Below are 115,343 nucleotides of genomic sequence, written 5' to 3'. Positions count from 1 at the left end.
CGGCCGGCCGAAGCCGGCGACCGCGTCGTACCGGGCGAGGGTCTCGGCGGACGGCGGGCCCACCAGGAGGATCCGGTCGACCCGGACTCCGCCGCGCGCCACCGCGTGCAGCCACAGCAGGACGGCGAGGCTGTGGCAGATCACCACGCGCTCACCGACGTCGGCGGCCCGCTGGGTGGCGAGGTGGGTGTCGAGCGCGCCGAGCCACGCCGCCAGGTCCGGATCGTCGGGCTCCGGAAGCTGCGGATAGATCACGTGATTCCCGCGGGCCGCCAGCTCGTCGGCCAGCCAATGCTGCCAGTGGCCCGCCGGCCGGTGGTTCAGCCAGCCGTGCAGGATGAGGAAGGAGGTCGAAGTCATGACAGTGATCTTCGACCCGGCGAACACCTCAGGTCCAGTTAATGTTTGTGGATGGAAAAGGTAAGCCGGAGCTTCACTGTCGATCTGCGTGGTCTCGGCGCGCTGCGCGAACTGGACCGCCGCGGCAGTCTGGCGAAAGCGGCGGAAGCCATGCGTCTGACGCCCTCCGCCGTGTCCCAGCAGTTGGCCGCGCTCTCCCGTGAGTGGGGAGTGCCGCTGGTCCGGCGGAAGGGGCGGGGCGTCCAACTGACCGGGCAGGCGCGCGTCATGCTCCGGCACGCGGACATCATCGCCGCTCAGCTGGAGCGGGCACGGGCCGATCTCGCCGCCTGGGGCGGCGGGCAACGCGGCACCCTGACCGTCGGAGCGTTCTCCAGCGCGATATCCGGGCTGCTGCCGGCGGCCCTGACCGAACTGGCCGCCACAAACCCGGACATCGGTGTCGCCGTCGTGGAGGCCGAGCCGCCGGACCTGTTCACCCGACTCGACGCCGGTGAGATCGATGTCGCGCTGGCCGTGGACTTCGGGCAGGCACCGCCCTTCACCGACCGCCGCTACACACGGACCGACCTGCTCACCGACATCCTTGACGTCGCGCTGCCGGTCACGCACCGCCTCGCCGGTCAACAGCGCGTGAAACTGCGCGAGTTGGCCACCGAGGCGTGGATAGTCGGAGACGCGGGAAGCTGCTGCGGCGCGGTGACCCGCTCGGTCTGCGCGGCGGGCGGATTCACCCCGGAGATCCGCCACGCGGTGAACGACTGGCAGTCGCTCGCCGCCCTTGTCGAGGCGGGGATCGGGGTCGCCCTCGTACCCCGGCTGGTGCAGCCCCTGCACCGCCCAGGTCTGGTACTGCGCGAACCCGAAGGGCAGCCACCCGTCCGGCACGTCTTCGCGGCGGTCAGGGCGGGGGCGGAGAACGATCCCCTGTTGACGGCCTTCGTCGGGCATCTGGTCGCGGCGGGACGGAACGCCGGTGGGGCGCCGAGGAGATAGCCCGACACCCCACCGCCCTCACCTCAACTGACCGCCGCTCAGGCCGGGTTGACGTGGTACGTCTGGCCGGCCGTCGTCTGCACCGTGATCACACCCCCCGGGGTGGTGTACGGCACGGCGTTCCCGTTCGCGTCGGTCACCCGGAACGTGCCGCCGCCCCACGGGTTCTTCAGCCGCAGTGTGCCGCCCACCTCGCTCCGGACGTCGGCGTACTCGACCCTGCCCGCCTTCTTCGAGCTGGAGACCACGAACGCGCCCTTCTGCCGGAGCTGGTAGAAGCTCGCGTCCTTCGCCGCCGGCCAGGTCGGGAAGAGCGTGACGATCCCCGTGTCGCTCTGCACCAGCATGCTGTTGATCGCCTCGGTGGTCCCGGACTTCTCGATCCCGTGGTTCGGGTCGGTGATCCGGAGATTGGGCGCCGTACGCGCGGAGAGGACCGACGTGACCCGGTCGATCAGCGCCTGCGCCGGATAGCCCACCCTGGCCGCCTGGTTGAAGATCTTCGGGAAGCTGTTGTGCTGGTCCCAGCTGTTCATCGCGTCGACCGTGTCGCGTGCGACCTGGAGCCGGCCGGCGTCCGAATTGACGCCCAACTGGTCGGCGGGCTGGATGAATTCGAGATTGATGGTGTTGTCACCGGGACGGATCACCCGGGTGTCCGAGCCCTCCATGGTCTCCGCCAGCGCGTACACCGTTCTGCCGTTGTGGACGGTGGTCGGCTGGGCGGGCAGGTTGTTGAGGATGTTCTGCCAGACGGGGCGCTTGGCCGCGTCCACGCCGAGCTTCTCGCTACCGGAGATCGCGGCGGTCAGCACCTGCTTGAGCATGCCGATGTCGGGCGAGGAATTCCGGCCCCAGGTGCCCTCGTGCGGTCTGCCCCACAGGGTGTATCTGCCGTTCGCGTCCCGCTCCAGCCAGTGCTCGAAGAACTGCGCCACCTGCGTCAGGAACGGATAGCCCTTGGTCCGCAGGAAGTTCACGTCCTGCGTGTACTCGTAGTAGGAGATGAACTGGGTCGCGGAGAAAAGGGAGTTGGAGACCTGCTGGTGATACTGGTCGTCCGTGGTCGATCCGCTAGCCGAACCGAACGGCCCGATGCCCACCGGATACAGCACCCCCGACGGCACGCCTCCGCTCGGGAAGCGCCGGTCGACGTAGTCCGGCTTCACGCGGCGCAGGTCCTGCTTGGCCCGGCGCTGCGCCTCGGGGACGTACGCGAGAATCAACTCGCTGAAGGGGAGGGCCAGTTCGGGGCGGTTGCTGGAGTAGACCCCGTAGAACGGGGCCTGCGCGTTGTAGTTGAGGTGGTAGTCGCCGTTGAACTGCGGGGAGTCCGTGGTCGTCCAGATGCCGAAGAGGCCGGGGGCGGTCTTGCCCGGGCGGCTCGACGCACCGATGAAGTACTGGGCGGGGTAGTAGAACCTCTCCAGCGCCGCGTCGTTCAGATTGACGGCCGACCGCATCCAGTAGTCCTTCCACCAGGCGACCCGCTGTGTGTCGAGCGTCCCGATGGACCCGGTGCTCTCGGCCCGTACCCGCGCCACCGCGTCATTGCGCGGTGCCACCGGGTTCTGGCCGCCGCCGGCTATCGCCGTCACGAGGTGCGCGGTCCGGCCGGCCGGGAGGGTGAAGACCGTCTTCGCCGTCGCGCCGGAGACGGTGGGCGGTTGAACCGCCGTAGCCCCGAGGACCGTTGACCCGAGCGCCCCGCGCGAGACCCAGTTGGGGCCGGGTGCGGTGGCGCGCTCCGCCCACGTCACCTGGCCGTCGACCCCGGCCGAGTTGGCGTACGAGGCGTTGCCGCCGCCCACCGCGCCGGCGAACGTCGACGCCTGGAGCTGGACCGGCTGCGAGCCGGTCGAGGTGATGGACGTGACCAGCACGTTCTTCTCGGCGGCCAGCCATGTCCTCATCGACAGAGGGGTGTTGCCCATCGACACGGACGTGGTGATCGACCCGTCCACGATGTGCTGTTCCTCGCGGAACGGCTCGGCGGGCGGGGTCGTCCCGCCGCCGCTCGCGTACAGCTCGATCTGGCCGATGCGGGCGCGTGGGTTGTCCGTCGAGTCCGGCGTGGTGCTCTGTGTGGGCTCGGTGATGTTCAGGCGGATGTAGCGGGTCTGTACGGCGGTCAGGGTGCGGTCGATGACATCGGCCGTGTTGTCGGTGACCGTGTTGACGGTGCTCCAGGAGGTGCCGTTCGCGCTGGTCTGGAACGTCATGTTCTTCGTGTTGAACGCGGCGTTGCCGGGGCGCGCCGCGTTGTCGTTGCGCACCACATAACGGGCGACGGTCTTGACCGAGCCGAGGTCGAGCGTGATCCACTGCGGCTTGCCGATCGCCGAGACCCAGCCCTCGTAGCCGCTGCCCCACTGCCCGTTGACCGCCCGGGACGGTGCGAAGGAGTCCGTGGTGCTGCTGGCGGTGGCCGTGGCACCGAGTGCGAGATTGCCGTTGTCCTGCGTGGTGGTGCCCTGGATGGTGACACCGCCGATGGGGGCGGGGCGGGCGGGGTTGCCGCTCCAGAAGTCGCCCTTGGAGACGAGAAACGACTTCACCCCGGTACTGCCGCCGGAGGTCACCCCGACGTCGCCGTTCCCGAGAAGGGCGGTGTCCGGCATGGTGTTCTGTACGGACCCGGTGTAACTCTGGTTGGTCCAGACGCCCTTGATGCCGGCCAGCTTCGGCTGCAGGGCCTCCCACTGCGCGGACGGGGACGGCGCGTCGGCCACGGCGGCGGGTGCGGCGAGCGCGCCGCCGGGGACGATCAGCGGAATGGCCAGGGCGAGCGCGAGAACCCCTGCGTAACGTGACCGGCGCGAGCGGCGTGAGCGACGGCGCCGGACACCGCCCGGCCCGTGGACGGACGACCACGTCTTTCTCTCCTGCCCCATGTGGCTCTCCTTTGAGTGGGGGGGGTGAGCGGGGTGGTGCGAGAAGTGGTGCGTGTGCGGGTGGTGCGTTCAAGGGGCCCGGCGTCGGGCCTTCGGGCACGCGCCGGTCACCGAGCCGGTGCCGCCGCCGGTGCCGGCGGCGTCCCGTGTCCTGACGCCCGCGAACCGGCCGTGTCCCTACGCCGACTTTCACACACGGGGACTTCAGGGGGAACGGCGATGACGCACTCGATGTCGGTGCGGTGTACGGCTCGTCGCCCGAGTTCTCACCGCGCCAAGTGGCGCGTGCGGAAGGCGGGTTCACGTACGGAGCGATCGGCGCGGACAGCCACGACGGCCGTCCCGGCCCCACGAGCCGGTCGGCCGGACCACAGCCCCCGGACTACAGGCCACCGGCGGGCAGTTGCAGGCCCTCTCCGCCGTCGGGCTCCTCGTGTTCGTGTTCGCCCCGGGCGGTCTCCAGCAGGCGCCGCCAGGACGTGACGGTCGGCCTCCGCCGCAGCAGTGCCCGGCGCTCGCGCTCGGTCATGCCGCCCCAGACACCGAATTCCTCCCGGTTGTCCAAGGCGTGGGCCAGGCACTCGGTGCGTACCGGACAGCCAAGGCACACGGACTTCGCCTTGTTCTGCTCCTGACCCTGTACGAACAGGGTGTCCGGATCGACGGCCCGGCAGGCACCCCGTCCGCCCCATTCCGACTGTGCGTTCATCGCGCCCCCTTCCCCTGGAAGGTCAGACGCTACAAAACGCTTTACCGTTCCGACAGATGGCAGTTCGCTGATCACCCCTTCGGGTGACTGTTCGCACAGCGACGGCAAACATCGGAACGCGTCATCCGCTCAGTTCGTCCAGCAGCCCGCGGATCCGCCGTTGGATCTCGTCGCGTATCGGTCGCACGGCGTCGACGCCCTGGCCTGCCGGGTCTTCGAGCTTCCAGTCGAGATACCGCTTGCCGGGGAAGACGGGGCAGCTGTCGCCGCAGCCCATGGTGATCACCACGTCGGACGCCCGTACCGCGTCCACGGTGAGGACCTTCGGGGTCTCGGCGGTGAGGTCGATGCCCTCCTCGGCCATCGCCGCGACGACGGCCGGGTTGACCGTCTCGGCGGGGGCGGATCCGGCGGAGCGGACCTCGACCCGGTCGCCGGCGAGGTGGCTGAGGAAGGCGGCGGCCATCTGGGACCGGCCCGCGTTGTGGACGCATACGAACAGTACGGACGGCTTGGTCTCAGACACGGGCGGGGCCCTCCTCGGCGGTGATCGGTTCGGTGGTGATCGGCTCGGCGGCCGCCGCGGCCGGTCGGGGGAAGAACCGGCGGGCGGCCAGGGCGACATGGACCAGCCCGATCAGCACCGGCACCTCGATGAGCGGGCCCACGACTCCGGCCAGTGCCTGCCCGGAGGTCGCGCCGAAGGTGGCGATCGCGACGGCGATGGCGAGTTCGAAGTTGTTGCCCGCGGCGGTGAACGCCAGCGTCGTCGCCTTCGGATGGTCGAGTCCGACTGCCTTTCCGAGAGCCATCGATCCGGCCCACATGACGGCGAAGTACACCAGGAGCGGCAGCGCGATCCTCGCGACGTCCAGCGGCTTCGAGGTGATGGCGTCGCCCTGGAGGGCGAACAGCACGACGATGGTGAACAGCAGCCCGTACAGGGCGAACGGGCCGATACGAGGGATGAGCCGGTCCTCGTACCAGGCCCGGCTCTTGACCTTCTCGCCGATCCGGCGGGTCAGGAACCCGGCCAGCAGCGGGATCCCGAGGAAGATCAGGACGGATCGGGAGATCTCCCACACGGACACGTCGAGGGCGGTCTGCTCCAGGCCCAGCCAGCCGGGCAGTACGGAGAGATAGAACCAGCCGAGCAGACTGAACGCGACCACCTGGAAGACGGAGTTGACGGCGACCAGGACGGCCGCGGCCTCGCGGTCCCCGCCGGCGAGGTCGTTCCAGATGATGACCATGGCGATGCACCGGGCGAGACCGACGATGATCAGGCCGGTCCGGTACTCCGGCAGGTCGGGCAGGAAGATCCAGGCGAGGGCGAACATGAGGGCCGGGCCGAGGATCCAGTTCAGGACCAGGGACGGGATCAGCAGGCGCCGGTCGCGGGCGACCGTGTCGATCCGGTCGTAGCGGACCTTGGCGAGGACGGGATACATCATCACGAGGAGGCCGAGTGCGATCGGCAGCGAGACCCCCGTGACCGTCACCTTCGCCAACGCGTCACCGAGTCCGGGGATCAGGCGCCCGAGTCCCAGGCCCGCGGCCATGGCGATGAGGATCCACCCGGCGAGGAACCGGTCCAGGAAGGACAGCCGGGCAGCCACCGGCCCGATCGCGGTGCGGCTCATGCCGAGGCCCCGGCGGTCTCGCTGGTCTCGGTGGCCTCGGCGGTCTCGGTGGCCTGAGGCGTCTCGGGCGTCTGTCGGGCACCGGGACGGGTGAGGACTCCGGCGAGCTTGTCGGTCGTCTCGGGCAGCAGCCAGTAGTACACCCACGTCCCGCGGCGTTCACAGTCGATCAGTCCGGCCTGCCGCAGGAGCTTGAGGTGGTGGGAGATCGTCGGCTGGGAGAGATCGAAGGCCGGGGTGAGGTCGCAGACGCAGATCTCACCACCGTCCCGCGAGGCGATCATCGACAGCAGCCGCAGCCGGACCGGGTCGCCCAGAGCCTTGAACATCTTCGCCAGCTCGACGGCCCGGTCCTCGGCGAGCGGGGCGGTCAGCAGCGTGGGGCAGCAGGCGTCGGTGGCGTCCTGGCCGAGCACCACAAGCTCTTGTTTCGACATTCTTCAATATTGACAGCCATCGAATCAGGGCGCAAGGTTGCATCGACGAACATCGATACAGCACGTTCCCGGGGTCTGTCCCGGCCCCTCCCGGCAAGGAGTGAAGGTCATGAGCGAGCAGTCCACCGAACTGCGCGAGACCGTCCGTCGGCGTTATGCGGCAGCCGCCGTCCAGGTCGCCGAGGGCGGCACCGCCTGTTGCGGGCCGCAGGCCATCGAGATCGACGGCAACTTCGGCGGAGGCCTCTACGCGGCGGACGAGCGTGCCGAACTGCCGGCCGACGCCCTTGCCGCCTCCCTCGGCTGCGGCAATCCCACCGCCGTCGCCGACCTCCGCGAGGGCGAGCGGGTCCTGGACCTCGGTTCCGGCGGCGGCATCGACGTACTCCTCTCCGCCCGCCGTGTCGGCCCGACCGGCAAGGCGTACGGACTCGACATGACCGAGGAGATGCTCGCCCTCGCCCTGGCGAACCAGCGCGAGGCCGCGGCCGGCAACGTCGAGTTCCTCAAGGGCACCATCGAAGCGATCCCGCTGCCCGCGAGCACGATCGACGTCGTCATCTCCAACTGCGTCATCAACCTGTCCACCGACAAGCCGGCCGTCTTCGCGGAGACGTTCCGCGTACTCACCCCCGGCGGCCGGATCGGAGTCTCGGACGTGGTGGCCGACGACCACCTCGGCGCCGAACAGCGCGCCGAGCGCGGCGAGTACGTCGGCTGTATCGCCGGCGCCCTCTCCTTCGCCGAATACCGTGCGGGACTGGAGGCCGCCGGGTTCACCGACATCGAGATCACCCCCACCCACGCCGTCGCCGACGGTATGCACTCGGCGATCGTCCGCGCCACCAAGCCCGCCGTGTGATTGACCGAGGTAGTCGTAACATTTACGGTTACATCAATGCCCGGAGGGAGGGTGCGAAGTGAGCGCCAACAGCAGGCTGACCATCGCCACCCACGCCCTGACCTGGATCGGGCTCTATCAGAAGCGCGGACACGAGGTCGCCACGTCGGAGCAGATAGCGACGAGTGTCAACACCAACCCGGTGGTGATCAGGCGGCTGCTGGCCGAACTGCGCGGGGCGGGGCTCGTCGACTCCCGGCGGGGCGCGGGTGCGGGATGGATGCTCGCGCGCGAACTGGAGGCCATCACCCTGCTGGACGTGTACGACGCGGTGGAGCCGGGTCCGGTCTTCGCGCTGCACCGCTCGGTGCCGGACCCCGAGTGCGTGGTGGGGCACAGCATCGGGCCGGTGATGCGCAACGTCTACGACGGGATCGAGGAGGCGCTCCGCGAGGAGCTGGCGCGGACCACGCTGGCGGACGTCCTGCGCGACGTACTGGCCACCGCGCGGTAGAGCGGCCCCCGGTCGTTTCGGGACCCGAGTCATTTCGCGATCCGAGATCGCGGCCTTTTTCTCGCCCGTCAATGTAACAAAAATGGTTACCTCAAGAACTCGGAGCTTCTCATGGGACAGCTGAACGACAAGACCGCCCTGGTGACCGGTGGCTCCACCGGCATCGGACTCGCCATCGCCCGCCGCTTCGCGGCCGAGGGGGCGACCGTCTACCTCACGGGGCGGCGCCAGAAGGAACTGGACGCGGCCGTCGCGGAGGTCGGTGACCGAGGCATCGGCGTACGGAGCGACGTGTCCGAACTCGCCGACCTCGACCGCCTCTTCGCCGAGATCGCCGCTCGCAGCGGACGGCTCGACATCGTCGTCGCCAACGCCGGGGTGGGGACGTACGCCCTCATCGGCGACATCACCGAGGAGGAGTACGACAGGACGTCGTCGATCAACCTCAAGGGAACGATCTTCACCGTACAGAAGGCCCTCCCCTTGATGACGGCCGGCGGTTCCATCACCCTGCTCTCCTCCAGCGTGGGGCTGCGCGCGGCTCCCGGACTGGCCGTCTACGCCGCCACGAAGGCCGCCGTCCGCAGCCTTGCCCGCACCTGGGCCGCGGAACTCGCCGGCAGTGGGATCCGGGTCAACGCCCTCACCCCCGGACCGGTCGAGACCCCGGGCGGCGACGGCCTGCGGGCCAGTGTTCCCACGACTGGCGCGCCCGCTCCGGCGACCCCGCTCGGTCGCGTCGGCCGTCCTGACGAGGTCGCCGCCACGGCCCTCTATCTCGCGAGCGAGCAGAGTTCCTTCACCACGGGAGCCGAACTCCTCGTCGACGGCGGTGCCACGCAGCTCTAGGACCCAGACGGGTGACACTTCGTGCAAATGTGCCCGTAGTTGTGCAGGCGTGTCCGAATCTATAGTTACGCGCTGTCCGCTATCGCGAGGGAGGCCGCTCATGGCCAGTGCGTTTCAGGAGCGCAAGCTCAAGGGGATGTTCGCAGCGTTCGACGTGGACAGCGACGGCTATCTGCGCGAGGAGGACTTCAGGGCGCTGGTCGCCCGCTGGAGCCGGCTGCCGGGAGTGGGCCCCGGGACGGAGTTGCGTACGCGGGTGGAGACGCTGCTGATGGGCTGGTGGGCGGCGCTGCTGGAGACCGGGGACGCCAATGGGGACGGCGCCGTCGACCTGGGCGAACTGCTCGCGCTCGTCGACAAGTTGCCCACGATGATCGCGGATGTGTCCGCGACCGCCGAGACCGTCTTCGACGCCGTCGACTCCAACGGCGACGGCGTCATATCCCCGGAGGAACACCGCAGGCTCGTGGAGACCTGGAACGGTCGGCCCGTGGACATGACGGGCGTCTTCGAGCTGCTCGACCTGAACGGCGACGGCCACCTGAGCCGCGAGGAGTTCGCGATTCTCTGGCGGCAGTTCTGGATCAGCGACGACCCGGCGGAACCGGGCAACCTGCTCTGCGGCCGGTTCGCCGCATAGCACCAACCCGGCCGGAAGCCAGTAAGTCCGTCGCGGTCCCCGCCCGGGGGACCGCGACGCGTTCGCGTCAGGCGCGGTTGGTCAGATAGCCGCCCATGGAGGTGAAGTACTCCGTCGCGGGCAACTCCCGGCCGTCCTCGGTCCGTACGCGCGTGATGGCCAGGCCGCGGTTGCGGCCGGTGCGCGCGTCGGCTCCGGCGACGATCACCACGCCGTCGCCCTCGCGGTAGAAGATCCGGCCGGGCGTACCGCCGTAGCGGCCCTCGGACACCACCGCGGCCAGCACTTCGAGTCGCTTGCCCTTGTGGAAGGTGAAGGCGCTGGGGTACGGCTCCGACTGGGCGCGGACCAGGCGTTCGAGGTCCTCCGCCGGCCAGGACCAGTCGACGCGGATGTCCTCGACGGACCGCTTGTGGAAGAAGCTCGCCTGCGAGCGGTCCTGCTTGGTGAACTCCGTCTGCCCGGCGGCGATGAGACCGAGCGCGCCGATGGTGACCGGGGCGATGAGGTCGACGGTCTTGTGGAAGAGGTCGGTGGCGGTGTCCGTCGGTCCGACCGGCACCGCCTCCTGCCGGACGATGTCGCCGGCGTCGAGTTCGTCGTCCATCAGGTGCGCGGTGACGCCCACTTCGGGCTCGCCGTTGATCAGCGCCCAGATCAGCGGTGAGAAACCGGCGTACTTCGGCAGCAGCGAGTCGTGCACGTTCAGGGTGCCGTGACGCGGGAGGCCGAAGATCCGCGGGGGGATCCAGGTCCGCCAGTTGTTCGCCACGATGATGTCCGGATCGGACTCCTTGAGCCGCTCGAACAGCTCCTCGTCGTCGGGCCGGTTGCGGATCAGCACCGGGACGCCGTGCTCCTCGGCGAGATCGGCGACGGAGTCGCTCCAGATCTTCTCGTACGCGTGCTCGCTCTTGGGGTGTGTCACGACCAGCACCACGTCGTGCTCGGAGTCCAGGAGGGCTTGCAGGGTGCGGTGGCCCCAGGTCTGGTAACCGAACATGACGACCCGCATGGGGTTCCTCCTCAGAGCAGGGATGGACCGACGGAGAGTTAAGCAAGGCTTACCTTAGTTTGCAACTCGCCCATGTGATACCCCAGTCAGCGGGCGCCGGCGGCGGGGGGTCCTATCGACAGCCGCTGGGGATTAGCTTAGGCTCACCTAAGTTCAGGCGGGCTGCTTCGTCGGCGTGCCCGCCCTTCGTACTGTCCCCCCGCACCTGACAGGCGGCTTCCCCCGTATGAATGGGAGTGACATGTCACAGGTTCTTCCTGGCGACGCAGCACCGGTCTACGACCTCATAGGTATCGGCTTCGGGCCGTCCAATGTGGCCATGTCGATCGCGGTCAGCGAGCACAACGCACGCGTCGGCAGGCAGGAGTCCGTCACCGCTCACTTCTTCGAGCAGCAGCCGCAATTCGGCTGGCACCGGGGCATGTTGATTGACGACGCGACCATGCAGGTCTCCTTCCTCAAGGACCTGGTGACGCTCCGGAACCCGACCAGCGAGTTCAGCTTCCTCTGCTATCTGCAGAGCAAGGGCCGGTTGATCGACTTCATCAACCACAAGAACCTCTTCCCGCTGCGGGTGGAGTTCCACGACTACTTCGAGTGGGCCGCGGCCAAGGTCGACGACATGGTCTCGTACGGCCACGAGGTCGTCGGCGTGACGCCGGTCGTCCACGACGGAACCGTCGAGTACCTGGACGTGACCGTCCGGTCGGGGGAGGGGCTCGTGGTCCACCGGGCCCGCAACCTGGTCATCGGCACCGGGCTGCGCCCGCAGATGCCGGCGGGCGTGGAGCGCGGCGACCGCGTCTGGCACAACTCCGAACTGCTGAAGAAGGTCGACGGGTTGGAGGGCACCTCACCCTCCCGCTTCGTGGTCGTCGGCGCCGGGCAGAGCGCCGCCGAGAACGTCGCCTACCTGCACCGCCGCTTCCCGGAGGCCGAGGTCTGCGCGGTCTTCTCGCGCTACGGCTACAGCCCCGCCGACGACAGCGGCTTCGCCAACCGGATCTTCGACCCCGAGGCGGTCGACCAGTACTTCGCCGCGCCCGACGAGGTCAAGACGCGGCTGATGGACTACCACGGGAACACCAACTACTCCGTGGTGGACATCGACCTGATCGACGACCTGTACCGGCAGAGCTACCAGGAGAAGGTCCTCGGCACCGAGCGGCTGCGCTTCATCAACGTGTCCCGGCTCGTCGACGTCAAGGAGACGCCGGACAAGGCTCGTGCCACGGTGAAGTCACTCGTCACGGGCGAGGAGACCTTCCTGGACGCGGATGTCGTGGTGTTCGCCACCGGTTACAGCCAGGCCGACCCGGTCGGCCTCCTCGGCGATGTCGCCGAGCGCTGCCTCCGCGACGAGGGGGGCCGGGTCCGCGTCGAACGCGACTACCGCATCGCGACGGACGACGACCTGCGCTGCGGCATCTATCTGCAGGGCGGTACGGAGCACACGCACGGCATCACGTCGTCCCTGCTGTCCAACACCGCGATCCGGGTCGGCGAGATCCTGGACTCGCTGCTCGACCGGGGTACCAAGGCCGCCTCCGGCGAGGCCCGGCAGACGTCCGTGTGAAGGCGGGCCCCACGGTCGGGCTCCAGGAACCGGCTCCAGGGCCGGGGCTCCCGGGGCCTGTCCCCGGGTCTGTCCACGGGGCGTGCGACGCCCAACCGGTCATGCCTCCCTCGTAGATCAAAGGGATAACGTACGTCGACATGAGCACGACTGCAGTGGAACGCCCGATACCCAAGGGCACGACGGAAGCCCGCCGGCACCGGGCCCTGGGGCTGGGCGTGCTGGTGGTGATCCTCCTGGTCACGGGGGTGGCCTCGCTGGCCGTCGGCGCCCGTGCGCTGAGTCCCGCCGAGGTGTGGCACGGGCTGTTCGCGGCGCCGGAATCCGACCAGCGGCTCACCGAGATCAGGCTCATCGTGCACACCGTGCGGGTGCCCCGGACGGTGCTCGCGATCGTGGCGGGCATCGCCCTCGGGGTCGGCGGGGCGCTGATCCAGGGGTACACGCGCAACCCGATCGCGGACACCGGCCTGCTCGGGGTGAACGCCGGCGCCTCGTTCGCCGTGGTGACGGCGATCGCCGTGTTCGGGTTCACCGACCCCTTCCAGTACGTCTGGTTCGCCTTCGTGGGAGCGGGCGTCGCCGGTGTCATCGTGTTCGGTCTGTCGAGCATCGGCCGGGGGGCGGGCAATCCGCTGACGCTCGCACTGGCGGGACAGGGCGTCACGGTCTTCCTCGCGGCGATGACCACGGCGATCTCCCTGTCGGACCAGAAGTCGCTGAACGCGCTGCGGTTCTGGAACTCGGGTTCCGTGGCCGGTGTCGGCTTCGGTGTCATATGGCCGGTGGCCGCGTTCGTCGCGGTCGGACTGGTGCTGGCGCTGCTCACACTGCCCGCCCTCAACCTGCTCAACCTCGGCGACGACGTGGCGCGCGGGCTGGGAGTGAACATGGCGCTCACCCGCACCGTCGGCATCGTCGCCATCACCCTGCTGGCGGGCGCGGCGACGGCGGCGTGCGGCCCCATCGCGTTCCTCGGGCTCATGGTGGCTCATGTGGCGCGGTATCTCACCGGGCCCGACTACCGCTGGCTGGTGCCGTACGCGGGGCTGCTCGGGGCCCTGATCCTGTTGTTCAGTGACATCGTGGGGCGATTGGTGGTGCGGCCCGGCGAGTTGGACTCGGGCGTCGTCGTCGCCCTCCTCGGCGCCCCGTTCTTCGCGGGCCTCGTGTGGCGAGGAAAGTTCAAGAGCGCATGAACAAGACAGACGTGCAGCACGAGAGCCGCGACGAGCAGGTGAAGCGACCGGTGGCGCCGGGTGCCCGGCTCGGCCGGCTGTCGTTCGTCTGGCGTCCCTGGATGGTGCTGGTCACACTGCTCCTGACGGGAGCGACCTTCCTGGTGTTCTGCGTCTCCATCGGCGTCGGGGACTTCCCCATCGGACTGCCCCAGGTGGTCGCCACCCTCTTCGGCCGGGGTGAGCAGGTCGACCAGTTCGTGATCATGGATCTGCGGATGCCACGTGCTCTCGCCGGTCTTGTCGTGGGGATCGCGCTGGGGGTGTCCGGGGCGATCACGCAGTCCGTCGCGCGTAATCCGCTGGCCAGCCCGGACATTCTGGGGATCACCTGGGGCGCCGGCGCGGTCGCGGTGTTCCTGGTGACGGTGTCGAGCGGCACCACCGCGGCGGTGGTCGGCTCGGTGGGCCTGTCCGCGGCCGCGCTCGCCGGCGGTCTCGGTACGGGGCTGCTGGTGTACTTCCTGGCCTGGCGGCGTGGGATCGACGGCTTCCGGCTCATCCTCATCGGTATCTCGGTGAGCGCGGTGATGCAGGCGATCACCACCTGGCTGCTGGTCCAGGCCGACATCAGGGACGTCGCGCGGGCCCAGGTGTGGCTGGTCGGCTCGCTGGACAACCGTTCGTGGGACGACGTACGGGTGGCGCTCTGGTGCACGCTCGTCCTCATGGTCGTCGTGGCCGCCGCCGCTTTCCAGTTCAAGCCGCTGCATCTCGGCGACGAGGTCGCCGCCGGCCTGGGCGTCCGGTACTCGATGGTGCGGGCGGTCCTGTTGCTCTGCGCGGTGCTGCTGGCGGCAGTCGCCGTCGGCGCGGCGGGCCCGGTCGCGTTCGTCGCGCTGGTGGCGCCGCAGGTGGCGATGCGTCTGGTCCGGTGCCCGACACCGCCGTTGGTGGCCTCCGGCCTGGTGGGCGCGTTGCTGCTGATCGGCTCGGACCTGATCGCGCGTGCGGCGCTGCCGATCACGCTCCCGGTCGGTGTGGTGACCGCCGCGATCGGCGGGCCCTTCCTCGTCTATCTGCTGGTGAGGGCGAACCTCCGGCAGACGGATAGATGATAAAAAGGTTAGGCAAACCTAATAAGGGGGGCCCGTGGCTGCTCAGTACATCACCGAGATCGAGACCGAGGTCGCGTCCGGCGCCGACGGCGTCGCACGGCTGGCGGCCAGGGGCGTCACGGTCGGGTACGGCGGCCGGGCCGTCATCGACGACCTCGACGTGTCGATCCCGCCAGGAGTGATCACCACGATCATCGGCCCCAACGGCTGTGGGAAGTCGACCCTGTTGCGCACCCTGACGCGGCTGCTCAAGCCGACCAGGGGAACGGTCGTGCTCGACGGTGAGGACATCGGCAGGCTCAGGACCAGGGACGTCGCGAAGAAGCTCGGTCTGCTGCCGCAGGCGCCGGTCGCGCCGGAGGGTCTGACGGTGTCGGACCTGGTCGCCAGGGGGCGCCATCCGCACCAGAGTTGGCTGCGGCAGTGGTCGTCGGACGACGCCGACGTCGTGGAGCGCGCGCTCGCCATGACCGGGGTCGCCGATCTGGCCGACCGCCCGGTCGACTCGCTTTCCGGCGGACAGCGCCAGCGCGTCTGGATATCGATGACGCTGGCTCAGGGCACCGATCTGCTGCTGCTGGACGAGCCGACCACGTATCTGGACCTGGCGCACGCGATCGACGTGCTCGACCTGGTGGACGATCTGCACGAGTCGGGGTGCACCGTGGTCATGGTGCTGCACGACCTGAATCTGGCGACGCGTTACAGCGACAACCTCATCGTGATGCGCGAGGGATCGATCCTGGCGCAGGGGCACCCGCGTGACGTGATTACCGCCGAGCTGCTGCACGAGGCGTTCGGGCTGCGCGCCCAGGTGATCGACGCCCCGGTGGGCGACAGCCCGATCATCGTGCCGCTCGGCCGTACGCACGTCTAGCTCGCCCGCGCTCGCCGAATGCCGCTGCGGCCGTCCGCGTGGTGGCCCCGGTCCAACCCAAGGATCGGTAAAGGGATTTCACGGGTTAGGCTAGGCTAACCTCACCAACGCAGGTTAAGGTTTGGCTGCCCTAAGACGAGGGTGCAGCGGACAGCGCGAACGCAAGGGACTGACGGATGCTTCTCCATAGAACGACGCTCGTGAAGCCATGGCGGCGACTGGCGGCGACACTGTCCGCCGCGGCGCTCGGTGTCGGCCTCCTCGCGGGATGTGGTTCCGACGACTCGGCGGACACGGCGAGCGACGACGCCCCCGCCGCCTCCGGGGCGTTCCCCGTCACCGTGGAGCACGCGTTCGGATCCACGAAGGTCACCAAGGCCCCGAAGCGGGTCGTCACGGTCGGCTACACGGACGACCAGGCGGTCCTGGCGCTCGGCGTCAAGCCGGTCGGCATGGTCGACCAGTACCCGAACCCGGCGGGCAAGACCCCCGACATCAACACCCAGTGGCCCTGGGTGAAGGACAAGTGGGGCGACGCGCGCCCCGAGGTCATCATGAAGAACGGTGACTCGGGCCCCAACTACGAGAAGATCGCCGCGCTGCGCCCGGACCTGATCATCGCGGTCTACTCCGAGGTCGACCAGGCCGCCTACGACAAGCTCTCCAAGATCGCCCCGACGGTGGGCCGCACCAAGGCCGAGAAGGAGCCCTTCAGCGCTCCCTGGCAGGACAACGCGGCCCAGATCGCCAAGGCGCTCGGCAAGGCGGACGAGGGCGCCGAGCAGGTGCAGGGCATCCAGGACAAGCTCGACGCGGCGAAGAAGGCCAATCCCGAGTTCGCCGACCAGACCGCGGTCGTCATCTCCTGGTACAAGGACTCGATCTCCCCGTTCACCTCGACCGACGTGCGCGGGCAGTTGGTGACCGGCGCCGGATTCAAGTACCAGACCAAGATCGACGAGATCGCGGACGGCGGTTTCTCCACCGAGCTGTCTCCCGAGCGCATCGACCTGATCGACGTCGACCGCATCTTCGTCGTCAACGACAAGGCCGACACCGAGGCGTTGAAGAAGTTCGAGCTGTTCGCCAACCTGCCGGCGGTCAAGAACGGCAAGGTGTCCTACCTGCTGGACAGTGAGGGCCCGGCGGTCGGTGCGGCCATGTCCCAGGGCACCCTGCCGTCCCTGCCGTACGCGATCGACGAACTCGTCAAGTCCGCCAAGTAGAGAAGACGATGGTGATCAGTCTGTCCCGGCCCCGCTCCCGGCCCCGTTCCCGTCATCGCCTCGGCCCGGTCTCCGGGTGAGCGCCACCGACACCCGCCCCGCCCCGGCGGCAAGTCTGCGTACGGCGACCGGAGGTGAGGCCACCCGGTGGGTCGTGGCGCACTGCCGCGAAGCACCGTGGCTGACGCTCGCCACCGTGCTCACCACGGTGGCCGGGGCGGCACTCCAGGTGCTGCCGGTGCTGCTGCTGGGACAGGTGGTCGACGGGGTGGTCGAGGGCGAATCGCGCTCGGTCCTGGTCACCGTCGGAGTACTGATGGGGGCCGCCGCGCTGCTCGGCGCGGCGGCCACCGCCGTGTCGACGTATCTGATCGGACGGCTGGGCGCGGATCTGCTCGCGCAGCTGCGGGAACGCGCCGTCCGGGCGGTGCTGGGGATGCCGAGCGCACGGATCGAACAGGTCGGCCGGGGCGATGTGCTGTCGCGTGTCGGTGACGATGTGGCCGTGCTGTCCAAGGGCATCCGTACGGCCATCCCCACCGTGTTCTCGGCGGGCGTGCTGGTCTTCATCGCCACCGTCGGCATGTTCGGACTGGACTGGCGGCTCGGCCTGGCGGGCGCCTGCGCTCTGCCCGCGTACGCGCTGGCGCTGCGCTGGTATCTCCCGAGGTCCGCCCCGCTCTACCGGAAGCAGCGGGTGGCCCAGGCCGACCGGGCGCAGGCGTTGATCAGCGGACTGAACGGGATCGACACCGTCCGGGCGTACCGCCTGGAGGAATCCGTCCGTGAGACGGTCACCCGGGAGTCGTGGCGGGTGCGGAATCTCGGCATCGAGGTGTTCCGGTTCTTCGGCAGGTTCGTCGGCAGGGAGAACCGCGCCGAGTTCATCGGCCTCGTCCTGATCCTGCTTGTGGGTTACGCCCTGTTGGAGGCCGATGCCGCCAGCCTGGGCGAGGTGTCGGCGGCTCCGCTGATGTTCCACCGGCTGTTCACCCCGCTGGGCGCCATCATGTTCACCTTCGACGAGGCGCAGAAGTCGGGTGCGAGTCTGACCCGTCTGGTCGGGGTGCTGGGGGAGGACGCGGAGGACCGCCTGGTGGGCGACCGTTCCGTCGCGGCCGCCGAGGTCGCGCCGTACCCCGTGACGGTGGAGGGGCTGACGTTCAGCTATCCCGACACCGACGAACCGGTTCTCAGGGACGTCGAGTTGACGATCCCGGCGGGCGGTTCACTGGCCCTGGTGGGGGCGACGGGCGCGGGCAAGTCGACGCTGGCCGCGCTGATCGCCGGTATCGGCACCCCGCAGGCCGGCTCGGTACGTATCGGATCGCACGACCTCGCAGGTCTGGACGAGGCCGGGGCGCGGGCCCTGGTGAGCATCCTCACGCAGGAGACGCATGTGTTCTCCGGCCCGCTCGCCGACGACCTGCGGCTCGCCGCGCCGGACGCGACCGATGCCCAACTGACGGACGCGCTGCGCACCGTTGGCGCCCACGAGTGGGTCGACGCGCTGCCCGACGGCCTGAACACCCTGGTCGGCGAGGGCGGCGAGCGCCTGGATGTGACCAAGGTCGCCCAGATCGCCCTGGCCCGGCTGGTGTTGGGCCGGTCGCCGGTGGTCGTGCTCGACGAGTCGACAGCGGAGGCGGGCAGCGAGGGCGCCGCCGAGCTGGAACGGGCCGTGCTGGCCGCGTGCGCGGGCCGTACCACGCTGTTCGTGGCGCACCGGCTGACCCAGGCGATGGCGGCGGACCGGATCGCCGTGCTGGACGCGGGGCGTGTGGTCGAGCGGGGGACCCATGACGAGCTGGTGGCTCTGGGGGGCCGTTACGCGCGGTTGTGGCAGGCGTGGCGAGAAGGTAGCTAGGACGGCCTTGATTAGGCGAGCCTAAGTTAGGGTAGGCTAACTTTCATGCCTGGAAGGGATGCTGAGTCTTCGATGTCTTCGACGATGGAACCGAGCGCTCGTCTCGTACTGCTTTCTCCCGCACGTGTGGCCGACGTACGCCGGCGGGCCGGTGAGTACTCCGACCGGACCATCGCCGAAGCCTGCGCCATCGGGCTGTCGTACTGGGCGACCGGCCGGAGTCCGGAGGGCATCGACCTCGCCCCCGGCACTCTCTTCGCCGACGTCCTGGGATGGGTCGACAACGGCGGCGCGGGACCCGGCGGTTGGGAGGCCGCCGCCGACGGCCAGGGTGCTTGGCGCATCGCCGTCCCCGAAGACGTGTCACCGGCCGGCGCGCAGCTCGCGCTGGACGACCTGGCCGACTTCCCCGACCGGCCCATCGGCACCATCGCCCCGTCCAGCGCGGCGGCGAGGCTCGAAGCCCTGGCCGAGTGGAACGACAACACGGCCGACCGGGTCCGCCCGACCATCGTGGAGATGTTCCGCGAACAGGCACGGAACAGGCCGGACGCCATCGCCGTCATCGACGAGCGAAGGTCGCTGACCTACCGTCAGGCAGCTGAGCTGTCCAGTCAGTTGGCCCACCGACTGCTCGAACGCGGGCTCACCCCCGAACAGGTCGTCGGCATCTCGCTCGGCCGCTCCGCCGAGATGGTCGTCGGGCTCCTCGCCGTACTCCAGGCGGGCTGCGCCTTCGTACCCCTCGATCCGCAGTGGCCCGCCGCGCGCCGCGCCGTCGTCATCGAGGACGCCCGGGTCGTCCTGCAACTCAACACCTCGGGCGAGCCCGGTCCGGGTGAACCGGAGGCCGAGGCCGTCGACCTCGGCGACTGGCGGTTCGGTTCCCACCCCGTCGACGGGACCGGGATATCCGTCCCCGGCACGGCCCTGGCGTATGTGATCTTCACGTCCGGTTCCACCGGGCGGCCCAAGGGCGCGATGATCCGGCACGAGGCGATCAGCGAACGCCTGCTCTGGCAGGTCAACGAGATTCTGGGCTTCGGCCACGACGACGCGTCGCTGTTCAAGGCGCCGCTGTCCTTCGACATCTCCATCAACGAGATCTTCCTGCCGCTCGTGTCCGGCGGCAGACTGGTCGTCCTGCGGCCCGGCGGCGAACGCGATCCGCACCATCTGCTGAGCGTGATCGCCGAGCAGCGCGTCACGTTCACCTACCTGGTCTCGTCCATGCTGGACGTACTGCTGGAGATGGCGGGCGACTCCGGGCGCCTCGACAGCCTGCGGCACGTGTGGTGCGGCGGCGAGGTACTGACCCCGGAGCTGTACGAGCGCTACCGCACCAAGCTCGACATCCCGCTCTACCACGGCTACGGCCCGGCCGAGACGACGATCGGTGTCTCGCACGTCATCTACCGGGGCGAGGCGGAACGCCTGTCGACATCGATCGGCAAGGCCAACCCCAACACCCAGCTCTACGTGCTGGACGACGAACTGCGCCCGGTCCCGGTCGGCGTCGGCGGTGAGCTGTACGCCGGCGGGTTTCTCCTGGGGCGCGGATACGTCAACGCGCCCGGCCTGACCGCCTCCCGGTTCGTGGCGAATCCCTTCGCCACGGACGGCTCCCGGCTCTACCGCACCGGCGACCTCGCCCGGTTCGCACCGGACGGATCGCTGGACTTCCTCGGCCGCGCCGACAACCAGATCAAGATCCGCGGCATGCGGCTGGAGATCGAGGACGTCGAGGCCGGTCTCGCCGAGCACCCCGGTGTACGGCACACCTGTGTCGTCGCGAAGAAGAACGCGGCGGGCGGCACCTATCTGGTGGGGTACGTGATCCCGGCCGCCGGGCACGAGGACCTGCGGGCCGACCAGGTCAAGGCGTGGGCCGTCGAGCACATGGTCGAGTACATGGTGCCCGCCCACACCGTCGTGATGAAGGAGTTCCCGCTCACCGCCAACGGCAAGCTCGACCGGGCCGCGCTGCCGGAGCCCGCGATCGGGACAGGGCCGATCCACCCGCCCACCACCGAGAACGAGCGCGTCGTGTGCGCGGTCGTCGCGGCCGTGCTGCGGCTGGACGAGGTCGGTGTCAACCAGGACTTCCTCCAGCTCGGCGGCGACAGCATTCTGGCGATCTCGCTGCTGAGCGCGTTGCGGGACGCGGGTCTCTATGTCACCACGCGGCAGATCTTCACCAACAGCGTCGTCGGGGCACTGGCGGCGGTGGCGAGCCGTGAAGACGTCTCCACCGTGGACCACCGCGACGTCGCGACCGGGACCGTCGTGGGCTCGCCCGTCGTGCAGTGGCTCGGCGAGACCACGGACGCGATCGACGGCTTCGTACAGTCGGTCGTGCTGAACACCCCGGCCGACCTGACCGCCGACGCTCTCGACGCGATCCTCGCCGCCGTGACCGCGCGGCACGACATGCTGCGCGCCAGGCTGGTACGAGGCGACCGCTGGAGCTTCGACATCCCGGAGGCGTCCCCGGCCACCGCCGTGGGCCCGCGGGAGAGCGACGGTCCGCTCGACGCGTGCGTCGCGCTCGCCACCGACGGGCTCGACCCGGACAACGGCGTCATGCTGCGCGCGGTCTGGCGCCGCGAGGCACGTCAACTGGTCCTGGCCGTCCACCACGTGGTGATCGACGGGGTGTCCTGGCGGATCCTGATGGACGACCTGGCCACCGCCTGGCGGCAGTTCACCTCGGGTACGCCGATCGAGCTGCCCCCCGTGGGCACCTCGTTCCGCCGCTGGACACAGCTCCTGGAGCGTGCCGCGTTCGACGCGGACAGCGCCTACTTCCGGCGCCAACTGCCGGGCGCGGACGCGCCGGTGGGCAGGCGCGCCCTGTCCGGCGCCGACACCGTCGCACGGGAGCGCACCCGGACCGTCACCGCCGGCCCCGACGTCACGGCCGCGCTGCTGGGCGAGATCCCCGCGAAGTTCCACGCGGGCGTCAACGACGTACTGCTGACCGCGCTCGCCGTCACCCTCGCCCGGTGGCGCCGCGATCTCGGGCAGGACCAGAGCCACGCCCACATCGAACTCGAAGGCCACGGCCGCGAGGGACGGTTCGTGGCGGGCAGCGCCGGCTTCGAGCCGGAACTGTCGCGCACCGTCGGCTGGTTCACCACCCTGTTCCCGGTGACCGTGGACCCCGGCGCGGCGGCCGACCTCACCGCACCCGAGTACCTGGCCGCCGCCCTCAAGGCGGTCAAGGAAGACCTCGCCCGGGTACCGGACAACGGCGTCTCCTACGGCGCCCTGCGCTACCTGGCCCACGCCGAGTTCGACGCGCCCGCACCGCAGGTGCTGTTCAACTACCTCGGCCGCTTCGACGCCGGAGCCTCCGGGGACTGGCAACTCGCCGGATCCACCGGCCAGTTGGGTGAGAAGCGCGACCCGAGGATGCGCCTCCCGCGCGCCCTGGAGTTCAACGCGATCGCCGAACCCGCCGCCACAACCGGCGAGTACGAGCTGGTCACCACCATCTCCTGGCCCGAAGGCATGTTCACCGACGACGACATCGCGACCCTCGGCGAGTACTTCCGGGGGGCGCTGACCGGCCTCGCCGCGCTCGACCAGGGCGGCCACTCGCCCAGCGACTTCGGCCTGGTGCCGCTCACCCAGGCCGATGTCGACAGCCTGGACGGCCCGGCGCTGCGGGACATCCTGCCGCTGACGCCGCTGCAGGAGGGGCTGTACTTCCACTCCGTCTTCGACGACGACTCGGCGGGCAGTTACGTCGAGCAGCAACTGCTCACACTGGACGGCGAGGTGGACGCCGACCGGCTCGCCGCGGCGGCCAGCCGCCTGCTCGCGCTGTTCCCGAACCTCGCCGCGCGCTTCACCGCGCTCGCCGACGGCCGGGTGGTCTCCGTCCTGGAGAGCGGTGTGGAGGCGCCCTTCACCACCCTGGACCGCCCCGGTATCACCGACGACGAGATCCGCGACCTCGCCGAGCGGGACCGCCGCGCCGGGTTCGACCTGGCCACGGGACCGCTGATGCGGTACACGCTCATCCGCGCCGGCGCCGGCCGCACCGTCCTGGTGCAGACCGTGCATCACATCATCGCCGACGGCTGGTCGGTGCCGCCGATGCTCCGCGCGCTGCTGGCCGAGTACCACGCGCCGGGCACCGTGTACGCGCTCGGCGGCTTCTCCGACTACCTGGCCTGGCTCGCCGAACGCGACGCCGACGAGAGCGACCGGGTATGGCGCGACGAACTCGCCGAGCTGCCCGGCTCGTCACTGGTCGCCGAGGGGCACACCCCGTCCGACCGGTTCGCCGACATCGCCCTGGAGCCCGAGGACGACATCGACGCGGCCGTCCGCGCCGCCGGCGTACCCCTGAGCGTGGCCGTGCACAGCGCCTGGGCGGTGACACTGGGCGGCATCCTGCACGGCGAGGACGTCGTGTTCGGCTCCACGGTGTCCGGACGCGACGCCGATGTGCCAGGCATCGGGGACATGGTCGGTCTGTTCATCAACACCATCCCCGTGCGGGCCCGTTGGGCCGCCACGACCACGGCGCGCGACCTGCTCGACGCCGTACGGGAGCACCAGGGCGCCGTACTGCCGCACCAGCATGTCTCGCTGGCGCGCATCGGCCGCCAGGCGGGCGTCGGCGCGCTGTTCGACACCCTGGTGGTGTTCGACGTCGCGACCGATCTGGGCGCGCTGCGCGGGCCGGACGACACGCTGGTCATCACCGACATCGCGAACGAGGGCGCCCCGCACTACCCGTTGACGCTGGTCGTGGAGCGCGCACTCGACGGCCGCCCCCGCTTCAACCTGATCTACGACGGCGAACTGCTGCGGGAGGCGAGCGCGGAGGCAATCCTGCGTACGTTCACCCGGACCCTTACCGGCCTGCTGACCCGCCCGGACGCCCCGGTCGCGGACCTGGCGCCCGAGGCCGGGCGGGCTCCGGCGCGGATCACCCCGACGACCCTCGGCGGACTGTTCGAAGCCGCCGCGAGCCGAGAGCCGGCCGCCACCGCCGTCACCCGGTGCGCCCTCGACGGCGGCACCCGGTCACTGTCCTACGGCGAACTGTCCGCCGCCAAGGACGAGTTGGCCGCCACCCTGCGCGCGGCCGGAGTCCGGCCGGGCAAGCGCGTCGCCGTCGCCGTCCCGCGCTCCGTCGAGCAGGTCGTCGCACTGGTCGCGGTCGTCACGGCGGGCGGCGCGTACGTGCCGATCGACATGGCGTACCCGGACGAGCGGCTGGAGTACATCCTCGCCGACGCCGCCCCGCAGGTCGTACTCGTCGGCCGTGAACAGCGCGACCGCTTCACCGGACTGCTCGCCCGAGCAGGTGTGTCGGCCCGCGTACTCGTCCAGGGGGACGAGCCACCGCCCGCCGCCTCCGGGACCGCCGAGGCCGCGCCCGCGCTCGACTGGCACGACCCCGCGTACGTGATCTACACGTCCGGATCGACCGGCCGGCCCAAGGGCGTCGTCGTCCCGCACTCCAGCGTGGTCACACTGCTCGCGAACACCCGCCCCGACATGGACTTCGGCGCGCACGACGTATGGGTCCAATTCCACTCCTTCTCCTTCGACTTCGCGGTCTGGGAGCTGTGGGGCGCCCTGGCGCACGGCGGCGAACTGCTGGTGCCGGAGTACGGGCTGACACGCTCCCCGGTCGACTTCCACCGGCTGGTCCGCGAGCGCGGAGTGACCGTGCTCAACCAGACCCCGTCGGCGTTCTACCAGTTCATCGAGGCCGACCGGCACGCAGACGAGCCGGTCACGGCACTGCGCCGCATCATCTTCGGCGGCGAGGCGCTGGACCTCGGCCGGCTGCGCGGCTGGGTCGAGCGGCACGGCACCGGTGCGCCCGAGCTGGTCAACATGTACGGCATCACCGAGACCACCGTCCATGTCACCCACCGGGTGCTGACGGACGAGGACTTCGGCGTCGGCGACGACATCAGCCCGATCGGTGGACCGATACCCGGCCTGGTCACCCATCTGCTCGACGACCGGCTCCGGCCGGTCCCGCCGGGCCGGGTGGGCGCCATCTATGTCGCGGGCGACCAGGTGTCGCTCGGCTATCTGGGCCGGCCGGGGCTGACCGCGGGCCGGTTCGTGGCGAACCCGTTCGCGGACGACGGTTCCCGGATGTACCACACGGGCGACCTCGCCCGCCGCACACTCGACGGCGAGCTGCAGTTCGCCGGCCGCGCCGACGACCAGGTGCAGCTCAAGGGCTTCCGTATCGAACTCGGTGAAGTGGAGTCCGCGGTCAGGGAGTTGGACGGTGTGGTCGATGTGGCCGTCACCGTCGCGGACAGCGGCGACCACCTGGTCGCGCATGTCGTGGGCCGCGTACCCGGAGACCTTGCCGGCCGGCTGTCCACGAAGCTGCCCGCGCACATGGTGCCGGGCCGCGTACTGCGCGCCGACACCCTTCCGCTGACGGTCAACGGCAAGCTGGACCGCAAGGCCCTCACTGCGCGGGCCGCACAGGACGACACCCCGGTGGCCACGACCGGGTCCGCGCTCGCCGCGCTGGTCGGCGTCTTCGCCGGGGCCCTGTCCGGCACCGACGTGGACGCCGACACCGACTTCTTCATGGCCGGGGGCGACAGCATCGTCGCCATCACCGTGATCAACCGGGCCAGGGCGCTCGGGCTGCCGATCGCGCCCCGCGACGTATTCCTGTTCCGGACACCGCGCGCGCTCGCCGACCATCTGGCGACGCGCACACCGCGGGCCGAGGCGCCCGCGCCGGCCCACCGCGAGGACGGCCCACTCACACCGACGCCGATCATCCTGCGCCAGCGTGAACTGGGCGGATCGCTCGACCGGTTCGCCCAGGCCAGGGCGCTGGTGGCGGCCGAGGGAACCGGCTTCGCCGACGCGGAGCGCGCCGCGAACGCCGTCGTGGCCGCGCACCCGGTTCTCCGGCTGCGGCTGCGCGTCGAGCACGGCGTGTGGGCGCTGCGTACCGAACCCACCCGCCAGGTCACCGTCACCGTCGTCCGCGCGGGCGGGACGGGCGGAACGGACGGGACCGACGCGACGGCCGTGGCGAACGAGGCCGCCGGACGGCTCGATCCCGAGTCCGGAGAGGTCATCGCGTTCTCCTGGCTGGAGGCGAGCCGGACCCTCGTCGTCACCGTGCACCACACCGCCGTCGACTCCGTCTCCTGGCTGGTCCTCCTGGACGACCTGGCCACCGCCATGAGCGGCGCGGCCCTGCCGCCGCCGACCACCTCCTACGCCGAGTACGCCGAAGCGCTGGCGTCCCGATCCACCCAGGTGATCGACGACCTCGGGCACTGGGTCACCACCCTCCAGGCGCCCCCGCTGCTGCCCACCGTCCAGGGGCTGCGTGAGACCACCGTCGTCCTGCCGCCCGACGTGAGCGACCGACTGACCCGTACCGCGCCCGCCGCACTCGGCGTGGGTCTCACCGAGCTGCTGTGCGGCGCGCTGCGTACCGCGCTGACGCACAGTCAGCCGTCGCCCACCGACCTCGCGATCGAACTGGAGCGACACGGCCGGGTCCCCGCCCTCGACCACCACGACTACACCCGTACGGTCGGCTGGTTCACCTCCATCGCCCCCGTACGGCTCACCGCCCACACCGACCCGGTCGCGGCCGCGCGCGAGGTCGCCGAACGCCAGCCGGACGAGTGCGGGCAGGTCGCCTACGGCCAGCTCCGCTACCTCAACCCGCAGACGGCCCCGCTGCTGACCGCCCGCCCGCAGGTGCTGTTCAACTACCTCGGCCGGGGCGGCGAGTCCCAGGCGCTGCACCTCACCGCCGGTGACCAGGGCAGCCCGTACGCCGTCGAGGTCAACGCGTGGACCGACGACGCCACCGGATCCCTGCACGCGGCCTTCACCCTCGCCGACGGGATCCCCGACGAGATCACCGAGCACTGGCGCGGCGCGCTGGAGCAGGTCGCGGACACCGCCGCGACGGCCGAGCGCACCGCGCCGGTCACCCCCCTCCAGCGGGGCCTGTTCTTCCAGGCCCAGATGGCGGGTTCGGCCGGACACTACGTCGCGCAGAGCTGGTTCACCTTCGACCGGCGGCTGGACACCGACGCGCTGGCCGAGGCCATGGCGTACGTGATCGCGCGCCACCCGGTCGTGGGCGCCGGCTTCACCACCGACGACGACGGAAACCCGGTCCAGGTCCTCAAGGCGGGCCGGCGGGTCGATGTCCGTACGGTCCACCTGTCGACGGACACGGAGGTCGAGGACCTGCGCACCCGGGACCGGGACACCGGATTCGACCCGGGGGAGCCGCCGCTGATCCGGCTGACCGTGGTGCGGCTGCCCGGTGACCGGGACGGCCTGCTGTTCAGCTACCACCTGCTGCTGTGGGACGGCTGGTCCCGCGAGATCCTGCTGCGCGACCTGTTCGACGCGTACGAGGCCGTCCTCGCGGGCGAGCCACGGGCCGCGACCCCGGCCACGCCGAGCTTCGAGGACTACGCCCGGACGCTCGCCGCCAAGGACGCCGCCGTATCGGAGCGCTTCTGGGCGGAGCACCTGGCCGGCCTCGCCGGCCCGACGCTGCTCGCCGGACCGGAACCGTCCCTCTCGGACGACCTGCCCCGCGCGCTCGTCCGGACGATGTCCGCCGAACTGTCGGAACTGCTGCGGGAAGCCGCCAAGACGCACGGCGTCACGCTGAACTCGGTGCTGACCGGCGCGTTCGGTCTGCTCCTCGGCGCGCACACGGGCCGCGGCGACGCCGTGTTCGGCGTGACCGTCTCGGGCCGTGAGGGCGAGGGACTGGGCGACATCGTCGGTGTGCTGCTCAACACGGTGCCCATGTGGACCCGGGCACGGCCCGACGATACGGTCGGTGCGTACCTGTCGGCCGTGCAGACGGCCAGGGTCGACGCGATGGAGCACGAGCACGTGGGGCTCGGCGAGATCCAGCGGGCCAGTGGGCACACCACCCTGTTCGACAACCTGTTCGTGCTCCAGAACTTCCTGGACCTGGACGCGTTCGCCGAGATGAACGCCCGGCACGGCATCGACTCGGTGCGGGCGGACGACTCCACGCACTATCCGTTCACCTGGGTCGTCACGCCCGGCGACCGGCTCACGGTCAAGCTGGAGCACCGCGACGACGACCCCGGGAACGCCGGTCGTCTCCTCGACGGCTATCTCCGCGTACTGGAAGACCTGGCCCGGTCGACGGGTCCGGTCGGCGCGCTGCGGAGTCTGGGGCCCGTGCCCGAGCCCGCCGAGCGTACGGACGTCGGCACGGACACCGTCGTCGACCGGTTCGACGAGGCGGCGGACCGTGATCCGGAGCGCGTCGCGCTCGTCGCCCACGGCTCGACCATGACGTTCGCGGGGCTCCGCGACCGCAGCCGCGCGGTGGCGGGTGTGCTCGCCCGGCGGGGCGTCGGACCCGAGACGACCGTGGGGCTCGCGATCCCGCGCTCCCTCGACTCGATCGTGGCCCTGTTCGCCGTACTGCGCGTCGGCGCCGCCTACGTACCACTGGAGTTGGACCACCCGGACGAGCGGATCGCCGCGATCGTCGCGGACGCCCGCCCGGCGGTGACCCTCACCGTGAGCGCCGTGTCCCCCCGGCTGACCGGTGAACTGATCGAGCTGGACCGCCCGTTGCCCGAGGCCGAGCCGTACCGGACGTTCGCCCCGGACGACCCCGACCGGCTGCGGCACCCCGCGTACACGATCTACACCTCCGGGTCGACCGGCAAGCCCAAGGGTGTGGTGACCGAGTACGCCGGGCTCACCAACATGCTGATCAACCATCAGCGGCGCATCTTCGAACCGGTCCTCGCGGAGCACGACCACCGGGTCTTCCGGATCGCGCACACCGTGTCGTTCGCGTTCGACATGTCGTGGGAGGAGCTGCTGTGGCTCGCCGACGGCCACGAGGTGCACATCTGCGACGAGGAACTGCGCCGCGACGCGCCCCGGTTGGTCGAGTACTGCCTCGACCACGGGATCGACGTCATCAACGTGACCCCGACCTACGCGCAGCAACTGGTGGCCGAGGGACTGCTCGACAACCCCGAACGGCGCCCGGCGCTGGTGCTGCTTGGCGGCGAGGCCGTCACGCCGACACTGTGGCAGCGGCTCGCCGAGACCGAGGGGACGGTCGGCTACAACCTGTACGGGCCGACCGAGTACACGATCAACACCCTCGGCGTCGGCACCTTCGAATGCCAGGACCCGGTGGTGGGCGTGGCGATCGACAACACCGATGTGTACGTGCTGGATCCGTGGCTGCGGCCCCTGCCCGACGGTGTTCCCGGCGAGCTGTACGTGTCGGGCGTCGGCATCGCACGCGGCTATCTCGGGCAGCCCGCCCAGACCGCGCACCGCTTCGTCGCGTGCCCGTTCGGCGCGCCCGGCGAGCGCATGTACCGCACCGGGGACCTGGTGGTCCGGCGGCCCGACGGGAACCTGATGTATCTGGGCCGTACCGACCAGCAGGTCAAGATCCGGGGGCACCGGGTCGAACTGGGCGAGGTGGAGGCCGCGTTCGCGGCGCACCCGGCGGTGCGGTTCGTCGCCGCGGTGGCCCAGCCCGACCCGCAGGTCGACGGTGCCTACCGGCTGGCCGCCTATCTCGTCCTGGACGGCACCGACCTGGCTGCCGTCGCCGCCCAAGTGGGCGCCGCCCTGCCGGACTTCCTGCGCCCGACGCATTACGCCGAGGTCGACGGCATCCCGCTGACGGTGAACGGGAAGGCTGACACCAAGGCGTTGCCGGAGGCCAAGCCGCTGGGCGCGCTGACGACGGCGGGCGAGCGTGGCCCGGAGACCGAGACGGAGACCGCGGTGTGCGAGTTCTTCGCCGAGGCCCTGGACCTGGACGACGACGAGGTGAGCGCGGTGAGCGACTTCGTGTCCCTCGGCGGGCACTCCATGCTGGCGGTGCGGCTGATCGGCATGCTCCGCCGCGAGTACGGTCCTGTGGTCACCATCCGTGACCTGTTCACCCTGCGAACCCCGGAAGCGATTGCCCGCCATCTTGATGAAAACTGCTGACCCGAAGCGGCCCTCCCCGGGGTCGGACATCCTGCGGACCGCGCTGCGCCGCAACGTCGGCGCCATGGCCAAGGGCACCGGCCTCATGGGCCTGTACCAGGCGGGGGAGACCGCCTTCCCCATCGCGCTCGGCCTGATCGTCGAACACACGATGCAGGACCGCAGCCTCGGTGCCCTCGGCCTGTCGATCGCCGCGCTGGCCGTGATCATCACGACCGTCTCGCTGTCGTGGCGGTTCGGGATGCGTACGTTGCAGAAGGCCAACACGACCGAGGCGCACCGCTGGCGGGTGCGGGTGGCGGCCTGCGGACTCCAGCCGGTGGCCAGGGACGTCGACCTGAAGTCCGGCGAGGTGCTGACCATCGCCACCGAGGACGCCGACCAGACCGCCGACATCATCGAGGTGGTGCCGCTGCTGATCAGCTCGCTCGTCGCGGTGCTGGTCACGGCGGTCGCGCTGGGCATGGCCGACATCCGGCTCGGTCTGCTGGTGATCGCGGGCACGGTCGCGATCCTGTCGATCCTGGCCGTCATGTCCAAGCGGATCGGCGCCAGTACGCGCGAACAGCAGGCACGGGTGGCACGGGCCGGCGCGAAGGTCGCCGACCTCATCACCGGCCTGCGCCCGCTGCACGGATTCGGCGGCAACCACGCGGCCTTCCAGTCGTACCGGAAGGTCAGCTCGGACGCGAAGCACCAGGCGATCACCGTCGCCAGGGTGAACGGCGCGTACGCGGGCACCGCCCTGGCACTCAACGCGGTCCTCGCCGCCGCGGTGACCCTGGCGGCCGGCTGGCTGGCGTTCGGCGGGGGGATCACCATCGGGGAACTCGTCATGGCCGTGGGCCTCGCGCAGTTCATCATCGAACCGCTCAAGCTGTTCTCGGAGATGCCCAAGTACGTGATGATGGCGCGCGCGTCGGCCGACCGGATGGCGCTGGTGCTGACCGCGCCGCCGGTGACGGCCCCCGGGCCGGAGCGCCCGGCCGCGGGCGGCGACCTGGAGGTCGACTGCGTCCGGTACGGCTCCCTGAACCGGCTGAAGTTCCAGGTGCCCGCAGGTGAATTCGTGGCGATCGCCGTCTACCAGCCGCGCGCGGCGGCCGACCTCGCATCGATCCTGGCCGTCAACGTCCCGCCCCAGGAGTACGAGGGAGTGGTACGCGTCAGCGGGCAGGCGATCTCGGACCTGTCGATCGAGGCGGTCCGCGAGCACATGCTGGTCAACCCGTACGACGGGGAGATCTTCGCGGGCACCCTCCGTACGAACATCGACCCCTCGGGCACCAGCCGGCTGGTCCCCGAGGCCGTCGAGGCGTCCATGCTGACGGACGTCGTCGCCCTCCACCGCGACGGACTCGACTACGCCGTCCGGGACCGCGGCGCGAACCTCTCCGGCGGCCAGCGCCAACGGCTGTCCCTGGCCCGCGCCCTCGCCACCGACAGCGACGTCCTGGTCCTGCGCGACCCGACGACGGCCGTCGACGCGGTCACCGAACAGCTCATCGCCCGCAACGTCGCGAAGCTACGCCGGGGCCGTACCACCGTCGTGATCACCAGCAGCCCGGCGCTCCTCGACGCCGCCGACCGGGTTCTCGTACTGGACGACGGGGTCGTCATCGCCGAGGACACCCACCGGAACCTGCTCGCCACGGACGAGGACTACTGCCTGGCCGTGACGCGCTGAGCCGCTGAGGGTGAGCGGTTGAGCTGTTCCGGGGCCGTACGCGTACGACTCCCGGAACCTCTCAGCCGAGCGCCCAGGCGACATCCCTGAGCAGGGCGTGCCGCCAGCCCGCCCGGTCGTGGCCCGACGGCGACCGCGAGACCCGCACCGTGGCGCCCGCCTGTTCGACCAGCGTCTCCGTCAGCTCGCAGTGCGGCAGCATCCGCTTCTCGTGCTCGCCGACGTCGAACGCGCACCGCAGACCCGACAGATCGGGGCGCTCCCGCAGGCGCGCGGCGACGGCGCCGCCGACCGGGCCGCCCAACGGGTCCGCCAGGTCCATGGCGTCGGGTGTCCACCAGAACGACGCCGACTGACAGGCGACGCGGGACACCAGGTCCGGGAAGCGCAGCGCCGCGTACAGCGCGCTCAGCCCGCCGAGGCTCTGCCCGGCGACCACCAGCCGGTCCCAGTCGGCGCGTACGCCGCTCTCCGTCACCAGGGGCCGCAGTTCGTCCCGTACCGCCTCCCACAGCTCGGGGCGGCACCCGAACTCGCCCTCCCTGTCCTTGGCCGGCAGGAAGACGAGCGTGACCGGTGGCAGGTCGCCGTCGGCGACGGCCGAGTCGAACGCGGTCATGGCCGGGTGCAGATACAGCCAGTCGTCCCCGTCGAGCAGCAGGACCACCGGTCCGCCGCCGCCCGCCGGGTGGACGCGTACGGTACGCCGCCCGCCGAGCCGTGCACTGCTCCAGCGGAGCCGGGTGCCGGGGAGGGGCAGGACGTCCTCGGCGCCGACGGCGGGCCAGTGCGGCTGGTCCGGCACGTCCGGGGTCGCGGCGATGGACCGGTCACCTCCGGCGCCGACCGGGTTGAGCGGGTCGGCGTACGACGCCTCGCCCGCGAGGAGTTGATACGTCACCCGCAGCCGCGCGGGCATACGCACCTCGGCGTACCAGCAGTCCGTGTCGCCCCATCGGCGCAGGGGAGCCGGCTCCGACCAGCTCTCGAAGTCGATGCTCGCCGGGGACCCGCGCCACAGGAACAACGTCAGCCAGCCGCCGTCGTCGGCGGGGACCGACGCGGGCGTCCGCGCCGCCGCCCAGAACGCTTCGGTGCCGGGCTCACCGGGCAGTCCGAACTCGGCGAAGGCGTGCTCCCGGTCGGCCGCGAGGCGCATCGACGTCTCCTTGTGAGAGGGAAGGGGAAAGGCTAGGCTCGCCGTTGATTAGGGGAGCCTAACCTAACGTAGTCTTTCCTTCCATCCCTGATCCGTCTCCCGTACGGCCGCCCGCGCGCGGCCGTACGGCCACCGACCGCCCCACGCCGACGACTTGACGCACCCACCCGACGCGGCCGTCACCCGCCCCGTCGGCCCCGAGGAGGCACGCACCCATGAGCACCAACCCCTTCGACGACCCCGAAGGCCGTTTCCTGGTCCTGGTGAACGACGAGGGGCAGCACTCGCTCTGGCCGTCTTTCGCCGAGGTGCCCGGGGGGTGGACGATCGTCCTCGACGAGAACACCCGACAGACATGCCTGGACTTCATCGAGGCCAACTGGACCGATCTGCGCCCCCGATCCCTCGCGGCGTCCACGGACGTGTGACCTCGCGCGGCCGACCCGCTCGCGGTCTCGCGGTGATCCCGTCCCGACAGCCGACACCTCGGAGGGGCGCCGCCGATGCTCTGCACCAGACTGACCAACGCGCGCTTCCTCACCATGGATCCGGACCACCCCGTCGCCCATGACCTGGGCATCTGGCGGGGCCGGATCGTGGGCCTGGACGAGGCCGTGACCTCCTTGCCCGCCGTCGAGGTGATCGACCTCCAGGGCGCCACCGTGCTGCCCGGGTTCGTCGACGCCCATGTGCACCTGGCCTGGACGGGGTTCAAGGCGGACGCCGTGAGCATCGCGGGCCGCACGCGGATCGACGACGTGCTCGCCGTCGTGGCCGAAGCCGCCGCCCATCAGGGCTCGCCCGGCGGCTGGCTGAGCATCGCCGGCTACGACCAGCGGGTCCTCGGCCGGCATCTGACAGCCGCCGAACTGGACACGGTCAGCCACGGACACAAGGTGTTCCTGCTGCACGACTCCGGGCACGGCTGCGTCGTCAACTCCGCCGTCCTCGGCCTGCTCCCCGCCGGCATCCCGCACGAGAACGGCTTCCTCACCGAGGGCGCCATGGGCGTCGCCCGCGCGCTGCGCCTGCCCCACTCGCAGCGGGAGCTGGCCGAGGCGATCGGGCGCGCCGCCCGTACCTGTCTGGCCGAAGGCATCACCGCCTGCGCGGAGGCGGGCATCGGCGGAGCGCTCTTCGGTCACAGCCCGGTCGAGCTGGGCGCGTACCAACTCGCCCGCGAGGAAGGCCTGTTGCCGCTGCGCGTGCAGCTCATGGTGGCCGCCGAGCGGCTGCGCCCGGTCGGCGCGCACCAGGACGACGGCATACCCCGGGCGCTCGACCTCGGACTGCGTACCGGGTTCGGCGACGACCGCCTCTCCGTGGGCGCGCTGAAGATCTACACGGACGGCGGCATGATGGCGCGGACCGCCGCACTCAGCGGTCCGTACGAAGGGCTCGACCACTCAGGCCAGTTGCAGGACGACCCGGACGTGCTCGCGGACACGATCGTGGCCGGCCACCTCGCCGGGTGGCAGCTCGCCGTGCACGCGATCGGCGACCGCGCGGCGGACCTCGCCCTGGACGCGCTGGAACACGCCCAGCACCTTCGGCCGCGACCCGGCGCCCGGCACCGTATCGAACACGCCGGCCTGATCCGCCCCGACCAGCTCCCGCGCTTCGCGCGACTCGGCCTCAGCGCGGTCGTCCAGCCCAACTTCCTCCGCTACTTCGGCGACGACTACGCGGCCGTCATGGGCGCCGGGCGGGCCCCGTGGCTCTACCGGGGGAGGGCGTTCCTGGACCACGGCATTCCCCTCGTCGGCAGCTCCGACCGCCCCGTCACGGACGGATCCCCGCTGCGGGCCGTCCAGTTCATGGTCGAGCGGGCCGCCGAGTCCGGCCGGGTGATCGGCCCGGACGAGGGCATCACCGTCGATGAGGCCCTGCGCGCCTATACGGTCGCCGGTGCCTTCGCCTGCCACTGGGAGGACACCCTGGGCAGCCTCACCCCGGGCAAGTCCGCCGACCTGGTCGTGCTCGGCGACGACCCCCGGCGCGTCGACACGTCGTGCATCGGGGACATCGAGGTGGTGGCCACCTATGTCGACGGCAGCGAGGCGGCGGTCCAACCGGACCTTCCCCAACTGGACTTGGAAGTAAGGCAAGGCTAACCTAATCTCGTTTGTCTCGTCGGAGTGCCACGGCGCCGAGCCGTGCTCCGATCGTGGAACCGAGGAAGGAAAAGCCTTGATCACGGCTACGCCGCGCCCCGCCCCCCAGTCGTACGCGCTCCTCGCGCCGACCCCCTCCGTGCGCCCCGCCCGGACGGAGGACGCCGCCGCACTCGCCGAACTGTCCCAGCCCTTCGCGCGCTCGGGAGCGCTGCGGGAGCGGCCCGCGTCGCTGTACGCCACCCACGCGGCCGACTTCCTCCTGGCGCGGGTCCCCGGAGGGCCCCTCGACGGCTGTGTGGGCCTGCGCGTGCACCCGGGCGCCCCGGGGGAGGGCCGCGGGCCCGTAGGCGTGCTGTACAACTTCTGCGTGGCCGGGCACCGGCAGGGACACGGAGTGGGGGCCGGGCTGCTGCGCGCCGCGCTGGCCCTGGCGCGCGCCCAGTCGCTCGGCGCCCTGTTCACGGCGACGACCGGTGGTGGTGGGCTGTTCCTCCGGTACGGCTTCGTGCCCACGACCGCGCGACTGGCGCCGCCGTCCTGGGCGGCGTCCCTGGACCCCCGGCGGGACGCGCGGATCCTCAGGAGGATCCTGTGACGGTGGGCGCGCGTCGAACCGGGCCCGTGCCGGGGTCCCGGCCGCTGTGCGGGTCGCCGGCCGGGCTGTCGTCAGGAACTACGGTGGTGCCGGGGCTGATCTCGTCGAGGACACCTCGCAGCACCGCGTGAGGCACGCGGCCGTCGAGTACGTGCGCCCTGCGCACGCCCCCGCGAACGGCCCGCAGGCAGCCCTCCATCTTCGGCAGCATCCCGCTCGACAGCCCCGGCAGCAGCCCGTCCAGCGCGCCGGCGGTCAGCTGCTCGATCACCTCGGTGCTGTGCGGCCAGTTCGCGTACAGCCCCTCCACATCGGTGAGTATCACCAGGCGCGCGGCGTTCAGGGCCACGGCCAGGGCCGACGCCGCGAGATCCGCGTTGACGTTGTAGACCTGACCGTCCTCACCGCGTGCGACGGGGGAGACCACCGGGATATGGCCCCGCTCCAGGAGCGTGCGCACCATGCCCGGGTTCACGTCCACGATGTCGCCCACGAGACCGATGTCCACCGGCCGGCTGTCCACCCAGGCCGGCCGCCGCACGGCCGTCATCGTGTGCGCGTCCTCGCCCGTCATTCCCACGGCGAAGGGCCCATGGGCGTTGATGTGGCCGACCAGCTCCCGCTGGACCCGGCCGGACAGCACCATGCGTACCACCTCCATGGTCTCCGGCGTGGTCACCCGCAGACCCGCCTCGAACCGGGTCTCCAGGCCGAGGCGGTCGAGCATCGCGCTGATCTGCGGGCCGCCCCCGTGCACCACGACCGGGCGCAGACCCGCGCGCCACAGCTCCACGACGTCCTGGGCGAACGTCCGTTGCAGGTTCGCGTCCACCATGGCGTTGCCGCCGAACTTGACGACGACCGCGCTGCCCCGCGGTTCCGCTGCCATCGGGGCCCGTTCCGTCATGATTTCCGTCTCTCGTGGTGTCTGTCGGTGTGTCCGGTGTCCTGCCGCCCGCGAGGCTGGGTCCGACGACCAGGCGTTCTTAGCTTAGCCTAACCTAAATAGCGGCAAATCCTGGTCTGCGGCGACCCGTCTTCCGGTGGGCCGGGCGGAGGCCAACTGCGTTGCCCTGCGGGAGAGTTGTCGGCCGAGTCCATGTACTCGTGCATCCGCCGTGTTCGCGCCATCGGCGCCCGGAAGGCCGGCCCGAGGGGCCTGTTTTCGACGTTTGTGAAATCCGCGGCCAGGGGTATTGATCGACCTGGTTCGTCAATGGCTTATTTAAACCGGCCCCGTTCGGCGCGCCGCTTTGAAATCCGTGCCCAGTGACGATTTGCCGCCCCCGGACAGTGACGTATATGAAGGAGTGTCACCTCGTGTCTGGCATAACGAATATCGGCACACCGCTGCAGAAATTACGGACGATCGTGGCCGAAGTTCTTGAAACGGATGAGGAGAACATCGAGGACGACGCGCTCTTCTACGAAGACCTCGGCCTCGATTCCCTGGAGAAGACCGAGGTCGTCGTCCGTGCCGAGAAAGAATTCAAGGTGAAACTCAGCCCCGTCGAGGCGGCGGCGATGCGCTGCGTCGATGACTCCGCGGCCGTGCTGCTGGAGAAGCTGAACGGCGGCCGGCCGGAGACGGGGCCGCAGCTCGTCGACCTCGTCGAGCGGCTGGTGGGAGTCCACGTCACCCAGGGGCGCGGGGAGCGGATCGCGTACACCGACCCCGATTCCGGCGACGTCTCCTACGGAGGGCTGCACGACGCCGTCCTGAGATACGCGGGAACGCTGGCCGCGAAGGGCATCCCCGCCGGCACCCGTGGACTGATCGTCGCCGACGACTCCGTCACCACCGTCGCGGCCGTCCTCGGCATGTGGTGGCACGGGTGCGTACCGGCGGTCGTCAGCCCTCTCCTCAACGACGAGGAACTCGGCTACATCGCCGACGACTGCGCGGCGAGCGTGATCCACCTGGACGCCGCGCCCAAGCGGCAACGAGCCCTGGAAGCCCTCTTCGCGGACCGCCGGCGGATCGCCGGGCAGGACGTCCGCGCGGACGGCGCCGGTGGCCTCGTCGAGGGCGGCGCCTTTCCCTGGACGTCGGACAGCGAGGCGCTGATCCAGTACACATCGGGAAGTACCGGCCTGCCCAAGGGAGTTCGTCACAGCGCGGGTGCCATCGAGGCGGCCCTGGCCGGATTCGGCTCGCTGCTGGCGCTGCGCGAGGACGACACGGTGCTGTCCACGGCACGCATGTCCTTCGGGTACGGATTCGGCGGAACGGTGCTCTTCCCGCTCGCGGCCGGTGCTCGGGCGGTCCTCATACGAGGCAGCGTCGACCTGCACACCGTGACGGTCGCCCTGGACACGTATCGGCCGACGGTGCTCTGGTCGGTACCGCGCCTGTACGCGGCGATGGTCGATGCCGCCGAAGCCGCCGACACGTCCGCGGGCACGTCCGACGGCGGCCCGCGAACGGAATCGGTGCGGCTGTGCGTCGCCGCCGGTGAGAATCTGCCGGCCCGGCTGAGCGAGCGCGTCCGGGACACCTTCTCCGCCGAACTGATCAACGGGCTCGGTGCGACGGAGGTCCTGCACATCGTCGTGGCGACCCCCGCCGGCCGGCCGATGCCGGGGACCATCGGCTTACCTGTGCCAGGAGTCCGCGCCACCGTGCGGGACGCCGAAGGCCGCCCCGTACCCGACGGCGTCGAAGGACGGCTCCACATCAGCGGCCCCACCGTCGCGCTCGGCTACATAGGCCGCCCCGACGCCGCGGCCGCCACCTTCGCCGACGACGGCGTGTACACCGGCGACATCGCGATCCGCGACGGCGACGGTGACGGTGACGGCGCCATAGTCCACCTGTGCCGCGCCGACGACCTGCTGAATCTGGGCGGCTACAAGGTCCCGCCCGGCGAGATCGAGGCCGTCGCGCGGTCCGTCGAAGGCGTCCGGGACTGCGTGGTGGTGGGCCAGGCCGACGCGCACGGGCTGGAACAGGCCGTCCTGTACGCCGTCGCCGAGACCGGATCCGACACCGAACAGGTCCGCCGGTCCATCACCGCCGCCATCCGTACCCGCCTGGCTCCCTTCAAGCGCCCGGCCCGGGTGGAATTCCTCGCCCAACTGCCCGTCACCTCCACCGGAAAGCTGGCCGCCTTCCAGCTCCGCAAGCGGGTGAACCAGCCGTGACCTGGGACATCACCGGGAGCGGGGCGATCGCCAACATCGGCCGCACACCCGGGCGGATATTCGACGCACTCTGCGCCGGGCAGGAGACGCGCAGCCCGCTGAAGGCTTTCGACAGCGGCAAGTACCGCACCCGCCACGCCTACGAGATCGACGACCGCGCCGCCGCCGACCGGGACGAGCCGCTGCGGGCCACCAAGTGGCTGATCCACGCCGTCCGGCAGGCTCTCGCCGACGCGGGCCTGTCCGACGACCTGTCCCGGACGCCGGTGCTCGTCGGAACGACGCTGCGCGAGCAGCGCAGTACGGAACTCTGGTGGACCGAGGGCACTCCCGTCCGCCCCACCGACCTCCACTTCGGCGGCGCCCTGCGCGACGCGTTCGGCGCCGTGTCCACGTACACCTTCGCCAACGCCTGCTCCGCCTCGCTGTACGCACTCGGCCTGGCCACCGACATGATCGAGTCCGGCACGGCCGACACCGTCGTGGTGGCGGGCACGGACTCCCTCACCGAGAGCGCCTTCGGAATGCTGGACCGGGTGCAGAACGAATCCCCCCAGGTTCTCCGGCCGTTCGACGTGTCACACAAGGGGATGCTGATGGGGGAGGGCGCCGTCGCGGTCGTCCTCCGGCGCGCGGGCACGCACGACGGGCGTCCGCTCGCCCGGCTGACGGCCGTCAGCATGAACTGCGACGCCCGCCACGCCACCGCGCCCGACGCCGACGGCATACGCGCGGCCGTTCTCGACGCCCATCGGCGGGCCGGAGTCAGCGGTGCGGACATCGACCTGGTGATGCTGCACGGCAGCGGTACGCCCCGTAACGACGAGACCGAAGCCGCCGTCCTCGCCGAGGTGTTCGCGGGTACGGGCCGCGGCCCGCTGATGACGGCCATCAAATCCATGACGGGCCACACGCTCGGCGGATCCGGACTCCTCAGCCTGGTCGTCGCCGTCCAGGCCATGCGGCGGAACACCGTGCCGCCGGTGCTCGGCCTGGCCGAACCCATCGAGGAGGCGGCCGGACTCGGCCTGGTCCGTGGCGGTGCCACCGAGGCCGACATCACCACCGCGCAGATCAACGCCTTCGGCCTGGGCGGAATCAACGCGGTCGCACTGGTCGAGGCGGCGGCATGACCGACGCGGAGGCGGCGGCCCTCGTACGCCCCGTACCGGAAGGGATCGTTGTCACCGGCGTCGGACTGGCCGTGCCGGGCCTCCGGTCCGTGCGCGACCTGCTCGCCGACCTGCCTCCCGTGGACGGATTCGATCCGGCGACGGCCTTGAAGGGCCGGGAGATGCGCCACAAGGACCGCGCGTCGCGGCTCGCCCTGTACGCCGCCGAACAGGCGCTCGGCGACGCGGGCCTGCTCGACGAGAAGGGGCACTTCCGGGGGACGGCCGAGGGCACGGCCGACGGCACCGACGACCGGGTGGCCGGCCTCACGGCCGTGGTGGTCAGCTCCAACCTCGGCACTCTGCAGATGGCCTGCGACTTCACCGACACCATCGCCCGCGACACGGTCACCGGGCTGAGCCCGCTCGGCCTGCCACAGACGTCGAGCAATGTCGTCGCCGGCTGGATCGCCATCCGGTACGGGCTGCGCGGCCCGAACCTCACCGTCTGCAACGGCGCCACCAGCGGCCTGGACGCCGTGCACTGGGCCCGGAGTCTCATCAAGGCGGGCCGCTGCCGCAGAGCGGTCGTGATCGGAGTCGAACCGGCCTCCGAACACGCCGACAAGCTGCTCGGCCGGCCGGTTCCCGACGTGGCGTGCGCCATGGTGCTCGAAGCGGCGGACTCCGTACGTCAGGCGGACGTCTACGCGTACCTGTCGGCCTACACGCGCGGCGCCGAACTCGCGCCCACGGTCGCGGCCACCGAATCCCTGGCCCCCGCCCCCGTCGGACTCCGGCTCACCGGCGACCTCGCGCGACCACCGGTCGCGCCCGCCGGGCAGAGCCTGGATCTCACGGCGCGACTGGGCCATTGCTCGGGCGCCCTGGGAGTTCTCCAGGCCGCCGTCGGCGCAGTCCACATACGAACGCACGGAACCGAAGCGGTACTCGCGTTCACGGGAGGCGCCGCTGCGGATGACGCGGCAGCCGCACTCCTGCTGACCGGCCCAGACGCGGAACGAAAGGAGAATCCACCATGGAATTGACCGTGGACGTCGAGGAATTGCGCACGATCGTCGCCCTGTCCCTCGAGCTGGAAACCGAAGAGGTCGGTGACAGCGACCACTTCGCCGAGGACCTGGAAATGGACTCGCTGATGGTGCTGGAAATATCCTCCCGGCTGGAGCAGCGCTACGGCATACCGGTCCAGGACACTTCCATCGGCTCCGTACAGAACCTCACCGAACTGCGCGTTCTGGTCGAATCCCTGCTCGCCGAGGGGTCGGTGGCGTGACGGAAAGGCGAATAGCGCTGGTGAGCGGCGGGTCCCGGGGAATCGGCCGGGCTGTCGTCACCAGACTGGCCCAGGACGGATTCGACGTCGCCTTCTGCTACGTCTCGCGCGCCGACGCCGCCAAGGAGACCGAGCGGCAGGCGGCGGCGCTCGGTGCCCGCGTCCTCGCCATGCGGGTCGATGTCGCCGACGCCGACGAGAGCCGCGCCTTCCTCGCCGCGACGGAGGACGGACTCGGCCCGATCGACGCCGTGGTGACCGCGGCGGGCATCACCCGGGACAGACCGCTGGTGACGATGGAGGACGCCCAGTGGCATGACGTACTGACCACCAACCTGGACGGTACGTTCCACATCTGCCGTCCCGCCGTCGAACGCATGATCAAGCGCCGGGCGGGCTCCCTGGTGACACTGTCCTCGATCGCCGGAGTGCGTGGAAGCGTCGGCCAGACCAACTACTCCGCCGCCAAGGCCGGGATCATCGGCTTCACCCGGGCCATGGCGAAGGAGTACGGCAGATTCGGCGTACGCGCCAACACCGTGGCTCCCGGATTCATCGAGACGGAGATGACGGCCGAGGTGTCCGACCGGGCCAGGAAGAAGTATCTGGGCCAGATCCCGTTGTCGAGGTTCGGCACCTCGGAGGAAGTCGCCGACCTGGTCTCGTTCCTCCTGTCCGAACGCGCCTCCTACATCACCGGCCAAGTCCTCGGAATCGACGGCGGGTTGGTGGTGTGAACGACGCGGCCGCCCTCGTCACACAGGGCCCGAATCCCCCACGACGGGCAGGACACGCATGAGACCCATCGCCCCGCTCGGCCCGGTCACCCGACGCCGGCCCGTCGACGACCCCGCGGTGCGCCTGTTCCTCTTCCACCACGCGGGTGGCTCCCATCTGCTCTACCGCGGCTGGACACGCCACTTCCCGGACGACTGGGACATCTGCCTGCTGGACGCGCCCGGCCGGGGGAACGCGCAGGGCCTCCCTCTCATCGGCGACTGCGCCGATCTGGTGGCGTTCTTCGACGACGCCCTCACGCCCCTGCTGAACGGGCCGTTCGCGTTCTTCGGCCACAGCGTGGGAGCCCGCGTCGCGTACACGCTCGCGCGCCGCCTCGCGGACACCTCACGCGAACTGCCGCTCTGGCTGGGGGTGTCGTCCTTCCGCGCACCCCAGCCGGACGCGGTGGGCCCGCCGCTGAGCCGGAGCCTCGACTCCGACGCGGCGCTGCGCGACTGGCTGCGGGCCTCGGGCGGCGCCCCGGACCGGCTGCTGAGCGACGACAGCCTCTGGAACGCGTTCGCTCCCGTACTGCGCAACGATCTGGGACTCGCGGACACCTGGGACCGCGAGACACCCGACAAGCCCCTTCCGGTGCCGCTGACGCTCTTCGCCGGCTCGGACGACACCGTGGTGGCCCGCGACCAACTGGACGCCTGGCCGCACCTGACGGACAACTTCCTCGGGCTGCACACCTATTCGGGAGCGCACTTCTATCTGAACGACCACCGGGAGGAGTTGACCGGGCACATCAGCCGTGCGGTACGCACCCTGCTCCGGCCGAGGCCGACGCACACACCTGGTGGGGGACCATGACCGCGGTCTCGGGCCACCCAGACCGCGCCGGACAGGCGCTCGCGGGCGCCGGCCCTTCGACCCGCGGCACCCCAACTCCGCCGTCACCTCACACTCCATCGACCCGGAATCCGCCGAGCGTCTCTGGCGACTGGGCGAAGATCTGATCAAGCGGTAGGTGTCGTACGACGCGTGGCGCCCCGCACATCGGCGTCCCGTGTGCCGCGGCGGCCGCGAGGCACAATTGGGGCCGCCGCCTCGCGGCCCCCGCCGAGCACTCGGTTGCCCGGCGGGCCCCAACCTCCTACACCTGCCGAAGGACTCACGACATGAGCAGCCGCCCGGACGCGATCAAGTCGGTCCCCCTCACCCCCGAGCTGTACGACTACGTCCTGGCCCAGGCGGAACCGCGAACTCCCGTCCAGGAAAAACTGATCGCCCGCACCCGGGCGCTCGGCGGCCCCGCCAGGATGCAGATCCCGCACGAACAGGCTGTCCTGCTCACCCTGTTGGCCCGGCTCACCAGTGCCCGCCTCATCGTCGAGGTGGGCACCTTCACCGGTTACTCGACCCTCGCCCTGGCCCAGGGGCTGGTCCCCGGCGGCCGCGTTCTCGCCTGCGACGTCTCCACGGAGTGGACCGCCATCGCCCAGGAGGCGTGGGAGGAGGCGGGCCTCCGGGACCGTATCGACCTCCGGATCGCCCCGGCCCTCGACACCCTCGGAGCCCTGCCGGCGGAGCCGCTGATCGACCTCGTCTTCCTGGACGCCGACAAGCCGGGCTACCGCGCCTACTGGGAGGAACTCGTACCGCGCGTGCGTCCGGGCGGGCTTCTCCTCGCCGACAACGTGCTGTACGGCGGCGACGCGGCCGACGCCGACGCCGAGGGGAACGGCCTGGCGATCCGGGAGTTCAACGCGCACGTCCGCGCCGACGACCGGGTCGAGTCCGTGCTCCTGCCGATCGCGGACGGCCTGACCGTCGCCCGTAGACGCTGACCGTGCCTGTCGGGGTCCCGTGGTACAACTCCCTTTCTCTGTGCGGTAGTTGGACCCGCGCGCACGACACAGATGTCAGCCGTGCCAGCCGGCGATCCGTTCGATCATCTGGTACGGGTAGTTCGGCGTCGGCGGCGCGCTGACTTCGGTGAGTCGGGCAGTCGCCTTCTCGTCGAGGTGCAGCGCGGCCGCGGCCAGCGACTCGCGCAACTGCGCGACGGTACGCGCGCCGACGATCGGGGCGGTGACACCCGGACGGTCGGCGACCCACGCCAGGGCCGCCTGGCCGGGCGTCACGCCGTGCGCGTGCGCGACGTCGCGGAGCACCTCGATGACCGACCAGACCTCCTCGGTGTTCCGTCGGTGCCACGCCTCACTCGTCTGTTCCCCGGCCTGGGCGACCCGGGTGCCCGCCGGTGGCTTCTGGTCGCGCCGGTACTTCCCGGTGAGCCACCCCTGGGCCAGCGGGCCGTACAGCAGCGTGCCCACGCCGGCGTCCGCGCCGGCCGGCACGACCTCCCACTCGACCGCGCGGGCCAGCAGGTTGTACTGGATCTGCTGGGAGACCAGCGGCGGGCCGCCCTGCTCCTTCAGCAGCCGTGCGAGCTTGGCGACCTGCCACCCGGCGAAGTTGCTGACGCCGACGTGGCGGGCCTTGCCCGTGGTGACGATCTCGGCGAGGAACTCGACGATCTCGTCGACCCGGTGTTCGTCGTCCGGGCCGTGCAACTGGTAGAGGTCGACCTGGTCGACGCCGAGCCGCGCGAGGCTGGCGTCGATCGCGCCGCGCAGGTACGCCGGTGTCAGGCTCGCGCCCGGGTATCCGAAGCGGCCCTTCGTCGCGAGCAGGACACGCTCGCGCATGCCCGGCCGGGAGTTCAGCCATCGGCCGACGATGCGCTCCGACAGGCCGCTCCCGTAGTTGTCGGCCGTATCGATCAGCGTGCCGCCCGCGTCGACGTACACGTCGAGCATCTCGTGGGCCGCTGCCTCGTCCGTGTCGCCACCGACCGTCATCGCTCCGAACGCGAACCGGGACACGACCGGTCCCGAACTGCCCAGCTGACGCGTCTCCATCGGCACTCCTTCTCTGTCACGGCCCGATGGTGGCAGTTGGAGGGCACTCCAGGTCAAGGCCGAACGATGCCGTTTCCAGCCACGGGCGCCGGAACGCGCGCCCGCGCCCCCGGCTCAGTTCTGGCGTACCACCGGCACCGTGTCGCACCCGCGGAGCCGCGCGTCCCTGCGGGCCCGGCCCGATGACGTGCCGCTGCCCACCGCCCGGCCGTCGACGACCGCGAGCCAGTCGCCCGGGGACAGCTCCGTCCGCAGCGTGTCCACGCCCGTCGGTTCGAGGGCCTGGAGGAGCGCCGGGTCCGGGTCCGTGGAGGTGGTGGCCGTCGCCGTACGCGGTGTTCCCGCACGCCACTCGGCGGTGGTCCGCTCGCCCCCCTTCGCCCGTGACCAGAGCACGTGCTGCAGCACGATCAGCGGTCCCAGCGCCGTCAGGAGCGGGAACGCCCCCGTCAGCGCTCCCAGGCCGAACAGCAGGCTGACGCCCGCGGAGACCGCCAGTCCGACCACGGCCGCGAGGGCGCCGGCGGCCCGCCCGAAGGCCTTGACCGCGACCAGCGGGAACAGCACCAGGAGCAGCAGGTCGCCCAGTCCGAGCGCCACCGGTGGCCTGCCCTGGGTGACCGCCAGCAGTGGGGCGAACGGCAGCCCCATGACCTGGGCGGCGAACCGGTCCATCACGGAGGTGAGTCCGGTCGCCACCAGGTCGTAGCAGCAGAGCGCGCCCGCGAACCACGCCGCGTGGACGGAGCGCATCCCGCTCTGCGCCCACATGTTGGCCACCCCCACCACGGCGATGGCGAGCAGTACGTCGGTGAGCACCGTCACGGTGACCGGCAGGTCCGCGAACGCGCATACGGCGGTGACGGCCACGGAGACCGTCGACGCCAGCCAGGCCCGCCCGCCGCCGATCAGCGGCGCGAGAGTGAACTGGAGCGCCGCGCAGAGGACCAGGCCGAACACGACGGCCACCGCGGTCCGGGGCAGTGCCAGATACACCAGGGGAGCCGCCACCACGACGGCGGTCATGACGGCGACATCGGGCAGTTCGTATTTGCCGACCGGGGGTCGGGGCATCCGGACCCGGGCGAAGTAGCCGGCGCCCGCCGCCGTGATCGCGGCGACGGCGCAGTTGAGGCCCACGAGGGCGATGGCGGTACTCATGCCGGGCTCGCCATGCGTACGGCGGCGGGGCGGGGCGACTCGAAGGTGTGCTCGCGCAGATCGGCGCGGACCGGGCCGGTCGGCGGCAGGGTGGCCGGGTCGTCGTGGAGCACGATGCCGTCCAGCGCCAGGCCCGCCGCGGTGGCCCGTTCCTCCAGCCTGCCGAGGAGGGCGGCGGCGGGCAGCCGGCGGACCAGCACATGGAGCACGGGGCCTCCGGGTTGTTCGACCAGGGCGTAGCGCGCGGGCAGCGGGATGTCCCGCTCGGCCTCCAGCAGGTTCAGTACCGACCGGGTGGGCACAGCGACGCTCAGCGGACTCGACCAGCGGCCGAGGACGGGCGAGGTCGCGGGCAGATGGGCCAGCTCGCACGTGGGCTCGGCCTCGGGGCGCGCGACCAGGTCGCCGGTCGCGTACCGCAGCAGCAGGGTGCAGTCCCGGTAGGGGACGTACGGCGTCGACACGATGATGCCGACGGCGCCCGGCGGCGTCGGCTCATGTGTCACGGGGTCGAGTATCTCCAGGTGCCCGAACTCGGTGGTGTGGTGCAGATGTCCCTCGGTGCACGGCATGCCGCCCGACGGCAGGGTCTCGGTCATCATGTACGAGGTGGAGATCCGGGCGCCCAGGGCGGCGGCGGCCCGCTCCTTCAGCGGTTCGGAGAGCACCTCCCCACCGACGCCGACGGATTCCAGACCGAAGTCCGACGCGTGCCAGCCGCTCCTCTCCGCTTCCTCGACGAGGGCGGACAGGTAGGACGCGGAGACCGTCAGATGGGTGATCTGCGGAGCCTTGTCCCGCAGACCGAGCGGTGTGGCCAACCGGTCCAGCGCCACGGCCGGGTCCACGGTGCCGATCTGGACGAACGAGGCACCGACGCGGGTCACCGACTCCTCCACGTTGAGCAGCGGCAGGGTCGCCCGCGAACAGCCCGCGTACGCCATGGTGTGGCGGGGCCGCAGGCCCATACCGAGCACGGCCGAGACGGTGCTCATGGCGACCGAGATCTCCACCTCGGCCCTGGAGTACCAGACCGTGGTGGGGGTGCCGCTGGTCCCGGTGGTGAGCGCCATCAGCGCGGGCGTGGAAGCGGCGGACACGAAGGCGGCCGGCAGGCCGCGCAGGGCCTCCTTGGGCGTGACCGGCACCCGGTCCCAGGTCTCCGGGGTGAGGGTGCCCGGGTCGAGTCCGAGGACGTCGAAGGTCCGCCGGTAGTGGGCGGTATGCCGGGCGGCGGCTTGTGCCGTGGCCCGCAGGCTGCGTTCCGTGACGGTCCGTCGTACGGCGGGGTCGACGGACCCCGACTGACCGGGGAGCAGGGCCGAGTCCGCTCCCGGCTCGCCGAACTCCGCCAAGGTCGCGACCAGGTCCCGGGCTATGCGTTCCAGGTCCCGCGGTCGGATGGGACGGTTGCGCAGGATCGCCATGCCGTAGCGGAGCTGACTGAGGGCGGTGCCGAACAAGGTGCCTCCTGATGCCTGGACCGGGTTGTCTTCCCGGTCCAGGCCGGGGGCGACCGTCAGATCATGCTGGCGAACATGGCCGCGGTGAGCGTGCTGAAGGCGTACTTGACGTAGTGCTTGACCATGATGGATCTCCCTTGTTCGCGCCGCCCGGGGGGCGGCTGGGCTCCTGGTGGTGCACTCCCGACCGGGGACGGTCGTTCGATGAACGCGACCATAGAGCAGGGCAGTTGACCGATCAACGGTATCTACCAACCAGTTGCACTCCGGATGCCCGCCCGGCCGCGTCTTCGCGCTGGTCAGGGACCGTCCGGGCGTCGCTGATTATGTGTCAGATCGATCTGGCGCCTCGCTCCGGGCAGTTGGGGCCCGAGGACCTGTTCGCCGGCGGCCCGGCACGGGGCATATGCGGTCCGGCGGCAAGGATTGGTCACCCTGAAAAATTCGACTTGATTCAGTCGCCGACTGACCGGATATCTCTTTTCCTTTCCGTTCGCCGCGTCGATGTGACAGCTTTTCCGGGGCGGGCGAGTAGTGAATAGAACGAAGGGGAGCGTACTGGGGAGCACATGTGCATGCCGGGGGCTCACGGCGGTATGAAAAGTGCCTCACCTTCCGGTCGGAACGGAGTTCCTGTCGGCGTATCAGGGGCAGTGGATGTGATGCCGACCGATGACCGACCACTGCAAGGGGACGCGCATGATCATTGTTCAAGTCGTACACCGGGTCGGACTGTTCCGTTCCGCCCTCGTCGCGTTGTTGCGCTGCGAGGAGACACTCGACGTGTCGGCGTCTCCCAGACGGCCGGGCCGCCAGGGGGCGCACGGCCCATCGCCGCACGTCTGGGTGACCGACATCGACTGTCTCGATGACCCGGCGCGCACGGGACGGTCCGGACCCGGCAACGGGCAGGGCGGTATGGGGGCGTTATTGGTACTGACCTCGGCGAGAAAGCCAGGAGCACTGCTGAAGGCATTCGAGGCGGGGGCGCTGGGATATGTCAACAAGGACGGCGATCCCAGCCGGTTGATCGAGGGCATTCACCAGGTCGCGCGCGGTGAGCGATTCGTGGATGATTCCCTGGCCTGTGATTTCCTCCAGGCGACGAAGATTCCCTTGACACCGCGCGAGTTGAGCGCACTGGCGCTCGCCGCGCAGGGGGCACCGATCGGCGAGATCGCGAAATCGCTCAATCTGTCGAGCGGGACGATACGCAATTACCTGGCCTCCGCCATACGCAAGGTCGGCGCGCGCAATCGCATGGACGCCATTCGCATCTCCCAGGACGCGGGATGGCTGTAGCGGTGGCCGCGCCCCGGGGTCCGGCCCGGGGCGTTCAGCGGCCGACGGCCGGCGGCGTGTGCTGCCAGTGGCCGACCAGGTCGCGGTAGAGCGGGGAACTCGTCAGCAGTTCGCCGTGGGTGCCGAACCGTGGTGCGGTGCCGTCCAGCACGAGCACCCGGTCCGCCCGGCGCGCGGACGACAACCGGTGGGCCACGACGATCAGCGCGCCGTCACGGGCGCGCGTCCCGTCGGTGAAGGCCCGCGCGGCGAAAGCGCGTTCGGCGTGTGCCTCGGCGACCGGGTCCAGATGGCAGGTCGCCTCGTCCAGCACGACGAGCGGCGCGGGCGAGAGATAGGCGCGGCACAGCGCCAGCAACTGGCGCTCACCGTGGGACAGCCCCCGGGGGTCGAGTACGGCCTCCGGGCCGCCCAGCCGGTGCACGAGGTCCTCGGCGCCCAACACCTTGACCGCGTGGGCCAGTTCGGCGCCCGTGGCATCCGGCCGCAGATGCAGGAGATTGTCGCGGACGCTGCCGGTGAAGACGTACGCCTGCTGCGGGATCAGGACGCGGCGCTCCGCCAACTCCTGGGCGGTCCTGGCGGTCACCGGCTCCCCGCCGAGCAGCACCGTGCCGAGGTCGGGCGTGACGAGCCCGCAGACGACGCCCGCGAGGGTGGACTTGCCGATGCCGCTCGGGCCGACGACGGCGATGTGTTCGCCGCGCCGGACGGTGAGATGGAGGTGCTCCAGTACGGGAGGTGAGTCGGGGCCGTAGGCATGGGTGACCGCGCGGACCTCGACCGCCGGTGCGGGGCGGTCGCGGGGACCGTGTACGGCTGCGACGTCACGACCGGGCCCGAGCGGCCGGGGCGCGGGCACGGACGGTTCGGGCACCGGCGGTTCAGGCGGCGTCCCGGGAACGGCCGTGGCGTCCTGGAAACGGTCGACCACCACCAGCAGCCGCGTCCCCGCCGCTCCGAGCGCGGTCATCATGCTGTGCAGCGCGGGCAGCAGCGCCTGGAGGAGGTAGGTGAGCGCCCCGGCCAGCGCACCGGTCGTCACCCCCTGCCGCAGCAGCCACGGGGTGGTGACGAGCAGGAGAAGCACGGGGAGTTGACCGGCGACGCCGAGCGCCACCGTACGTACCGCCGCCCACCGGGCCAGCACACGCGACGTGCGCTCGGCGGTCTCGAACAGCCGCCCCGTACGCGCCGCCGCGTCCGCCTGCGCGCCGCAGGCCACGAGGTCGCGATGGCCGGCGGAGACAGCTCCCACACCCTCGGCGACGGCCTCGTCCGCGTCCAGGAAGCGGCGCTGGGCCGAGGCCATCGGGAGCAGCGTGGCGAGGAAGAGCGCGAGGCCCACGACGAGCGGCGGCACGACCACGAGGAGCAGTTCGGGGGCGAGGGCGAGCAGGCCGATCAGCGCGCCGACGGCGTTGAAGACGAACGCCCTTACGGTCAGGACGAGTCCGGCGAAGCTGTCGCGGACGATCTCGGTCTGGTGGGTGAGCCGCGAGACGGCGCCGGTGTCCGAGCGGTCGTCGGTGCGGGCCGGATCGGTGACCGCCCGGCGCAACGCCTGCCGGACCGCGCGCCGTACGAGCGCGTCCCGCAACGGCTCGGTCAGCTGGGCGAGTTGGGCGAAGACGCCGCGCACGGGAGGTCCGGCTCCGAGGATCGAGGCGGCGGCGACCGCGAGCCAGCCGAGACCGGTGCCGGTGTGCCCGGCGAGGAAACCGCGGTCGAGGGCCTGGGCGAGGCAGTACCCGCCGAGGAAGGTCTGCCCGGACTCCAGCAACGACCAGCCGCCGAGCCGGACGAGGACCCGTTGCCTGCTCCCCAGGAACCGTCGGGCGGGCGGCAGGTTCCTGCCCAGCATCCCCCGGCCGGGACGTGTCCCGTCCGTCGGCGCCTTCGCGGCGGCGCTCATCGGTCGGCCCGCTCGGCGGTCCGGGGCGACGCGGGTTCCGGAGGGATGGGTTCGAGAGAGGTGGGTTCGGTGGGGGTGGGTTCGGGTGGGGCGAACAGGGCTCGATAGCCGTCGGAGCGCCACAGCTCCTCGTGCGGGCCCGTCGCCCGCACCCGGCCGTCCTCCAGCCAGATCACCAGGTCGCAGCGGGCCGCCGAGGAGAGGCGGTGGGCCACGATCAGCCGGGTGCCGTGGCGGACATCCCGGGCGAGGGCGCGTTCCACCTGGTGCTCCGTGACGGTGTCCAGGCTGGACGTCGCGTCGTCCAGCACCAGCAGCCGCCCGGCACGGGCGAACGCCCGTGCCAGGCCCAGGCGTTGGAGTTCACCTCCGGAGAGCGGCGCGGTGTGCGGCGGGGTCGCGTAGCCCTGCGGGAGCAGCCGCACGAACGCGTCCGCACTCGCCGCGCGTGCCGCGGCCCGGACCCGTTCGTCGGTCCGCGCCTGTTCCTCCGCCACCGGTGCGCGGCCGGCCAGCGCCTCGCCGAGTGTGGCGCCGGACAGGACCGGGCGCTCGAAGGCGTAACCGACCTCACGGCGCAGTTCGTCGTGCGGTACGGCGGCGAGCGGGACGCCGTCCAGCAGGACGGTTCCCTCGTCGGGCTCCGTGAGCCGCCCCGCGACCGCCGCAAGCGTGGACTTGCCCGCGCCCGAGCGGCCGACCACCGCCACCGACGTGCCGCCGGGGACCGTCAGGTCCACGCCGTCGAGGACCCTGCGGCCGTCGCGCGTCACGGCCACCCCGCGCAGGACCAGCGTGCCGCGCCCCTCGGGCGGCAAGCTCCGGGTGCCGTACGTCATGGCGGGCAGGGCCATCAGTTCGGCCGTCCGGCGGCCCGCCGCGCGGCTGCGGATCAGTGAGTCGAGCAGGCCCGCCGCCGTACCGACACCGGCGGCGAGCGCCGCGTAACGTGCGGCGGCCAGCAGATCGCCGACGCTCATGTCCCCCGACGCGAGCCGGACGCCGCCGACCGCCACGACCGCGGTCGTCAGCAGCGGCATGAGCACACCGCTGCGGGCGACGGCGGCGCCGTGGATCCGCCACATCCGGCTGCCCTGCGCGGCCAGTTCGGGCAGCGGGGCGAGAACACGGTCACGGTCGCGGGCCTCGGTGCCGGCGGCGGCGATCGTACGGGCCCCGGCCAGCGCCTCCACCAGGCGCGTCGCGATGTCGGCCTGGACGCGCTGGTAGCTCGCGACGCTGTCGGAGGAACCGCGGGCGAAGGCGCGCAGGACCAGCATCAGCAGCGGAAGCCCCGCGAGGAAGGTGAGCGCGGTCCACGGATCGATCAGGAACAGCGCGACGACCGCCCCCGTCGGCGCGAGCAGCGAGGCGCCGAGCGTCGCCGCGGAGACGGGCGCGGTGCTCGCCTCGGTGGCGTTCGCGGTGAGCCGGACGGCCACGTCGCCCGGCGGGAAGCGGGAGGCATGGCCGGGCCACGCGGCGAGCAGGTGGTGCACGCCCCGGGTGCGGAGCCAGGCGGCGGAACGGGCGCTCGTGGTGCCGCCGAGCAGCGCCACCAGCGCGTCCAGCAGCACCTCGGCGACGATGACGGCCGTGCAGGCGAGCAGCCAGGGATCCGCCTCGGGGCTCCGTTCGAGCAGGAGGTCGAGGGTGCGGCCGAGGACGGCGGGCAGCGCGAGGGACGCGGCCGCGGACGCGGCGGAACAGAGGAAGACCGCCGCCGTGCGGCCCGCGCTGTGCCGCGCGGCCCCCAGCAGGAGACCGGCGGCTGTCGCGTCACGGTCGTCGGGGGCGGACGGCGTCTTCAAGAAGAGGCTCCCCTCGGTTCGGGCGGGGCGGCGGCAGGTGCGGTTCTCGCGTGCTACGCGCTCCGGGGCCGTACGCCCGCGAGCGCCGGACGGGATGGAGAGCCCGTCCGGCGCTCGCGGCACCAGGTCATCGGCCGGCCGACGACCAGCGGTGTCAGTTACAGGTGGTGATGCTCAGGCTGCTGTCACCGCAGAGCAGCAGGCTCGCCCGACTGCCGGTGGCGACATCGCCCGTGGCCTCTTCCTTCGGGGTCTCCATCGACTGCAGGTCAAGAAGGTTCATGACAGTGCCTCTCTTTTATGGGGACGGTGTGCTGTTCACGGCTCCAGCAGGAGCCGGTTCATGGGCCGCTTCTTCAGCGGCGGGAGGAACGGCAGCCGCGCGGGCTCGGCCGCGTGGGCGGCGGCGACCGCCAGCAGACAGCCGGCGGTGCCGGTCGCGAGGTCCATGGAGAGCCGCATCATCTGCTCACCGGGGAAGGCGAGTTGGCCCCGGTAGGGCAGCGCGTGCCAGGCGAGCGTGCCCAACTGCCGCGCGATGTCGGCCGGTTCGGTGCCGGGGCCCGTCGCCGACGTACGGCTGAGGTGGAGCACCATGCCGGCCGCGCCGCGGAAGAGACCGGGCTGCGCGTAGAAGGTGGCCTGGGCCGCCCGTACGATCTCGCCGCGCGTCCGCTCGAACCGTTCGTCGGCGCGGTGGACGAGATAGTCGTCGAGGACCATCCCGATGCCGACGCTGCCCGCGCCCAGGTAGGGCATGGTGCGCCAGCCCTCGTTCACCTGGAGCGTGCCGCCCGCGCTCCGTACGCAGCGGTCCAGGTCGCTGCCGAGCGCCCGCGCCGCGAGGTCGAGCAGGGCCGTGTCGCGGGTGCGTTCGTACAGGCGGATGAAGAGGAGCGCCACACCGGCGCCGCCGTACAACAGCCCGGCCCGGTGTGTGCCGTCCGCGACGCGTGTGCCGTCGGCGACCGCGCCCGGGGGAGCGGCGTCCATGGCGCGGGCGGCGAGCTGCGCGCAGACCAGGGCCGCGTCGTCCAGCTCTGTCTCACCGGTCGCCTCGCCGAGCGCGCTGAGCGCGAGGCCCAGGCCGGCGGCGCCGCCGTGCAGATCGGCGGGCAGCTCGTCCCAGGACTGACGGAGTGTCAACTCCGCCAGTTCCAGGGCCCGGTGCGGATGGCCGAGCCGGTGCAGGGTCCAACTGAGCCCGGCGAGGCCGTCGTAGAAGCCCAGCGGGGTGCCGGACTCGGGCTGCTTGGTGCGCTCCAGCAGCCATTCCTCGGCGCGGGGGCACGGGTCGGCGCCGCTCTCGGCGAGGGCGTAGAGGACTCCGGCGGTGCCGTAGCCGAAGGAGAGACCGCCGCCGGCGGTGGCGAACTGGGCGATGTCGCCGGGGAAGTAGCGGTCGTCGCGCTCCGGGGTCGCGGAGGCGAGGATCGCGCGGACCATGGAGTCGCGGCTGTACGGCCAGTCGGCGGGCTCGGCGGGCAGGTAGGGCGTGTTGGTCGGCCGCGTGGCCGAGTGGGGCGCCGCGTCCCGGCCAGGAGCCCGGCCCGGGTCGCGGATGATCTCCGCCACCGCTTCGTCCAGGAAGGCACGGTCGACGGGGAACTCCCGCGCCACCACCTCCGCCAGATGCGCCGCCTTCCCCCGGTCGATCGCGAAGAGACTGGTCAGCGGTATGAACAGGGCCAGCCGCAGACAGGCGAGGGCGTACCGGTCGACATCGAAACCGCGTCGGCCCGCGGGCGCGACGAACGCCGGGTTGGCGACGGTCTGCCGCCCGTTGTCGGCGGCGGGCGCCGCGGCCTCGAAGTCCAGGAGCACGACGGAGGACTCGTCCTCGGAGACCATGATGTTGAACAGATGCAGGTCGTTGAAGACGATCCCGCGTCGGTGCACCGCCTCGACGGCCTGTTCCACGAGCCCGTACACGCGCAGCGCCCACTCCGTGTACTCGGCGAGCCGCTCGGCTCCCGGATCCGCGTCGATCAGCGGATGCCTGCGGGCGAAGAAGGAGTTGAGGGGCTTGCCCGCCACGAACTCCAGCACCAGGAAGTGATGGCCGCCGGCTTCGAACGTGTCGAGGACCTCCGGGGTGCAGGCGAGTCCCGACAGCCGCTCCAGGGCGTGCCGCTCCCGGCCGAGCCGGGTCACCGCGTCGGCGCCGTCCGCCGCCAGACCGGCGTGCGGCCTGGCCTCCTTGAGCACCACCTTCTCGCCGGTCCTGGTGTCGCGGCCGACGTACACGCCACCGCCGTTGGAGAAGTGCAGTGCCTGTTCCACGACGTACGGCGACGCTTCGACGGTCGTCGCGGCGCGCGCTTCGAGGTGGGGGAGCAGTACGTCGGGCGGGGTGATCCAGTCGGGGGTCCGGAAGACGGGTCCGCGCAGGTCGGGTACGAGCTTGCCGTCGGCGTTCTCGACCGCCGGGCGCAGCATGCCGTCGGCGTAGCAGTCGCGGCGGGTGAAGCTGCCGTACCGGACATGGACGGGGCCGGCGTTCCACCGGAGGTCGCTCAGGATGTACGGGCCGGGCTCGCCGGCCAGCAGGGCGTCGAGCTCCCCGGCGACTCGGCCGAACTGCTCGTCGTCCGCCGGGTAGATGGTGATGAATTTCCCGCTGGCGCCGCGGTCGGCGTATTTGGCGTTCCGCGTGTGCAGCAGATATCTGCTCGGCACGAATTTGAAGGCGATACGGCGGGCGAGGCAGTAAGCCATGGTCCGGTCGAGAATCGACTCGGCATTGTCGAGGCAGGCTGATACATGAATTTTCCAGCCCTGGGCGGGCAGTTCGTGCTCCGCGGGGCGCAGTGCCAGCCAGTCACCGCTGTGATGGCGCTGCCAGCCGTCGGGTACCGGGCGGCCGGCGGCTTCGTACCACTCGGCCGAGTCGTTGGTGGGGGACAGGTGGTGGGGCGAGTCGTAGAAATGCCGGTCCGCGTCGCAGAACACGGCGTATCCCTTGTTCACGCACCCTCCCTCGTCGGCGACAGCGCCAACCGTGCCACGCGGCCGAGGGCGGCCCATAGTCGCCGATGTCACCGAAAAACCGTGCGTTACGCACGAGTAACAGGGGTGTTTCGTCGCGCGAACTCTCATGGGCCGGCCGGCCGACCGGGAGGACTTCCGGGTACTGCGTCTCTCGTACCACCCGGACAACGCCGCGGCCGGCCACCTCTACACCTCCCTGGGATTCATGCCGATACCGGCTGTCGAGGGGGACGAGGTCGTCGCCGGACTCCGGCCTCCGCCGCGTGTTCCGTCGCATGTTCCGTGACGAGATCCGCCCACCGGGACGTATCGCGACACGCGAGCGCGGGCCTGCGGGCTCTACCGCTGCCCGCTGTTCAAGCCCGACGCAGTGCGGAGCGGCCCGCGAAGCGCGCCGAGTCGCCCAACTCCTCCTCGATCCGGATCAGTTGGTTGTACTTCGCCGTACGGTCGGAGCGGGAGAGTGAGCCGGTTTTGATCTGACCGCAGCCGGTCGCCACCGCCAGATCCGCGATGGTGGTGTCCTCCGTCTCGCCCGAGCGGTGCGACATGACAACCGTCCAGCCCGCCTGGTGGGCCGTGGCCACCGCGGCCAGCGCCTCGGTCAGGGTGCCGATCTGATTGACCTTGACCAGGACCGAGTTGCCCACGCCGGTGCGGATGCCCTCGCGCAGCAGCGCCTCGTTGGTGCAGAACACGTCGTCGCCGGTGAGCTGGCAGCGGTCGCCGACGCGGGCGGTCAGCTCGCGCCAGCCGTCCAGGTCGTTCTCCGCCATCGGGTCCTCGATGGAGAGGACCGGGTAGGCGTCGATGAGCTTGGCCAGGTGGTCGGCGTGCTCGGAGGGGGTACGGCGTACCCCCTCGCCCGTGTAGTCGTACACCCCGTCGCGGAAGAACTCCGACGACGCCGGGTCCATGACCAGGCCGATGTCCGTGCCGGGGCGGTAGCCGGTGCGCTCGACGGCGGTCATCACGAAGTCGAGGGCCTCCTCGGCGGTACGCAGGGCGGGCGCGAAGCCGCCCTCGTCGCCGACGCCCGTGGAGTGCCCGGCGGCCAGCAGATCGCGGCGCAGGGTGTGGAAGACCTCGCTGCCCATGCGGACGGCTTCGGCGAAGGTGCCCGCGCCCACGGGCACGATCATGAACTCCTGGAAATCCAGCGGATTGTCAGCGTGCGCGCCGCCGTTGACGATGTTCATCATCGGCAGCGGCAGGAGGTGGGCGCCGGCGCCGCCGAGGTAACGGTAGAGGGGCTGCCGGTGGGCCGCCGCGGCGGCCTTGGCGGTGGCGAGGGAGACGCCGAGGATCGCGTTGGCACCGAGCCGGGACTTCGTGGCGGTGCCGTCGAGGGCGACCAGCGCGGCGTCGAGCCCCGCCTGGTCCGCCGCGTCCCGGCCGCGCACGGCCGCCGCGATCTCCCCGTTGACGTGGGCCACCGCGCGGTCGACGCCCTTGCCGTGCCAGCGCGCGGGGTCTCCGTCGCGCAGTTCCACGGCCTCCCGGGCGCCGGTGGAGGCGCCGGAGGGAACGGCCGCGCGCCCCAGGGACCCGTCCGACAGGACGACGTCGACCTCGACCGTGGGATTGCCCCGGCTGTCGATGATCCGGCGGGCGGTGACGGTCTCGACGGCGGCGTTGACGGTTTCGGCTGCCTTTGCGGACATGGGAGTCCCTTCCCGTTGTCGTATGCCGTGGCCCCGGCTGCGACAACGCTGGCGCTGAGCCCGACAACACCAAACCCTACAGCAATGCTGCTCAGTTTGGCTGTACAGCATTGCTGTGCAGGTCAGGTGCACAGCCGTGCTGACCACCGGGGTAAGGTGCCCTATGCCCACCTCGGAAGCCGCCGCCATCGCCGCCGAACTGCGCACGGCGATGGGCAAGCTCACCCGACGCGTCAAACACGAGGACCGCATCCCGCTGGGCCAGGTCGCCGTGCTCGGCGCACTCGACCGCGACGGCGCCATGACCACCAGCGACCTCGCCGCCGATCAGCGCGTACGCCCCCAGTCGATGGCCCGGGCGGTGGGGCTGCTCATGGAACAGAACCTGATCACACGCCGTGCTCACCCCACGGACGGCCGCAAGTCACTGGTCGAGCTGTCGGACGCGGGCCGGGCCGCCCTCGAAGCGGAGCGCGGCCGCAGGGCCGGCTGGCTCGCGCAGGCCATCGAGGCGGAACTCACGGACGAGGAAGCCACGTTGCTGGCACGGAGCGCGGCCCTGCTGGAGCGGCTCGCCACCCGCTAGTGGGGCGGGGCCACTGGATACCCTGCCGTCATGTCTCTTACTCCGGACGACGAGATCCGCAGCCGTGCGGAGTTCGTCGTCTTCGTTCAGAAACTGCGCCAGGACTTCGAGCGGCAAGGCGACGCGTGGGAGAACAACACGCTCGGCGACTTCCTCGAAGCCCTCGCCGCGTGGGTGGACGACTCCCCAGGCTGGTACCAGAACTTCGGCGAAGAGCTTCCCGCCGGCGGTGACTGGACCTTCATCGCCCGCGCGCTCCAGGCAGCCACGGTCTACGAGTAGTCCATGGTCCGAAGTGCGCTCGACTCCGGAACCTCCGCATTCGCCGCAGACCCAGGCAGCCCCCGCCGCTCAACTATCGTTGCTCCGCATGACAGCCACCGAGACGGACATCACCGAGGACCTGATCCGGGATCTGTTGCGCGAGCAGTACCCCGACCTGGCGGATCGGCCCTTGAAGCTCGGAGCGCGGGGCTGGGACAATCAGGTGTGGCGGCTCGGTGACGACCTCGCCGTCAGGATGCCCTGGGCTACGCAGTCCGCGGACGAGTTGCTGCGCAAGGAACACACCTGGCTGCCCGGCCTCGCCCCGCATCTTCCTCTGCGGATCCCCGTCCCGCAGCGCCTCGGTGAGCCATCCGAACGGTTTCCGCGGCCCTGGCTCGTCACCACCTGGGTGCCGGGCGAGCCTGCCGACCGCGCGCCCGCGACGCGCGCCGCGGCGGCTGCCGGAACCCTGGCCGACTTCCTGACCGCTCTCCACCGGCCCGCCCCCGACGGGGCGCCCGCGGGGCGGAACCGCGGCGGTCCGCTGGCCGGCACGGCCGAGCACTTCGCCCATGACCTCGCCTCGGCCACCGAACTGGGGCTGATCCGCGACCCGGACGCCGTCCGCGCGGTGTGGGAGGACGCCGCCGCCGCGCCCGCGTGGGAAGGCCCGGCGCTGTGGCTCCACGGCGACCTGCATCCGGCCAACATCCTGACCGGGAACGGCACTTTCTGCGGTGTGATCGACTTCGGCGACCTGTTCGCCGGTGACCCTGCCATCGACCTCGCCGCCGCCTGGATCCTGCTGCCGGACGGCGCCGTCGACCGCTTCCACCAGGCCTACCGGCCGGGCCCGGACGCCGCGACACTGCGCCGCGCCCGCGGCTGGGCGGTGCTGCGCGCCCTCACCGGCATCCACATCGGAGACGCGGGCGACCACGGCCGCCCCGGCGGCAAGTCCACCTGGGGCCCACCCGCCCACGCCTCACTGCGACGCCTCACCGGGCAGTGAATCTACGTCCGGCGGTCATTCCTTGGTCGCTCCGGCGAGCATTCCCGACACCAGCGTGCGCTGGGAGAACAGGAAGAGCACCAGCACGGGCAGGATCGCGACGAGAATCGCCAGGGCCAGCTCCGGGATGGTGATGTTCAGGCCGGCGCCCGCCACCGGGTTGAACGAGGGGGTGGAGGTGAGCAGTTGGTTCAGGCCCACCTGGACCGGGAACTGGTCGCTGCTCGGCAGGACGAGGTAGGGCAGGAAGAAGTTGTTCCAGTTGCCCACGAAGCTGAAGAACGCGACCAGGCCCACCACGGGCTTCGCCAGCGGTAGCGCGATACGGGTGAAGAGCTGCCACTCCGTGCAGCCGTCGATCCGGGCCGCCGACAGCAGGTCCCTGGGCAGGCTGCTGCCGAAGTAGATGTACACGAGGTACACGCCGAAGGGGTAGAAGGAGAAGGGCAGGATCACGGACCAGATGGTGCCGATCAGATGGAAGCGGTTCAGCTCCAGGAAGATCGGCAGCACCAGCGTGGCCTGCGGCATGATCATCGTGACCAGGGTGATGGTCAGCAGTGTCTTGCGGCCCCGGAACTTCGTCAGGGCCAGCGCGTAGCCGGCCGGCACGCTGACGACCAGTGTCAGCACGAGCGAACCGCCCGCGTACACCGCCGAGTTGCGCAGCCACTTGACCATGGCGCCGTCCTGGAAGTCGAACAGATGCTGCCAGGCGGCGCCGATCTGCTGGAACGACCCGAAGGAGAACGGGTTGTCCCGCACCACTTCGCCGGCTGTCTTCGACGGCGCGAGCAGCAGCCAGACCACCGGCAGTACGAAGAACACCAGCAGTACGGCGAGCAGCAGGCCCACGATCAGGAAGGAGAGGGCCCGGGAGGGCCGGAGGCGCCGGCCCGTGGTGGCCGAGGGGAGGGTGGTCTGTGTCATTTCTCGTCCAACTTGAACAGGTTCGATCGGGCGACCAGCAGCCCGGCGGCCACGAGTCCCAGCGCCAGCAGGAAGACGGAGATGGCGGCGGCGCCGTTGAAGTCGCCCTGCTGGAAGGCGTAGACGTAGGCCAGCTGGTTGGGCGACCAGGTGGGGCTCACCCGGCCGAGACTGGCGGTCTGGAGCAGCTGGGGCTCGACGAACAGCTGGGTGCCGGTCGCGAAGGCCATGATCGTCATATAGACGATCCACTGCCGGATCATCGGGATCTGCACGTGCCAGGCGGTACGCCAGGGCCCCGCGCCGTCGATCCTGGCAGCTTCCAGCACCTCGTCCGGGATGTTGTTCAGCGCCCCGTACATGACGACCATCCAGCCGCCGGCGCCGGTCCAGAACGCGATCAGCATCAGGATCAGCGGCAGATTGCCGGGCGCGAGCACGGCCGCGAAGCTGTGCATGCCCATGCTGTTGAGCAGCCAGGACACCGGGCTGACGTCCGGGTCCAGCATGAACAGCCAGACCAGGACGCTGGCGACCCCGGCGAGGGCGCCGGGGATGTAGTACAGGAAGCGGAAGAGCGCCGACGTACCCGGCCGCACCCGGCTGCGCAGGAGCAGCGCGACCAGGACGACGAGAACCACCAGGACGACCAGCCACATGACGAGATAGATCAGCATGTTCGTGAAGGCCGGGACGAAGCGGTAGTCCTGGGCGACCTTCAGGAACTGGTTGATCCCGGTGAACTGGCCCTTGTCGTTGGTGAGCGCCAGGTAGAACGAGTAGCAGGTCGGGAAGACGCCGAACGCGAGCAGCAGCACCGTGTAGCCCGCGACGAACACGTAGCCGGCGAGGCCGCGGCCCCTCCGCCGCGGCGTGGCGCCGCGGCGGAGGGCGGAGACGGCGACGCGCTCGGTCTCCAGCAGTGTCATTCGTCGACCACCTGATATCCCTCGGCCTTCGCCTCGTTGCTGATCTCCTTCTGCCACGCGGGCAGGGTGGAGACGAGGCTCTTGCCGGAGGTCAGGGCCGGCAGGACGACGCTGGACCAGGCGGTGGCGTCCGAGAACTTGGTGTTCGACCAGCCGGTCCACACCTGGCCGGCCGCGTCCCGGAACGCCTTGCTCACATCGTTGGCGAAGTAGTCGCTGTTGGCCGGGTTGGCCAGCCAGGCGTCGGCCGCCTTGGTGTAGGCGGGGTACGTGGGCGCGGCCGCCTGGTTCTCGTCGGACGTGGTCAGCCAGGTGATCAGATCCGTGGACGCCTTGAGGTTGGCGCTGTGCGAGGACGCCATCCACACGCCGCCGCCGACGTTGCCGGTGGCGGACGTCGTCTCACCCTCCCAGGTCAGCGGGGACGCGGCGGCGATCTGCTTGGCCGGGGTCTTGAAGGCGGCCTTGAACAGGTACTGGCCGTACCAGGACGGGCCGTACGCCATCAGCACCTTGCCGCCGCTGTCCTTGGCGAATCCCTGGCTGAAGAAGCCCTTGGTGGTGACGGCCTTGGCGTCGATCAGCTCGTCCAGCAGTGTCGCCGTCCGGACGCAGTTCTTGTCCTGCAGGTCGGTGCGCAGGGTGTCCGGCTTCACCAGGTCGAACGCCGGGCACTGGCCGGACCAGAAGTAGGACTCGTGCGAGTTGGTGTCACCGACCGAGCCGACGAGATAGCCGGGGTGCTCCTTGGCGACCCGCTTGCCCAGGGCCTCGTACTGCTCCCAGGTGGTGGGGACCTCGTACCCCCACTTGTCCATGAGCGACTGGTTGTACCAGAGGACGACCTGCGCGATGTCGTTGCGCAGGCAGTAGGTGTTGCCGTTGAACTCACAGGGTGTGAGGGAGCCCTTGGCGAAGCCGTCCAGCGTGGCGCTCGGCACGAGCTTGTCGTTCAGGGGCGCGGCGAACGGCTGCGCGCCGGGCTTGGTGGGCTCGGACGCCCAGGTCATGTCGGTGGGTGTGCCGAAGACCACGTCGGGCCAGCCGCTGCCGGTGCGGTCGAAGAGCTGCACCTTCGACTGCAGGTACGAGGAGCCGTCGGCGCCGCCGTCGTACGTGACGACCTTCATCTTCACGTCGGGGTGCGCCTTCTGATACGCCTCCACCGACGGCAGCCGGGTGGAGTCGGCCCACACGGTGATCTGCGAGCCGTCCTTCTGTGCGACCGGCTTGAACGCCGAGTCCGCGGACGGGGAGTCGGTGGTGGTGTCGGCGCTGGCACAGCCGGCCAGTACGGCCGCCGTGACCAGGGAGAGCGCCGCCGCGGCGGCACGCGTCGCGGTACGGCGTCGGCCGGTTCGCGGAGATCCGGAAGACCTCATCGTCTTGCCTTTCTGTTCTTACGTGGGGACGGGTGACGCGCCTTGTGGGGGCGCCGGGCGAGGTGGCCGTCCGGGCGGACGGCCACCGTCCGGTCAGCGCGGCTGCTCGACGAAGCGCTGGAGTTCGCTTCCGTATTCGAAGTCGAGCGGGAGGGCTATGCCGGGCGCCGTGGGGGCGTGCACCAGGCCCTGAGCGTCCACATGGCGCTCGCGGACGACGTCCGCCGCGGTCACCAGGGACTCGTAATAGGTGGTGTTGGAGATGGCCATGCACAGGTGGTGGTTCGGGATGTCCGAACCGTGCACCTCGGCACGGAGCCGGTAGGCGTCGGCGAGGTGTGCCGTGCGCATGGCGCCGGTGATCCCGCCCCGGAGGGTGGTGCCGGCCCGCACACCGAAGGTGGCGGCGCCGGCCCGGATGAAGTCCGCGGAGTTCATGTGCGCTCCGTCGGAGGTCTCGGCGACCAGCAGTGGTACGTCCACGGTGGCCGCCAGCCGCTGGTACGCGGAGATGCTGAACTCGCGCATCGGCTCCTCGTACCAGAGGTAGTCCGCCTCGGAGAGCGCGCGCCCCAGGCGGATCGCGTCGGGCAGGTCGAAGCCGGCCGACCCGTCGTACATCAGCGGCACCGAAGGACCGACGTGCTCGCGCAGCGCCAGACACAGCTCGGCGTCGCGCCGGGCGTCACCCCAGGCGTGCAGCTTGATACCGCGGTAGCCCAGTGCCAGGCACTGGTCCGCCACGTCGAGGAACTCCGGGACGCTGGAGAACGTCGAGGTGGAGGCGTAGGCCGGGATCGACTCCCGGAAGCCGCCGAGCAGGCGCCAGACCGGCTGGCCGAGATGGCGGCCCGCCAGATCCCACAGGGCGATGTCGATGAGGCCGAGGGTGGGGAGCGGGAGTTCATGGATACGGTCCAGCTCCCACACCCGGTGCCACAGCCATTCCCGCTGGAACGGGTCGGCTCCGACCAACTCGTCGCGGAAGACCCGGTCCACCAGATCCCGCAGGGTGGTGAAGGCTCCCGGCCTGGCGAACAGGGCCACCCCCTCGGCCCCCTCGTCGGTGCCGATACGCAGGACCGCGCCGTCGCCCACCGGAGCGCTTCCGCTCAGTCCGTCCCTCCAGCGGAAGGGCGGGCTGGCCGCCGGAACTTCGATCCGGTGTACTTCGACTTGGGTGATCTTCATCCTGAGCTTTCGTCTCTGTGTGTACGTGCGGGCCCCGGGGCGCGTACGGCTCAGAAGTCGCCGTACGCCTGGAGCTCGTAGATGCTGCCGCCGTTCCAGCTGGATCCGGTGACGGTCAGCCGCAGGTGGCGGGCGGTGACGGGCTCGTCGGCGAACGAGTAGTTGGCCTTCGAAACGGTGCTCTCGGACGTGTGGTCGTCGAGCGTCGACCACGTCGTCCCGTCGGTCGAGTACTCCAGGCGGTACTTGTAGCCGCTGGGCAGCTCGAAGGTGGTCACCACGCTGGAGACCGCGGTGTCCTTGCCCAGGTCCACCTGGATCCAGGACGGGTCGGGCAGGCCGCGGCCCTGCGCCCAGCGGGTGGACAGGTCGCCGTCCACGGCCTTCTCGGGGATGTTGCCGTCCGAGTCCGACGAGGCGGTGACCGGCTTGTTCAGCGCCAGGTTGTTGTCGGCCGGCGTGGTGATGACGGCCGCCTGGCTGGGCTCGGAGGTGTTCAGCACGCCGTCGCGGGCCACGACGGTGAAGGAGTACTCCTTCACCGGGGTCAGACCGGAGACCCGCAGGGTCGTGGCGCCGGTGACGGCGATCCGCTTGCCGTCCTGGCGGACGACATAGCTGGTCACGCCGGTGTCATCGGTCGCGGCAGGCCAGCTGAGATCCACCAGGCTGGGCAGCAGCGGCGTGACGTGGGGCTGCCCGGGGGCCGAGGGGGCCGTGCTGTCCGAACCGGGTGCGGCGGGGGAGCCGTACACCTGGAAGTCGAAGACACTGCCGCCGTTCCCGCTGGTGCCGGTGACCGTCAGCCGTACGAAACGGCCGGTGACGGGCTCGGCGGTGTGGGCGTAGTCGGTCATCTCCGTGGTGTTCGCGGAGGTGCGGTCCGCGAGCGTCCGCCAGTTGACCTCGTCCGGCGAGACCTCGACGCGGTACTTGTATCCGCTGCTCTTCTCGAAGGTGGTGATCGCGCCGCTCACGTCGTAGCGGGCACCGAGGTCCACCTGGATCCACGACGGGTCGGGCAGGCCGCGGCCCTGCGCCCAGCGGGTGGACAGGTCGCCGTCGACCGCCTTCTCGGGGATGTTGCCGTCCGAGTCGGAGGAGGCGGTGACCGGCTTCTTCAGCGCCAGATCGGCACCGGCGGGCATGGTGACCTCGATCGCCCGGCTCTTGGGGGACTCGTTGCCGGCCGCGTCCCGGGCGGTGATCTTGAAGCTGTACGTCGTGCCGGCCGTCAGGCCCGACAGGCGTACCGAGGTCTTTCCGGAGGCGCTGACGAGCTTGCCGTCGCGGTAGACGGAGTAGCCGGTGACGCCCTTGTTGTCGGTGGACGACGGCCAGTTGAGGTCCGCCACCGTCGGGAAGTCGGTGACCGCGGCCGGGGTGCCGGGCGCGCCGGGCGCCTCGCGGTCGGTGACGGCGGGGCCCGGGTCGAGGTGATGGTACTCCGGCTGGAGGCCGGCGTTGTTCACGACCGAGGCCGGGAGCTGGTCGCAGGAGCCGACGGTGGTGTTGCCGCTGACGTCGTTGTTGTCGCTGCCTCCCTGGACGCTGAAGGCGGGGTTGCTCGTGTAGTTGCCGGTGACGGTGTTGTCGTGCCCGTGGTTCATGAGCATCCACTGGAAGGACACATCGCAGATGGCGTTGCCCGTGTTCTTCCAGTAGCGGCTGCCCTCGTCGTGGTAAATGGCGCCGTACGCGGGCGAGGGGACGCCGTGGATGTAGTTGCCGGACACTGTGCCGCCCGGGTTGGTGCTGAGTGTGTAGACCGCGCCACCGTCGGCCTGCGACTTCATGATGTCGCCGATCTCGTTGTTGGTGACCACGTTGTTCTTGCTGGTGGTGGGGGTGTCCCAGACCGGTACGCCGCCGTTGTTCGGGTAGGCGTGGTTACCGCCCTGGTCGGTCAGGCCCCAGCCCCAGCCGACGGAGATGCCGCTGTAGGGCAGGTCGTAGACCTTGTTGTGGGTGATCACCGTGCTGTCGGTGTAGCCGGCCAGGATGCCCAGCGAGCCGTTGTACTGGTCGGCGACCTTGGTGACGACGTTGTTGGCGACCCTGGTGTCCTTGGTGATGTCACGCGGGTCGTCGGGGTGGGCGTCCTTCGCCTCGACACCGCCGATCTGGATGCCGGTGGCGGCGATCTGGCGGAAGACGTTGCCCGTGATGTCGGTGCCCTGGGTACCGGTGTTCAGGTTCAGGCCGACCGCGCCGAGGTGGGTGAAGGTGTTGCCCTCGAAGCCGATGTCGTGGCCGTAGCTCACATTGACGGCCCCGGGCGTCTTCTTCCAGTTCAGACGCGTGGAGTCGAAGTCCGGATTGCCCTCGCCGACCATCCGGAAGCCCGCCTGGCCCTCGATGAGACCGTCGGACGAACTCGGGGCGAGCCACGTGGAGTACGAGAAGGTGATGCCCTCGAAGGAGACATCGGTGACCGGCTCGGCCCTGGTGCCGTTCAGATCGACCAGGTCCTGCACGACCGGCACCGTGACGGTCGCGGTCGACAGGTTCTGACCGGCCTTGGGCATGTAGTAGACCTCGCCCCGGCTCCGGTCGACGTACCACTCGCCCGGGGTGTCCAGCAGCTCGCGGGCGTTCTCCAGCCAGGTCGGGTTCTGGATCTCCTGGCCCTGCTGGAGGTTGGCGTTGGTCCAGCACGGCTGTTCCATCGTCATCGTGGTGCCGGAGATCGACTCCACCCCGCAGCGCTGGAGCTTCCAGCCCCAACTGCTCACGACCTCAAGGTCCTTGGGCTGCTTGTAGGCGCTGATGGCGGTGTCGGTGAAGGTGTAGCCGGTGGACGTCTTGCTGAAGCCGGACGGGTTCTTCGCGCCGCGCGCCCGGGTCTGCGGCTCACCGTTCACATAGAGCTGGCGGGTGTCGAGGTCGCCGATCCTGGCCTTGTAGATCTGTCCCGACGCGTCGGCCGGGGTCCAGCCCTTGATCTGCTTGCCCCCGCTGATCACCGGGTGGGCGCCGGGGGCTGCCTCGTAACTGATCCGCTGTCCGTCGCTGCCGGAGTCCCCGGAGGTGAGGCTGAAGGTGCGGCTGAGCTGGTACGTACCCGACATGAGCCGTACGCGGACATCGCCGCGGACCTTCTTCTTGGCGCCGCGGACATGGTCCCGTGCGTGTTCCAGCGTCTTGAAGGGGTGCGCGGCGGTGCCGGAGCCCGAGTCCTTGCCGGTCGGCGAGACGTAGACGTCCAGGCCGGACGCCTTCGGGGCAGCCTGGGCCGGCACGGCGGCCAGGGTCGCGGCAACGGCGGTCAGGGACAGGGCGGTTATCAGCGTTCTTCGTAGCGGCCCAAAAGAAACGTTTCTGCGGGCGGATGGTTCTGACACGGAAGTCCAATCGCCTGAAGGAAGTGGTACCTGCGGAACCCGGTCGTCCGCCGGGGCCCGCGGGCGGTGGGCGGCTCGGTGCGCGAGCCGGGGGCGGCGGCGTGCCGCCGGTCTACGAGGCGGACGTCTCCGGGGACAGGGGGTCGTCCCCGGCACCGGTGCCCCTCGCGGACGGCGCGGGCGGCGCTGACGCTCCGGAGGGTCCGCGGTCGCCGAGGTTGAACAGCCGGTCGCGGATCTTGCGCTCGAACTGGCTCTGGGTGGTGGCGATGTGCTCCACCATCAGCGTCCCGGCGAGTTCGGCCTCCCCCGCGGCGACCGCGTCCGCGATGGCCAGATGCTGGCGCCCGGCGACTTCCAGCGAGCCGGGCGCGTCGCCGTGGAAGAGCAGCACATCGGACTGCGACGCCAGGCGCCGCACGCCGGCGACGCTGGACCTCAGGAACACGTTGTGCGCGGCGACGCCCACCGCGTCGTGGAACGCGGCGTCGGCCGTGGCGAAGGCGTATCCGTCGGCCGCCCTGGCCGCCACCAGCGAGGTCTCGGCGCACTCCCGGACCGTCCGCACCTCGATCGGCGTGGCGTGGGTGGCGGCACGGCGCGCCGTCTCGGACTCGATCACCGTCCGGTAGTCCAGGAGCATCAGGACGTCTTCCATGCTCGTCGGCCGGAAGTGCCCGAGGTGTTCGTCCAGCAGCCCGCCGGACGAGTCGGCGACGAAGATTCCCGCGCCCCGGCGCACACTCAGCCGGCCGATGGCGGCCAGGACCTTCACCGCCTCGCGGGTGACGTTGCGGGAGGCGCCCAGGATCTCCGCCAGGCCCTGTTCGGTGGGCAGTCGGTCGCCGGAGCGCAGGTTCTGCTCGGCGATGTGGTTCAACAGCTGCTCGGCGACCAGCTCGTAACCCGGCCGGTATGGACGCGACGCGTCGTCATCCCCTTCGCCAGGGACCTGTGATGGAGCTGCCACGGCGTACCCCCTCGTGCACGTTCGGATTAATCTGATTCATCGGTGGCGTAACTATGACAGCGACGTTACGTATTGAGAAGAGGTCGGCCGGAAGTTCCTTCAACAGCCCTTATCGCTCGCCCTTGATTGGGCAAAAGGTGCATCCCGCCCTGAAGTATTGCGCGGAAGGGATCTGATCCTTATGGTCCTGCCTGTCCAATGAAGCAGATCCTTAGGAAGGCTGAGACATGCGACGTATCGCCGCCGTGATCCGGCTGCGGCCCGAGAAGGAGCCGGAGTACCGCGCCCTGCACGCCGCCGCGTGGCCAGGAGTGCTCGCCGCCCTCAAGCGCGCCAACATCGGCAACTACTCGATCTTCCTGCGGGACGGCCTCCTCTTCAGCTACCTGGAATACACGGGGACCGACTACGCCGCCGACACCGCGCTGATCGCCGCCGACCCGGTGACCCGCGAGTGGTGGGCGCTGACCGACCCGTGCCAGCAGCCGCTGGACAGCGCGGCCGACGGAGAGCGGTGGGCCCCCGCCGAGGAGGTCTTCCACCTCGACTGAGGGCACGCACCCCGCGTGGGCTCGACTCGCGAGCTCCGCCCACCGGCTATTTCTTCCACCGGCCACTTCGCCCACCGAACCCGAGGAACGAACGGTGCGCATCGACGCTCATCACCATCTGTGGGACCTCGCCGTGCGCGACCAGCCGTGGACCCGCGACATACCCGCCCTGCGCAGGACCTTCACCGCCGACGACCTGCGACCGGCGCTCGACCGCAACGCCGTCGACGCCACCGTCGTCGTGCAGACCCTCGCCGTGCCGCAGGAGACCCCGGAACTGCTCGCCCTGGCCTCCGGGGACCCGCACGTCCGCGCCGTCGTCGGCTGGGCGGACCTGACCGGCCCCGGCCTCGCCGACCGCCTCGCCGAACTGCGCGAACTGCCCGGCGGCTCCCGCCTGGTGGGGATCCGCCACGGCATCCAGGACGAACCCGACCCGGACTGGGCGGCGCGTCCCGAGGTCCGACGGGGCATCGAGGCCGTCGGCGCCGCGGGCCTCGTGTACGACCTGCTCGTCCGGCCCGACCAACTGCCCGCCGCCGTCCGGACCGTACGCGCCCTGCCGAATGTCCGCTTCGTCCTGGACCACGCGGGCAATCCGGTCATCGGCCCGGACGGCCCGCAGGCGTGGACCTCGCTGCTGACCGACCTCGCCGACTGCCCCAACGTCGCCGTGAAACTGTCCGGCCTGGTCACCAGGACCGGGACGGACCCGGCCCGCGCGCTGCGCCCCTACGCGGACGTCCTGCTCGCGACGGTGGGCCCCGACCGCCTCATGTACGGCTCGGACTGGCCGGTCTGTCTGCTCGCGGCCGGTTACGACGACGTCCTGGCCGTCGCCGAGACGCTCACCGGCCGGCTGAGCGCCGCCGAGCGCGAGGCGGTCTTCGGGACGACGGCCGCCCGCTGGTACGGGATCGCCGCGTGAGGGCCCGCCAACTCGGCCGTACGCGCGTGAGCGTCAGCTCCCTGGGGTTCGGCGGCGCCCCCCTCGGCAATCTCTACACCCCCCTCGACGACGACCGGGCGGCGGCCGCCGTCGACGCGGCCTGGGACGCCGGGGTGCGCTACTACGACACCGCCCCGCACTACGGCCTCGGCCTGTCGGAACGGCGGCTCGGCGCGGCGCTCGCCCACCGGCCACGGGCGGAGTTCACCGTCTCCACCAAGGTCGGCCGCCTGCTGGAACCCCACCCCGCACCCACCGGATCCGACCTGGCCGCCGGGGGCTTCGCCGTACCGGACACCCTGATCCGCCGGTCCGACTACTCGCGCGACGGCGTGCTGCGGAGCCTGGAGGGCAGCCTGGCCCGGCTGGGCCTCGACCGGGTGGACATCGTCTACGTACACGACCCCGACGAGCACCTGGACGCCGCGCTCCACCAGGCACTTCCCGCCCTGGCGGCACTGCGCGACGAAGGTGTCGTCGGCGCCGTCGGTGTCGGCGCGAACACCGTCGCCCCGCTGCTGCGGGCCGTCGAAGAGGCGGACGTGGACGCGGTGATGGTGGCCGGCCGCTGGACACTCCTCGACCGCACCGCGGCCCCGCTGCTCGACGCGTGCGCGCGGCGGGGCGTCTCGGCCGTCGCCGCGGCGCCGTTCAACTCGGGTCTGCTCAGCAGGCCCCGCCCGCCGGACGACGCCTCCTTCGACTACGGCCCCGCCCCCGAGGCAGTGCTGCGGCAGGCCCACCGACTCGCCGACGTCTGCGCCCGGCACGGCACTGTACTGCCCCACGCCGCCGTCCGCTTCCCGCTGCGCCACCCCGCCGTGGCCTGCGTCGTCGCGGGCTTCCGCGCCGCCCATGAGGTGGTGTCCGCCGCGCACTGGGCCGGTGACGACCTGTCCGCCTCGGCCTGGTCGGATCTGGACAGGTGCGCCGGGGAGCGGTGATCGGCGCGCGGCTCCGATTGCCGTGCCGTACCGGTCATCCGTGCGGACGCCGCAGCATGTAGCCGACACCCCGGACGGTGTGAATGAGTCTGGGGGCGCCGTCCTCGCCGGAGTCGACCTTGCGGCGCAGATAGGAGATGTACGACTCGACGATGCTGAGGTCGCCGCTGAAGTCGTGGGCCCAGACATGGTCGCGGATCTGCGGTTTGGAGACCACCCGGCCGACGTTGGCCATGAGGTAGGCGAGCAGCTTGAACTCCGTGGGTGACAGCGGGACCGCGTGGCCGGAGCGCAGCACCTGACGGCCGACGGGGTCGAGTTCGAGATCGTCGACCACCAGGATGCCGTCGCTGTCCGGGCCGCCGGTGCGCCGCAGGATGGCCCGGATGCGCGCGATCAGTTCTTCCAGGCTGAAGGGTTTGGTGACGTAGTCGTCGCCCCCGACGGTCAGGCCGCTGATCTTGTCGCCGATGCCGTCCCTGGCGGTGAGGAACAGGACGGGCAGCTGCTCGTGACCGGCGGCGGCCGTACGGCTGCGTGCGCCGAAGTCCTCGCGCAGCCGCTTCACCACGGCGAAGCCGTCCATGTCCGGCAGCATCACGTCCAGAACCATCAGATCGGGCGGGTCCTCGGCCACCGCTGCCAGAGCCTCGGCACCGGTCGAGGCGGAGGCGACCTTGAAGCCGACGAAGCGCAGGGACGCTGAAAGCAGCTCCCTGATGTCGGGTTCGTCGTCGACGACCAGCAGGCTGGCCTCGGGTGCTTCCTCGGTCATCTGGGCTCTCATGTGTGCGGTATGTGTACGAAAGGGCTGGACGTCATGTCTCGCGGTACCAGGGCACTCTCAGCCTCCGGCAGCGGCGTCGGTCTGCCCGCCTCCGCGGCCCCCTCCCATGGCGCCGCCCTCGGTCACCGTGGTGGCGGTGACATCGCCCGAGTCGTTCCGGCTGCCCTGCACGGTGACGGTCTCTCCGGGCTTCAGGTCGGAGACCTCGCCGGTCGTGGACCGGCTGACCTCGGTGGACTCGCCGGTGGTCACCTTGATGATCGCGCCCTGCTGGTCGGTGACGTAGATCGTGCTGCCGTCGATCACCTTGATCGTGCCGACCGTCGTCCCGCTCGCGCCGGCGGGCGCCTGCGCACCCGCGCCGCCGCCCTGGGCGCCGCCGGGGCGACCGCCCGCCCCTCCCGCCGGGGCACCGCCCCCGCCGGAGCCGGACGACTGGTCCTTCTCCACCAGCACGCCTCCGGTGAAGCCCAGCGCCGCGACGACCGCGGCGGTCAACAGCAGGGCGGGCCAGGGGAGTTTGCGCCGGGGCGGGGCGGTCAGCTCGGCACTGATGTCCCGCATGTCCGGAGGGGCGGCGAGTACGTCCTCGGGCTGCTCGGCGTCGTCCGGCGGGCCGGCCGCGGCGTCGGGCGGCACGACGGGATCGGGCTCGTCCGGCGGTGCCGGGACGGGTGCGAGGGGGGCGACAGCCTTCACAGAGTGGCGGTGTCGGGCCATGTCCGGGTACTCCTGTCCATACGGTGGATCGTCGTCATCGCGGGGGTGGTGGTGTCGGGTCGTACGTCTCGTCGTACGTACGGGGTACGGGGGCATTGGTGCCGCCGTACCGGGTCACTCGTGCCGCAGGGCCTCGATGGGCCGCAGGCTCGCGGCCCGGTTCGCCGGGTAGCTGCCGAAGAACAGGCCGATGGCCACGGCGATCCCGAGTGAGCCGTAGACGGACGACGGGATGATCACCGGTTCGATGCCGACGATGCTGAACCGGGAGCCGAGCACCCCGACGGCGACCCCCAGGCCGCCGCCGATCAGCGACAGCAGGGTGGACTCGGTCAGGAACTGGCCGAGGATGACGCCCTTGGGGGCGCCGATCGCCTTGCGGATGCCGATCTCCCGGGTCCGTTCGGTCACGGTCACCAGCATGATGTTGGTGATGCCGATCCCGCCGACCAGCAGCGAGATGGCGGCCACCGCGCCGAGCAGGACGGTGAACGTGTCGTTGGTGGCGGCCTGGGTGGTCAGCAGAGTCGTCTGGCTGCTGACCCGGAAGTCCACCGCGTTCGCGTTGGTGATGCCGTGCCTGCCCATCAGGACGGCGGTGATCTCGCTCTGCGCCGGCGTCGTCGCGTCGGCAGATACGGCTTGCACGAGGATCTGGTCGAGGGAGCCGAAACCGCTGAACGCGTTCTGCACGGTGGGCAGGGGAGCGACCACCACGTCGTCCGGGTCCTGGAATCCCGTGCCGCCCTTGGTGGCCAGTTCACCCACGACCGTGAACGGTGTGCCACCGAGCACCATGGTCTTGCCGACCGGGTCCGCGGTGCCGAACACGTTGGTGGCCGTGGTGGAGCCGATCACCGCGACCTTGCGGGAGTCGAGGACGTCGTCGTTGCTGAAGTAGTCACCCTTGGCGATCTTGCTGTTCGACGCCTCGAAGTACGCGGGGTAGGTGCCGACGACCTGGCCGACGGTGTACGAGGTGCCCTGGTAGACCGCCGCCTGGGAGGTGGTGACCTGGGGGGCGACGGACTTGATGCTCGGTGCCTGCTCGGGGTCGGCCAGGGCTTCGGCGTCGTCCACGGTGAGCGGCTTGATCGTGGTCGCGGCGCCCGTGCCGCCGGAACCGCCCGAGGAGATCGTCAGCGAGTTGGTGCCCAGCTTCTCGATGGAGTCCTTCACCGCCTGCGAGGAGCCGTTGCCGACCGCGAGCAGCAGGATGACCGCGGCGACACCGATGAGGACGCCGAGCATGGTCAGCGAGGAGCGCACCTTGTTGGCCGCCAGGCCCGCCACCGCGAACCGCAGAGTCTCGAAGGGATTCACCGGTACTCACCTCCGGGTGCCGTGCCCAGCAACTCGGTCGGCCGACCGGCCTGTTGAGCCACGGACCGATCGGCTGGTCGAGCCTCGGGCCGGGCGGTGTACTCGGCCCGGTCGAAGCCGCCGGGGTCCCGCAGCGCGGGCGGCGGTCCCTCGACGGGCGCCTGTCGTACGTCCGCGACGACCTGGCCGTCCACCAGCCGGATCACGCGTTTGGCGTGCCGGGCCACCTCGTCCTCGTGCGTGATCATTACCACCGTGCGGCCCGTGGCGTTGAGCCGGTCGATGATGCCGAGCACCTCGTCGGTGCTGCGGCTGTCGAGGTTTCCGGTCGGCTCGTCGGCCAGCAGCATGGCCGGCGAGGTGACGAGGGCGCGGGCGACCGCGACGCGTTGCTGCTGGCCTCCGGAGAGCTGGTTGGGCCGGTGGCCGAGCCGGTCGCCGAGCCCCACGACCGTGAGTGCGGCCACCGCCCGGCGGCGGCGTTCCGCCGCTCTCACCCCGGCGTAGGCCAGCGGCAGTTCGACCTGGGCGAGCGCGTTGGTGCGCGGCACCAGGTTGAACGACTGGAAGACGAAACCGATCTTGCGGTTGCGGACCAGCGACAGCTGGCTCTCGTCCAGCCCGCCCACATCGATGCCGTCCAGCAGATACCGGCCGGAGGTCGGCACGTCCAGACAGCCCACGATGTTCATCAGCGTGGACTTGCCGGACCCTGAACTGCCCATGACGGCCACCAGGTCGCCCTGCATGACGGTCAGGTCGACACCGGCCCGTTCGCCGGTGACCGGATCCACGGGTCCGGACAGCGCGTGCACCGCGCCTTCGCCCTCCCCGTAACTCTTCACCAGCGACCGCACTTCGATGACCGGTGGCGGGCCCCAGGGGCTCGTCTCCTCGGCCGTCCCGGCTGTCCCGGTCGCCTGCGTCGCCTCGGCCTGTTCGGGCCCTCTCGTACGCCGTCGGCGTGGCCGCGGGCTCATCCCCGGCCTCCGCCGCCGGCCGCGCCGCCACCACCGGCGCCGCCGCCTCGGCCACCGCCACCGCCGCCCCCGCCGGGGAACGTGCCGCCGGGGGATCCGCCGCTGCCCGCCGAGGCGACGCTCTCGATCTGCACCTGCTGGCCCTCGGTCAGTCCGCTGGTGATCTCGTCGTCGGTGTCACCCTGAAGTCCCACGGTGACCTTGACGACCTCGGTGGTGCCGTCCTCGTTCTTCACCGTGACGGTGCGGTTCGCGCCCGTACCGCTGACGGCGGCGGCCGTGACATGCAGCGCGTCGGACGCCTCACCGGTGACCACCTGGACGTTCGCGCTCAGCCCGGACCGCAGCCCGGTGGTCGAACCGTCGATGGCCAGGGTGGCCGCGTACTGCACTGCGGTGCCGCTCGATCCGCCCGAACCGCCGCCGCTACTGGTGCTGCCGCTGTCGGTCGACAGCGAACTGACCGAGAGGACCTTGGCGTTGAGGACCTTCTCCGCATCGGCGTTCAGGGTGACCGTGGCTGCCTGTCCCTGCTTCAGCTTCAGCGCGTCCGTCTCGGAGAAGTTGGCCGTCACCTGCATACCGGTGGGATTGGTGATGACGACGAAGCCCGTCGGAGTCGACGCGGACGTGGTCGTCGTCGATGTGGCGGACGAGGAGGACGACGAACCGCTGCCGGTGCCGGAACCGCTCGTACCGGAGACGGTCTGGCCGACCGCGCCCGCCACGGAGGCCACCGTGCCGCTGACCGGGGCGGTCAGTTCCGTTCCGTCCAGGGCCTGTTGCGCCGTTTCCACCGCGTTCTCGGCCTGTGCCACCTGGGCCTCCGCCTGGGCGACCGCGGACGGATCGACCGTCGTGCTGGGGGAGGGATCGGGATCGGTCTGGCCGCCGGAACCGCTGACCGCCTGGCCGTCCTCGGCCTTGTCCAGATTCGCCTCGGCGGCGGTCAGCGCCGCCTTCTGCTCGGCGAGGCTCTGCTCGGCCGATGACGGATCGACCTTGGCGAGCACCTGCCCCTTGGTGACCTTGTCACCGGGTTCGACCTTCACCTCCGTCAGGGTGCCGCCGGTGGCGAAGTCGGCGCCGGCGTCACTGGGGGAGGCGAGCGACCCCGAGCCGGAGACCGTTGCCAGGACGGTGCCTTTGGTGACCGTCACCGTACGTGCGCTCGTGGTGGCGGGGGCGGTGTCGTCACTGTTGACCGCCGCATAGGCACCGGCGCCGGCTCCCAGGAGCGCGACGCCGAGCACCAGGTTCGTCATGACGGTCTTGCGCCGCCGTGGAAGCACTCTCATGGCAGGGAGACTGACCGCCCCGCCTGTCGAAACCCTGGCAGCTTTCTGTGAACTCTCTGGGGCGGCGGCCGTCCGGACCGTCCGTCGCCCGGTACGAAGTGGTCTTTAACGGTACGAGACAGCCCAACTGTTGCCCGTACGGCGGGTTCACGTTCCCAGGGAACTCCAGGGTTACTGACAGCTCACTGCTAAACGGCCGGGGTTGAGTAATGCGGCGGTGGTCCGCCACCGCCCCATCACCGCTCGCCCGAGGAGAACCGGCCATGTTCCGCACCACTCGCTGTTCCGCGGTGTCCGCCGCGATCGTCGTCGCCGGCGCTCTCCTGTTGAGCGGCTGTTCGTCGTCCTCCACCGACACCGCGTCGTCGTCTGCTTCTTCGGCGTCGGGCGGTGCGCAGGACATGGAGGCCTACCGACAGTGCCTTGAGGAGCAGGGAGTCACGCTCCCGAGCGGCCGGCCCAGCGGCCGGCCCGGTGACCGCCCCAGCGGTCGGCCGACCGACCGGCCGAGCGGCGCTGCCGGTAACGGCGGAGGTGGTGGCAACGGCGGCGGAGGTGGACTCGGCAGGGGGCAGTCGGCCGACCCGGAGTTCCAGAAGGCGGACGAGGCATGCGCGAGCGTGCGTCCGCAGAGCGGCGGGGGTGGTGGCGGCGGGGGCGCCAACGCGGACGCGTCGGCGGTCGCGGCGTTCACCAGCTGTATGAAGGACCACGGAGTCGAGCTGCCGTCCGCGTCACCCGGCTCCGAGGGCAACGTCGTGGACAGCCTGAACACCGCCGACACCACGACCGCCGCCGCGTACACGGCCTGCGAGGACCTGCTCCCCCAGAACTCGACGGACCAACCCGCGCCCAGCGCGAGTTCGTCGTCCTGACGCCGGCGTTCCTGGTAGCACGACATGACATCACGCCACGCGGCCCCGAACGCCGCCGCTTCCAACCGCTCCCGCGCCATGATCTTCGCCGGGATCACGCTCGTACTTCTTCTCGCGACGTTCGTGGTGGCGCACGGCGCCGACGGCTGGAGCGAGGACGCCGCTCCCGTCGCGGCCGCCTCCCGGCCCACGCCGTCGCCCTCGCTGCCTTCGTCGCCGTCACCGGACGCCGAGCAGGTGGCCGAGGACGCCAGGAACAAGGCGCTCACCGACCGGCTCAAGACGCTGGACACGGGCGGGGCCACACTGTCCGTCGCCGTGCTCGACCTCTCGGACGGCCGCGCCGCCCAGTACAACGTGAAGTCGGGCCTGACCTACGACACGGCGAGCATCGTCAAGATCGACATACTGGCGGCACTGCTGCTCCAGGCCCAGGACGACGGGCGCGCCCTCACCGAGCGGGAGAAGTCGTACGCCGTCCCGATGATTGTCGACAGCGACAACACAGCGGCTGACGCCCTGTGGGAGATCATCGGCGGCTCGGACGGCCTGGACGCCGCCAACGCGCGTCTGGGCCTGACCGGAACGACCGCGGGCACCGGCCCCCTGTGGGGACTCACCCAGACCACGGCCGCCGACCAACTGACGCTCCTGTCCCAGGTCTTCGGGAACACGTCCGAACTCACCGCCGCCTCGCAGGACTACATACGCGACCTGATGGGCGGGATAGCGGACGGACAGGACTGGGGGGTCTCCGCGGCGGGCGACCCGACAGGTCTCAAGAACGGCTGGCTGGAGCGCAGCGTGACGAGCCTGTGGGACATCACCAGCATCGGCGAGGTGACCATCGGAGGCCACCCCTGCCTGCTCGCGGTGCTGTCGAAGGACAACGCCGGGATGGACGCCGGAATCTCCCTCGTGGAGCAGGCGGCGAAGGAGACCGCCGCCGTCATGGAGCAGTGAGAGAAGTCGTGCCGCCGGCTCACTCCGGGAGAGGGAATCCACCGCTGTTGGTCCAGCCCCGCGCGAAACTCCGGACGCGACCTCGTGGTGGTCCGGCGGGAGGATGCCGACGCGATCTCGAACTCGCTGCTCACCGCTGATGGACCCGCCGCCCCCTAAAGTGCGGAGTGGCCTTGTTCGTACAGGGCAGACCTGAACATCCGAAAGGAAATCCGTCGTGAAGACCTTCACCATGCCCGGCACCGACATCCTCGCCCCGAACGTCGTGCTCGGCCTGATGCGTATCGCCGACAAGACGGACGAGGAAGTCCGCGAACTCGTCCGCACCGCGCGCGACGCGGGCATCGACTTCGTCGACCACGCCGACGTCTACGGCGGCGAACTGCACGGTTGTGAACGCCGTTTCGCCGAGGCGATGGCGCTGAGCCCGTCGCAGCGCGACGAGATCACGATCCAGACCAAGGCGGGAATCGTCACGGACGGTCCGTACTACGACTTCTCGTACGAGCACATCGTCAAATCGGTCGAGGCCTCACTCGCGGCCCTGCGGACCGACCGCATCGACATCCTGCTGCTGCACCGCCCCGACGCGCTCGTCGAGCCTGAGGAGGTGGCCCGTGCCTTCGACGAGCTGGAATCCTCGGGCAAGGTGCGCGCCTTCGGCGTCTCGAACCAGACCCCACGCCAGATCGACCTGCTGCGCAAGTACGTGCGTCAGCCCATCGTGGCCAACCAGCTTCAGCTCTCGATCACGCACGAGCCGATCATCGCCCAAGGGGTCGCCGCGAACATGCTCGCGGAGCAGCAGGCTGCCACCCTCGACGGCGGAGGGATCGTCGACTACTGCCGGCTGAACGACATCACCATCCAGGCGTGGTCGCCCTTCCAGGCCGGCTTCTTCACGGGAGTCTTCCTCGGCTCACCGGACTACCCCGAGCTGAACGCCGTCATCGACCGCCTCGCCGGCCAGTACGACGTCCCCGCCATCGCGATCGCGACTGCCTGGATCACCCGCCACCCCGCCCGGATGCAGGTCGTGCTCGGCACCACCAACCCGGAGCGCGTCGCGGGCGCCGCCCAGGGCTCCGAACTTGGACTCACCCGGGCCGAGTGGTACGAACTGTTCCGCGCCGCGGGCCACCTCGTTCCCTGAGTTCCTGCCGTCGAGCAGGGCCGGAATGTGACGAGCGCGCTCGCAACGCCCCTTAGACCAACTGCACCCTGCGGTCCAGAACCGCCGAATGAATCCCGACGGACGTCTCCCGCATGTACGCCGTCCGCAGTTCGTGCGCCTTCTGGTACGCCTCGGTCGCGAGCGCCTCGCGCATCTCCGTCTCCGACTCGAAGCCGATCCGTACGATCGCGTCGATCGGCTCCTCCGCCCCGTCCGTCGCGAAGTCCGTCAGGTAGTACTGCACGTACTCCCTGACCTGGGGGAGTGCCACATAGGTCGGTCCGTACTCCAGTTCCATGAACCGGCGGAAGTCCTCCGTGGAAACCTCGGGACGCTTCCTGATCACCGTCATCAGTTCCGAGGCGGACCTGCGCTCGGCGGTGCTCGACGCCGAGTACGCCTCGCTGGTCGAAGCGGTCGAGTCGGCCCTCGACGCGGCGGACGAGGCCGACAACCAACTGGTCGTCGCCGGCGACGCGTACATCGCCTGGGGCGCCACCCACCCGGGGGCGTACCAACTCCTGTTCGAGAGCGATGACGCACTGCCGGAGACCAGAGCCGCGCACGGCCCCCGCCTCCAGGCGCGCATCGTCGAACTCGCGCGACTCGTCGACCCGGACGCGCCCTTCGCCTCCGCGCTCCTGTTGTGGTCGGCGTGGCACGGTGTCGTCTCCCTTCGGCTCCACAAAACGGAGTGGGACTGGGGAATGACCGCGCGGGACGCGAATCGCCGACTGGTCCAGGCACTGTCCGCGAACTCCTGACAGGCCGCTGCCGACTACGGCCGTGCGGGTAGCGGTCAGGAGGCGGGTCAGGGTGGGCCGGCACGGCGGCGCGGACGAGTAAGCCCCTGCCGGTGGTGATGCGTTCAGGGCAGGTGCTTCCGGACGGACAGCCACTCCAGGGCCAGGTCATGGAGTGGGCCGGGCCGCAGGTGATGCTGGAGCCGCTCAAGCGGGGCGGTCACGTTCTTGGCTCGGCGCAGGAGACCGATCTGCTCGATCGGTCGCTCCTGCCATCGGACGCTCAGGTCACGGGCCTGCGGCGGCGTCAGGGTCGCCGCACTCACGATGTCCGAGACGACGGCAGCGGGGTCCCAGTCGGCGTCGTCCGGATCCGGACCGAGTTCCTCGATCACCATCGTCCGGAGCCGGCCGTTGTGCGCGGTCATTCGTGCCCGATCCCACGGACCGTCGCCGTGCATGCGGGTGTTGATCCGGAGCGACAGCTTGGCCCACTGCTTCCGCGACTCCGCAGGGAGGCGCCCGTCTTGGGCGCGGGACAGCGCGACCTCATGGAGGTGTTCCATCTCCTGGCCATCGGCACCAGCCCGATCGGCCCGTTCCCGGACCTCCTCCAAGGAGTTCCGGGAACGGCCGCCGGTGGTCGCTCCGCTGTCCATGTACGAAGGATCGCTCATGGCTCGCGTTGGACTGCGGATCCGCGGATGAGCCCCGCTCCGGCCATCTCCACGACCGTACGGGCGTCGGCCAGGGTGGCGCCGACGGCGGACCCTTCGGCCAGGTGGAGATCCGTATGGCAGGGGCCGGCCGCTCTTGTCACCAGCACGGTCAACCGGTACGCCCGGACCAGGACCCAGCCGGTGACAGGGGCCTGATCTCTGGTCCACCCACCCGGGCGGCGCGGCTTCACCTCAGCAGCAAGGATCTGGGCTGGGCCGACAGCGCCTGGTCGAGGACCAGGGACGCCGCTCCCACCGCGGCCACGTTCTCGCCCAGTGTGGTGGTGACGACCGTCGTCGGGTGGGTCGCCCTGACGAACGGGGAGCGCGCGACCATCGGCTCGATCGTCGCGAGAAGGCGGGGGGCGAGCACGAGCCACGTCGGTCCGCCGAAGACGATGGTGTCGACGTCCAGCAGCGTCCCCGCCGCGCAGACTCCCCGGCCGATGCGGATGGCGAGGCGCTCGATGATGCCGTCCGCCTGTGCGTCGCCCTCGGCGGCGAGCCGTGCCAGCCGCTCCAGACCGTGCTGGGCGTCGGCCGGGTCCAGCACCGTGTACTCGGCACCGAGAACACCCAGCGCGATGGCCTCGTCGACGAGCGTCCGCGTCGAGCAGGCCGCGCCGAGGCCGCCGACCTCGCCCGCGTTGCCGGAGACACCGCGCAGCACGGTGTCGTCCACCACCAGCCCCATCCCGGAGCCGGTGCCGAGGTAGAAGAAGAGCAGGTTGCGGCTCTCGGTGGCCGCACCGGCCCAGCGCTCCGCGACGACCGCGGCCGTGACGTCCTTGTCGAGGAGCGCCGGGAGTCCGGTCGCCTCGCTGAGCCGGTCGCGCAGCGGGTAGCGGCCCCAGCCGGGCAACTCCGGAGGATCGACCACCCAGCCGGCTGACGCGTCTATGGGGCCCGGCGCGGCGATGCCCAGGCCCAGCACCCGTGCCTCGTCGATCCCCGACTCCGCCACGAGCGAGCGCACCGAGGCGGCCATGTCCGCGACCGTCCCGTCGGTGTCACCGGCGCTCGGGGTGCGCTGGCTGCGATGGCCCACGACCGTGCCGAGAAGATCCACCAGGACGCAGGTGATCACGGCGGGGTCGAGGTGGACTCCCACGGCGTAGCGAGACGTCGGGACGATTTCGAGGAGGGTGCGGGGCTTCCCGCTACCGGTGTTCTGCTTCCCCGATTCACGGGCCACGCCCTGGTCGAGCAGCCGGCGTGTGATGTTCGAGACGGTCTGCGCGGAGAGGCCGGTGGCCTGCGCGAGTTCGACCCGGCTCAGGCCCGCCGGGTGCCTGCGGATCGCGTCGAGAATCACGGACTCGTTGAAGTCCCCCATGCGCGGCAGATTGGTGCCGCGCCGGATCGTGCGCTTCTCGGCTCTCACAGGGTTCTTCTCGGGTCTCGCCGTGTTGGTGGTCAACGTGCCTCTCCCAGCCTCGGGCGAGCGACGGCCGTGTTGCGCCGCCGCTCCGGAGGCAACTGATCGATGGAATGGTACGACGTGGGCGGGTGCGCGGGACGGACCGTGCGGCCGCCCGGCGGATCAAAGGCGGATCAACGACGGATCAGGTGACCTCCCCCGATCCACCGCGAGGCGCGGGCGCGGGCGCGGGACGCAGACGCAGGGTGCGGATCTGGAAGGGTCGGAACCTGAGGTCCACGGACCCGTCGCCGGACGCGCGTGCCGCCTCCCGCTCCGGCTGCTCCAACAGGTTGCAGTCGAAGGCGGCGGCGAGGGGAAAGCCCGCGGACAGACGCGCCGAGACCGCTCCGCCGCACGCCTCGTAGAGTCGTACGACGATGTCGCCGCTACGGTCGTCCGCGAGTTTCACCGACTCCACCACCACATCGGTGGTGTCGATCCCGACCAGCGGCCGGGCGTCGGCCGGGGCGGGGCGCAGGGGCAGGTTCAGCGCGTAGCCTCCGGCGATCGCCTCCTCGATGCCCGCCCCGGCCAGCAGCGCGTAGCTGAAGCTGTGCCGGCCGCGGTCGGCCTGCGGGTCGGGGCTGTGCGGGGACCGGAGCAGGGAGAGCCGCACCGTCGTGGTGGTCCCGCCGCCGTCCCGGGTGTCGCGGCGGACGTCGTGCCCGTAGGTGGAGTCGTTGAGCAGGGCGGCGCCCCAGTGCCGCTCGCCGACGTGCACCCAGCGGTGCGCCCACAGTTCGAAGCGTGCCGCGTCCCAGCTCGTGTTCTCGTGGGTGGGCCGCTGCACATGACCGAACTGGATCTCGGCGCTCTCCCGTTCCGCGTGCACGTCGAGCGGCCATGCCGCCTTCAGTACGGTGTCGCGCTCCTGCCAGTCGATGTCGTTGCGGACGCTCACCTGCCGGCTCTCGGCGGTGATCTCGATGTGCTGGACGAACCGGGAGGCTCCGTGGGCGCGCTCGACCCGTACCGACGCCAGCAGCGGTCCCTCGTCCACGAGCGTCACCGACTCGGCCTCGTCCAGGTCGCGCACCGTGTCGCGGTAGTACGAGTCGATGTTCCACGCCGACCACAGATTCGGGTCGTCGGGGTGGAGCTGGAGGAGATTGCCCGCGGCGCCGGGAGCGATCGCCTCCCGCCGCGCCGCGTGGTCGTAGACCGAGGTGAGCAGGCCGCGCCGGTCCACGACGACGGTCAGCACCCCGTTGTCGAGGACGAAACCACCGTCCTGGGCACGGGCGGTGACAGCTCCCCGGGGCGCGTCCACCGTCCCGCCGGAGGCGAGCGCCCCGGCCTCGGCGAGGACCGCCGTACGCCCGTCCGACAGGCGCTGCCCGCCGGCGACCGTGTCATCGGCGACGACGGCGACCTCGCGGCGCGCGTACGGTCCGGCGTTGAGGAACGCGGGACCCCCGGGCAGCTGCCCGACCGCCTCGGCGATCAGGGTTTCCAACTCGCCCTGGATCTCCGCGTACTCGCGCTCCGCCTGCCGGTGCACCCAGGCGATGGACGAGCCGGGCAGGATGTCGTGGAACTGGTTGAGCAGGACTCGCCGCCACAGCGATTCCAACTCCTCGTACGGGTAGGGCGCTTCGGCCTGGACGGCGGCGGTGGCGGCCCACAGTTCGGCCTCCCGAAGCAACGCCTCGCTCCGCCGGTTGCCGCGCTTGGTGCGGGCCTGGCTCGTGTAGGTGCCGCGATGGTTCTCCAGATACAACTCGCCGCGCCATACGGGGAGTTGATCGCGCTCGGCGCGAGCCGCCGCGAAGAACGCGTCGGGCGCCTCGACCACGACCTTGGGCGAGCCTTCGAGGTCGCGCAGCCGACGGGCCTTCTCCAGCATCGAACGGGTGGGGCCGCCACCGCCGTCGCCGTAACCGAAGGGGACCAGCGAGCGGGTCGCCACGCCCTTGTCCGCGAAGTTGTCTTCGGCGTGGGCGAGTTCGGCCGCCGTGAGGGACGCGTTGTAGCTGTCGACGGGCGGGAAGTGGGTGAAGATACGGGTCCCGTCGATGCCCTCCCAGTCGAAGGTGTGGTGCGGGAGCTTGTTCGTCTCGTTCCAGGAGAGCTTCTGGGTGAGGAACCACCGGGCCCCGGCCAGCTTGGCCAGTTGGGGATAGGCGGCGGTGTAGCCGAACGAGTCGGGCAGCCACACGCCGTGCTGCTCGATGCCGAACTCTTCCGCGAAGAAGCGCCGTCCGTACACGAGTTGGCGGGCCAGTGCCTCACCGCCGGGGAGATTGCCGTCGGCCTCCACCCACATGCCGCCCACCGGCGCCCAGTTACCGTCGGCCGCCGCCTTCTTCATACGGGCGAAGATCTCGGGACGCTGTTCCTTCATCCACGCGTACTGCTGCGCCGAGGAGCACGCGAAGACCAGCTCGGGGTACTCCTCGGCCAGCGTGGTCATGTTGGTGAACGTACGCGCGCACTTGCGGACGGTCTCCCGGACCGGCCACAGCCACGCCGAGTCGATATGCGCGTGGCCGACCGCCGAGAGCGTGTGCGCCGAGGCGTGCGCGGGCCGGGACAGTACGTCGGCGAGCCGGCGCCGCGCCTCCGCCGCGGTGTTCGCCACATCGCTCGCGACGATCGCGTCGGCGGCCCGGCGCAGGGCGTGGAGGATCTCGTGGCGTCGGGAGGAGCCGACAGGCAACTCGTGCATCAGCTCGTCGAGCACCTCGATGTCGTGGATGAGGTGCCACACGTCGTCCTCGCGCACCGCGATCTCGGCCTGTTCGAGCCGGTAGATGTGCTCCGAGCCCGCGGTCTCCGGCGAGCCGTGGTGGATGTGCAGGCCGGCGCTGGCGACGATGGGCGGGTTGGCGGCCAGCTCGATCAGCAGGTCGACCCGGTCGCCGCCGGTGGCGGAGTCGGCGAGGAGCACGGTACGGCTGTACGGATGCAGGCCCTGGAGCGGCGCGCCCCGGTCGTCGTGGACCAGGCCCTCGGCCTGACCGCCGGGCCCCTTGGTCAGATCGAACCCGAGATCGAACACGGCCTCGACCCGGCGCCCCGACCACTCCTCGGGAATGTCCGCGCTCGCCCGCATCCAGGTCGTCGCCCAGGGGCCGCCCCAGGTGGTGCCGAGGGTGAAGGGCTCGTACTCGGCGCCCAGGGCGTCGGCCACGGGGACGGGTTCGCCGTCGACGTGCCAGACGCTCAGCGTGAGGGGGCGTACGGAGCTGTAGAGGGCCGGGCGGATCACCCGGTCGAGGAGCTTGCGGATCCGCGTCTCGATGATCCGGCGGTCGTCATGCACGGTGCTGGTCCTTCCGAAGGCCGTACGCGGCGGGGGACTCGGGGTCGGGAGCGGGGAGCCGTACGGTGTCCCGCGCGCCGTCCGGCCAGGTCACGTCCACGAGCAGGGTGGTGCCATCGGCGCGGGTGGTGACCTGGGGCAGGGCGGTGGGGTCGGTGCCGCCGAGGTGGACGAGGGCGATGTGAACGGTGCCGTGGACGGCGGGTCCCTCGGTCGCCACGACGGGGGTGGCGGACGCGGCGCCCAGGGCGTTGCTGTCGGTGCCGGTCACGACGGAGGCGCTCGGGAGGCCCCGCGCGCCGACGACGACGGAGACAAGGCCGCCGTCGCCCTCGACCCGCGCGGTCTCACCGTCGACCGGGCCGGGCACGGGTGTGTGCGCGGATGCGGTTACGGATGCGGCCCCCGGATCGACCGCGAGCGCCCAGCCGCCGATACGCAGCACATGTCCGGCCCCGGGATCGCCGTCGACGCGTACGGCCCGTACCTCGACCGACCCGCGCAACGCGGAACCGACGGTGAGCCAAGGGCCCGGCGTGTACCGGGTGTCGGGACCGCCGAACGGATCCCATGTCGTGTCCTCGGGCCAGTGCGCGCGAGAACGCGAGACGGCCGTCGCGCCGTCCACGGAGATCCTGGTCGCCGGACGCCGGTGGGAGGCGCGCCCCGCCGCGTCCAGCAGGACGACCGCGTTGTCGAGCGGGTCGGCGTCCAAGCGGGCGGCGGCGCCTGCGGTGGGGTCGCCGCGTGTCTCGGGCGCGGTGTGCGTCGAGTAGGCGAACCGCGCGTAGCAGGGGTCGTCCGCGTGCGGGCGGGCCGGATCGGCGTGGTCGCCGCCGTGGTTGACGACGCGTACGACACCGTCGGACGCGGTGCCGGAGACGAGCCAGCCGGGAGCGGCCAACGTACGTGTGAAGTCGCCCTGTTCGACGGCGAGCGGGGTCAACTCCTGTGTCCAGACGGGGTGGTGCGGCGGCAGTGCGAGGCCGATGAAGCCCTTGCTCGCCCAGTACGGCGACGCGGGCCCCGAGTAGACCTGGAGCACCCCGCGGAAGGGCCGGTGCCAGCCGAGGGTGAGCAGGTCCTGGTCGTCGGTGGCGCCGTGGTCGGTGAAGTGGTCGAGCATGCGACTGGCGACCGCGCGGGTCTCGCCGGGCGCCAGCGGTGTGGCGTCGAACAGCGCGCCGGCCCACACGGACGCGAGCGCCGCGTGCCGGTAGGTGAGCGAGCGGCCCTGGATCAGCGGCGAGCCGTTGGCCCCGACCAGGAGCCGCTGGTCCGCCAGGAAGCGGCGCAGCCTGTCGCGGTAGCGGTCGAGCAGTCCGGCGGGCGCCGCGTCGCCGAGGATGCGGCAGAACCAGAGCGGGTACAGATGCATGGCCCAGCCGTTGTAGTGGTCGAAGTTGCGGCGTTCGCCACCGGTGAGCCCGTCGGAGTACCAGCCGTCGCCCGCGTACCAGCCGTCGGTCAGGGCGATGACGCGGTCGAGGTCCTGCTGGCGCCACTGCCCGCCGGCGGTGCGGGCGAACGCCTCGGTGACGCCCTGGAACCAGACCCAGTTGTTGCCGGGCATCGGGTCGCCGACCATCGGGGCGAGCCAGTCGAGTACCTGGCTCCTGACGCGGTCGTCGAGGCGGTCCCAGATCCAGGGCCGTGTCTCGTGCAGAGCGAGCGCGATGGAGGCGGCTTCGACCTTGGCCTGGTTGCGCTCGGCGAAGGTGGGCCACCGTTCCGGGCTCGACGGGTCGGTGCCGGCGGCCAGCCCCCGCGCGTACCAGTCGGCGAGGTCGTGCGGGTCGGCTCCGCCCGCTCCCGCCAGCCGGAAGCCCGCCAGCAGGAAGGTGCGGGCGAAGCCTTCGAGTCCGTCGCTGTGTGCGCCGTTGTGGCTCGGGGTGCCGGGCAACTGGATCAGGGCGTGCTTGTCGGTGGCGTACGGCCGTACGGCGAGCAGCAGCCGGTCGGCCGTCCGCTCCCAGTGGGCGCGGTCCTCGGCGGGGGTTCGATTCATGGGGTGCGGGTTCGTGAGATGCGGGTTCATGACGCGCGGGTCTCCCATGCCTGTTCGAACTCGGCGCGAATCTTGTCGCCGGCCTCCTTGCGCCAGTGCTTCATGACGTCGTCCCACTCGCTGAGCGGGACCCGGCCCTGCATGACGCCCTTGCGGGTGTCGTCGATCGTCGTCTGGAGGAGCTTGGACATCTTGGAGTCGGTCGGCGAGTACAGGGGCTCGGCGTCGTTCGGGATCAGCCGCTGGACGGCTTCCTTCTGGAAGGCGTACTGGTCCGGTACGATCTCCGGCTTCGTCGGGTAGTAGAGGGCTCCCGGCGTGTCGGTGGCGAAGATGGTGGGCAGGTAGACCTCGGACTGGCCCTGTGCGGTGAGGACCGGGTCGCTTCCCTTCAGGGTGTGGCCGGGGCCCTGGACGCCGTACTTGCGCAGCAGGTATCCGTCGGTCCCGAAGGGGGAGGCGAGGGCGTTCATGGCGCGCAGGATCTGCTTGATCCGGGCCTTGGGGGCCTTCTTGATGATGAGCGTGGCGAAGTTGGCCGAGCCCTGCCACTGCCCGCCGTCGCCGCCGTCCCAGCCGGGCGCCATCATGTAGCCGATCTCGAAGCCCTTGGTGCCCGCGCCGTACAGGGTGTAGTAGTCGTTCCACGCGACCGGCGCGTCGGGGTTCATGACGGTGCGGCCGGTGCCGAACCACTCCTTGTGCTTGCCGAGGACGCTGTAGGCGTCCGGGTGCATGAGGCCGCCCTTGGTGAGCTGGCGGACCGCGTCCATGGCCTGCTTGGCCTCCTCGGTCTCGTACATCCAGGTGAACTTGCCCCCTTTCTGCTGCCACTTGTTGGGGGCCTTCAGCATCTGCATCACGAAGTTCCACGCGGTGACGGGGTCGCTCATGGCGTACCGGTTGCTCTTCGGGTCCGTCACGTCCTTGCACAGCTGGGCGAACTCACGCCAGCTTTTCGGATGCGGGTCGAGCCCCAGCTTGTCGATCAGATCGAGCCGGATGTACGTCGGAGGGCCGCCGGACAGGGGGCGGGGCATCGGGAGCGCGTAGATCCCGCCGTTGCGGACGCAGGGGGCCCAGGAGGCGGTGGGGATGTTGGCGAGATACGGGTAGTCCCGGATGTTGTCGCCGGCCAGATGCTCGGAGAGATCCTCGAAGAGGGCGTCCAGCATGTCCGGCGTGGCGGCGGAGTTCTGGTCCGGGGGCAGCATCAGCATCGCGTCGGGCAGATCGCCCCCGGCGATGGTCACGGCGAACTTGTTCGGGTAGTCCTGGACAGGCGTGATCTGGAAGTTGATGTCGCAGCCGAGGCTCTTGTTGAGGGCCTGCCACATGACGTTGTCGTCCACCGGCGGGGGCACCGGGTTGAAGATCAGCGTCATGATGTCGATGGCGTCGCCCTTGGCGGGCGGGCCGTCGGGGAAGGCCTTGACGGGGTCGGCGGGGTAGTGCAGATATCCCGCGGCGACGCCGTCCGCGGTGGCGGGCATCGAGGTCGGCGCGCCCTTGTACGGGATGTACGTGGGCAGTTGGGCCTTCGCGTTGGCGTCACGGGCCGTGGCGGGCTTGTAGTCCCCGCAGCCGGCCAGGGTCAGCCCGGCCGCGACACCGGCGGCGGAGGCGAGGAAACCGCGGCGGTTCATTCCTGTGTTCATGACGGTTTTCATCCCTTCACCGCTCCGACCATTACGCCCTTGTTCATGTGCCGCTGCAGGAAGGGGTAGACGATCACGATGGGCACGATCGACAGCACCAGGATCGCGGCCTGCAGCGACTGGGCCGGTGGGATCGGCGCACCGGCCGCGACGTCGATCTGGCCGCCGCTGAGTGCCGCGTTGTTGACGACGTAGGACCGCAGTACCAGCTGCATGGGCCACTTCGCCGCGTCGTTGATGTACAGCAGGGCGTTGAAGAACGCGTTCCAGTACGTCACCGCGTAGAAGAGACCGATGACGGCGACGGACGCCTTGGAGAGGGGGAGCACGATCTTCGTGAGGATCTTCAGTTCCGACGCGCCGTCGATACGGGCCGCGTCGATGAGTTCCTTGGGCAGATTCATGAAGAAGGAGCGCAGCACGATCACGTTGAACGCGTTGATCATGGTCGGCAGGATCAGCGACCAGTAGCTGTTGATCATGCCGAGTTGCTTGACCATCAGATAGCTGGGGATGATGCCCGGCGCGAACAGCATGGACATCAGCAGCAGCATGAGCACGGGCTTGTGCCCGAACGATCCTGGCCGGCTGAGTCCGTACGCCAGCATGATGGAGCTGACGAGGCTGAGGGCGGTGCCGACGACGGTGACGCCGATGCTGACGAGCATGGCCTTGGACACCAGGCCGCCGGAGAGCAGGGCCCGGTAGGACGAGAACGTGATGTCGTCGGGCCACAGCACATAGCCGCCGGCCTTGTTGACCTGCTCGGCGTCGGCCAGCGACGTCGCGATGATCGCGAAGAAGGGCAGGACGACCGCGATCACGCACACCAGCAGAATCAGCGATTTGAGGGTGCGCCACGGCAGGGACCCGGGGGTCTCCCCGGGGATCGCGCTGTAGGACTTGCGCGGCCTGCGACGTACGGGGTGCGCGGGAGACAACGTTGTCATGAGCGGTACACACCTTCCTCGCCGAACAGATGGGCGATCTTGTTGGCGCCCAGGACCAGGGCGACCCCGACGATGCCCTTGACGAGCCCGACGGCGGCACTCACACCCCAGTCCCCACCGATCAGACCGTGGTTGAAGACGTAGGTGTCCATGACTTCGCTGTTCTCCAGGCCGACCCCCTGCTGCTGGAGCAGGATCTGCTCGAAGCCGACGGACAGGGCGTCGCCGAGGCGCAGGATGAGCAGCAGGATCACCAGGCCGCGCAGGGCGGGCAGCGTGACGTGCCAGGTCTGCCGCCAGCGGCTGGCGCCGTCCATGGCGGCGGCCTCGTAGAGGTTGTGGTCGACGCGGGACAGGGCGGCCAGGAAGAGGATCGTGCCCCAGCCGGTGTCCTTCCAGATGACCTGGGAGGTCAGCAGGGCCTTGAACGTCTCGGGGTTGCCGATGACGTTCCAGCTGCCCATGTCGTGGGCGCTCAGGAACAGATTGAGCATGCCGTCGTTGCCGAGCATCTGCTGGAAGAGGGAGACGACGACCACCCAGGACAGGAAGTGCGGCAGGTACAGGACGTTCTGCACCCACTTCTTGACGCGCTCACTGACCAGGCTGTTCAGCGCGAGGGCCAGGAGGATGGGCGCGGGGAACACGAACACGACCTGGATCAGCGTCAGTTGGAGAGTGTTGACCAGTGCGTGGAGGAACTGCTGGTCGCCGTTGAAGATGACGTCGAAGTTGTCGAGCCCGCTCCAGGGGCTGTGCAGGATACCGATGTAGGGCTGGTAGTCCTGGAAGGCGATGACGTTGCCCAGCAGCGGGATGTAGTGGAAGAGGAGCAGCACCACGATGCCCGGTATCAGGAACCAGAACAGGGCCATGTCTCGGCGGCGGTGCGGACGCAGCCGTCGCAGTCGGCCCTTGTCCGCCGGCCCGGCCTTCTCGGCCGGGCGGGCGGCGGGTTGGTCAAGCGTTGTCATGATGTGGAGCCCTTTCACCGGAAGGCGGGCGTCTTCGGCCACTCCCGGGGTTGGCAAGTCATGCGGAAGTTCGATCGGCGGTCCGGCCTCCTTGTCCGTCTTGTCCGTTCCGGCGTATGTGCCCGTCAGGCCAGGCGGGGGAGTGCCTCGCGGGTGACCTCGCCGAGCAGCGGCTCGCCGGCCACCCACCGGGCGACCTCGGCGACCGCGTACCGCCCGAGCCGTCGTACCTCGCTTCCCTGTGTGCCGGCTATGTGCGGGGTGACCAGCACATTCGGCAGGGACAGCAGAGGATGGCCGGGCGGCAGGGGTTCAGGGGTCGTCACATCGAGGTACGCCTCCAGCCGGCCGGAGGCGCATTCGGCCGTCAGCGCGTCCGTGTCGACGATGGCGCCCCGAGCGGTGTTGATGAGCGCGCCCCGGTCGGGAATGAGCGCGAGCATCGCGGCGTCGAGCAGACCCGTGGTCTGGGGCAGCAGCGGGGCGTGGACGCTGACCACCGCCGACCGCGCGCAGAGATCGGCGAGTTCGACCCGCTCGGCGCCGAGTCGGCGCGCCTCCTCGTCCGTGACGTACGGATCGCTCAGCAGCACCCGGAAACCCGCGTCGGACCTGCCCAGTTCGGCGATGACCCGGCGCCCGATGCGTGAGGCGCCGATGATCCCGACCGTCAGCCCGTCGGCGCCCGAGCGGTCGGCGAAGTCCGGCCAGCCGTCGGCGTAACCGGCCGCCGTCGTCAGCGTGCGGCGCGCGGCGAGCGTGATGAGGGCGACGGTGTACGAGGCGACGGGACCCGCGTTGGCGTCGGCAGCCGACGACACGACGATCCCGCGTTCCCAGACCGCCTCGCTGACGATCGGCTTGACGGTGCCGGCGGCGTGGATCACGGCCCGCAGCTGGGGCGCTCCCGCCAGGACGTCGGCCGTGAGACGGGGGCACCCCCAGCCGCTGACCAGGATCTCCGCGTCGGCGAGCGCGGCTCCCGGACCGGTTCCGAGATCGGCTCCGGAAAGGTCGGGGGCGAGCCGCACCAGTGCGGAGAGCCGGGCGCGCTGGTCGTCGGCGAGCACGAGATCGGCGGTGCCGGGGTTCATGACGCACACCGCCCTGGGACGGTCGGGGGGTTCGGTTCCGGCTGTCATACGAAGGGTCCTCCTCCAGTAGGTACGGGGTCGGCAGGTACGGGGTCGGCCGACGGGTCCTCAGGCGCGCGGCACACGCAGGGTCACCAGCTGGAAGGGGCGCAGGGCGAGTACGACACCGCCGCCGTCGGCGGCCGTCGGCGGCTCGGCGTCCGGCAGCGGGCGTTCGAGGAGATCCGTGGGGACGGCTCGGCCGGTGGCGAAGCCGTCGGCACGGACGGTGGCGCGGGCCCGGCCTCCGTGTGCCTCGTAGAGGCGTACCACCAGGTCGCCGCTGCGGTCGTCGGCCAGCTTCACGGCACTGACCACGACGGCGTCGTTGTCCACGGTCACCAGGGGCGCGACCGCCGCGGCGGATCCGGTGACCCGGCGCTCGGGCAGATTGGCCCGGTGGCCCTCACGGACGGCGTCGCCGATCGTCGCGCCCGGCGCGAGCGCGTGCCGGAACCGGTGCTTGCCCTGGTCGGTCTCGGGATCCGGGTAGCGGGGGGCGCGCAGCAGCGACGCGCGCACGGTGGTCGTCGTGCCCGCGTCGGCGCCGGTCCGCACCGTGCGGGTCACGTCGTGGCCGTAGGTCGCGTCGTTGACGACCGCGACACCCCAGCCCGGCTCGTCGACGTGCACGAAACGGTGGTTGCACGCCTCGAACTTGGCCCACTCCCAGCTCGTGTTCTGGTGGGTGGGCCGGTACACATGGCCGAACTGCGTCTCGGAGGCGTACCGATCGGCCTTCACGTCCAGCGGGAAGGCCAGCTTCAGGAAGCGTTCGGTCTCGTGCCAGTCCACTTCGGTGTCGATGTCGAGCCGCTTGGCGTCCGCCGGAACCGACAGGAGCTGTGTGACACGGGACGCCCCGAAGACCCGCTCGACCCGCACCGAGGTGCCCTCGACGCCCAGTTCGGCCACCTCGGTGAGGTCGCTGCCGACATTCCGGTAGAAGGCGTCGACGTCCCACGCGTCCCACTGGTTCGGGAAGTCGGGATGGAGCTGGAGAAGGTTGGCCGCCTGACCGGGCGCGACCGCCTCCCGGTCCGCGACGCGGTCGTACGCGGAGACCACGAGGCCCCGCGCGTCGATCTCGATCCGCAGCAGGCCGTTGTCGAGGACGTACCCGCCTCCGTCGCGCGGGACAGGAGGCACCGCGTCGCCCTCCTCGGTCCGGGCCGACGCGCCCCCGGCCGGGACCGAACTCCGGGCGTGCGGAGCCGAGTTGAACACCAGCTCGGTGCCGCCCGACGCGTCACCGGCGAGCGCGCGCTGCGCACCCGCGATGATGCCCGTCAACTCCCCGGCGAGCCGTGCGTAGGTCTCGCGTGCCTCGCGGTGCACCCAGGCGATCGACGAGCCGGGCAGGATGTCATGGAACTGGTGCAGGAGCACCGTCTTCCAGATCCGGTCCAACTCCTCGTAGGGATACGGCATGCCGGTGCGCGCCGCCGCTGTGGCGGCCCACAGCTCGGCCTCGGTGAGAAGCGACTCGCTGCGCCGGTTGCCGCGCTTGGTCCCCGCCTGGCTGGTGAGCGTGGCGCGGTGCAGTTCCAGGTACAACTCACCGACCCACACGGGCGGTTCGGGATACTCGGCCTCGGCCTTGGCGAAGAAGTCCGAAGGGGTCTCCCACTCGACCCGCGCCGCGCCCTCCAGACTGCGCATCCGGGCCGCCTTGGCGACCATCTCGCGCGTGGTCCCGCCCCCGCCGTCCCCGTAACCGGTCGGCGCGAGGGAGCGGGTGGCGACGCCCTTCTCCTTGAAGTTGCGTGCCGCGTGCGCGACCTGACGGCCCGTCATCTCACAGTTGTACGAGTCGACGGGCGGGAAGTGGGTGAAGATACGGGTGCCGTCGATGCCCTCCCAGGAGAACGTGTGGTGCGGGAAGGTGTTGGTCCGGCTCCACGAGATCTTCTGGGTGAGCAGTCGGGTGGCGCCGGCGGCCTTGATGATCTGCGGCAGACCGGCCGCGAAGCCGAAGGTGTCCGGCAGCCACGCCTCGTCGTTCTCGATGCCGAACTCTTCGAGGAAGAAGCGTTTGCCGTGGACGAACTGACGGGCCATCGCCTCGGACCCCGGCATGTTGGTGTCGGACTCCACCCACATCCCGCCGGCGGGTACGAACCTGCCGTCCGCGACAGCCTTCTTGACCCGGGCGTACACCTCGGGCCGGTGCTCCTTGATCCAGGCGTACTGCTGGGCCTGCGACATGGTGAAGACGAAGTCCGGCTCCTCGTCGAGGAGCGCCGTCATGTTCGACGCCGTACGGGCCACCTTGCGGACCGTCTCGCGCAGCGGCCACAGCCAGGCGGAGTCGATGTGGGCATGCCCGACGGCGCTGATGCGGTGCGCGGCAGGGGTGGCGGGCGCGGCGAGCACATCGGCGAGTTCGTCACGTGCCGCCTGGGCCGTGCCGTTCACGTCCTGCAGGTCGACGGCGTCCAGGGCGCGGCCGACGGCGCGCAGGATCTCCCAGCGGCGCGCCCCGTCGACGGGCAGCTCCGCCATCAGCTCGCCGAGGACCTCCAGGTCCATGACCAGGTTCCACACCGTCTCGTCGAAGACGGCCAACCGCATCTCGCCGAGCACGTACTGGGGCGCCTCGCCCGCCGTCTCCCTGTCGCCCATCGGCGTCGGCCGGAACGGCACCCCGCTCGCGTCGAGGTCGGGGTTGGAGGCGGCCTCGATACGCCAGTGGATCTGCTCCCCGCCGGTCACCGGTGAGCCGACGCGGACGTACGCGTTGCGCGGGTGGAGTCCCTTGACCGGGGTTCCGTCGGGCCCGTACACGAGGCCCTCGCACTGGAAACCCGGCGTGCGCGGGGTGAATCCGAGGTCGAGTACGGCCTCGACGGTACGGCCCGCCCACTCGGCGGGGACGGTGCCGGTGACCTTGAACCAGCTGGTGCCCCACGGCAGGCCCCACGGTGTGCCGGGAGCGATGGGCGTGGTCGGGGCCGCCAGCCCCTCGGACACGGGGACGGGTTCGCCCGCGGTGGACCATATCTCCACGGCCAGGGGTGTCGTGACGGGGTGGAGTGCCGGCCGGATGCGTTCCCTGAGGACGCGCTCCAGGCGTGCTTCGACCAGCTTCCGGTCGTCATGCATGAAGGGGGTCTCCTGTTGCTGCGAGCGGGGGCGGGCAGTCGAGGGTGGCGCGGTCGGGCGCAGTGCCGACGAGTGCTCGGGCGCGGTGCCGATCAACGGTCGGGCGCGGCGCCGATCAGTGCTCGGGCGCGGCGCCGATCAACGGTCGGACGCGGTGCCGACCAGTGCTCGGGCGCCGTGCCGACAGTGCACGGACGTGGTGTCGGTCAGGGATCGGGCGTCGTCACCGGGGCGGGGCGCTCGCAGGTGCTGGTCACCGGGAGCGCGCGGCCCTGGTCCGCCGCGTCCATGAGGGTGAGCATGGTGTCCAGGACGTGCGCGGCGAGTTCCGCCGACGCGCGGTGCGGCCGTCCGTCCGACAGCGCCTCGGCCAGATCGGCGAGGCCGGTGCCTCTCCCGGCGCCCGGGTAGCCGGCGGACGGGGGCAGGGTCTCCCAGCCGTCACCGCGGTGGATCTCCACGGCGCCCTCGAAGTTGTTCGGGTCGGGTACGGACAGCGAGGCGTCGGTGCCGTGCACCTCGATGCGCGGCAGCCGCGCGGCGCGCACGTCGAAGCTCATGACCAGGGTGGACAGGGCGCCTCCGGCGTGTTCCAGGACGCCGGTGATGTGCGTGTCCACCTCCACCGGGAAGGTGTGCCCCGCCCGGGGACCGCTGCCGATGGTCCGCCGCGAGCGGGGCCGGGAGGACGCTCCGGTCACCCGGACCACCGGGCCGAGGAGGTGGACCAGGGCCGACAGGTAGTACGGCCCCATGTCGAGCAGCGGGCCACCGCCAGGCCGGTAGTAGAACTCCGGGTCCGGATGCCATCTCTCGTGGCCCGCGCCGGTCATGAAGGCCGTGGCCGCCACGGGCGTACCGATCAGACCGTCGTCCACCGCCTTGCGCGCGGTCTGGGTTCCGGTGCCGAGGACGGTGTCTGGCGCGCAGCCGACCCGCAGTCCCGCCTCGTGCGCCGCCGCCAGCACGGCGTCGGCCTCCGCGCGGTCGGCCGCGAGGGGCTTCTCGCCGTACACGTGCTTGCCCGCGCGCAGCGCCGTCAGCGCGACGTCCGCGTGCGCGGCCGGAATCGTGAGGTTGAGAACGGCGTCCACGTCGTCCCTGGCCGCCAGGGCGGCCACGGACGGCAGCACGGCCACGTCCGCCCCGCCCTGCTCCCGCGCCTGTTCCGCGACGGCCCGCGCGCGGTCCCCGTCGAGGTCGGTGACGGCGGTCAGCCGTACGGACGTCAGATTCCGCAGCGTCGAGAGGTAGGCGCCGCTGATCTTTCCCACGCCCACGACGCCGATGTTGAGAGGCTTCAGCGGCTTCAGCGGCTCGCCCACAGCAGTCCCCTCTCGGTCAGCGTGCGGACTTCCCGTACGTCGAAGTCGTCGGGCTTGTGCCCGATGGCCGAGACGAAGACCCGTCCCGCGCCGGAGGTCCTGGTCCACACGGCGGGCATCACCGCGGGCCGGTCGTGCAGTTCGTCCGGCGGGAAGGTGGTGGTGGCGAGGACGTCGATGTGCGGGTCGGTGAGCACCCAGTACTGCTCGGTGTGTACGGCGAAGTCGTCCAGCCCCGCGATGACGGGGTGGTCGGCGCGCTCGGGCAGCAGCCGCACGGTGTGGTCGTGGAAACCGGGCGGGTGCATCACGAACTTGCCGCCGGTCAACAGGTGGTAACCGTGATCGTGGAAGGAGTCGATGATCCCGCCGTGCCAGCCGGCGAGCCCGGTGCCCGACCGCACGGCGGCGGCGAGATTGGTGCTCTGCTCCCGGGTGATGGTCCCCATGGTCCAGCACTGCACGATCAGGTCGGCGGCGGCCAGACGCTCCGCGTCCTCGTACACCGTGAGGTCCTCGGAGGTCTCGACGGTGAATCCCCGTTCCTCGAGGAACGGGACGAACAGGTCGCTGATCGTCACGGGCTGATGCCCGTCCCATCCGCCGCGGACGACGAGTGCTTGCCGGTTGTCGCTGGTCAAGGTGATGCGCGCTCCCATCGGCGCCGCACGGCAGAGTGCGGCGGTCGGGGTCGGGGTCGGGTCGGGGTCGGGTGAGGTCGCCCGACAGGCCGGGCGAAGCAGCCACCTCTGCTCGGACCGAGTGGAACCGGCTGCCATGTGAACGTATGAACCGGCGCCGAAGTTTGTCAATATGTTGGACGAACTCGGGAAAGAAGAGGTGCGGTGGCTCGCGCTTCAGGGCAGCGCGGGGCGGATGGCGATCGTCGCGAATCCCGCCATGCCATCCATCACAAGACATGTCACCAGGCCGCCCGGAGAGTACGCGGAAGACCGATCGGGCCTGGTCCAACGGCCTTGCCGCCACACCCCGTTGTGAATCACCGCCCCACGGCCCACCTCGGCAGCTCGCCCCGAAGCCTGGACAGGCGCCCCAAGATTCGCTCGGGGCGCCTTTGTTCGGGCTGTCAAACGTATTGACTAACCCAACTCGATGGATTTACCTGACATCGCGACCACGCGTCCCTGTCACCTGAGTGAGTGTCCCGGGCGAAACGCACCGCGTCCCCCGGGAGCGTGGGCTCCCGGGGGACGCGGCGTGTCGACGAATTACCAGGTCTGTGCGGCTGACTGGTTGCTGGTGGCTGTGCAGTAGGAGGTGAAGGTACCGGCGGGGTCGTTCACGGTGAACTTCAGGGACCAGTTGGTCTCGCTCGGCTCGCCCGTGAGGGCCACCGAGTCGGTGGTGTCACCGGCGGCCAGGGATCCGGCGGCGAGCGGGAGCGGACCGAACGCGATCGGGTCGCCCGTGTTCGCGGCCCCGTGCGCGGCGCCGGAGAACTGCACCTCGCTCGTCGCACCACCGGATGCCTTCTTCAGCTTCAGCGTGGTGGTCACGGTGTTGGCATCGAGCGGGAACTCCGTACGGATGTCCGTGGAGGAGATCTGCAGCGTCTTGCCGCCGCCGGAGTCGGCCGCGTTGAGAGTGATGGTGCCGCTGCCCGCGGAACCGCAGTTGTACGAGGCCGTCGCCGTCGCCGGAGCCACGGCGAAAGCCGAGCCGGCCAGGGCCAGGGACGCGGTGAGCGCGCCCGAGGCCGCGATCGCGGTCAGGGTGAGTCGTCGCGTCGAGAAGCTGTACATGGGGGTGCTCCTTCTTGGCAGTTGCCGTATTCCTGACAGAACTGGGATGCGCACGAGTGCCGGGCCCGGCGTCGCGACTGCATTACAGCCCGTGATCCTCTTCTGGTGGTTGGCGATCTCTTGGCTGCCGCCGATGAACGGTGCGCAGTGGCCGAGGTGCGGTCGCGGAGCGGCCGAAAAGCAATCCCCGCTCCGTGATCGCGAGGGCCCGTGGCGGGGAGAGGGACGGCCGGGGCCCGGCAAGCTGTGGCCCTTGAGGATTCAGCGCTCGTATAGGTCGGGTATGGCACGCACCGACAGAGTGGACTCGACTCTTCCGACCCAGGGAATACCCATGGACCCGACAGGAGCGGCCTTGTCCGAACCACAGACCGTCGTCCCCGCGGAGTGGTGCGTCGTGCTCAACGGCGAGGGACAGTACTCGACCTGGTGGACCGACCGGGAACTGCCCGCCGGCTGGCGTGCCGAGGGGACCAGCGGGGCGCGGGAGCTGTGTCTGGCCCGGGTGCAGGAGGTGTGGGCCGATCCGCGTCCGGCGGGGCTGCGCCGGCGTGCGGCGGAGGGGGTGAGCGCGGGGGGTGCCTGCGTCGCCGGCGTCGTCCGGCGGCAGGCTCGTCGGGTGCCGGGGAACGTGGCCGTGCAGGGTGAGGGGTTCGCGCTGTCCTTCGGGGGGCTCGACGCGATGTCGAACCGCTGGGCCCGGTATCTGCGGTCGCTGGGTGTGGGGCGCGGCGCGCTGGTGGGGGTGCTGCTGGGGCTGGGTGCCGAGATGCACGCGGTGACGCTGGGCGTGTGGAAGGCGGGGGCCGGGTGTCTGCCGCTGGACCCGGCCGTCCCGGCGGCCCGGCTGTGCGCGCTGCTCGCCGACGCGGGGGTTCGGGTCCTGGTCACCGAAGTGGCGTACGGACCGGGCGGATTCGAGGGACAGGTCCGGTACGTGGACGATCCCGAGGTCTCCGGCGCGCTCGCCCGGCACTCCGACCAGCCGCTCGCCTGGGCGCCGGATCCGGAGGACGTGGCGTATGTGACGCAGGTACCCGCGGCGGCCGGGCACCCGCTCGCCGTGGCGGTCACGCACCGCGGCCTGGCGCACCATGTGGCCTGGGCGGCACGCGAGTTGACCGGTGCCGGCGACGGCGGCACGGCGGTGTTCGCGTCGGTCGCCTTCGAGCTGGCGGTGACGGGCCTGTGGGCTCCGCTGTGGGCCGGACAGCGGGTGCTGCTCGCGCCGCAGACCCTGGACCTGGCGGAGCTGGGGGGATGGCTCGCGGCGGCCGGCTCGTTCGCGTTCCTGAAGCTGACGCCAGGTCATCTGGAGTTGCTGGTAAGGCAGTTGGGGGACGCGGGGAGTGTGGCGCTGGCCGCGACCTTCGTGGTCGCGGGCGGGGCACCGGGGCCCGCCGCGGCGCGGCTCGCCGGGCTGCTCAGCCCCGGCCGGCTGCGTACGGAGTACGGGACGGCCGAGACGTCGTACGGCACCTTCCTGACCCCCGTGCGGTCCGGCGCGGACGCGCAGCCGCGAGTGCTCGACGCCGCCTGTCTGCCGGTCCCGGACGGTGCGGTGGGCGAGCTGTACGTGGCCGGTCCGGGCGTCGCCCGCGGCTATGTGGGCCGGGCCGCGCTGACGGCGCAGCGGTTCGTCCCCGATCCCTACGGTCCGGCGGGGACGCGGATGCACCGCACCGGGCAGCTCGCGCGCCGGACGGCGGCGGGGGAGGTGCAGCTGCTCGGCCGTACCGACCGGCAGCTGTGGTTACGCGGGCACCGGACCGACCCGGCGGAGACCGAGGAGGCGCTGCACGACCACCCGGGCGTCGGCGAGGCAGTCGTCATCGACGTACAGCCCGCACCGGGCGATGTCCGCCTGGCCGCCTATGTGGTGCCGCGCCCCGGTGCGCAAGGCCTGGACGCGGCGGCGCTGGTGGCCCACTGCGGGCGGCGGCTGCCCGGACACCTGGTACCCGGGAGCCTCACCCTCCTCGACGAGCTGCCGCGCGACGCCGACGGGCGGGTGGAGCGGGCGGCGCTGCCCGGTCCGCACGGGCAGGCCGGGCAGGCTGGGCCGGACAGCTCCGGCGGGCGGGCGTCGCCGGGGCCGCGCACGCTTCTCGGCCGGCACGATCTCGCGGAGCTGCTCGCGGCACACCGGGTGCCGGGCGCCTGTGTCGCCGTACTGGAGGACGGCGGTCTGGTGGCGGTCGAGGCCGCGGGCCACGACGGCGCGGGCAGGCCGATCACCCCGCGCACCGCCTTCCCGGTGGGGGAGTTGAGCCGCCACGTCGCGGTACTGGGCGCACTGCGCCTGGTGGACGAGGGCGTGCTGGCGCTGGACGCCGGGGTCGGCCGGGCCGGGGGCACACCGGTCACCCTGGCGGATCTGCTGGGCCGCTGCCGCGCCGAGGCGGGCGCCGCGCTGCTGGAGGACGTCACGGGCGAGGCGTTCGGCCCGCTGATGCGGCGCCTGGTGCTCGGCCCGCTCGGCCTGGACGACAGTTGGTTCGGTGGACCCCCGCCCCGTACGCGCGGCAGGGCCGGCGCCCCCGTGGCCCGCCTGGGCCATGACGCCGCCGGCCGCGCGCTCGACGGCGCCCGGCGTGCCACGGATCCGGCCGAACTGTGGACCACCGCCGCCGACCTGGCCGAGGTGGCGCTGGAGATCCGGCGTTCCGTGCTCGGCGCCCCCCTCGCGCTGATCCGCCGGGACACCGCGGCCCGCCTGCTGGCTCAGAGGGCGCGCGAACCGGGCGAGATCCGGACGAGAGGCCCTGCCCCGGACGGCCTCGGCGGCCCTGCCCGGGACGGCATCGACGGCCTCGGCGGCCTTGCCACGACGGTCGACGCCCCCGGCTCCGACCTGGAGTTCGCGCACGAGGCTGCCCCGCCCGGCTACTACGCCGCTTCGCTGCTCTGTCTGCGCGCGGGCAGCGGCCTTGTCGTGCTGGCCAACGGCGGGGCCGGGGACCGGGTGAGCAAGGAGATCGAGGCCCGGCTGAGAGGTATACACCAAACGGCGGACTCGCGTCGGACGGCCGGTGACGGAACGTAGCCGAATTCACCGGATCCACAAGAAAAGCACGAAGTCGCAGCCACGCAGCGTGAATTGGTGCAGAAGTGTGTTGTCAAGATCGGGCCTAGTCCACAGAATGACTGAGCAGTGTCTCCGCGGGGGGTGGGGGTGCGCGCAGTCTCGGGGGGAGGCGGTATGGCGCCCCATTTGTCTTTCCAGGTGCTGGGCCCGCTGAAGGTGAGTGTGGACGGTCGGCCGCTGCCGCTGCGCAGCGCACGGCAGCGCACGGTGCTGGCCATGCTGCTGCTCACTCCGGGGCGCGCCGTCTCCGTGGACGCGCTCGCGGACGCCGTCTGGCACAGTGACCCACCCGTCACCGTCCGCAATCAGATCGCCATCTGCGTCTCCGCGCTGCGCAAGACATTCCGTGACGAGGCGGGCGTCGGCGGCCTCATCGAGACACAGCTGCCCGGCTATGTGCTGCACAGGGAGGGCCACTACGTCGACGTGGCCCACCTGTACGAGTCGGCCGCGGCCGCCCGCGCCCCCGCCGCGGCCGGGGGCGCCGGGGGGGGCGCCCCCCCCGGCGCGGACGCCCCCGCCCGGGGGGCGGGGCCGGTGCTCGACGGCATGGACGACAGCGCGCTGAGCGGCACGGTCGGCCGGATCTCCGAGCTGAGGATCGACCTTGCCGAGGAGTACGCCGCCGTCCAGCTCCAGCAGGGCCGCCATCGGACGGTGGTGGAGAGCCTGGGTCCGGTCGTCGCCGAGCACCCGCTGCGCGAGCATGCCCGCGCCGTCCTCATGCAGGCGTACCACCAGTTGGGCCGCCGGTCCGAAGCGCTGGACTGCTACCGCGAGGGCCGCCGTGTCCTCGTCGCGGAGCTGGGCGTCGAGCCGGGCGCCGAACTGCGGGAACTGCACCGCACGGTGCTGGAGGGCGACGGGCAGGTCCTGGTGCGGGCCGCCGCCGTACCGGACGCCACTGTTCCCGACGCCGCTCCCGGCCCCGTTGTTGATGCCGTGTCACGCCGACCTCCCCTGGCGCGCGAGCCGTTCGTCGGCCGGGAGGGCGCCCTTGAGCTGCTGCGGCGGCTCGTGCCGTCGGCGCCGGGGTACGCCGACGGCACGACGGCCCGCATCGCGACGGTCTGCGGCGCCGCCGGGGTCGGCAAGAGCGCGCTCGCCCTGCACTGGGCCGACCGCGTCGCGGGGCGCTTCCCCGACGGCCGGCTGTACGTGGACCTCCAGGGTCCGCACGGGCACGGCGGTCCCGGTACACCCGAGGCGGCCCTGGACCGGGCGCTGCGCGCGCTCGGTGTGCCGGGCACCTCGATCCCGGCGGACCTCGAGGACCGGGCCGCGCTCTACCGCGGCACCCTCGACGGCAGACGGCTGCTCGTCATCCTCGACAACGCCCGTTCCGTGGACCAGATTCGCCCGCTGCTGCCCTGCCACGGCTCCACCAGGGTCCTGGTCACCAGCCGGGACCCGCTGAACGGGCTCGCCGGATCGTTCGCCGTGACCCGCGTGGAACTGGGCGCCATGAGCTCGGCCGAGTCCCTGGACCTGCTCGCCGCCACGATCGGTGAGCATCGGGTGACGGCCGAACCGGCCGCGGCGCAGCGCCTGGTGGACCTGTGCGACCGGCTTCCGCTGGCCCTGCGGGTCGTCGCCACCCGGCTGCTGTCCGACCACCGGTGGACGCTGCGCCAGATGGCGGCGCGGATGGAGGACCGCCGCGAGCGAATGGGCGTGCTCAACCCGGGCGAGAGCGGGCTGCGTTCGGGCGTCTGGCTCGGCTATCGGGCACTGTCGGTGCAGGCCGCGCGGCTCTACCGACAGCTGAGCATGCTGGAGGTGCCCGACTTCCCGGCCTGGATCGGCGTCCCCGTCCTCGGCGTCACCCCGGACGCCTCCGAGCGACTGCTCAGCCAACTCGTAGGCGCCCGGCTCCTGGAGACCCGTCCCGCCCACGGCGGCGGGACCCGCTACCGCTTCCAGGACACGATGCGCCTGTTCGCCCGGGAGCGGTGCCTGGCCGAGGACGGCGCGCAGGAGCGCGAACAGACCCTGGACAGGGTCCTGACCGCCGTACTCACGCTGGTGTACGCGGCCCAGGAGCAGTTGTACGGCAAGGGCAAGACCCCGAACGGGGACCCGGCGCACATCGAGCCGGTCCCGGGCGAGACGGTCAGCGAACTCGTCGCCGACCCCGTCAAGTGGTTCGAGGACGAGCGCGAGGCGCTCGACGCCCTGGTGGCGCAGGCGGTCCGCGACGGGCAGGCGGCGCGTGCCTGGCTCCTCGTGGTGGGGGCGGTTCCGTTCTACGAGACCCGCAACTACCTGGAGGACTGGCGGCGTACCGCCGAGTGCGCCCTGGAAGGTGCCCGGCGCGCCGGCCACACCCGCGGGGCGGGCACCATGCTCCGCTGTCTGGGGACGCTCGCCATCTACCAGCGCCGCTACGAGGAGGCGCGGGAGCTGCTGCTCACCGCGCTGGCCCAGCTGGAGCGGACCGACGACACCCAGGGCCGGGCCATCGCGCGGCGCAACCTCGCGGTGTGCGCCCGCTTCCTCGGCGACCTCACCGAGGCGGCCCGCTACTGCGAGGAGTCCCTGGCGCTGTTCCGGCAGGCCGGGGACAACTCGGGCCTCTCGCACGCGCTGGGGCTGCTCGCCCAGATCGAGATCGAGCAGGGCGACCCCGAACGCGGCGTGGAGCTGAGCAGCCAGGCGATCGAGGTCAGTTACACGGCCGGGTCGCTGCGCAGCCGCACCCAGAACCTCTACCGGCTCGCCGAGGCGCTGCTCGGCGCGGGCCGGGCGTCGCAGGCGGAGCGGATCTGCCACGACGTGGTGGGCCTCACCCGCGGCCAGGGCGACCGGCTCGGCGAGGCGCACGGGCTGTGCGCCCTCGGCGAGGCGCAGTGGCGGCAGAACGAGCCGCACAAGGCTCGTGCCACTCTGCTGCGGGCGCTGCGACTCGCCGAAGAGGTGGACGACCGGTTCCTGCAGGCCCGGATCGTCACGCACCTCGCCTGCGCCGAAGCGATCAGCGGCGCCATCGGCGCGGGCGAACCCCTGGACTGGGCCCAGGAGGAGTTCCGTACGTTCAAGGCGCCGATGTGGGTACGGCGCGCCGGCCGGCTGCGCGAGGTGCTGAAGTCGCACGACGCGGTCCGCCCCATCGAGGGGTCGGTCCTGGCCTGCCTGCTCGCCGACCGCTGAGCCGAGTTCCCCGCGCCCCACGTCCCGCGCTTCGCGCCCGGCGTCCCGCATCCCGCGTACGTGTCACGTCCAGGGCAGGTCGTCCTCGGTGCCACTGCTCTGCGCGCTGATCCCGGTCCACGGCAGATCGTCGTCCCCCTGAACCGCGCCCACGGCGAGAAGCAGCGGCAGAAGGAGGAGAGCGGCGCCGGCGAGCGCGGTCGCGGCCATACGGGGCTTACGAGGCTTACGCATGATGGATTCTCCTCATTGTTTCTGGAAATGCTTGCGGAAGTGCACTGGCGCACGTTCTGGAAGCATCCTATGAGGCACGCGCTTTTGATGTGATTTCCCTGCTGTTTCGCGTACTCGAAATCGACTCGATATCGCGGGAAAAGTGCTCGCGGATAGTCTTCTGGAGACCAATTCGCAGGGGACCGTCGGGGGATGGGGATTGCGCTGTGCTGAACTCCGCAGGTGTGGCATTCCGGCCCGTCGAAGGAGCCGGTGATCCGCACGGTCCGGGCGCGGACACGTCGGGGGCGCTCGAATTCCGACTGCTGGGCCCGGTCTCCGCGACCCGGGCGGGCACGGTGATCCCGCTGTCAGGAGCGAAGATCCACACGGTGCTCGCGGTGCTGCTGCTGGCGCGCGGCGCTCTGGTCGCCGACAGCCGGCTGAGTACCGCGCTGTGGGGAGACGCGCCGCCGCCCACCTCGAACGCGCAGATCTATACCTATGTGTCCCGGCTCAGAAAAGCACTCGGGAACTACGTGCAGATCTTCCGGAAAGGGCCGGGATATGTGCTCGACGCCCGGGCGGCAAAGATTGACCTGTTCTCCTTCGAACGGCTCGAACGGCTTGGCCGTCAGGCCCTTGAGGAGAACCGCCACGAGGAAGCGGGCAGACTTCTCGGTGGCGCGCTCGATTGCTGGAGCGGCTATGCCCTGGAGAACGTGACCGAGCACCTTCTGCAGTTCGAGCGGCCCCGTCTGGAATTCCTGCGGGCGCAGGCGCTGGAGCGCCGGATCGAGGCGGACCTGTCGTTCGGCCGGCACCGCTCCCTGGTGCCCGAACTCCTCTCCCTGGTGGCCCGCTTCCCCATGGACGAGAACCTGCGCGCCCACCTCATCACCGCACTGCACCGCTCCGACCGGCAGGCCGAGGCCGTCCAGGTCTACGGCGAAGGCCGGCGGATCCTCGACGAACAGCTCGGCGTCGTGCCCGGCCAACTGCTGAGCGGGGCCTATCTGCGGATGCTGCGCGGCGAGAGGACCGACACGCCGCGCCGGCCGCACGTGCTGCTGCCCGGCCGGGCGGCGGCTTTCACCGGGCGCACCGCCGAGGCGGCCCGGCTCAGATCACTGCTGCTGCGCCGCCCCGCGGGCCCCGCCGCCCGGCCCAGGGCGGTGCTGGTCACGGGGATGCCCGGCAGCGGCAAGACGGCCCTGGCCGCCGAGGTCGCCCACGGCTGTGCCGAGGCGTTCCCGGACGGCGTGGTGCACGCCGACCTCCAGGACACCGACGGGACCGCCCGCCCGCCCGCGGCCGTACTCGCGGACATCCTCGCCGCGCTGGGCGAGACACCGGACACCCGGCAGACCGCCCGGCAGGGCCTCAACGAACTGGTGAGCCGCTACCGGGCCCTGACCGCGGACGCCCGGCTGCTCGTCGTCCTGGACGACGCGTCGAGCGGCGTACAACTGACCGCGCTGCTGCCCGCCGGCCCGGACAGCGCGCTGCTCGCCACCAGCCGGGGGCGGCCGGCGTGCCTGCCCGCCGGCCACACCATGAACCTCGGACCGCTGGGCGACGAGGACGCCGTGGCCCTGCTCGCCGAGGCCGTCGGCGCCGACCGTATCCGCGCCGAACCCGCGGCGGTCCGGGACCTGGTGCGCTACTGCGCCGGGCTGCCGCTCGCGCTGCGGATCGCGGGCGCCCGGCTCGCCGCCCGCCCGCACCGGACCGTGGCCCGGCTCAGCGCCCGGCTCGCCGACCCGCACACCCGGCTGGCCGCCCTGAGTTACGGCAACCTCAACCTGGCCCGCACCTTCGGCCGCGCCCTGGCCCGGCTGACCCCGGCCACCGCCGCCGTACTGCCCTGGCTCGCCTCGGTGGGGCCGGGCCCCTTCACCGCCCGGCTCGCGGGCGAGGTGACCGGCCTGGCCGAGACCGAGGCGGAACGCGCCCTCGAAGAACTCGTCGACGGCAGCCTGCTCCTCGCGGAGCCCGACGGCGCCCTCGGCGAGGACCGCTACCGCTTCCACCCGCTGGTCCTGCTGCACGCGGACACGACTCCCCGACGGGAACTGCCCCGGTGACCCCGTGCCAAGTCGACGGCAAGTCCGGCGACAGCCCTGTTCAAGACGGACAGCCGAGGCTGGCCGCCATGAAGCGTAAGGATGGTGACTGCCATGAGTGAGGCGGCCCCGATCACTCGACAAGACGCGGTACAGGCCCTCTACTCGGCCATCGAGGAAGCGGCCGGACTGCTGGAGGTGGAGTACGCGCGCGACGACGTGCTGCGCGTCCTGGATCTGTACGGAGGCGATCTCACCCAGGCACAGGTCGCGTTCCGGGTGGCGACCGGTGCCCGCCGCGCGGGTGAGCTGGACTGCCGGTTCACGGTGCCGCAGGACATCGACCCGTACCAACTCGCCCTGGAGAACGGGCTGTTGGAGAAGACGGACCACCCCGTGGCCCAGTTGCTCGCGGACCTGCGCGACAACTGCCCCGTCGACGGCTACGGCATCGACTTCGGTGTCGTCGGAGGGTTCAAGAAGATATGGGTGGTGCTGCCCCGCACCGCCCTCCAGGACGTCACGAAGCTCGCCGGCCTCCCCTCGATGCCGCGCAGCCTGGGCGAGAGCCTCGACTTCATCGCCCGGCACGGCCTGGGCGACACCGTCGGCCTGCTCGGCATCGACTACCGCAACCGCACCGTCAACATCTACTTCGGCGAACCGCCCGCAGGGGGCATCGCGCCCGAGTCCGTACGAGCCATGCTCCGCGAGGTCGACCAGGCCGAACCCAGCGAGCAGATGCTCCGGCTCGGCCGCCGGGCCTTCGGCGTCTACGTGACCCTCGACTGGGACTCCCCGGTCATCGAGCGGATCGCCTTCGCCGTGGTGACGACGGACCCGGCCTCCCTGCCCGTCGAACTCGACGAGCGGATCGGGCTGTTCGTACGGCATGTGCGACGCGCCGACCCGGACACGAAGTTCGTCTATGCGGTCGCCTCCCAGCCCGACGGTGAGTACTACAAGCTCCAGGCCTACTACCGGTGGGATTCCGGCGTGCCGGAGATCATGCAGCTCCACGAAGGGGCCCTCGCGGACCCCGTGTGACCCCGCGCCGCCTCTGCGCCGCGCTCCCCCCTCTCCTCTCCTTTTCCTTTCTCCCTGTCCTCTTCGCGTTGTCGTCTCATCCTTTTCGAAAGGTCGCACCTTGAGCACCGTAGAAGTTCCGGTACTGATCGTGGGCGGCGGCGGTTCCGGCCTGGCCGCCTCCGTCTTCCTGTCCGGCCACGGCGTCGAGCACCTGCTGGTGGAGCGCCGCGCGGACACTTCGCGCCTGCCGAAGGCGCACTACATCAACCAGCGCACCATGGAGATCTTCCGCCAGTACGGCCTGGCGGACGACGTGGCCGAACCGGCCGCCGCACCCGAGCAGTTCGGCAAGGTCCGCTGGCAGACCACCCTCACCGGCCCGGGCCCGCTGGACGGCCGGGTCATCCACGAGATGGACGGCTTCGGCGGCGGCGCGCTGCGCGAGACCTACGAGGCGGCGGGCCCCGTGATGCCCGCCAAGCTGCCGCAGCTGCGCCTCGAACCGGTGCTGCGCCGCCACGCGGAGGAGCACAACCCCGGACGCGTCCGGTTCGGCCACGAGCTCGTCTCGCTGACCGAGGACGAGGGCGGCAAGAGCGTCACCGCCGAGATCCGCTCCACCGAGACCGGCGAGACCACGACGGTCGTCGCGCAGTACGTGATCGCGGCGGACGCCGGCCGCACGGTGGGCCCCGCCCTCGGCGTACGCATGGAGGGCCTGCCCGCCCTGTTCGACGCCACCACGGCGTACTTCTCCGCCGATCTCTCGCAGTGGTGGACCGAGGGCTCGATCATCACCTGGTTCCTCAACCCCTACCGCCGTGAACTCTCCAGCGCCCTCATCGAGATGGGCCCGACCTGGGGCAAGCACTGCGAGGAGTGGGGCCTGCACCTGCCGCTCGTCGGTATCGACAGCACCGACGAGGAAGCCGTCGTCGGCCGTATCCGCGAGGTGCTCGGCCTGCCCGACCTCGAACTGACCCTGCACGACGTGACCAGCTGGAGCGTGGAGGCGGTGCTCGCCGAGCGCTACCGCCACGGCCGGGCGTTCCTCGTCGGAGACGCCGCCCACCGCCAGCCGCCCGCGGTCGGCCTCGGCCTCAACAGCGGCATCCAGGACGCGCACAACCTCGCCTGGAAGCTCGCCGCCGTGCTCTCGGGCCGCGCCGGCGACAGCCTGCTCGACACCTACGAGGCCGAGCGCCGCCCCGTCGGCCAGTACAACCTGGGCTGGGCGATGTCCGCCGCCTCGCACCACCAGGTGGTCATCGACGCCGCGGTCGGGCTCGGCCCGCACGTGCCGCCGGAGCGCCGCACACCGGTGTTCTTCTCCTACTTCTCGCCGACCCCGGTCGGTGCCGCGCAGCGCGCCCGTGCGGCGGAGATCTTCGCCACCCACCGCGGCGAGTGCCAGGCCCTCGACGTGGAGACCGGCTTCGCCTACGAGCAGGGCGCGGTCGTCCCGGACGGCAGCCGCCCGCCGGCCCGTTCACCGCTGGGCGACGAGTACCGGCCCACGACCCGCCCGGGGCACCTGCTGCCGCACGCCTGGGTCGAGCGGGACGGCGCGCGTGTGTCCACCCACGACCTGGTCGGCTCCGGCACGGGCTTCGTGCTGATCACCGGGGCGGACGGGGCGGCCTGGACCGAGGCCGCCGAACTGGCCGCCGAGAAGCTCTCCGTCGCCGTGACCACGGTCCGGATCGGCGAGGGCGGCGAGTACACCGACGCCGACGGCGCCTGGCAGCGCCTGCGCGAGACGGACGGGGCGGGCGCCGTCCTGGTCCGGCCCGACCAGCACGTGGCCTGGCGCGGCACGGGCACCGAGGCGGACCCGGCGGGAGCCCTGACCGAGGCGCTCTCCCTCGTCCTGGGGCACCGGACCCCGTGACCACCCACACCACCCGCCCGAACTCCCTGACGAACACGGAAGAAACAGCATGATCAACAGAAGGTCCTTCCTCGCCGGCGCCGGCGGGGTCACGCTGGCCACGACGGCGCTCTCCGGCGCCGCGCAGGCCAAGACCGTTGGCTTCGGCAGCCAGTGGAACCGGCTGGCCGACCGGCTCCAGGGACGTCTCGTACTCCCGTCGGACGCGGACTACCAGCGGGCCAAGCAGCTCTACCAGGTCCAGTTCGACGCCACGAGCCCCAAGGCGGTCGCCTACTGCGCCTCCACCGCCGACGTCGCCACGTGCGTCCGCTTCGCCGAGGCCCACGGCATACACGTCGCCGCGCGCAGCGGCGGCCACAGCGCGGCCGGCTACTCCACCACGCAGGGCCTGGTCATCGATGTCTCCGGGCTCAACTCCATCGCGCTCGGCGACGGTTCGGTACGGATGGGGCCCGGCGCCCAGCTCGTCGACATCGCGGACAGACTCGCCCCGGCCGGCCTCGGCATCTCCGGCGGGTACTGCCCCACCGTCGCGGCCGGCGGGTTCTTCCAGGGCGGCGGAATGGGCCTGTTCACCCGCAGCATCGGCATCGCCTCCGACAAGGTGACCTCGGCGCAGGTGGTCCTCGCCGACGGGCGCACCGTCACCGCGTCGCCGGACCGCCACAGCGATCTGTACTGGGCCCTGCGCGGGGGCGGCGGCGGCAACTTCGGGATCGTCACGTCGTACGAGGTCACGCCCTCGCCGCTGACCGACGTGGCCGCCATCAACCTCGTATGGACCTTCGACCAGTCCCTGGACATGCTCGACGGCTGGACCCAGTGGCTGGCCGACGCCCCGTGGACGATCGGCAGCGGTGTCAACGTCACGCTCACCGACGCCGGCCCCGGCACCGTGCCGACCGCCTCGGTGTTCCTCGCCTCGGTGGACACCGGCGCCACGTTCGACACCGAGATCGCCCGGCTGATCTCGCTGGTCGGCCAACCCCCGGTGTACCAGCAGAAGTTCACCGCCCCGTACAAGTCGGTCCTGATGCAGCTGTACCTGTGCTCCGAGCTGACGGTGCAGCAGTGCCACCGCGCCGACACCTCTCCGGACGGGAAGATCCAGCGCCCGGCGTTCGGCGCCTGGCGCAGCCGGCTGTTCGAGCGGACGATGCCGCGCGACGGCTGGGCCAAGGCGCTGGAGACGTTCGACGACAACCGGTTCGCCGGGCAGATGCGCCAGCTGCAGATCTCGGCCCTCGGCGGCCGGGCCAACACCGTGGCCCGCGACGCCACCGCCTATGTCCACCGCGACAGCCTCTTCTCCGTCAGCTATCTGACTTCCAACGCCGCCGCGCCGGTCTCGGCCGAGGCCAAGGCCGCAGCGGCGGAGTACGTCGACAGCGGCTTCGCGGTGATCGACCCGTACTCCAACGGCGAGACCTACCAGAACTTCATCGACCCGCGCCTGCCGGACTGGCAGCGCTCCTACTACGGCGAGAACTACGCGCGCCTGGCCCGGGTCAAGGAGAAGTACGACCCGTACCGGTTCTTCCGGTTCGCACAGAGCGTCCGCTGACCCACCGCCCGGCTCCGCCGGGGAGTCTCCCTCCCCGGCGGGGCGGGCCCGTTTCCCGTGACCCCAGGCATCCCGCCGGTGCGGACCGGCCCAGACAGGAGCACTCCATGAAGATCGCGGACCGCAGGCGCCCGGCCCCGCTGGCACTGCCCGACGAGGTTCGCCCGGACGACGTGCGCCGGGCCACCACCCGGCTGGTCGCCTACATCAGCGGCAGAACCGACGACGACGGAGCGATACGGGAGCAGTGCGAGAGCAGAGTCCTGGAGTCCGCGCTCGCCCTCTCGCTGATCACCCGGACCGGCGCCGACTCCCCGGCCCGCGACCGCCTTCTCGCCTATCTGCGCGGTCACCTGGAGTCCCCGGACAAGCTCGACCGGGTCCTCGCCTCACTCGCCGTCGGGGCCGCCGCGGGCCGGGAGCCCGGCGGCGACAGCGCCCTCGTCGGCACCCTCGCTTCGGGCATCCTGGGCGCCGCGCCGGGCTTCATCTCCACCCGCCGCCGCCTCATGGTGTACGCGGTGCTCTCGGTGCTCGGCTGCCCGCTGCCCGCCGACGCCGAACTCCCGGGCGGCGGACAGGTTCCCACCGACCCGCTGCACTCCTGGGCCGCCGTGCAGCAGGCGTCCATCACGCTGATCCTGGCCGGCGCCCTCGGCGTACGGAACCGGGCCACCGAGGCCGCCCTCGACACCCTGCTGGCCACCGACCCCGCCACCTCCGTGTGGGAGGGCTACGCGCTGATGCACCTGCTGGTGCTGCACGCGCTCGCCGGGACACCCGGCCACGAGGAGACCGTGCGCGGCGGCCTCGCGACGCTGCTGCGCCATCAACGCGCCGACGGCGGCTTCCCGTTCGTCCTGGAGATGCACAACTGGTGCACGTCCACCGGCGGTCTCGCCCTGCACGCGGCGGGCGCCGACCCGGCGCTGCTGCGCCGTATGGCGGCGACGCTCGGCGCCCAGCGGGGTGGCGCCGCGCTGCGCTCGCTCTCCCGCGGTGAGGCGCTGACCGGCGGCTGGTCCATGTCGCCGATCGTCGCGCAGAACGACGTCGACGACACCTCCTGCGCCCTGGAGTTCCTCCAGGTGGTCGACCCGGTCGCGCACGCGGAGACGGTACGGGGCGGGGTGGCCGCGCTGCTCGCCGTGCAGGGCGCGGACGGCGGCTTCCCGACGTACGTCCAGGGAGCCTCCTCCGAGCCGTGCATGACGGCCGCCGCGATCTGCGCGCTCGGCCCGCACCCGGCCACCGCACCGCGGCGCGAGAAGGCCCTGGGGTTCCTCGCCGACAGCCAGCTCGCCGACGGCGGCTTCGAGCCGGGCTGGAGCCGCAGCCGTCTGCACAGCCTGTTCCGGGTACGGCTCGCCGCCTGCACGGCGAGCCCGGACGACGCCCGCTCCGCCGCCATGGCCGCGCGGATCGAGCAGACGGTGCGCGAGACGCAGAACGCCGACGGCGGCTGGGGCATGCAGCCCGGCGACCCCAGCGACGACATCAGCACCGCCTACGGACTGATCACGCTCTGCCACGCCGACGACCCGCGGCCCGTCGGCGCCTCCCTGGCCTGGCTGCTGGAGCGGCAGAAGGCCGACGGCGGCTACGGCGGCCCGCCCGACATGGTCGGTCCGCGCCCCTTCGCCTACCGGTTCCCGCTGCTCACCGACATCCCGGTGCTGCTCGCCCTTGGCCATGTCCGCGCGCGGGTACAGGAAGTGCGGTGAGCTCCGAATCGCCCACCCACCTCAACCGCTGAACCAACTGCCCCGTGAGAAGCACCTTCACCCCCACGGAAACACGGAGAGACAGACATGCTGAGAAAACTGGCCGCCCTGCCCAGCGGAAGGGTCGGCAAGTGGGTCGTGATCGCGCTCTGGGCCGTTGTGCTGGTCCCGGCGCTGATGCTGGCCGGGAAGCTCGGTGACGCGGAGGAGAACGACAACTCGGCCTGGCTGCCCGGCAACGCGGAGGCCACCGCCGTCGTCGAGCGCGCCCAGAAGCTGATGCCCGCCGACTCCGTGCCCGCGATCGTGATCTACGACCGGGCGGGCGGGATCACCGACGCCGACCTGGCCAAGGCGCAGGCGGACGCCGAGGCGTTCCGGAGCATCGAGAACGTCGTGGGCCCGCCGCAGGAACCGGTCAAGTCCCAGGACGGGAAGGCCATCCAGACCATCGTCCAGGTCCACAAGGACCAGTCCGGCTGGGAAGGGCTCGGCAAGGTCGTCGACGCGATGACCGAGGTCGGGAAGCAGGACACGGACGGCCTCGGCTTCCACGTCACGGGACCGGCCGGCTACGGCGCCGACTCGATCAAGGCGTTCGGCGGCGGCGGCGCGCTGACCACGATCACCGCGCTGGTCGTGGTCCTGATCCTGCTGATCACCTACCGCAGCCCGGTACTGCCCCTGTTGCCGCTGATCACCGTCGGTGTCGCCCTGATGGTGGCGGAGGCGGTGATCTATCTGCTGGCCAGGGATGCCGGCCTCGTCATCAACAAACAGACCAGCTTCATCCTGGTCGTACTGATCTTCGGCGCCGCCACCGACTACGCGCTGCTGCTGATCTCCCGCTACCGGGAGGAGTTGGCGCGCCACGAGGACCGGCACGAGGCGATGGCGGAGGCCCTGTACCGCTCGGGCCCGGCGATCGTGGCCAGCGCGGCGACCGTCGCGGTCAGCCTGACGCTGCTGATGCTCGCCGTCCTCAACTCCACCAAGGGCATGGGCCCGGCCTGCGCCATCGGCGTCCTGGTCGGCCTGTTCGCCATGGTGACGTTGATGCCGGCGCTGCTGGTCGCCTGCGGCCGGTGGATCTTCTGGCCGGTGAAGCCGGTGTACGGCGCCGAGGCGGCGGAGAAGGACAGCGTCTGGACCCGGGTCGGGAAGGCCATCTCCGGCCGTCCGCGGGTGGTGTGGGTGGGCACCGTACTGGTGCTCGCGGCGATGACGCTCGGCACGCTCGGGCTCGACGCCTCGGGCCTGTCCAACAAGGACCAGTTCACCAACAAGCCGCAGATGGCGGTCGGTGAGGAGATCCGCGCCGAGCACTTCCCGGCCGGAGCCGGCGACCCCGTCTACGTGGTGGCCAAGGCCGACGCGGCGGACCAGGTCAGGACGGCGCTGGCCGGGGTGCCCGGATTCAGCGGCGTCGAGGACCCGGTGGTCAGCGGCGGCGAGGCCGTGCTGCTCGCGCAGTTGGAGTCCGAGCCCACCAGCGAGGCGGCGATGCGCACCGTCGAACGGGCCCGGACCGCGGTCCACCGGATCGAGGGCGCGGACGCACAGGTCGGCGGCAGCACCGCCATCATGGTCGACACCCAGAACGCGGCGGCCCGCGACTCCAAGGTGATCATCCCGATCGTGCTGCTCGTGGTGCTGCTCATCCTGGGGGTGCTGCTGCGCGCCGTGGTCGCGCCGCTGCTGCTGATGGCGACGGTGCTGCTGTCGTTCGGCGCGGCACTCGGCGTGAGCAGCCTCGTGTTCGAGCATGTCTTCGGCCTCGCCGGAGCCGAGGCGTCGTTCCCGCTGCTGGCGTTCGTGTTCCTGGTCGCGCTGGGCATCGACTACAACATCTTCCTGGTCACCCGCGTCCGCGAGGACACACTGCTGCACGGCACCCGCCGCGCCGCGCTGACCGGCCTGTCGTCCACCGGCGGTGTGATCACCTCGGCGGGTGTGGTGCTGGCCGGCACCTTCGCGGCGATGGCATCGCTGCCGCTGGTCTTCGCGGTACAGCTGGGATTCGCGGTGGCGTTCGGCGTACTGCTCGACACCCTCGTGGTGCGCTCGGTGCTGGTCACCGCGCTCACCCTGGACGTGGGCCGCTGGATGTGGTGGCCCAGCAAGCTGTTCCGGCAGCACGACGACGCCGTGGCGCCGGTGGGCGAACCCGATCAGGTGCCCGTGTACAGCGGTAGATGAACCACCCCTGCCACGGGTCCCCGGTGCCGCCCGCACGGCGGCGCCGGGCCCGTGCGCGGGAGACCGGCCGGTGGACCGAGGGGAGCGGACCGGGCCGTACGACATGAACTTCGAGCGGTGGCTTGTGACAGAGGCGACCGCATGCACAGTCCGGGGCATGTCCGGACAATATTTTCGGGGCAGAACTATGAGTGCAGAGTCGATGGACAGGGGAATCCGCCGCAGCACCATGACCGCCGTCCCGGTGGCCGTCGGACAGCGCGGAAGTCAGGCCGTTGCCGGGCAGCGGCCAGGGGGGAGCACGGGGATCGCGGGGAGCACGGAAGGCACCGGTACGCAGCGTCTGGCGGAACTGGAGCGCGAGGTCCGGGAGTTGAAGCGGGCCAACGAGACACTCAAGCAGTACGTGAGCAAGGTGCTGGACCTCGACACCACCGCCTTCCCGCGGCGCCGGGACGACAGCGTCCCGGACACCGCCGGACACCCCGGCCCGGACGCGGCCGGTCCGCCGGCCCCTCCCGCGTCGGACGCCGGGGTGGAGTTCCGGGTGCTCGGCCCGGTCGAGGCCGCCGTCGGCGGCCGGTGGGTGGACCTGGGAGCGCCCAAACAGCGCGCGGCGCTCGTCCTGCTGGTGAGCCAGGTGGGCCAGCCGGTCTCGGTCGACGTACTGCTGGAGGCGCTGTGGGACGGCCGGCCGCCGCAGTCGGCGATCACGTCGCTGCACGCCTACATCGCCAATCTGCGGCGCGCCCTGGAACCGCACCGGGCGCCGCGCACCCCGGCGACGGTGCTGTGCACCCGCGGGCGGGGCTATCTGCTGGACAGCCGGGCCGTCTCGGTCGACGCCCACCGCTTCGGGGAGAGCGCCACCGCCGGCTGGCAGGCGCTGGACCGGGGTGATCCGCAGCGGGCGCTGTACGCGTTCGAGGCGGGCCTGGCCCTGTGGCGCGGGGAGGCGTACGCGGAGGTGGCCGGGGCCCCGCAAGTCGCCCCGGAGGCCGTACGCCTGGAGGAGATGCGCCTGTCGGTGATCGAGGGCCGCTGCGCCACCCTGATCGCGGTGGGCAACCACGAGATGGCGGTGCCCGAACTGGTGGCCTTCACCCAGGCCCATCCGCTGCGCGAGTACGGCTGCGAACTGCTGAGCCTCGCGCTGTACCGGGCGGGCCGGCAGGCCGACGCGCTGTCGGTGCTGCGGGCCCACCAGAAGAAGATGCTGGAGGACCTGGGCATCTCACCCAGCCCCGCGCTGCAGCACCTGGAGCTGGAGATCCTGCGCCAGGCACCGGAGTTGGAGCATTCCTAGAACTCTCCTCCCGCTGAGGAAGCCTTCGGCGCGGCGGTCCTGGAA

At 71.1% G+C, this 115,343-nt stretch carries 86 protein-coding genes (1 of these 86 running past the window's edge); 43 read left to right on the top strand and 43 right to left on the bottom strand.

The genetic code is table 11. The features are described from left to right. Nucleotides 1–360 carry the 5' portion of an RBBP9/YdeN family alpha/beta hydrolase gene (locus ACFT9I_RS00430; RefSeq protein ID WP_382558848.1) on the bottom strand. 249 nt of this gene lie to the left of the window's left edge, so only the first 360 of its 609 coding nucleotides appear in the window; its start codon is at nucleotides 358–360; its stop codon lies beyond the left edge, outside the window. A 51-nt stretch (nucleotides 361–411) separates the two neighbouring features. Between ACFT9I_RS00430 and ACFT9I_RS00425 the strand changes: the two genes are divergently transcribed. After that, complete coding sequence (locus ACFT9I_RS00425; RefSeq protein ID WP_382558846.1) at nucleotides 412–1,356, top strand: LysR family transcriptional regulator; 945 nt, start codon at nucleotides 412–414, stop codon at nucleotides 1,354–1,356. Between the two features lie 38 nt (nucleotides 1,357–1,394). Here ACFT9I_RS00425 and ACFT9I_RS00420 read toward each other — a convergent pair whose 3' ends face one another. From ACFT9I_RS00420 to ACFT9I_RS00400, 5 genes are all read right to left on the bottom strand, one after another. Then, entirely contained in the window at nucleotides 1,395–4,250 is a 2,856-nt protein-coding gene (locus ACFT9I_RS00420) for a discoidin domain-containing protein (protein ID WP_382558844.1), read from the bottom strand. A gap of 382 nt (nucleotides 4,251–4,632) precedes the next feature. Next, a complete protein-coding gene (locus ACFT9I_RS00415) occupies nucleotides 4,633–4,959 on the bottom strand; it encodes a WhiB family transcriptional regulator (RefSeq protein ID WP_382558842.1) in 327 nt (108 codons plus the stop codon). 121 nt (nucleotides 4,960–5,080) lie between these two features. Continuing rightward, complete coding sequence (locus ACFT9I_RS00410) at nucleotides 5,081–5,485, bottom strand: arsenate reductase ArsC (protein ID WP_382558840.1); 405 nt, start codon at nucleotides 5,483–5,485, stop codon at nucleotides 5,081–5,083. After that, entirely contained in the window at nucleotides 5,478–6,602 is a 1,125-nt protein-coding gene (arsB, locus tag ACFT9I_RS00405; RefSeq protein WP_382558838.1) for an ACR3 family arsenite efflux transporter, read from the bottom strand. The genes ACFT9I_RS00410 and arsB overlap by 8 nt, the downstream gene beginning before the upstream one ends. Next, nucleotides 6,599–7,039 (bottom strand): ArsR/SmtB family transcription factor, encoded by a 441-nt coding sequence (locus ACFT9I_RS00400; RefSeq protein ID WP_382558836.1) that lies wholly within the window; start codon nucleotides 7,037–7,039, stop codon nucleotides 6,599–6,601. The genes arsB and ACFT9I_RS00400 overlap by 4 nt, the downstream gene beginning before the upstream one ends. Before the next feature lie 109 nt (nucleotides 7,040–7,148). Here ACFT9I_RS00400 and arsM point away from each other — a divergent pair, with 109 nt between their 5' ends. From arsM to ACFT9I_RS00380, 4 genes are all read left to right on the top strand, one after another. Further along, complete coding sequence (arsM, locus tag ACFT9I_RS00395) at nucleotides 7,149–7,901, top strand: arsenite methyltransferase (protein ID WP_382558834.1); 753 nt, start codon at nucleotides 7,149–7,151, stop codon at nucleotides 7,899–7,901. Between the two features lie 58 nt (nucleotides 7,902–7,959). Beyond that, a complete protein-coding gene (locus ACFT9I_RS00390) occupies nucleotides 7,960–8,394 on the top strand; it encodes an Rrf2 family transcriptional regulator (protein ID WP_382558832.1) in 435 nt (144 codons plus the stop codon). 111 nt (nucleotides 8,395–8,505) lie between these two features. After that, a complete protein-coding gene (locus tag ACFT9I_RS00385) occupies nucleotides 8,506–9,243 on the top strand; it encodes an SDR family NAD(P)-dependent oxidoreductase (protein WP_382558830.1) in 738 nt (245 codons plus the stop codon). A 100-nt stretch (nucleotides 9,244–9,343) separates the two neighbouring features. Next, nucleotides 9,344–9,883: an EF-hand domain-containing protein gene (locus ACFT9I_RS00380; RefSeq protein WP_382558828.1), complete on the top strand. Its 540-nt coding sequence runs from the start codon at nucleotides 9,344–9,346 to the stop codon at nucleotides 9,881–9,883. A gap of 67 nt (nucleotides 9,884–9,950) precedes the next feature. On the opposite strand, the gene ACFT9I_RS00375 is transcribed toward ACFT9I_RS00380, so the two are convergent. Beyond that, entirely contained in the window at nucleotides 9,951–10,898 is a 948-nt protein-coding gene (locus ACFT9I_RS00375) for a methionyl-tRNA formyltransferase (RefSeq protein WP_382558826.1), read from the bottom strand. 241 nt (nucleotides 10,899–11,139) lie between these two features. Here ACFT9I_RS00375 and ACFT9I_RS00370 point away from each other — a divergent pair, with 241 nt between their 5' ends. The 8 genes from ACFT9I_RS00370 to ACFT9I_RS00335 all read left to right on the top strand — a co-directional run bounded on the left by ACFT9I_RS00370 (nucleotide 11,140) and on the right by ACFT9I_RS00335 (nucleotide 31,443). Next, complete coding sequence (locus tag ACFT9I_RS00370; protein WP_382558825.1) at nucleotides 11,140–12,474, top strand: lysine N(6)-hydroxylase/L-ornithine N(5)-oxygenase family protein; 1,335 nt, start codon at nucleotides 11,140–11,142, stop codon at nucleotides 12,472–12,474. Between the two features lie 140 nt (nucleotides 12,475–12,614). Continuing rightward, a complete protein-coding gene (locus ACFT9I_RS00365; RefSeq protein WP_382558823.1) occupies nucleotides 12,615–13,673 on the top strand; it encodes a FecCD family ABC transporter permease in 1,059 nt (352 codons plus the stop codon). After that, the gene (locus ACFT9I_RS00360) at nucleotides 13,670–14,770 is read left to right on the top strand and encodes a FecCD family ABC transporter permease (protein ID WP_382558821.1); all 1,101 of its coding nucleotides are present in this window, start codon (nucleotides 13,670–13,672) and stop codon (nucleotides 14,768–14,770) included. Before ACFT9I_RS00365 ends, ACFT9I_RS00360 begins: the two co-directional genes overlap by 4 nt. Before the next feature lie 34 nt (nucleotides 14,771–14,804). Beyond that, entirely contained in the window at nucleotides 14,805–15,647 is an 843-nt protein-coding gene (locus ACFT9I_RS00355) for an ABC transporter ATP-binding protein (RefSeq protein ID WP_382558819.1), read from the top strand. Between the two features lie 176 nt (nucleotides 15,648–15,823). Further along, on the top strand, nucleotides 15,824–16,873 hold the full coding sequence (locus ACFT9I_RS00350) for an iron-siderophore ABC transporter substrate-binding protein (protein ID WP_382558817.1): 1,050 nt from the start codon (nucleotides 15,824–15,826) through the stop codon (nucleotides 16,871–16,873). A gap of 76 nt (nucleotides 16,874–16,949) precedes the next feature. Further along, nucleotides 16,950–18,740 (top strand): ABC transporter ATP-binding protein, encoded by a 1,791-nt coding sequence (locus ACFT9I_RS00345; RefSeq protein WP_382558815.1) that lies wholly within the window; start codon nucleotides 16,950–16,952, stop codon nucleotides 18,738–18,740. 72 nt (nucleotides 18,741–18,812) lie between these two features. After that, the gene (locus tag ACFT9I_RS00340) at nucleotides 18,813–29,756 is read left to right on the top strand and encodes an amino acid adenylation domain-containing protein (protein ID WP_382558813.1); all 10,944 of its coding nucleotides are present in this window, start codon (nucleotides 18,813–18,815) and stop codon (nucleotides 29,754–29,756) included. Next, entirely contained in the window at nucleotides 29,743–31,443 is a 1,701-nt protein-coding gene (locus ACFT9I_RS00335; RefSeq protein ID WP_382558811.1) for an ABC transporter ATP-binding protein, read from the top strand. Before ACFT9I_RS00340 ends, ACFT9I_RS00335 begins: the two co-directional genes overlap by 14 nt. A 61-nt stretch (nucleotides 31,444–31,504) precedes the next feature. Here ACFT9I_RS00335 and ACFT9I_RS00330 read toward each other — a convergent pair whose 3' ends face one another. Continuing rightward, on the bottom strand, nucleotides 31,505–32,602 hold the full coding sequence (locus ACFT9I_RS00330) for an alpha/beta hydrolase-fold protein (RefSeq protein WP_382558809.1): 1,098 nt from the start codon (nucleotides 32,600–32,602) through the stop codon (nucleotides 31,505–31,507). A 215-nt stretch (nucleotides 32,603–32,817) separates the two neighbouring features. Here ACFT9I_RS00330 and ACFT9I_RS00325 point away from each other — a divergent pair, with 215 nt between their 5' ends. The 3 genes from ACFT9I_RS00325 (at nucleotide 32,818) to ACFT9I_RS00315 (ending at nucleotide 35,314) form a co-directional block, all read left to right on the top strand. Beyond that, nucleotides 32,818–33,030 (top strand): MbtH family protein, encoded by a 213-nt coding sequence (locus ACFT9I_RS00325; protein WP_382558807.1) that lies wholly within the window; start codon nucleotides 32,818–32,820, stop codon nucleotides 33,028–33,030. 75 nt (nucleotides 33,031–33,105) lie between these two features. Continuing rightward, nucleotides 33,106–34,716, top strand: coding sequence for an amidohydrolase (locus ACFT9I_RS00320; RefSeq protein WP_382558805.1), 1,611 nt, complete (start codon nucleotides 33,106–33,108; stop codon nucleotides 34,714–34,716). A gap of 76 nt (nucleotides 34,717–34,792) precedes the next feature. Further along, nucleotides 34,793–35,314 carry a GNAT family N-acetyltransferase gene (locus ACFT9I_RS00315; protein WP_382558803.1) on the top strand — a complete coding sequence of 174 codons (522 nt, stop codon included), beginning with the start codon at nucleotides 34,793–34,795 and terminating at the stop codon, nucleotides 35,312–35,314. Here the strand turns inward: ACFT9I_RS00315 and argB are convergent. Next, the gene (gene argB, locus ACFT9I_RS00310) at nucleotides 35,298–36,203 is read right to left on the bottom strand and encodes an acetylglutamate kinase (RefSeq protein WP_382558801.1); all 906 of its coding nucleotides are present in this window, start codon (nucleotides 36,201–36,203) and stop codon (nucleotides 35,298–35,300) included. The two genes, ACFT9I_RS00315 and argB, sit on opposite strands and share 17 nt — an antisense overlap. Before the next feature lie 431 nt (nucleotides 36,204–36,634). Between argB and ACFT9I_RS00305 the strand changes: the two genes are divergently transcribed. From ACFT9I_RS00305 to ACFT9I_RS00275, 7 genes are all read left to right on the top strand, one after another. Further along, entirely contained in the window at nucleotides 36,635–38,458 is a 1,824-nt protein-coding gene (locus ACFT9I_RS00305; protein WP_382558799.1) for an AMP-binding protein, read from the top strand. Next, nucleotides 38,455–39,591 (top strand): beta-ketoacyl synthase N-terminal-like domain-containing protein, encoded by a 1,137-nt coding sequence (locus ACFT9I_RS00300; RefSeq protein WP_382558797.1) that lies wholly within the window; start codon nucleotides 38,455–38,457, stop codon nucleotides 39,589–39,591. The genes ACFT9I_RS00305 and ACFT9I_RS00300 overlap by 4 nt, the downstream gene beginning before the upstream one ends. Continuing rightward, complete coding sequence (locus ACFT9I_RS00295) at nucleotides 39,588–40,619, top strand: beta-ketoacyl synthase N-terminal-like domain-containing protein (RefSeq protein WP_382558795.1); 1,032 nt, start codon at nucleotides 39,588–39,590, stop codon at nucleotides 40,617–40,619. Before ACFT9I_RS00300 ends, ACFT9I_RS00295 begins: the two co-directional genes overlap by 4 nt. Next, entirely contained in the window at nucleotides 40,610–40,867 is a 258-nt protein-coding gene (locus ACFT9I_RS00290) for an acyl carrier protein (RefSeq protein WP_382558793.1), read from the top strand. Before ACFT9I_RS00295 ends, ACFT9I_RS00290 begins: the two co-directional genes overlap by 10 nt. Beyond that, entirely contained in the window at nucleotides 40,864–41,604 is a 741-nt protein-coding gene (gene fabG, locus ACFT9I_RS00285; RefSeq protein WP_382558791.1) for a 3-oxoacyl-[acyl-carrier-protein] reductase, read from the top strand. The genes ACFT9I_RS00290 and fabG overlap by 4 nt, the downstream gene beginning before the upstream one ends. Nucleotides 41,605–41,662: 58 nt before the next feature. Beyond that, nucleotides 41,663–42,463: a thioesterase II family protein gene (locus ACFT9I_RS00280; protein WP_382558789.1), complete on the top strand. Its 801-nt coding sequence runs from the start codon at nucleotides 41,663–41,665 to the stop codon at nucleotides 42,461–42,463. A gap of 308 nt (nucleotides 42,464–42,771) precedes the next feature. Then, nucleotides 42,772–43,440: an O-methyltransferase gene (locus ACFT9I_RS00275; RefSeq protein WP_382558787.1), complete on the top strand. Its 669-nt coding sequence runs from the start codon at nucleotides 42,772–42,774 to the stop codon at nucleotides 43,438–43,440. A 75-nt stretch (nucleotides 43,441–43,515) separates the two neighbouring features. On the opposite strand, the gene ACFT9I_RS00270 is transcribed toward ACFT9I_RS00275, so the two are convergent. From ACFT9I_RS00270 to ACFT9I_RS00260, 3 genes are all read right to left on the bottom strand, one after another. Further along, nucleotides 43,516–44,517 carry an aldo/keto reductase gene (locus ACFT9I_RS00270; RefSeq protein ID WP_382558785.1) on the bottom strand — a complete coding sequence of 334 codons (1,002 nt, stop codon included), beginning with the start codon at nucleotides 44,515–44,517 and terminating at the stop codon, nucleotides 43,516–43,518. A gap of 114 nt (nucleotides 44,518–44,631) precedes the next feature. Further along, a complete protein-coding gene (locus ACFT9I_RS00265; RefSeq protein ID WP_382558783.1) occupies nucleotides 44,632–45,678 on the bottom strand; it encodes a hypothetical protein in 1,047 nt (348 codons plus the stop codon). Further along, nucleotides 45,675–47,141 (bottom strand): phenylacetate--CoA ligase family protein, encoded by a 1,467-nt coding sequence (locus ACFT9I_RS00260; protein WP_382558781.1) that lies wholly within the window; start codon nucleotides 47,139–47,141, stop codon nucleotides 45,675–45,677. Before ACFT9I_RS00260 ends, ACFT9I_RS00265 begins: the two co-directional genes overlap by 4 nt. Before the next feature lie 699 nt (nucleotides 47,142–47,840). Between ACFT9I_RS00260 and ACFT9I_RS00255 the strand changes: the two genes are divergently transcribed. Continuing rightward, nucleotides 47,841–48,443 (top strand): DNA-binding response regulator, encoded by a 603-nt coding sequence (locus ACFT9I_RS00255; protein WP_382558779.1) that lies wholly within the window; start codon nucleotides 47,841–47,843, stop codon nucleotides 48,441–48,443. Between the two features lie 34 nt (nucleotides 48,444–48,477). On the opposite strand, the gene ACFT9I_RS00250 is transcribed toward ACFT9I_RS00255, so the two are convergent. The 5 genes from ACFT9I_RS00250 to eno all read right to left on the bottom strand — a co-directional run bounded on the left by ACFT9I_RS00250 (nucleotide 48,478) and on the right by eno (nucleotide 56,824). Continuing rightward, complete coding sequence (locus tag ACFT9I_RS00250) at nucleotides 48,478–50,358, bottom strand: ATP-binding cassette domain-containing protein (RefSeq protein WP_382558777.1); 1,881 nt, start codon at nucleotides 50,356–50,358, stop codon at nucleotides 48,478–48,480. Continuing rightward, complete coding sequence (locus ACFT9I_RS00245; protein WP_382558775.1) at nucleotides 50,355–52,169, bottom strand: ABC transporter ATP-binding protein; 1,815 nt, start codon at nucleotides 52,167–52,169, stop codon at nucleotides 50,355–50,357. The genes ACFT9I_RS00250 and ACFT9I_RS00245 overlap by 4 nt, the downstream gene beginning before the upstream one ends. A gap of 154 nt (nucleotides 52,170–52,323) precedes the next feature. Beyond that, nucleotides 52,324–52,452, bottom strand: a complete 129-nt coding sequence (locus ACFT9I_RS00240; protein ID WP_023536623.1) for a SapB/AmfS family lanthipeptide — start codon at nucleotides 52,450–52,452, stop codon at nucleotides 52,324–52,326. A 35-nt stretch (nucleotides 52,453–52,487) separates the two neighbouring features. Beyond that, nucleotides 52,488–55,139, bottom strand: coding sequence for a class III lanthionine synthetase LanKC (lanKC, locus tag ACFT9I_RS00235; protein WP_382558773.1), 2,652 nt, complete (start codon nucleotides 55,137–55,139; stop codon nucleotides 52,488–52,490). A 377-nt stretch (nucleotides 55,140–55,516) separates the two neighbouring features. Next, nucleotides 55,517–56,824, bottom strand: a complete 1,308-nt coding sequence (gene eno / locus ACFT9I_RS00230; RefSeq protein ID WP_382558772.1) for a phosphopyruvate hydratase — start codon at nucleotides 56,822–56,824, stop codon at nucleotides 55,517–55,519. Nucleotides 56,825–56,987: 163 nt separating this feature from the next. Between eno and ACFT9I_RS00225 the strand changes: the two genes are divergently transcribed. The 3 genes from ACFT9I_RS00225 to ACFT9I_RS00215 all read left to right on the top strand — a co-directional run bounded on the left by ACFT9I_RS00225 (nucleotide 56,988) and on the right by ACFT9I_RS00215 (nucleotide 58,689). Beyond that, on the top strand, nucleotides 56,988–57,410 hold the full coding sequence (locus ACFT9I_RS00225; RefSeq protein ID WP_382558770.1) for a MarR family winged helix-turn-helix transcriptional regulator: 423 nt from the start codon (nucleotides 56,988–56,990) through the stop codon (nucleotides 57,408–57,410). Nucleotides 57,411–57,440: 30 nt separating this feature from the next. Next, nucleotides 57,441–57,692 (top strand): hypothetical protein, encoded by a 252-nt coding sequence (locus tag ACFT9I_RS00220; protein ID WP_382558768.1) that lies wholly within the window; start codon nucleotides 57,441–57,443, stop codon nucleotides 57,690–57,692. Nucleotides 57,693–57,780: 88 nt separating this feature from the next. Then, nucleotides 57,781–58,689 carry an aminoglycoside phosphotransferase family protein gene (locus tag ACFT9I_RS00215; protein WP_382558766.1) on the top strand — a complete coding sequence of 303 codons (909 nt, stop codon included), beginning with the start codon at nucleotides 57,781–57,783 and terminating at the stop codon, nucleotides 58,687–58,689. A gap of 15 nt (nucleotides 58,690–58,704) precedes the next feature. On the opposite strand, the gene ACFT9I_RS00210 is transcribed toward ACFT9I_RS00215, so the two are convergent. The 6 genes from ACFT9I_RS00210 to ACFT9I_RS00185 form a co-directional block, all read right to left on the bottom strand. Further along, on the bottom strand, nucleotides 58,705–59,619 hold the full coding sequence (locus ACFT9I_RS00210; RefSeq protein ID WP_382558764.1) for a carbohydrate ABC transporter permease: 915 nt from the start codon (nucleotides 59,617–59,619) through the stop codon (nucleotides 58,705–58,707). Beyond that, nucleotides 59,616–60,548, bottom strand: a complete 933-nt coding sequence (locus ACFT9I_RS00205; protein ID WP_382558762.1) for a carbohydrate ABC transporter permease — start codon at nucleotides 60,546–60,548, stop codon at nucleotides 59,616–59,618. Before ACFT9I_RS00205 ends, ACFT9I_RS00210 begins: the two co-directional genes overlap by 4 nt. Next, nucleotides 60,545–61,930 carry an ABC transporter substrate-binding protein gene (locus ACFT9I_RS00200; protein WP_382558760.1) on the bottom strand — a complete coding sequence of 462 codons (1,386 nt, stop codon included), beginning with the start codon at nucleotides 61,928–61,930 and terminating at the stop codon, nucleotides 60,545–60,547. The genes ACFT9I_RS00205 and ACFT9I_RS00200 overlap by 4 nt, the downstream gene beginning before the upstream one ends. A gap of 93 nt (nucleotides 61,931–62,023) precedes the next feature. Beyond that, complete coding sequence (locus tag ACFT9I_RS00195; RefSeq protein ID WP_382558758.1) at nucleotides 62,024–63,121, bottom strand: enolase C-terminal domain-like protein; 1,098 nt, start codon at nucleotides 63,119–63,121, stop codon at nucleotides 62,024–62,026. Nucleotides 63,122–63,171: 50 nt separating this feature from the next. After that, nucleotides 63,172–66,363 carry a discoidin domain-containing protein gene (locus ACFT9I_RS00190; protein ID WP_382558756.1) on the bottom strand — a complete coding sequence of 1,064 codons (3,192 nt, stop codon included), beginning with the start codon at nucleotides 66,361–66,363 and terminating at the stop codon, nucleotides 63,172–63,174. Between the two features lie 214 nt (nucleotides 66,364–66,577). Next, nucleotides 66,578–67,435, bottom strand: a complete 858-nt coding sequence (locus tag ACFT9I_RS00185; RefSeq protein WP_382558754.1) for a FadR/GntR family transcriptional regulator — start codon at nucleotides 67,433–67,435, stop codon at nucleotides 66,578–66,580. A 227-nt stretch (nucleotides 67,436–67,662) separates the two neighbouring features. Here ACFT9I_RS00185 and ACFT9I_RS00180 point away from each other — a divergent pair, with 227 nt between their 5' ends. The 3 genes from ACFT9I_RS00180 (at nucleotide 67,663) to ACFT9I_RS00170 (ending at nucleotide 69,879) form a co-directional block, all read left to right on the top strand. After that, a complete protein-coding gene (locus ACFT9I_RS00180; RefSeq protein ID WP_382558752.1) occupies nucleotides 67,663–67,986 on the top strand; it encodes an L-rhamnose mutarotase in 324 nt (107 codons plus the stop codon). Nucleotides 67,987–68,080: 94 nt separating this feature from the next. After that, on the top strand, nucleotides 68,081–68,914 hold the full coding sequence (locus tag ACFT9I_RS00175; protein WP_382558750.1) for an amidohydrolase family protein: 834 nt from the start codon (nucleotides 68,081–68,083) through the stop codon (nucleotides 68,912–68,914). Beyond that, nucleotides 68,911–69,879 carry an aldo/keto reductase gene (locus ACFT9I_RS00170; RefSeq protein WP_382558748.1) on the top strand — a complete coding sequence of 323 codons (969 nt, stop codon included), beginning with the start codon at nucleotides 68,911–68,913 and terminating at the stop codon, nucleotides 69,877–69,879. The genes ACFT9I_RS00175 and ACFT9I_RS00170 overlap by 4 nt, the downstream gene beginning before the upstream one ends. A 34-nt stretch (nucleotides 69,880–69,913) precedes the next feature. Here the strand turns inward: ACFT9I_RS00170 and ACFT9I_RS00165 are convergent, their stop codons facing one another. From ACFT9I_RS00165 to ACFT9I_RS00145, 5 genes are all read right to left on the bottom strand, one after another. Continuing rightward, complete coding sequence (locus tag ACFT9I_RS00165) at nucleotides 69,914–70,654, bottom strand: response regulator transcription factor (protein WP_382558746.1); 741 nt, start codon at nucleotides 70,652–70,654, stop codon at nucleotides 69,914–69,916. A gap of 69 nt (nucleotides 70,655–70,723) precedes the next feature. Then, the gene (locus ACFT9I_RS00160) at nucleotides 70,724–71,386 is read right to left on the bottom strand and encodes a hypothetical protein (protein WP_382558744.1); all 663 of its coding nucleotides are present in this window, start codon (nucleotides 71,384–71,386) and stop codon (nucleotides 70,724–70,726) included. 114 nt (nucleotides 71,387–71,500) lie between these two features. Continuing rightward, on the bottom strand, nucleotides 71,501–72,709 hold the full coding sequence (locus ACFT9I_RS00155; protein WP_382558742.1) for an ABC transporter permease: 1,209 nt from the start codon (nucleotides 72,707–72,709) through the stop codon (nucleotides 71,501–71,503). Continuing rightward, the gene (locus ACFT9I_RS00150) at nucleotides 72,706–73,689 is read right to left on the bottom strand and encodes an ABC transporter ATP-binding protein (RefSeq protein ID WP_382558740.1); all 984 of its coding nucleotides are present in this window, start codon (nucleotides 73,687–73,689) and stop codon (nucleotides 72,706–72,708) included. The genes ACFT9I_RS00155 and ACFT9I_RS00150 overlap by 4 nt, the downstream gene beginning before the upstream one ends. Continuing rightward, complete coding sequence (locus tag ACFT9I_RS00145; protein ID WP_382558738.1) at nucleotides 73,686–74,987, bottom strand: efflux RND transporter periplasmic adaptor subunit; 1,302 nt, start codon at nucleotides 74,985–74,987, stop codon at nucleotides 73,686–73,688. The genes ACFT9I_RS00150 and ACFT9I_RS00145 overlap by 4 nt, the downstream gene beginning before the upstream one ends. Nucleotides 74,988–75,250: 263 nt before the next feature. On the opposite strand from ACFT9I_RS00145, the gene ACFT9I_RS00140 reads away from it, so the two are divergent. The 3 genes from ACFT9I_RS00140 (at nucleotide 75,251) to ACFT9I_RS00130 (ending at nucleotide 77,978) form a co-directional block, all read left to right on the top strand. Beyond that, a complete protein-coding gene (locus ACFT9I_RS00140; RefSeq protein ID WP_382558736.1) occupies nucleotides 75,251–75,862 on the top strand; it encodes a hypothetical protein in 612 nt (203 codons plus the stop codon). A gap of 24 nt (nucleotides 75,863–75,886) precedes the next feature. Beyond that, a complete protein-coding gene (locus tag ACFT9I_RS00135; RefSeq protein ID WP_382558734.1) occupies nucleotides 75,887–76,825 on the top strand; it encodes a serine hydrolase in 939 nt (312 codons plus the stop codon). A 217-nt stretch (nucleotides 76,826–77,042) separates the two neighbouring features. Then, nucleotides 77,043–77,978, top strand: coding sequence for an aldo/keto reductase family oxidoreductase (locus ACFT9I_RS00130; RefSeq protein ID WP_382558732.1), 936 nt, complete (start codon nucleotides 77,043–77,045; stop codon nucleotides 77,976–77,978). A gap of 52 nt (nucleotides 77,979–78,030) precedes the next feature. Here ACFT9I_RS00130 and ACFT9I_RS00125 read toward each other — a convergent pair whose 3' ends face one another. Continuing rightward, complete coding sequence (locus ACFT9I_RS00125; protein ID WP_382558730.1) at nucleotides 78,031–78,297, bottom strand: hypothetical protein; 267 nt, start codon at nucleotides 78,295–78,297, stop codon at nucleotides 78,031–78,033. Nucleotides 78,298–78,316: 19 nt separating this feature from the next. Here ACFT9I_RS00125 and ACFT9I_RS00120 point away from each other — a divergent pair, with 19 nt between their 5' ends. Next, nucleotides 78,317–78,763 (top strand): TetR-like C-terminal domain-containing protein, encoded by a 447-nt coding sequence (locus ACFT9I_RS00120; protein WP_382558728.1) that lies wholly within the window; start codon nucleotides 78,317–78,319, stop codon nucleotides 78,761–78,763. A 104-nt stretch (nucleotides 78,764–78,867) separates the two neighbouring features. Here ACFT9I_RS00120 and ACFT9I_RS00115 read toward each other — a convergent pair whose 3' ends face one another. The 13 genes from ACFT9I_RS00115 to ACFT9I_RS00055 form a co-directional block, all read right to left on the bottom strand. Beyond that, nucleotides 78,868–79,401, bottom strand: coding sequence for a hypothetical protein (locus ACFT9I_RS00115; RefSeq protein ID WP_382558726.1), 534 nt, complete (start codon nucleotides 79,399–79,401; stop codon nucleotides 78,868–78,870). A gap of 14 nt (nucleotides 79,402–79,415) precedes the next feature. Beyond that, a complete protein-coding gene (locus ACFT9I_RS00110; protein ID WP_382558724.1) occupies nucleotides 79,416–79,568 on the bottom strand; it encodes a hypothetical protein in 153 nt (50 codons plus the stop codon). A gap of 80 nt (nucleotides 79,569–79,648) precedes the next feature. Further along, nucleotides 79,649–80,797 carry an ROK family transcriptional regulator gene (locus tag ACFT9I_RS00105; RefSeq protein ID WP_382559584.1) on the bottom strand — a complete coding sequence of 383 codons (1,149 nt, stop codon included), beginning with the start codon at nucleotides 80,795–80,797 and terminating at the stop codon, nucleotides 79,649–79,651. 229 nt (nucleotides 80,798–81,026) lie between these two features. Then, nucleotides 81,027–84,149, bottom strand: coding sequence for an alpha-mannosidase (locus ACFT9I_RS00100; RefSeq protein ID WP_382558722.1), 3,123 nt, complete (start codon nucleotides 84,147–84,149; stop codon nucleotides 81,027–81,029). Beyond that, nucleotides 84,142–86,157 carry a DUF2264 domain-containing protein gene (locus tag ACFT9I_RS00095; protein WP_382558720.1) on the bottom strand — a complete coding sequence of 672 codons (2,016 nt, stop codon included), beginning with the start codon at nucleotides 86,155–86,157 and terminating at the stop codon, nucleotides 84,142–84,144. The genes ACFT9I_RS00100 and ACFT9I_RS00095 overlap by 8 nt, the downstream gene beginning before the upstream one ends. Before the next feature lie 26 nt (nucleotides 86,158–86,183). Continuing rightward, nucleotides 86,184–87,815 carry an ABC transporter substrate-binding protein gene (locus ACFT9I_RS00090; protein ID WP_382558718.1) on the bottom strand — a complete coding sequence of 544 codons (1,632 nt, stop codon included), beginning with the start codon at nucleotides 87,813–87,815 and terminating at the stop codon, nucleotides 86,184–86,186. A gap of 8 nt (nucleotides 87,816–87,823) precedes the next feature. Further along, nucleotides 87,824–88,765, bottom strand: coding sequence for a carbohydrate ABC transporter permease (locus tag ACFT9I_RS00085; RefSeq protein WP_382558716.1), 942 nt, complete (start codon nucleotides 88,763–88,765; stop codon nucleotides 87,824–87,826). Next, nucleotides 88,762–89,739 carry an ABC transporter permease gene (locus ACFT9I_RS00080; RefSeq protein ID WP_382558714.1) on the bottom strand — a complete coding sequence of 326 codons (978 nt, stop codon included), beginning with the start codon at nucleotides 89,737–89,739 and terminating at the stop codon, nucleotides 88,762–88,764. The genes ACFT9I_RS00085 and ACFT9I_RS00080 overlap by 4 nt, the downstream gene beginning before the upstream one ends. Nucleotides 89,740–89,864: 125 nt before the next feature. Beyond that, complete coding sequence (locus tag ACFT9I_RS00075; protein ID WP_382558712.1) at nucleotides 89,865–90,881, bottom strand: hydroxyacid dehydrogenase; 1,017 nt, start codon at nucleotides 90,879–90,881, stop codon at nucleotides 89,865–89,867. 60 nt (nucleotides 90,882–90,941) lie between these two features. After that, on the bottom strand, nucleotides 90,942–93,977 hold the full coding sequence (locus ACFT9I_RS00070; RefSeq protein ID WP_382558710.1) for an alpha-mannosidase: 3,036 nt from the start codon (nucleotides 93,975–93,977) through the stop codon (nucleotides 90,942–90,944). A gap of 206 nt (nucleotides 93,978–94,183) precedes the next feature. Beyond that, complete coding sequence (locus ACFT9I_RS00065) at nucleotides 94,184–95,302, bottom strand: Gfo/Idh/MocA family protein (protein WP_382558709.1); 1,119 nt, start codon at nucleotides 95,300–95,302, stop codon at nucleotides 94,184–94,186. Then, nucleotides 95,287–95,961, bottom strand: a complete 675-nt coding sequence (locus ACFT9I_RS00060) for a ThuA domain-containing protein (RefSeq protein WP_382558707.1) — start codon at nucleotides 95,959–95,961, stop codon at nucleotides 95,287–95,289. The genes ACFT9I_RS00065 and ACFT9I_RS00060 overlap by 16 nt, the downstream gene beginning before the upstream one ends. Before the next feature lie 570 nt (nucleotides 95,962–96,531). After that, a complete protein-coding gene (locus tag ACFT9I_RS00055) occupies nucleotides 96,532–97,065 on the bottom strand; it encodes a hypothetical protein (RefSeq protein ID WP_382558705.1) in 534 nt (177 codons plus the stop codon). A gap of 355 nt (nucleotides 97,066–97,420) precedes the next feature. Between ACFT9I_RS00055 and ACFT9I_RS00050 the strand changes: the two genes are divergently transcribed. Next, nucleotides 97,421–100,111: an AMP-binding protein gene (locus ACFT9I_RS00050; protein WP_382558703.1), complete on the top strand. Its 2,691-nt coding sequence runs from the start codon at nucleotides 97,421–97,423 to the stop codon at nucleotides 100,109–100,111. 156 nt (nucleotides 100,112–100,267) lie between these two features. Next, nucleotides 100,268–103,303: a BTAD domain-containing putative transcriptional regulator gene (locus tag ACFT9I_RS00045; protein ID WP_382558701.1), complete on the top strand. Its 3,036-nt coding sequence runs from the start codon at nucleotides 100,268–100,270 to the stop codon at nucleotides 103,301–103,303. A gap of 63 nt (nucleotides 103,304–103,366) precedes the next feature. Here the strand turns inward: ACFT9I_RS00045 and ACFT9I_RS00040 are convergent, their stop codons facing one another. After that, nucleotides 103,367–103,537: a hypothetical protein gene (locus ACFT9I_RS00040; RefSeq protein WP_382558699.1), complete on the bottom strand. Its 171-nt coding sequence runs from the start codon at nucleotides 103,535–103,537 to the stop codon at nucleotides 103,367–103,369. Nucleotides 103,538–103,743: 206 nt separating this feature from the next. Between ACFT9I_RS00040 and ACFT9I_RS00035 the strand changes: the two genes are divergently transcribed. The 7 genes from ACFT9I_RS00035 (at nucleotide 103,744) to ACFT9I_RS00005 (ending at nucleotide 115,298) form a co-directional block, all read left to right on the top strand. Then, nucleotides 103,744–105,603, top strand: coding sequence for a BTAD domain-containing putative transcriptional regulator (locus ACFT9I_RS00035; RefSeq protein ID WP_382558697.1), 1,860 nt, complete (start codon nucleotides 103,744–103,746; stop codon nucleotides 105,601–105,603). 93 nt (nucleotides 105,604–105,696) lie between these two features. Continuing rightward, nucleotides 105,697–106,629, top strand: a complete 933-nt coding sequence (locus ACFT9I_RS00030) for an aromatic prenyltransferase (RefSeq protein ID WP_382558695.1) — start codon at nucleotides 105,697–105,699, stop codon at nucleotides 106,627–106,629. A gap of 100 nt (nucleotides 106,630–106,729) precedes the next feature. Further along, a complete protein-coding gene (locus ACFT9I_RS00025) occupies nucleotides 106,730–108,502 on the top strand; it encodes an FAD-dependent monooxygenase (RefSeq protein WP_382558693.1) in 1,773 nt (590 codons plus the stop codon). Between the two features lie 49 nt (nucleotides 108,503–108,551). Beyond that, complete coding sequence (locus tag ACFT9I_RS00020; RefSeq protein WP_382558691.1) at nucleotides 108,552–110,069, top strand: FAD-binding oxidoreductase; 1,518 nt, start codon at nucleotides 108,552–108,554, stop codon at nucleotides 110,067–110,069. A 107-nt stretch (nucleotides 110,070–110,176) separates the two neighbouring features. Continuing rightward, on the top strand, nucleotides 110,177–111,793 hold the full coding sequence (locus ACFT9I_RS00015) for a prenyltransferase/squalene oxidase repeat-containing protein (protein WP_382558689.1): 1,617 nt from the start codon (nucleotides 110,177–110,179) through the stop codon (nucleotides 111,791–111,793). Between the two features lie 87 nt (nucleotides 111,794–111,880). After that, nucleotides 111,881–113,992, top strand: a complete 2,112-nt coding sequence (locus ACFT9I_RS00010; protein WP_382558687.1) for an MMPL family transporter — start codon at nucleotides 111,881–111,883, stop codon at nucleotides 113,990–113,992. A gap of 202 nt (nucleotides 113,993–114,194) precedes the next feature. Continuing rightward, the gene (locus ACFT9I_RS00005; protein WP_382558685.1) at nucleotides 114,195–115,298 is read left to right on the top strand and encodes a BTAD domain-containing putative transcriptional regulator; all 1,104 of its coding nucleotides are present in this window, start codon (nucleotides 114,195–114,197) and stop codon (nucleotides 115,296–115,298) included. The last annotated feature ends 45 nt before the right edge of the window (nucleotides 115,299–115,343 follow it).

This window comes from Streptomyces sp. NPDC057137 (assembly GCF_042670825.1).
In the GTDB taxonomy this organism is placed as follows: domain Bacteria; phylum Actinomycetota; class Actinomycetes; order Streptomycetales; family Streptomycetaceae; genus Streptomyces.
This window is presented reverse-complemented; position numbering and strand designations above follow the sequence as displayed.

Coding starts and splice junctions, on each gene's coding strand:
- ACFT9I_RS00425 (WP_382558846.1), top strand. CDS start 412: ATGGAAAAGGTAAGCCGGAGCTTCACTGTCGATCTGCGTGGTCTCGGC.
- ACFT9I_RS00075 (WP_382558712.1), bottom strand. CDS start 90,881: ATGACAGCCGGAACCGAACCCCCCGACCGTCCCAGGGCGGTGTGCGTC.
- ACFT9I_RS00105 (WP_382559584.1), bottom strand. CDS start 80,797: ATGGGGGACTTCAACGAGTCCGTGATTCTCGACGCGATCCGCAGGCAC.
- ACFT9I_RS00195 (WP_382558758.1), bottom strand. CDS start 63,121: ATGAAGATCACCCAAGTCGAAGTACACCGGATCGAAGTTCCGGCGGCC.
- ACFT9I_RS00055 (WP_382558705.1), bottom strand. CDS start 97,065: ATGTACAGCTTCTCGACGCGACGACTCACCCTGACCGCGATCGCGGCC.
- ACFT9I_RS00030 (WP_382558695.1), top strand. CDS start 105,697: ATGAGTGAGGCGGCCCCGATCACTCGACAAGACGCGGTACAGGCCCTC.
- ACFT9I_RS00160 (WP_382558744.1), bottom strand. CDS start 71,386: ATGGCCCGACACCGCCACTCTGTGAAGGCTGTCGCCCCCCTCGCACCC.
- ACFT9I_RS00205 (WP_382558762.1), bottom strand. CDS start 60,548: ATGACACTGCTGGAGACCGAGCGCGTCGCCGTCTCCGCCCTCCGCCGC.
- ACFT9I_RS00150 (WP_382558740.1), bottom strand. CDS start 73,689: ATGAGCCCGCGGCCACGCCGACGGCGTACGAGAGGGCCCGAACAGGCC.
- ACFT9I_RS00255 (WP_382558779.1), top strand. CDS start 47,841: ATGATCATTGTTCAAGTCGTACACCGGGTCGGACTGTTCCGTTCCGCC.
- ACFT9I_RS00350 (WP_382558817.1), top strand. CDS start 15,824: ATGCTTCTCCATAGAACGACGCTCGTGAAGCCATGGCGGCGACTGGCG.
- ACFT9I_RS00270 (WP_382558785.1), bottom strand. CDS start 44,517: ATGGAGACGCGTCAGCTGGGCAGTTCGGGACCGGTCGTGTCCCGGTTC.
- ACFT9I_RS00265 (WP_382558783.1), bottom strand. CDS start 45,678: ATGAGTACCGCCATCGCCCTCGTGGGCCTCAACTGCGCCGTCGCCGCG.
- ACFT9I_RS00060 (WP_382558707.1), bottom strand. CDS start 95,961: ATGGGAGCGCGCATCACCTTGACCAGCGACAACCGGCAAGCACTCGTC.
- ACFT9I_RS00135 (WP_382558734.1), top strand. CDS start 75,887: ATGACATCACGCCACGCGGCCCCGAACGCCGCCGCTTCCAACCGCTCC.
- ACFT9I_RS00180 (WP_382558752.1), top strand. CDS start 67,663: ATGCGACGTATCGCCGCCGTGATCCGGCTGCGGCCCGAGAAGGAGCCG.
- ACFT9I_RS00280 (WP_382558789.1), top strand. CDS start 41,663: ATGAGACCCATCGCCCCGCTCGGCCCGGTCACCCGACGCCGGCCCGTC.
- ACFT9I_RS00040 (WP_382558699.1), bottom strand. CDS start 103,537: ATGCGTAAGCCTCGTAAGCCCCGTATGGCCGCGACCGCGCTCGCCGGC.
- ACFT9I_RS00220 (WP_382558768.1), top strand. CDS start 57,441: ATGTCTCTTACTCCGGACGACGAGATCCGCAGCCGTGCGGAGTTCGTC.
- ACFT9I_RS00020 (WP_382558691.1), top strand. CDS start 108,552: ATGATCAACAGAAGGTCCTTCCTCGCCGGCGCCGGCGGGGTCACGCTG.
- ACFT9I_RS00320 (WP_382558805.1), top strand. CDS start 33,106: ATGCTCTGCACCAGACTGACCAACGCGCGCTTCCTCACCATGGATCCG.
- ACFT9I_RS00420 (WP_382558844.1), bottom strand. CDS start 4,250: ATGGGGCAGGAGAGAAAGACGTGGTCGTCCGTCCACGGGCCGGGCGGT.
- ACFT9I_RS00225 (WP_382558770.1), top strand. CDS start 56,988: ATGCCCACCTCGGAAGCCGCCGCCATCGCCGCCGAACTGCGCACGGCG.
- ACFT9I_RS00015 (WP_382558689.1), top strand. CDS start 110,177: ATGAAGATCGCGGACCGCAGGCGCCCGGCCCCGCTGGCACTGCCCGAC.
- arsB (WP_382558838.1), bottom strand. CDS start 6,602: ATGAGCCGCACCGCGATCGGGCCGGTGGCTGCCCGGCTGTCCTTCCTG.
- ACFT9I_RS00200 (WP_382558760.1), bottom strand. CDS start 61,930: ATGAGGTCTTCCGGATCTCCGCGAACCGGCCGACGCCGTACCGCGACG.
- ACFT9I_RS00295 (WP_382558795.1), top strand. CDS start 39,588: ATGACCGACGCGGAGGCGGCGGCCCTCGTACGCCCCGTACCGGAAGGG.
- ACFT9I_RS00140 (WP_382558736.1), top strand. CDS start 75,251: ATGTTCCGCACCACTCGCTGTTCCGCGGTGTCCGCCGCGATCGTCGTC.
- ACFT9I_RS00340 (WP_382558813.1), top strand. CDS start 18,813: ATGTCTTCGACGATGGAACCGAGCGCTCGTCTCGTACTGCTTTCTCCC.
- ACFT9I_RS00045 (WP_382558701.1), top strand. CDS start 100,268: ATGGCGCCCCATTTGTCTTTCCAGGTGCTGGGCCCGCTGAAGGTGAGT.
- ACFT9I_RS00400 (WP_382558836.1), bottom strand. CDS start 7,039: ATGTCGAAACAAGAGCTTGTGGTGCTCGGCCAGGACGCCACCGACGCC.
- ACFT9I_RS00095 (WP_382558720.1), bottom strand. CDS start 86,157: ATGAATCGAACCCCCGCCGAGGACCGCGCCCACTGGGAGCGGACGGCC.
- eno (WP_382558772.1), bottom strand. CDS start 56,824: ATGTCCGCAAAGGCAGCCGAAACCGTCAACGCCGCCGTCGAGACCGTC.
- ACFT9I_RS00010 (WP_382558687.1), top strand. CDS start 111,881: ATGCTGAGAAAACTGGCCGCCCTGCCCAGCGGAAGGGTCGGCAAGTGG.
- ACFT9I_RS00115 (WP_382558726.1), bottom strand. CDS start 79,401: ATGGACAGCGGAGCGACCACCGGCGGCCGTTCCCGGAACTCCTTGGAG.
- ACFT9I_RS00375 (WP_382558826.1), bottom strand. CDS start 10,898: ATGCGGGTCGTCATGTTCGGTTACCAGACCTGGGGCCACCGCACCCTG.
- ACFT9I_RS00385 (WP_382558830.1), top strand. CDS start 8,506: ATGGGACAGCTGAACGACAAGACCGCCCTGGTGACCGGTGGCTCCACC.
- ACFT9I_RS00145 (WP_382558738.1), bottom strand. CDS start 74,987: ATGAGAGTGCTTCCACGGCGGCGCAAGACCGTCATGACGAACCTGGTG.
- ACFT9I_RS00125 (WP_382558730.1), bottom strand. CDS start 78,297: ATGGAACTGGAGTACGGACCGACCTATGTGGCACTCCCCCAGGTCAGG.
- ACFT9I_RS00370 (WP_382558825.1), top strand. CDS start 11,140: ATGTCACAGGTTCTTCCTGGCGACGCAGCACCGGTCTACGACCTCATA.
- ACFT9I_RS00070 (WP_382558710.1), bottom strand. CDS start 93,977: ATGCATGACGACCGGAAGCTGGTCGAAGCACGCCTGGAGCGCGTCCTC.
- ACFT9I_RS00165 (WP_382558746.1), bottom strand. CDS start 70,654: ATGACCGAGGAAGCACCCGAGGCCAGCCTGCTGGTCGTCGACGACGAA.
- arsM (WP_382558834.1), top strand. CDS start 7,149: ATGAGCGAGCAGTCCACCGAACTGCGCGAGACCGTCCGTCGGCGTTAT.
- ACFT9I_RS00290 (WP_382558793.1), top strand. CDS start 40,610: ATGGAATTGACCGTGGACGTCGAGGAATTGCGCACGATCGTCGCCCTG.
- ACFT9I_RS00275 (WP_382558787.1), top strand. CDS start 42,772: ATGAGCAGCCGCCCGGACGCGATCAAGTCGGTCCCCCTCACCCCCGAG.
- ACFT9I_RS00210 (WP_382558764.1), bottom strand. CDS start 59,619: ATGACACAGACCACCCTCCCCTCGGCCACCACGGGCCGGCGCCTCCGG.
- ACFT9I_RS00325 (WP_382558807.1), top strand. CDS start 32,818: ATGAGCACCAACCCCTTCGACGACCCCGAAGGCCGTTTCCTGGTCCTG.
- ACFT9I_RS00080 (WP_382558714.1), bottom strand. CDS start 89,739: ATGACAACGCTTGACCAACCCGCCGCCCGCCCGGCCGAGAAGGCCGGG.
- ACFT9I_RS00330 (WP_382558809.1), bottom strand. CDS start 32,602: ATGCGCCTCGCGGCCGACCGGGAGCACGCCTTCGCCGAGTTCGGACTG.
- ACFT9I_RS00335 (WP_382558811.1), top strand. CDS start 29,743: ATGAAAACTGCTGACCCGAAGCGGCCCTCCCCGGGGTCGGACATCCTG.
- ACFT9I_RS00380 (WP_382558828.1), top strand. CDS start 9,344: ATGGCCAGTGCGTTTCAGGAGCGCAAGCTCAAGGGGATGTTCGCAGCG.
- ACFT9I_RS00250 (WP_382558777.1), bottom strand. CDS start 50,358: ATGAGCGCCGCCGCGAAGGCGCCGACGGACGGGACACGTCCCGGCCGG.
- ACFT9I_RS00090 (WP_382558718.1), bottom strand. CDS start 87,815: ATGAACACAGGAATGAACCGCCGCGGTTTCCTCGCCTCCGCCGCCGGT.
- ACFT9I_RS00415 (WP_382558842.1), bottom strand. CDS start 4,959: ATGAACGCACAGTCGGAATGGGGCGGACGGGGTGCCTGCCGGGCCGTC.
- ACFT9I_RS00215 (WP_382558766.1), top strand. CDS start 57,781: ATGACAGCCACCGAGACGGACATCACCGAGGACCTGATCCGGGATCTG.
- ACFT9I_RS00360 (WP_382558821.1), top strand. CDS start 13,670: ATGAACAAGACAGACGTGCAGCACGAGAGCCGCGACGAGCAGGTGAAG.
- ACFT9I_RS00240 (WP_023536623.1), bottom strand. CDS start 52,452: ATGAACCTTCTTGACCTGCAGTCGATGGAGACCCCGAAGGAAGAGGCC.
- ACFT9I_RS00365 (WP_382558823.1), top strand. CDS start 12,615: ATGAGCACGACTGCAGTGGAACGCCCGATACCCAAGGGCACGACGGAA.
- ACFT9I_RS00005 (WP_382558685.1), top strand. CDS start 114,195: ATGGACAGGGGAATCCGCCGCAGCACCATGACCGCCGTCCCGGTGGCC.
- ACFT9I_RS00085 (WP_382558716.1), bottom strand. CDS start 88,765: ATGACAACGTTGTCTCCCGCGCACCCCGTACGTCGCAGGCCGCGCAAG.
- argB (WP_382558801.1), bottom strand. CDS start 36,203: ATGGCAGCGGAACCGCGGGGCAGCGCGGTCGTCGTCAAGTTCGGCGGC.